The sequence below is a fragment of the Streptomyces sp. NPDC049585 genome, from assembly GCF_040675615.1.
In the GTDB taxonomy this organism is placed as follows: Bacteria; Actinomycetota; Actinomycetes; order Streptomycetales; family Streptomycetaceae; genus Streptomyces; species Streptomyces luteosporeus.
Map to the genome: position 1 here is coordinate 1 of NZ_JBFAPE010000014.1, position 113,325 is coordinate 113,325.

Below are 113,325 nucleotides of genomic sequence, written 5' to 3' on the forward strand. Positions count from 1 at the left end.
TCATCGGCGTAGATGTCGCAATCCACACCGAGCCAGAAGGCCCTCACCCGTTCAAGCACCCAGCCCGCGTGTCACCAACGTCCCGGGACAACACACCTAGGCCGTGTCCGGCGGATCATGCAGTGCCCCGTAGGGGCGCGGGGAACTGCGCGATCAGCCGGCGACGGCCTGCAGTCGACGCGCCGGGGGCGAAGCGCGGCACCCCATCTGCGGGCGCATCGTGGCTTGTCGCGCAGTTCCCCGCGCCCCTGACGGGGCGCCGTGGTGGCTGCGTGACGAAGATCCGCCGGACACGCCTGGAAGCACATCGCCCCCGGGAACGCAGACGGCCCGTGGGCCTGAACACCGCGCCGTCCGCACAGGTGTGCGGCGGCGCGGCGGCCGAGCGGACGTCTCGGCGGCCCACGGACCGGGTGACTGCTGGGAATTGGCCGGCGCGGACGCCGGCACCGCGTAGTGCGGGACGACGGGCGCTAGCCCGCAGTCACCTCACGCGTCCGGAAAGAAATCATGCTCCGAACCACCTCCCTTCTCGTGTGCCCCACAGCCTAGGAACCGCTCCGCCGGCCCACAACCGGATTTTTTCCGGGGAACTCCGGGAAACGCGGCGCGGCCTTACGCCCGGTCGAGTTGAATGACCCCTCGTGCAGGACCGTGCAGACACGGCGGACACGTCCGGCAGGGGGTATCCCGTGACCGCTCCACACCAGTCAGGGCCGGCTGCAGCGGCCCAGGACGGCTCCGACAGCGAGGACCACGACCTGCTGGCGGCCCTCCTCGACGGCATGGACGCCGCGCTGTGCGCGTTCGACGCGGACGGCACGGTCACCCACTGGAACCGCGAGGCCGAGCGGATACTGGGCTGGTCGGCCGAGGAGGCCGTGGGCCGGCGCGGCCTGGGCGGCTGGGCGGCGCGCGAGGCGGACGCCGACGAGGTCGGCGCGCGACTGCTGGCCGCCATGGGCTCGGCGGGCCGCAGGGTGGACGAGTTCGCGCTGGTGACCAAGGACGGCGGCAGAGTACTGGTGCGCGTGCAGTCGGCCGCCGTGCCCGGCGCCGACGGCACCCCGACCGGCGTCTACTGCGCCTTCAGCGAGGTGCACACCCAACTCGACCTCGAACGCTCCGTCGCACTCGGCGAGGCCCTGTTCGGCGACGCGCCCTGGGGCGTCGTCCTGGTCGACGCCGACCTGCGCCCCGCCCTCGCCAACGCCCACGCCGCCCGCGCCCTGCGCGCCGGCCGCGCCGCCCTGCTCGGCCGGCCGCTCGGGGAGCTGCTCGACGCGGGCGTGGAGGATTTGGAGGGCGCACTGCAGCACGTCCTGGCGGGCGGCACACCACCCGCGCCCAGCGAACTGTGGGTGACCCTGCGCCCCGGCAGCGGCCCCTCGCCCGTACCGGAGCGGCGCTGCTGGCGCAGCGGCTTCGTACGGCTGGCCAGCCCGCTGGCCGAGGAGCCCGTGCCGCTCGGCGTGGCCTGGCTCTTCCTCGACGTGACCAAGACCCGGCTCGCCGAGCAGGAGAGCGCCCGGCTGCGCTTCCGCGGCAGCCAGCTGCACCGGGCGGGACGCGCGGTCGGCGAGTGCGAGGACCCGATGGAGGCCGCCGCGCTCTGCCTCGAATTCGCCCTCGCCGGTTTCGCCGACCACGCCCTGATCGACGTCCTGCCCGAACCGCAGGCGGTGCCCGAGGGGCCGGTGCGGCTGGTGCGTGCCGCGGCCACCCCGGCCGGCCCGCCCGGCCAGGGCCCGCTGCCGGCCGGCGGCGGGCTGCCGGTGCCCTACCGCGAGGACCACCCCGCCCTGCAGGCCGTCGAGCGCTGCGGCTCGGTGCGGGCGGTCACGGACCGTACGCAGGACTGGGCGGCGGCCCGCAAGTGGCCCGAGGGCACCCGGCACGCGCTGGCGACGGCGCTGCGCAGCCGGGGGCGGACGGTGGGGGTGGTGACGTTCCTGCGGGGCGCCTCCCGGCGTGGCTTCGACCGGTCCGACGCGGTCTATGCGGAGGACATCGCCTCCCGGGTGGCGGCGCAGATCGACCTGGCCGGCGCGCTGGCCGTCACGACGGGACAGGACCACTCCCTCCCGTAGGCCCGGCGCCCCGTAGGGGCGCGGGGAACTGCGCGACAAGCCACGACGCGCCCGCAGTTCGCCGGACCCGGGGGTGGTGTGTCGACTGCGGGCCGTCGCCGGCCGATCGCGCCCACGCGGCGGCAGCCGCGACGAAGATCCGCCGGAAAGGCGCCGGCGCCGGCGCCTCAGTGCCGGAAGAAGACCCGGTCGGCGTACTCGGCCAGGACCCGGCCGTTCCAGTCGTGCCCGCCGTCCACGTTGCCCGAGCGCAGCATCGGCGGGTCGATGCCGCGGGCGGCGAGCTCGGCGGCCGCCGCCGCGACGATCGCCTGCATCACGGCGCCCGCCACCACGGTCGAGGCGGGCCCGAACGGCGCGCCGATGCCGTCCGCGGTCAGCTCCGCGTCCCCGACGCCGATCTTGGTGTCGACGACGACGTCGCAGTGGTCCTTGAGGAACGTGCCCGACGCGTGCCGCGACCTGGTCTGCCGCGCGTACGCGAGCGAGGTGACCCCGACGACCTTCAGGCCCAGGGCGCGGGCGTTCATGGCCATCTCGACGGGCAGGGAATTGCGACCGGAGAGGGAGACGACGACCAGGGCGTCGCCGGGCTGCGCGGGGCTGGTGTCCAGCACGGCGCCGGCCAGGCCGGCCACGCGTTCCAGGGCACTGCCGAGGGTGGCGGGCATGACGTCGACGCCGACGGCGCCGGGCACGGAGAGCAGGTTCATCAGGGCGAGCCCGCCGGCCCGGTAGACGACGTCCTGGGCGGCGAGCGAGGAGTGGCCGGCGCCGAAGGCGAAGAGCCGGCCGCCGTCCGCGACGGTGCCGGCGAGCAGCGCGCCGGCGGCGGCGATGTGCTCCGCCTCCTCCTCGCGCACCCGCTGCAGCAGGGCGATCGCGGCACCGAGGAACTGCCCGGCGGCATCGCTCCCGCCCACCGGCTTGCTCTCGCTCATCGGATCACGTTGCGGTGCGGACGGCCGCCGTGTCAATACGGGGGCGCCGGCGGCCGTCCACGCCGGGCGCACCGCGGCGTACGCGGCCCCGTTGTCGGTGGGATGCGTCAGAATTGGGTCCAGGGCCAGCGCACGATTACCGAGGGGCACGGCATGTCCGGACTGATCGACACCACGGAGATGTATCTCCGCACCATTCTCGAGCTGGAGGAGGAGGGTGTGGTCCCCATGCGCGCCCGCATCGCCGAGCGGCTCGACCAGAGCGGCCCGACGGTTTCCCAGACGGTGGCCCGCATGGAGCGCGACGGCCTGGTGACCGTCGCCGGCGACCGGCACCTGGAGCTCACCGAGGAGGGCCGCCGGCTGGCCACGCGCGTGATGCGCAAGCACCGGCTCGCCGAGTGCCTGCTGGTCGACGTGATCGGCCTGGAGTGGGAGCAGGTGCACGCCGAGGCCTGCCGCTGGGAGCACGTGATGAGCGAGGCCGTGGAGCGGCGGGTGCTGGAGCTGCTGCGTCACCCCACCGAGTCGCCGTACGGCAACCCGATCCCGGGCCTGGAGGAGCTGGGCGAGAAGCCCGAGTCCGAGCCGTACATCGAGGAGGGCATGGTCAGCCTGACGGAGCTGGAGCCGGGTGCCGACGGCAAGACGGTGGTCGTGCGCCGCATCGGCGAGCCGATCCAGACGGATGCCCAGCTGATGTACACACTCCGGCGGGCGGGCGTCCAGCCGGGCGCCGTCGTCAGCGTGACGCAGTCGCCCGGTGGGGTGATGGTGGGTAGCGGTGGCGAGGCCGCCGAGCTCGTGACCGACATCGCCTCGCACGTCTTCGTCGCCAAGCGCTGACCGGGCTCGACGCCGCCTGCGGCACGGCCCCGCCGGGTACGTACGCCGCCTTACGTCAAGCTGCCGAGAAGCTGCCGAGCCCGCGCGGAATCGGCGCGCTCGGGGCCGAGCCGTGCCACGCTGGCGCTGGGAATGCCGAAGGGCATATGCGCGCGCCGCCGAGGACGACCGGGGAGGGCTGGGATGAGGGGGCAGCAATGACGCCCGCGTGGCGCGGGACGCCCCCCGGGGCCGGGCACGGAAGGCAGTGGAAAGGGCCCCGGCGCCCTTGCGGGCCGCCGGGGCCCCACCTCCCCGTTCTCCCCCGCGGCGACCCGGAGCCCCGAGCTCCCAGGGTGCGCCTCGCGGACCTTCTTCCCCGAGTGGTCCGCGCCCAGGTCGATTCCTCCCCTCGGCACGGACGGCCAATCCTGCCGCCCGGTCACTCGAACGAGGGGTGTTGCGCGCCAGAACGGTTCATTCGAATGGAAGTTCCATAGGGTGGAGTGCTCGGGGGAGACGAGGGGGTGCGAGAGCTCATGGTGCGGCGTATCGAGGTCACCGGAAGCGGCGGGGTGCGGCTCGCCGCCTGGGAGTTCGGCCGGCCGGTGCGAGCGGCCGACGAGGGCGGCGGGCGCGGGCCGGGCGGCGTGCTGCTCCTGCACGGCCTGCTGGGCCGGGCCGCCCACTGGGCGCAGACCGCGCGCTGGCTCTCCGAGCGCTACCGCACGGTCGCCCTCGACCAGCGGGGCCACGGCCGCAGCGACAAGCCGGTCAGCGGGCCGTACGCGCGCGAGGCGTACGTCGCCGACGCCGAGGCCGCCGTCGAGCAGCTGGGCCTGGCCCCCGTCACGCTCATCGGGCACGCCATGGGCGCCCTCACCGCCTGGCAGCTCGCCGCCCGCCGCCCCGACCTGGTGCGGGCCCTGGTGATCTCCGACATGCGCGCCTCCGCGCTGGGCGCGGCCACCCAGCGCCAGTGGGGCGAGTGGCTGGGCTCCTGGCCGGTGCCCTTCGCCACCCTCGCGGACGTGCGCAAGTGGTTCGGCGAGGACGACCCCACGCTGGAGCGGCCCGCGCCCGCCCGCGGCGACTACTACGCCGAGGTGATGTCCGAGCGCGCCGACGGCTGGCGGCCGCTGTTCTTCCGCCGGCAGATGCTCAAGGCCCGCGAGGGCTATGCGCACGAGGCGCACTGGGAGGAGCTGGCCCTGGTCGAGTGCCCGACGCTGGTGGTCCGGGGCCTGGACGGCGCGTTGGGGCGTGCCGAGGCGCAGGAGATGGTCCGCGTCCTGCCCCGCGGCCGGTATGCGGAGATCCCGGATGCCGGGCACCTGGTGCACTACGAGCAGCCGGAGGGCTGGCGCCGGGTCGCGCAGCCCTTTCTGGAGACGGCCGTGCCGGCGTAGGGCGGCCCTCGCACATTAATTCAACGACCGTTGACATAATCCGGCGCCGGGTGTGCACTGGACGTAGGAGCAATCGAGCGCGATCGAGCCATCGAGAACCGACCCACCGACTCACGGGGGCGCGTCATGTCCACCGAACCCATCGCCGACGTCCTCGTCGTCGGAGCCGGCCCCACCGGCCTGCTGCTGGCCGGCGACCTCGCCGCGGCCGGCGTCCGCACGGTCGTGCTGGAGCGCCGGGCCGAGGAGTCCAACCTCACCCGGGCCTTCGCCGTCCACGCCCGCACCCTCGAAGTCCTCGACGCCCGGGCCCTGGCCGAACCCCTCATCGCCACCGGCACCTTCCTCGACGGCGTACGCCTCTTCGGCCGCACCAGGATCGAACTCGACCGGCTCGACAGCCGCTTCGCGGGCGTCCTGATCACCCCGCAGTACGAGCTGGAGGCGCTCCTGGAGCAGCGCGCGCTCGCCGCCGGCGCCGACATCCGCCGCGGCACCCGCGTCACCGGCCTGCGCCAGGACACCGACGGCGTCGACGTCGACGTGGCCCCCGCCGAGGAGGGCGGCGCACCGCTCACCCTGCGCGCCCGCTACGTCGTCGGCGCGGACGGCGTCCGCAGCGCCGTGCGCACCGCCATCGGCATGCCCTTCCCCGGCAAGGCCGTGCTGCGCTCCGTCATGCTCGCCGATGTCCGCCTCGACGCCCGGCCGGACGAGGTCCCCGCCTTCCAGGGCACCCCCGACGGCTTCGCCTTGATCGTGCCCTTCGGCGACGGCTGGTACCGCGTCATCGCCTGGGACCGGCGCACCGAGCTCCCCTCCGACGCGCCCGTCGACTTCGACAACCTCAAGGCCGTCGTCCGGGGCGTCTTCGGCAAGGACTTCGGCCTGCGCGAGCCCCGCTGGACGTCGCGCTTCCACAGCGACGAGCGCCAGGTGCCGCGCTACCGCGACCGCCGCGTCCTCCTCGCCGGCGACGCCGCCCACGTCCACTCGCCCGCCGGCGGCCTCGGCATGAACGCCGGTCTGCAGGACGCCGCCAACCTCGGCTGGAAACTGGCCGCCGTCGTCGCCGGCCGCGCCGGCGACGACCTCCTCGACAGCTACCACGAGGAACGCCACCCCGTCGGTGCGATGGTCCTGCGCGTCAGCGGCGCCCTCGTGCGCACGGTCCTGTTGTCCACACCGCTCGCGCGCACCGTGCGCAGCACCGCCGGCAGTGTGCTGCGCTACGCGCCGTTCGTGCTGCGGCGCGCCGCGCTGACCATCTCCGGCCTGGGCATCCACTACCCGGCCCCGCGCGGCGCCCACCCCCTGACGGGCCGCCGGGCCCCGGACCTCCCCCTGGCCGAATCCGCGGACGGCGGCCCGGTCCGCCTGTACGAGGCGCTGCGGGCGGGACGGTTCGTCCGGGTGCTGCCGCGCGGCACGGCGAAGCCGGCGGAGGACGACGTGGTGACGGTCACCCGCGCGGACGCGAGCCGCACGACGCTGCTGGTCCGCCCGGACGGGTACGTGGCCGAGGCCGCGGAGGAATGAGAGCACGAGCTCTCCCGGCGCTGGCCGGAGGCCGGCGGGGGAGCCCGTTTTCAGCGCCGGCGCTGGTAGCCGCCGCCGTTGCACCTCATTGCCCGCACAGCGACGGAGCCCCCCGGACGAGGTGTCCGGGGGGCTCCGCCATCGGTAGGTGTCTCAGCCCTTGCTGACCGCCGTCAGGATCTCCGGCAGGCGGGAGGCCAGGCGCGGGGCCGCCGCGCGCAGGCCGAGCAGGGCCGCCAGGGCGCCGTACGCCGCTCCGGCCGGCAGCAGCGTCCACAGGGCGTCGTGCGCGCCGGCGACGTGCAGCCAGATGTCGAGGCCGACCAGGGGGGCGCACAGCACCGCGCCCACGAGTGCGCCGAGCATGCCGAACCAGGCGATCGCGCCCTGTCCGGGGGCCACGTTCTTGAAGCCGCTGTCCTGCGGGACGGAGTAGGGGGCCAGCACCGAGGTGACGGCGCCGGTGGCGAAGAGGGTGCCCAGCAGGGCCAGGGACAGGCCCAGGACCTCGGCCCATTGCCACCACTTGCCCGTGAAGGCCGCCGTCCCGGTGACCACGAGGGCCACGTACGGCACGGCGATCAGGCCCAGGGCCAGGGCGCGGGCGCGCAGTTCGGCGTAGGCCTCGCGGGGGGAGCCGATGGTCTGCAGGACCATCCAGAACGCCGAGCCGTCCATCCCGAACTGGTTGTACATCTGCAGGCCCAGCATCGTGGGCGCGAAGAGGGCGAACCAGATGCTGCTCATGCCCTGGGCGGCGTTGACGACGGGCACCAGCGCGCCGACGGCGAGACCGGAGACCCAGGACGCCTTGGTCTTCGGGTCGCGCCAGATGTAGCGCAGCGTGCGGTGCATGACCGCGCCGGTGCGGCCGGCGGGCAGCAGGGCGGCGAGGCCGGGGCGGCCAGCGCCGCGGGCGGTGTCGCGGCCGGTGGAGGCGGCGCCGAGGGTGGAGGAGTCCGGGGCGGTCATCAGCTTCGTCAGGCTCTGCCCCCACCACCACAGCAGGGCGGCGAGGCCGAGGGCGGTGACGAGGAGCCCGGTGGCGGCCCGTCCGTACGCGCCGTCGCCGGCCGCCCGTACGGCGTCGAGGGCGGAGCCGGGCGGGATCCAGCGCACGACGTCGGCGACGGGCTCCAGGCGGGCCATGCCGAGGCCGCCCAGCTCGCGCATGGCGAGGTTGACGAGCTGTCCGCCGACCGCGATGACCACGCCGCTGAGCAGGGCGAGGTCGCGGCCCCGGCGGCTGGTGAGCAGCCGGACGTTGGCGGTGGCGACGGCCCGGGCGAGGGCGAGGCAGACGAGGAGGGCCAGGGCCACGGCGGGGACGCCGACGGCGGCGGCCGCGGCGCCGTGCGCGGTGGCGATCACCGCTCCGACGAGGATGACGAGGGTGAAGCCGGGGCCGATGCCGACGAGGGAGGCCGCCAGCAGCCCCCGCACGAGCGGGGCCGGCCGCAGGGGCAGCATCACCAGCCGGGTGGGGTCGAGGGTTTCGTCGCCGCCGGGGAAGAACAGCGGGACGACGGCCCAGGCGAACGCCAGGACCACCGTGAGCAGCACCGTCATGGCGCCGACGTGCGCATGGCCGCGCAGGGCGATCAGGCCGAGCAACTGCAGGGCGGCGAAGAGGGCGACCAGGACGAGCGAGGTGATCCACACCGCCTTGCGCCCGGAGGACTGCCGCAGCCCGTTGCGCAGCAGCGACAGTTTCAGCCGGACGAAGACGGAGGTGAGGGAGGGGGCGGTGGCGGTGGCGGTGCTCATCGGACGCCGCCGCCCAGCCAGTCGAGGCTGTCGTCGGCGGTGGTGCGTACGCCGACGAGCTCGAGGAAGGCCTCCTGCAGCGTGGGCGCGTCCCCGCGGACCTCGGCGAGCGTGCCGTGGGCGCGGATGCGACCGCCGGCCAGGACCGCGACCCAGGAGCACAGGGATTCCACGAGTTCCATCACGTGGCTGGAGAAGACGACGGTGGCGCCGGAGGCGGTGTAGCGCTCCAGGACCGTACGGATGGTCTGGGCCGAGACCGGGTCGACGCCCTCGAACGGCTCGTCGAGGAAGAGGACTTCCGGGTTGTGCAGCAGCGCGGCGGCCAGGCCGATCTTCTTGCGCATGCCGGTCGAGTAGTCGATGACCAGCTTGTGCTGGGACGTGGCGAGGTCGAGGACGTCGAGGAGCTGGGTGGCCCGCCGGTCGACGTCGTCGCCGGGCAGGCCGCGCAGCCGGCCCATGTACGTGAGGAGTTCGCGCCCCGACAGGCGCTCGAACATCCGCAGCCCCTCGGGCAGGACGCCGATGCGGGCCTTGACGGCGGCGGGGTCGTGCCAGACGTCCGTACCGCCGATCTCCACCCGGCCGGAGTCGGGGCGCAGCAGCCCGGTGACCATGGAGAGGGTGGTGGTCTTGCCGGCGCCGTTGGGGCCGACCAGGCCGATGAACTGCCCGGCGGGTATCTCGAGATCGATCCCGGCGACCGCCACCTGCTCGCCGAATCGCTTCCACAGGCCCTCGATGCGGACCGCGGGTGCCGCGGGCCCCTCGGTGTTGCCGTCCCGTCCCACTTGCTTCGCTTCCTTACGTCCCCGAGATGCGGTGCGTGCGGGGATGCGGAACGGTGTCCCGCCCCCTGGCCTCACCCTATGGGGTGAGGCGGGGGCGGGCGGATGACGTTTGTCAGGAGTCCGCCATGACGAATCGGCGGTGACCGATCGGCCGCGGCGGCGTCAGGTGCGGCCCCGGCTGAGCGCGGCCTCCCGGCCGCAGGCGTACGCCAGGGCGCTGACCAGCTCCTCCGCGTCCGGCAGCCAGCGGTTGGCGGCGGTGGGCTGGCGGGCCCACTGCACCGGGCCGCGGCCGCCGATGCGGGTGGGGGGCGCGACCACGTGGTCGCCCTCGCCGCGGGCGACCAGGTCGAGGGTGGCGGGGGACCAGCCGAGCCTGCGGGCGTGGTCGGCGACCTTCGCCGCCCCGCCGGGCAGCACGAAGAAGAGCATGCGCCGGAACGGGGTGCAGGTGATCGGCCCCAGCTGGATCTCCATCCGCTCCATGCGGGCCAGGGCGAGGAAGCCGGCCGACTCGGAGACGTCGAGGGCGTCGAAGGTGCGACCGGTCGGCAACAGGATGGACGCATGGGGCTGCTTCGTCCACATGCGCCGGGCCGTCGAGGCGCTCCCCGTGGCCTGGGTCGCCCAGTCGGGGCGGGCCGGGTGGGCACCGGGGGCCGGGCAGTCGAACTCGCCGCACGAGCAGCGCTCGCGGCCGTCGACGACCTCCAGCCAGGTGCCGGCGAATACGTCCCAGTGACGGTCCTCCGCGTACCTCACCGCGGCGTCGAGCAAGCGCTCGCCGCGCTGTTGGGGGATGTGCGGGGCTCCTACTCCGATGGTCTCTTCCACGTGCTGCACAACTCCCCCTGTCACCAGGGGTTACGGCTCTGGGCCGGGCTTGTTGCCGGCGGCCCGGGCGGGATCGGCAACTGCCGGTAACAGCACACGGGGCGCACGGATGCATGTACGGGGGCGCAGGCGGGGGTTCACCGCCGCGAAGGGGTAGCCACCTGGGCGGCGGTTGACGGCCAAGGTCATCGCACCTCGGCGGCCGGCCACCGGGACGTGCCGGACAAGGCAGTCATGGGCACCAATACCGGCAAGTCCTGCAAGTCCTGCATTCTCCGGATATCAGGGGGGCAAAGATCAAAGGAGAAGGCGTTCACCGCAGTGCCCGCACCTCCGCATCCAGCGGAGCCCATCGCGAACGCATAGCAGTCTCAGGGGGTTAAGACATGGCCGCACGGCCACTCGTGGCGCGACAGCCGAACGAACGGCTGCAAGCGCTCATCCAGGAAGCCGGCTGCTCCAATGCCGGATTGGCGCGCCGGGTCAACATGTGCGGCGCCGAGCACGGTCTGGACCTGCGGTACGACAAGACGTCCGTGGCCCGCTGGCTGCGCGGACAGCAGCCGCGCGGCCGCGCCCCCGCCGTCATCGCCGAGGCCCTCGGGCGCAAGCTGGGCCGCTCCGTCACCATCGACGAGATCGGCATGGCCAACGGCAAGAACCTCGCCTCGGGCGTCGGGCTGCAGTTCTCCCCGACCGTCCTCGGGGCCATCGAGCAGGTCTGCGAGCTGTGGCGCAGCGACGTCGGCCGCCGCGACTTCCTCAGCGGCACGTCGGTGGCGTCCTCCGCGCTCGTCGAACCCAGCCGCGACTGGCTGATCACGGGCGCCGACCCGCAGGTCGCCCGCACCGCCGGGGCGCGCGTGGGCCCCTCGGACGTGGAGGCCGTGCGCGCGACGACCGACGCGCTCATCGAACTCGACCACCGTTACGGCAGCGGGCACGTGCGCCCCGTCGTCGTCCACTACCTCAACAGCGTCGTCTCCGGCCTGCTGGCCGGCTCCTACCGGGAGGCCGTCGGGCGCGAACTGTTCGCGGCCGTCGCCCGGCTCACCGAGCTCGCCGGCTACATGGCCGTCGACACCGGGCAGCCCGGGCTCGCCCAGCGCTACTACATCCAGGCGCTGCGGCTGGCCCAGGCGGCCGGCGACCGGGCGTACGGGGGGTACGTGCTGGCCGCCAGCATGAGCCACCTCGCCGCCTCGCTCGGCAACCCGCGCGAGATCGCCCAGCTCGCCAAGGCGGCACAGGAAGGCGCGCGCGGACACGTCACCCCGCGGGCCGAGGCGATGTTCTACGCCGCCGAGGCGCGCGGGCACGCCCTGCTGGGCGACGCGCGCTCCTGCCAGGTCGTCGCGAGCCGGGCCGTCTCCCGGCTGGAGGCCGCCGACAACGGGCCGGAGTCCGGTGACGACCCCTCGTGGATCCGCCACTTCGACCGGGCCTACCTCTCGGACGAGCTGGCGCACTGCCACCGCGACCTCGGCCAGGCCGAACCCGCCCGGCGGCACGCCGAGGACGCCCTCGCCGTGCACCCCACCGGGCGCGTGCGGCGCCGCGCCATCGACCTGCTGCTCCTGGCCACGGCCCACGTGCAGCAGCGCGAGGTGGAGGAGGCCTGCGCCACCGGCACCCGCGCCCTGGAACTGCTGGGCACGCTGAGGTCCAACCGCGGTGCGGAGTACCTCGACGACTTCCAGCAGCGGCTGGAGCCGTTCCGGGACGAGCCGGTGGTACGGGAGTTCGGCGCGAGGCTGGAGGTGCAGGCCGCGTAGGGCGAAATGCGTTGTACGCACGGTACGTGCCGCCGGGCAGGGGGGAGCCCGGCGGCACATGGCCGACCGGCGGGACGAACCGGTAGCGTGAGCGGCCGGTTTCCTAAGTCCCGCCACAGCCCGAGGAGTCACCGGTGACGCAGAGCGGCCCCCCTTCGCCCCCCGGCGGCGAACCGACGCCGACGCCGACGTCAGCCCGCGTGCCCCTGCCCCCGGAGACCCGCCCGGGCCTGGCCCCGCACTTCCCTGCGCCCCCGGCGTTCCCGCCCCGCGCGGCGGACGAGGCGGGCCTGCACGAGATACGCGAGGCGGACGACGCACCCCCGGCCACGTACGGCGACGCAGCCCCGACGACACTCCTCCCCCCGATCCCCCCGCGCCCGGGGGGCCGGGCCGGCACCCACGACGACTGGCCGCAGGGCGGCGGGGCGGGTGGAAGGTTCGCCGCTTCGGGCGGGGACGCCGCCGGTGCGGGCTTCGGCCCGCGGGGCGGCGGGGCGGCACCTGTGCCCGGTACGGGGTTCGGTTCGCCCGATGGCGACGCCGTGGCCCCGGGCGCGGGTGCGCCGCCGCGGGCCGGCGATGCGGCGGCCACGACGGTGCTGCCGCCGGTGGGCGGCGGGGCCGCCGCGGGGGCGGGTTTCGGCCGCCCGGGCGGTGACATGACGCCGCAGGACGGCGGGGGCAGCGGATTCGGCGCCTTCGGCGGTGACGCGGCGGCCACGACGGTGTTGCCACCGGTGGCCGACGGCGGGGGCTTCGGCCCGGCCGGCGACGCGGAGGCGCCGCGCGACAGCGCGGCCGAGGCGACCACGGTGCTGCCTGCGCCCGGTGCGGGCTTCGGCCCGTTCGGGTCGGGCACGCCCCCGCAGGGCGGGGACGCCGAGGCGACCACGGTGCTGCCCCCGGTGAGCAGCGCGGGCGCGGGCTTCGGCCCGCGGAACGGGGACGTGGTCCCGAGGGCGTACCCGGGTGCGCCGCAGGGCCGCGCGGTGGCGTCGGCGGACAGTGCTGCCGAGGCGACCACGGTGCTGCCGGTGCCCGGCGCGGGCTTCGGCGGCGCGGCAGCGACCACCGTGCTTCCGCCGGTGGGCGGTGCGGGCGCCGCCGGGGCGGGTTCCGGTCACCCGGGTGCGGGTGCGCCACCGCAGGGCGGTGCCGGCGCGGGCTTCGGCACGCACGGCGGTGACGCCGCCGCCCCCGGCCCGTACGCACCCGGCGCCGGTGGGCCGTCGCAGGGCGGCGATGCCGCTGCCACCACCGTGCTGCCGTCCATGCCCGGCACGGGCCCCGGTGCGGGCCGCGGCGGCGACGCGGCCGCCACCACCGTGCTGCCGCCGGTGGGTGGGACGCCGCCCGTGCCCGGGACGGGCTCCGGTGAGGCGCCGGCGCGGGGTCCCGCGGCGCCGTTCGCGGTGATGGCGCCTGCCGGGGAGCGGGCGACGCCCGCCGAGTTCGACACCCTCTTCCGTGCGGCCGCGTCCACGGAACTCCTGCCGCCCGTCCCGGGCGGCCCCCAGGGGCCGCCCCCCGCACCCGCACCCGCGGCACCCGCCGCCCCCGTACCGCCGCGGCGGAAGAAGTCGCCCGCCGTGCTCATTGCCGCCGTCGTCGCCGGTTGTGCCGTGGCCGGTCTGGGGGCCGGGGCGCTGCTCAGTGGTGGGGACGACAAGGGCTCGCCGCAGAACGCGGCCGCGAGCAGTCCGGCCGCCTCGCAGGCGCCCGCGCAGGAGGGTTCGCCGAGTCCGTCCGCGTCGCCGTCCCCGTCGGCGTCGCCGTCCGCCGATCCCGCGGCGGCGCAGGCCAAGGCGCTGGACGCGCTGCTGAAGGACAGCAACAACAGCCGGGATGCCGTGATCAAGGCGGTGGCGGCCACCCGGGAGTGCAAGGACCTGGACAAGTCGGCGGCGGATCTGACCGCTGCCGCCGGTCAGCGCAACGGGCTCGTCTCGCGTCTCGCGCAGACCCCGGTCGACAAATTGCCCAACAGTGGCGATCTCACCGCACAGTTGACGACGGCGTGGAAGTCGTCCGCGTCGGCGGACAGTCACTACGCGGCGTGGGCGCACCAGGCCGGTGACAAGAAGGTCTGCGTGAAGGGCCACGCCCGGCCGACGAAGGACAGCGTCGCCGGCGACAGGGACAGTGCCGCGGCCACCGACGCCAAGAAGCGGGCCGCGGACCTGTGGAACCCGATCGCGCGGAAGTACGGGCTGACGACGCACGACTGGACCCAGCTGTAACGTTCCGCCGGCGCTCTCGGCGGCCCTCGGCGGCCCTCGGCGACTCTCGGCGGCCCTCAGCGGCCGTCGCGGCCGTCCCGCCGCGCCTCCAGCGTCCGCGCCACGTTCACGGAACCGTTGCGCAGCGCGACCACGCGCCCGCCGCGCACCACCTGGTGGGTGACGTTCGCGTTGACGATGCGCGGGTGGTCGCGCGCCGCGAGCAGGTCCTGGCGGCGCCAGCTGAGCGGCGGCGTGAGGCCGCCGGTGTCGACGCGGTGGCCGCCGTCGAGGGCGTGCCGGACGGACTGGGTGCTGATGTCGTCGGGGTCGAGGGAGTCCAGGACGGAGCGCAGCACCGTGTAGGCGAGCCAGGTGGTCTGGACGCCCGGGTCGGCGGGGTCGACGCGGTTGTCGCCGAAGGCGTGTTCCTGGACGACCTTGCGCAGGGGTGCCCAGCGCGGGTCGTCGGCCGCCGGGTACCAGCCGGTGACGTACGCCCCTTCCAGGGGGCTCGCCGCTCCGCCGGTGCTGTCGACGAGGGACTGGGTGACGCTGCCCAGGACCGCGCCGATGCGGACGCCGCCGGTGTCCATGCGGCGGAAGGAGTCGAAGAAGGTGCGGGTGCGCTCGCCGAGGGCGGCGGCGACGCAGCCGTCGCGGCCGGGCGCGGTGGCGGCGAGGGCGGCGGTGCCGTGCCGGCTGTAGTCGGTGGCGGCCTCGGGGGCCCGGATGTCGGTGGCGGCCGGCCGGCCGCCGGCCGCGAGCCCGGCGTCGAGGAGGGCGGGCATCCGGTCGCCGGCGATGGTGTCGGGGCGGACGAGTGCCACGTGCCCGCAGGTGCCGGCCAGCTGGTGGCCGAGGCCGGCGAGGAGCGCGGGCTGGCCGCCGTTGACGGGGTAGGAGACGGGGCTGGCGAATTCCTCGCCGCTGACCCCGTACCCGCCGATGTAGGGCGTGCCGGACGCTTCGAGGGGGGAGAGGGAGGAGCGCCCGTGCTGGCTGTAGGAGCCGACGACGGCGACGGCCTCCTCCCGGACGGCCTGCTGGGCGCAGCGGGCGGCGGCGACGCTGTCGTTGTGCTCGTTGCAGGTGAGGACGCGCAGGGGGCGGCCGTGGATGCCGCCGTGGGCGTTGACCCAGCGGGCGTAGGCGCCGGCCATGGCGGGCATGCCGCCCATGTTGGTGGCGCGGGTGCCCTCGGGGGCCCAGGTCATGACGGTGATGGGGGCGCGGGAGGCGCCGTGCGCGCCGGTCAGTGCGCCGCAGCCGGCGTACAGCCCCAGACCGGTGACGGCGGCGAGGGCCGCGGTGAGCAACGCGCGGCGTCGTGGCCGTCGTCCGGTGGTGCTCCGTCCCGTCGTGGTCATGGTCCACGAGCCTCGGGCCCGTCCGGAAACGGGCGAGCGATCACCGGTCGACGGGCCATGACGCGGCGGTGAACACCGGGGTGCGGGCGCGGCGCGGTCGAAGGGAACGTACGATCGATACCTGTGCAGGGTTCGGAGAAGTCTTCCCGTCGCGGCCGCCGCTCGACCACCATGGGCGGTATGCCGCTCAATGACATGCCGTGGTGGCGCTGGCGTGCGAACGTACGCTCGGCGCTGCACATGCTCTCGGACCCCGTCTTCCAGCAGGAGTGCTGGCTCGCGGGCCGCGAGGAGTACGGGGACGTGACCGACGCCGTCTACCGCCTGGTGGAGGACACCTGGCTGGACAACTGGTCGGCCGAGAAGTACGTCGGCACGGTCTTCCGCGACTCGCAGGAGGCCGCCCTCGTCGACGTCGCCGTGCTGCGCGTGCTGCGGATCATGCACCAGGTCGGGGCGGACGCCCCGGTGGCGGCGTACCTGGAGCACCACGGCTGGCCGGAGGCGGTACGGGCCGCCCGCGAGGCACACGTACGGATGGCGGCCGGGGACGGCGACGACGCCGACGAGCCGCCGCGCCCGCTGGCGGTGCTGGAGATGATGACCGCGGCGAGGTGACCGCGGCCAGGTGACGCCGGGCCGCGGGGCGGGCCGCGAGCGGACGGACGGACTCCGCGAATGTGCGACGCTATGGGGCTATGACCACCGAACAGGCGCAGCCGCAGCAGTACGTCCTCACCCTCTCCTGCCCGGACAAGCAGGGCATCGTGCACGCGGTGTCCAGCTACCTGTTCATGACCGGATGCAACATCGAGGACAGCCAGCAGTTCGGTGACCGCGACACGGGCCTGTTCTTCATGCGCGTGCACTTCAGCGCGGAGGCCCCGGTGACGCTGGAGAAGCTGCGGGCCAGCTTCGCCGCCATCGGCGACTCCTTCCACATGGACTGGCAGATCCACCGCGCCGACGAGAAGATGCGCATCGTGCTGATGGTGTCCAAGTTCGGGCACTGCCTCAACGACCTGCTCTTCCGGGCCCGCATCGGCGCCCTGCCGGTGGAGATCGCGGCGGTCGTCTCCAACCACACCGACTTCGCCGAGCTCGTCGGCTCCTACGGCGTGCCCTTCCACCACATCCCGGTCACGAAGGACACCAAGGCCGAGGCCGAGGCGCGGCTGCTGGAGCTGGTCCAGGCCGAGGGCGTGGAGCTCGTGGTGCTCGCCCGCTACATGCAGGTGCTCTCCGACGACCTGTGCAAGGCGCTGGCCGGGCGGATCATCAACATCCACCACTCCTTCCTGCCGAGCTTCAAGGGCGCGCGCCCGTACCACCAGGCGCACGCCCGCGGTGTGAAGCTGATCGGCGCCACCGCGCACTACGTGACCGCGGACCTCGACGAGGGCCCGATCATCGAGCAGGAGGTCGAGCGGGTCGGCCACGAGGTCACCCCGGACCAGCTGGTGGCGCTCGGCCGCGACGTGGAGTGCCAGGCCCTGGCCCGCGCCGTGAAGTGGCACAGCGAGCACCGCGTGCTGCTCAACGGCACCCGCACGGTCGTCTTCGCCTGACGATCACCGCCGGCGCCCGGCGCGTGTCAGGAGCACCGCTCCGAGTCATGTACAGTTGTTCCCGCAACGCCAACCGCGCGGTGGGAACAGCCGCCGGAGGCCGAGCGCTCGTAGCTTAACGGATAGAGCACTTGACTACGGATCAAGAGGTTGCAGGTTCGAATCCTGCCGAGCGCACAGCAGTGAAGAACCCCCCGGGCCCGGCCCGGGGGGTTCTTTCGTGTCCGGGACGCAGGACAGTATCCGACCTACAGGAGACCTACTGTTCGTCCCATGACCACCACGCCTCACATCAGTGACGAGCAGCGGCGGGCCCGGCTGGGCCGCCGGCACCTGCTGGCCCCCGCCCGCCGCGCCGCCACCGCCGAGGAGGTCGCCGACGCCGTCGTCGGCCTGCACGCCAGCGACCCGGCCACCGTCCACCTCGCCGCCTGCGCGCGGCTGGCGGAGCCGTCGGCCGCCGAGGTCGACCGGGCGCTGTACGAGGACGTCACCCTGCTCAAGCTGCTGTCGATGCGCCGCACGCTCTTCGCCGTGACGACGGAGATCGCCCCGTACGTGTACTCCTCCACGGCCCGCGACATCGCCCGGCGCGAGCGGGCTCAGATGATCAAGGCCCTGGCCCGGTGCGAGGACCCCGCCGAGCCCTGGGACGAGCAGCGGCTCGCGCGTACCGAGCAGGCGACACTGCAGGCGCTGGCGGCGCGCGGCGAGGCCACCACCGCCGAGCTGGGACAGGACGTGCCCGCACTGCGCGAACAGGTGATCATGTCGCCGGGCAAGCCGTACGAGGCGCGGCGCAGCGTCGGCAGCTGGGTGCTGGGGATCCTGGCGGCGGACGGCCACGTACGGCGCGCCCGGCCGCGCGGCTCATGGACCAGCAGCCTGCACCGCTGGGCGGCGGCCGACGCGCTGCCAGAACTGCCCGCGCGCGAGGCCAAGGCCGCCCTGGTGCGGCGCTGGCTGGCCTCCTACGGCCCCTCCTCCGAGGCCGACCTGAAGTGGTGGACGGGCTGGTCGCTGCGGGACACCCGCGCGGCCCTGGCCGACGTGGGCGCCGTCCCGGTGCGCCTGGACCACGGCCCGGGCCTCGCCCTGCCCGACGACCTCGAACCGGTGACCGCCGACGGCGACTGGGCCGCGCTGCTGCCCGGCCTCGACCCGACGTCGATGGGCTGGCGCGAGCGCGACTGGTACCTCGCCCCGGAGCACGTACCGTTCCTCTTCGACCGCGCCGGCAACATCGGCCCCACGGTGTGGTGGAACGGCCGCATCGTCGGCGGCTGGGCCCAGCACGCGAACGGCGAGATCGTCTGGCGGGCGCTGGAGAAGCTGGACCGCGCCGCGACCGAGGCGATCGAGGCGGAGACGGAACGCCTGGCGGCGTGGCTGGGGGAGGTCAGGGTGACGCCCCGCTTCCGCACCCCGCTGGAGCGGGAGCTGGTGCGGTAGGCCTGGCGGCCTGAAGGCAGCGAGGGGTGGGTAATCCTGAAATATCCGCCCAGACCGAGCGCTCTGCGAGGACCCATGAGCGACCCGCCTCCCGGCACGGAACCCGCCATCGACGACCTGATGGAGATCGCCACCGGCTTCATGGCGTCCAAGGTCCTGCTCGTCGCCACCCGCACCGGCCTCTTCACAGAGCTGGCCGGCGGCCCGCTGAGCGCAGAAGAACTGCGCACCCGGCTCGGCCTGCACCCCCGCGCCGCCCGCGACTACTTCGACACCCTCGTCGCCCTGGGCGCCCTGGAACGCACCGACGGCCGGTACGCGAACACCCCCGCCGCCGCCCGCCACCTCGTCCGCGGCACGCCCGACTACCTGGGCGGGCTGCTGGAGATGAGCGACGCCCGCATGTACGACCTGTGGGGGCGGCTGGAGACCGCCCTGCGCACGGGAGAGGCCCAGAACGAGGTGGTGGCCGAGGGGGACGACGAGGAGGGCATCTACGCCACCCTGTACGACGACCCCGACCGCCTCGACGCCTTCCAGCAGGCCATGAGCGGCCTCTCCCTGCGCTCGGCCCGGGCCCTCGCCGAGGCCTTCGACTGGGCGCCCGTCCGCACGGTCGCCGACATCGGCTGCGCGGACGGCACCGTCCTGACCCACCTCCTCCGGCGCCACCCCCACCTGCGCGGCACGGGCTTCGAACTGCCGGCGGTGGAACCGGGCTTCCGTCGCCGCCTTGCGCAGGCCGCCCTCGACGACCGGCTGTCCTTCCGGGCCGGCGACTTCTTCACCGACCCCCTCCCCACGGCGGACGTCCTGGTCCTCGGCCACATCCTCAGCAACTGGGCCCTGCCGAGGGTCCGCACCCTCCTGACCAAGGCCCACGAGGCACTGCCGGAGGGCGGGACCCTGATCATCTACGAGACCTTGATCGACGACGACCGCAGTCGCAACGTCCCCGGCTTCCTCATGAGCCTCACCATGCTCCTGGAAACACCAGGCGGCTTCGAATACACGGCTGCCGAGTGCAGGGGCTGGCTGGCGGAGACGGGCTTCCGGGAGAGCCGGGCCCAGCACTTGGCGGGCCCGGAATCGATGGTGATCGCCGTCAAGTGACGTATGGGTGCGGGCTGGTTGATATCGCTTTGCTTGGCGGGGGCCACGACCATAGGGTCGCCCGCATGTCCATACGTCTCCGCATGCGCCAAGCCCTCCCAGAAGCTATGCGCGCTCGCGACAAGGTCGCCGTGACCGCGCTGCGCGCAACCCTCGCCGCGCTGGACAACGCCGAGGCGGTGCCCTTGGAGGAAGCCGGCTCCGGCTCCACGGAGGTGGCGCGACGTGAACTGAGCGAGCGCAAGGTGGTCGACGTGGTACGGGCCGAGGCCGCGGAACGGCTGCAGACGGCAGCGCAGTTGACAGCCCTCGCGCACGAGGAGCGAGCGGCCCGGCTCCGCGCGGAGGCCGCCGTGCTGCTCGCCTTCCTCGACACCCCGGGCAAGGGTTGACGGGTGGCGGAGTGTGCGCTGCGCCGCTGCGCGGCGGGTGCGCTCCGCTTCGCTGCGCGCGAGTGGCGGAGGGTGTGCTGCGCCGCTGCGCGGCTTGGGGGGCGGAGGGCCGGGCTGCGCCCTGGGGGCCCACCCGCTGCGCGGCTTGAGGGCGAGCCCCGTGCTCGCAGCGTTTCCCCTCCCCGTGGGTCGGCCGCTCCGCTTCGCTGCGCGGGCAGGATCCCCGAACGGGGGTCGGGTGCCGTCTTGGCCGCGGGAGCACTCGTCGGGGGTGCCCTCGCGGTGCGGGGTATCGCTGCCAAGCCGCGCAGCGGCGGGCTTCACTGCGATCCGGGGGTGCCCTACCGAGTGCGGGGTTCGGCCTTGAGCCGCGCAGCGGCGCACCTCGCTTCATCACTCACCCCGGTGCCGGGCACCGGTCCCGTGCCGGGTGCGCGCTTCCGGCCGCGCAGCGGGTGGACCGCCCAGGGCGCAGCCCGGCCCTCCGCCCCCCAAGCCGCGCAGCGGCGCAGCGCACCCTCCGCCACCCGACCCACCGGGCCCGCACCCGCACCGGCCGCACCCGCACCCGCACCGGCCGCACCCGCACCCGCACCGGCCGCACCCGCACCCACCGGCCGCACCCGCGCCCAAGGGCCGGGCCCGCACTCTCACCGGGCCCGGCCCTGCGCTCAGTTGCCGCTCACCTGCCACCGCAGTGCCGTGCGCATCGTCTTCGCCACTGCCGGGTCGCGGACCGCCGTGTTCTGGTCGAGGGCCCAGGCCGTCACCCAGTGGGTGCCGCCGTCCGCCGGCACGCCCAGGGTGCGGGGGGTGACCGCGGTGCGGTTGCGGGCCCAGGAGACCTCGTGGCCGTCCACGTACCAGTACAGGGACGTGGTCGCCGGGGCGCCCTCGCGTACGGCTATGCGGGCGTTGCGGCCGACGTGGTCGCCGTTGCCGGTGGTGCCGTCGGCGGGGGCGATCACGCTCGCGTGCCGGTAGAAGCCGGCGATCATCGCCTCGCGGCCGGGCAGGTTGAACTCACGGCCCAGCGACCGCATGATCGAGTTCTCCGTGGGGCGGTAGATGCCCTTGGGGTAGTAGCCGCCGCCTTCGTAGGCGCCGACCGTGCCGCCGTCGGGTGAGGTCTGGCCGGCCCAGCGGGACCACTTCGCGCCGGTGGCCGACTTGGTGATGTTGGTCTCCCACGGCTCGGCGCCGCCGTACGTGCCGTACCCGTCGTACTGGTACTCGTCGGCGAGCTTGCCCAGCGAGTGGCCCGTCTCGTGGACGGCGACCTGGTCGGACTTGTCGTTGTTCGAGGAGGCCGTGGCGATGCCGTCGTAGCCGACCTGGGACTTGACGTCGTTGTAGCCGGCGCCGCCGTACTTGGTGGAGTTGGCGAGGACGACGACCAGGTCGGCGGCGGGGGCCTTGGCGGCGTAGGTCTCGACCTTGCCGGTGTCCACGCACAGCAGGCGCTCGACGCCGTCGCAGAAGAAGGCGGAGTTCAGGGCCGTGTTCTTCACGACGCCCTGGGCGGGGTCGCCGGAGACGCCGGAGTCCTGGGAGACGGCGTCGACGGCCCAGACGTTGAACAGGTTCTTGTAGGAGGCGTAGGGCTCGACGGCCGACATCTTCGCCCACTTGGTGCGGACCGCGTCGTGGAAGGCCTGCTGCTGGCCGGCGGTGTAGCCGTCGCCGATGAAGACGACGTCGAGCTTGGAGCCGATGGGGCCGTTGTCGACGATCGAGGTGACGGCGCCGTCGCCCTTGAGGGCCTTGCCGCCGGGGCGCACGAGCTGCCGGGGCGGGGTGGGGGCGGCGAGGACGGTGCGGTGGTGGGGGTGGCCGCCGGGCTCGGTGAAGTACTCGACGGACTGGCGGGGGGCGGGGTGCGGGGCCGCCGACGCGGTGCCGATACCGGTGCCGGCGGTGGTGGCGAGCGCGGCCATCACGGCCACGCCCGCCACTGCGGATATTCGTCTGTGGATGGTGGGCATGGGGGGTTTCCTCTCGGAAGCGAAACCCACCGCCTAAAGCGGTGAGTTAAGTCGCGTTAAGGCGTCGCTTAACGTAGAGGCTCCGAGAGGGGTATGACAATGGGTGATCACCCGTCAATTTCTTGCAACGCAGCGTTACATGAGGCTCACGCCTCGTCCCGTGCCAGGCGCAGCAGACGGTCCAGCACCCTGCCTCCGCCGGCCCGTACGCCGTCGTGCTCGTATTCGTCGGTCACCCATGTGCGCAGCCCCGCGATGGAGCGTGCCGTCTCCAGTGAGTGGGCGGTGTCGACGAACAGGTCGTCGTGGTAGACGGCGGCCGCGACCGGCACCTCGTTGCGGGCCAGCTGGTCCGCGTCGTACAGGGGCGTCCAGCCCTCGCGCTCGGCCAGCAGTTCCGCGGTGCGGCGCAGGGGGCGCAGGGCCGTCTGGGTCTCCAGCATCCAGGGGTGGACGGTCTCGCCCGTGAACAGCAGCGGCCCACCGTTCTCGAAGTGCCGTTCGAACTGGGGGAATTCGCCGCGTATGCGGTCCGCCGACCAGTGCGTCGGCCGCCCGTCCTGGGCATAAATGGCCTCATGGAGGAGCGTGTAGAGCGGGCTGCCGGCACGCGAGAGCAGGGCGGCGGCCTGTTCGGTGAAGGAGTCCGAGAGCCGGGGTCCGGCGGCTGTCGGGACGAAGGCGTCCTCCAGCAGGTAGTGCAGCCGGTGGGAGCCGTCGCCGGAGCCGAGCAGGATGCCCAGTTGCTGGAAGGCGGCCACGGTCAGCTCGCTGCCGTCGGGCAGTACTTCCCGCGTGCCGGCGAGGTGTTCGGCGATGCGCAGGGCCGCCGCCTCGTCGCCGGGGTAGCGGGCGTAGTGGGCGAGCGTCTTGCGTTCCATGCGTGGGTAGGCCGCGCGGTAGACGGCGTCCGCGTCGGCGGTCAGCCCGGGCAGCCCGCCGGTGATCACGACTTCGGCGAGTCCGTGGGGCGCGTACGACAGGTAGGTGACCGCGCAGAAGCCGCCGAAGCTCTGCCCGAGCACGCTCCAGGGGCGGCCGCGGGTGAGCCGGGGGCGGATGTGCTCGCAGTCGCGGACGATGGAGTCCGCCCGGAAGAGGGCGAGGTAGTCGGCCTGCTGCTGCGGGGTGCCGCGCAGGGGCAGGGTCTGCCGGTTGGCGGGGGTGGAGCGGCCGGTGCCGCGCTGGTCGAGCAGGAGCACCCGGTACTCCTGCAGGGCGCGGTCGAGCCAGTTCTCCCGTCCTACGGGCCGCCCGGCGGGGAAGCCGGGGCCGCCCTGCAGGTACACGAGCCACGGCAGGTCCTCGTGGGCCCGCCCGGCGGCGACGACCTCGCGGCCGTAGAGGCGGATGTGCTCGCCGTCGGGCCGGTCGTGGTCGAGGGGGACGTCGAAGAAGCGATCGGTCAGAACGAGCCCGGGTTGCCGGACGGCGACGACGTCGGCGGTGTTCCCGGTGTTCCCGGTGTTCCTGGTGTCCCCCACCCGGGTGAGCGCGGGCGACTTCGGCACGGATGGCACGGTTACATCCTCACGTAAGCAGATTTAACGTACGGCGTGATCGACGCGCGCAATGTACCGAGGGGCGGAAGTGGTCGAGAACAGCACCCACGGCATACCGATGGACGAGCCCGGTGACATCGGACGCCGCGTCCTGCGGCTACGGACGGAGAAGGGGCTGACCCAGAAGCAACTGGCCGAACCCGCCTATACCGCCGCGTACGTCTCCACCCTGGAGGCCGGGCGTGTACGGCCCTCCGAGACCGCCCTGCGCCACCTCGCCGGCCGGCTCGGCACCACGGTCGAGGAGCTGGCCACCGGCCGGCCCCCGCACCTGGCCACCGACCTGCGGCTGCGGCTGACCGACGCCCGGCGCGCCCTGGCCACCGGGGACGCGGCCGACGCGGCCGGCCTCTTCGCGGCGCTGCGCACCGAGGCGGCCGGGCTGGGCCTGCCGGGGGAGGAGTTCACCGCCCTGCTGGGGCTCGGCGACTGCGCCCTGGAGACGGGCGAACTGACCAGTGCCCGCGATCTGTTCGCGGAGGCGGAGGCGCTGCTCGCGCGCGAGCCGCTGCCGCGCCGCGTGCCCGCGCTGCGCGGCCGGGCCACCGCCCATCTGCTGGCGGGCGAGCTGCGCTACGCCTGCTACCTGCTGGAGACCGCCCTCGACGAGCTCAACGCCTCCGGCATGCACGACCCGAACGCCCTGCTGCTGCTCTACACCGCCGCCATCGCGCCGTACATGGACATGGGGGCGCACGCCCGGGCTGCGCACGCCGCCGAGCTGGCCCTCGCGCTCGCGCCCCAGGTGGACGACCCGGCGCTCGTCGCCGGCATGCACCGGGGCGTGGCCCGTACCCTGATCGCCGAGGGCCGCATCGCGGATGCCGACGCCTCCCTGGCCAAGGCCCAGGAGCTCTACCAGCAGCTGCACATCCGCACCGAGCTCGCCCACTGCCACTGGATGCGCGGCTACGTCCACGCCCAGGACGGCAACCTGCGCAAGGCCGAGACGGAGCTGCGCACCGCCCGCGACATGCTGGCCTCCAAGCGCGCCGCCCTGTTCACCGTGCAGGTGGAGGTGGAGCTGGCGGACGTGCTGCGCCGCCGCGGCAAGGCCGCGGAGGCCGAGGCGCTGCTGCGGCCGCTGCTCTCGCCGCACGCCCTGGGCGCCGAGCGCGGCGCCGTCCACGCCGGCGGCGCCCACCGGCTGCTGGGGCTCATCGCGGAGGAGAGGGGCGACACCGAGGCCGCGGAGGAGCACTACTGCGCGGCGCTGTCGTTGCTGGAGCGCACGGGCGCGGCGGGAGACCTCGCCGACCTGTGCCGGCTGCTGGGCGACCTGCTGCGGCGTACGGGGCGTACGGAGGCGGCGCTGGACGCGTACCGCACCGGGCTCGGCCACCGGGCCGCGCCCGGCACGACGACGCTGGGGCCGGCGCCGTCGGCACCGCCGTTCTGGACGCGCCCGTGAGCGGTCGGCCCCCGTGAGCGGTCAGCGGCCGTGAGCGGTCGGCCCCCGTGAGCGGTCGGCGTCCGTGAGGGGTCGGCGTCCGTGAGCGTCCAGTTGCCCGGGACCGGTCAGCGCCGGGCCGCCGCGTACGGCGCCAGCAGGCGGGCCCAGCCGCGGCGCAGGCTCGCGTACTCCTGCTCGCACAGTGCGGCCCGTTCCTTCGACAGCCGCTTGCCGTCGACGAGCCGGGGCCGCTCGCCGGCCGCGGGGCCGCGCGCCGCGCCGTACAGGTAGCAGCGGTAGTTGGCGCTGCGCACGGCGTCGGGGGCGTGCTCGTCAGAGGGGTCGGTGTCGGAGGGGTCGCTCTCGCGGGCGTACTGCGCGTAGTTGTCGGCGGCGGCCAGCAGCGCGGCGCGGCCGGGGGCGCCCTGGTCGAGCAGCCGGTAGGCGGCGAACTGGTCGGCGACGTCCTCCTCGCGCCCGGTGAACGGCAGGTCGAGCCGGTCGATGAGGGCGTGGGCGGCCTCGTGGTAGAGCGTCTCGGTGATCACGCCCGCCGTGCGCGCGGCGGGGTCGGCGGCCCCGTCGGCCTCGAACATGGAGCGGACCTCGCGGACGAACCCGTAGCACAGCACTATGCGCGCGGTCTCGGGGTCGTACTCGGGCGTGGCGTCCTTCTTGCACGGGGTGCCGATGATGTCGATGCGCTTGGGCAGCCGCAGCGAGCGGTTGAGGTCGTCGGCCACGCGCTCGGGCAGCCGTCGTTCCTTGAGGAAGGTGCGCTCGTCGGTCTCGCCGGCCGGGGGGACGTCGTAGGAAACGGACAGGCCGCCGCGGGCGGGGGGCGCGGCGGCCTGCGACTGCGGGCCGCAGCCGGTCGCGAGGGCGGCGGTGCAGACACCGGCCGCGACCAGCGTGCGGGCGCGCCATGCGCGGGCCGGTCTCCGGGGGCCCGGCCCCGCATGGTGCAGCATGGACAGCACTCTGCCGCCCCGGGGCGGTCGGGGGGAATCCGTCTGTGGTCCGGGCCCACCCCCTCCGGTCGGCGGGGGTGCCCCCGCTGCCCTGCCGGGGGTGGGGCAGGCTGGAGGGATTCCGGTGGGAGAAGAGGGCCGGCGGAGAGTGAAGAGGTAACGGACGGTGATCCGCGTTGTGGTGGTGGACGACGAGCAGCTCGTCCGCTCCGGGCTGCGCATGATCCTGGGGACGGCACCGGACGTCGAGGTGGTCGGCGACTGCGGCGGCGGCCGGGCGGTGGCCACCGTCGAGGAGTGTGCGCCGGACGTCGTCCTGCTGGACATCCGGATGCCGGACGTGGACGGCCTGACGGTGCTGCGGGCCCTGCGCGAGCGGCCGGAGCCGCCGGTGGTGGCCATGCTGACCACCTTCGACACGGAGGAGTACGTCGCGGCGGCGCTGCGCGCGGGCGCGACGGGCTTCCTGCTGAAGGACACCGACCCCGAGGAACTGGTCCGCTCGGTACGGGCCCTGGCCGCGGGCCGCAGCGTACTGGCCCCGGGCGTGACCCGGGCGGTCATCGGCGGCTACCTGGCGGCCGACGCCGCCGGCACCGCCGCGCAGGCGGTGCGCTCGCTGACCCCGCGGGAGCGGGAGGTGCTGGGGCACCTGGGCGAGGGGCTGGCCAATCCGCAGATCGCGGCGCGCATGGGGCTGGCGCCCAGCACGGTCAAGGACCATGTGCGGGCGGTGCTCGGCAAGCTGGGCGGCCTCAACCGCGTCCAGGCCGCGATCATCGCGGACCGGGCCGGCCTGGTGGGCGGCGAGGCGCGGCCCGAGCACCACCACGACCGCGATCACGACCACGATCACGACCGCGATCACGGGCGCGGTGAGCGGTGAGCCGGTGGCGCACCCTGCGGCCGGCCCGGCTGCCGTCGTGGGTGCCGGTCCTGGGGCCGGCCCTCTTCGCGGTGGGGGACGCGCTGCTGGTCAACGGCCTGACGCCGGGCCTGCCGCTGTGGACGTCGCTGCTGGCGGCGGTGGTGCTGCCGCTGCGCAGGCGCCTGCCGGTGACGGTCTTCCTGCTCACGCTGCCGGGGATGTACTTCTCCTTCGTGTGGCTGGCGCCGATGTTCGCGCTGTACACCGTCGCCTCGCGGCGTACCGACCGCCGGCTGCTGGCCGGTGCGGGGCTGCTGATGGCGGCCGCGCAGTTCCTGCCGTACCCGGTGACGAGCCTGGCCCTGGACCGCCGGCAGACGGGCGTGGACCTGCTCGACGCGGTCGTCGTGGCCACCACGCCCATCGCCTTCGGACTGCTCGTGCGCACCCGCGGCGAGCTGGCGGGCCGGCTGGAGGAGCTCACGCGCAGCCGGGCCCGCGAGGACCGGCTGCTGGCCGACCGGGTGCTGGCCACCGAACGGGCCCGGCTGGCCCGGGAGATGCACGACGTCGTCGCCCACCAGGTCAGCCTGATCAGCCTGCAGGCCGGCGCGGTGCAGATCAGCACCGAGGACGCCCGGGCCCGCGAGGGCGCGCGCACGATCCGGGAGCTGTCGGTGCGCACGCTGGACGAGCTGCGGCACATGGTCGGCATCCTGCGGGCGGCCGGCGCGGACACCGAGGAGCTCACTCCCCAGCCGCGGCTGTCGGACCTGCCCCGGCTGGTGGAGCTGAGCGCGCTGGACGTCACCTTCGAGGACGCCTGCGACCCGGAGGCCGAGCGCCCGGAGGCCGTGGAGCGGGCCGCGTTCCGTACGGTGCAGGAGGCGCTGACCAATGTGCGCAAGCACGCGCCGGGCGCCAAGGTGCGGGTGCGGGTGACGGAGGACGCCTCCGGGCTGGACGTGGAGGTCCGCAACGGGCCGGCGGACGCGGCCGTACCGGCGCCGGGGCTGCCCGGCGGCGGTCACGGGCTGGTGGGTCTGCGGGAGCGGGCGCAGAGCCTGGGCGGGACGCTGCGGGCGCATGCGACGGACGACGGCGGGTTCGTGGTACGGGCGCGCCTGCCGTACGGGCAGCGCTGAGGCGCCGCGACGCGCCGTCAGGCGGACAGCGGGTCGGTGCGCTCCTCGGGCGCCTCCCGGCCGTCGGTGGCGCTGTCGAGGTCGGGGTAGACGTCGAAGAGTCTGCGCACGCCCAGTGCGGAGAGCACCCTGTTGACGTGCGAGCCCTCCACCGCGCCCTGGGCCGGCAGGATCAGCCGCAGCCGGCCCTGGCAGGAGCGCATCAGCCGGCGGGCGGCGATGAGCACGCCGACGCCGCTGGAGTCGCAGAAGCGGACCTCTCCGAGGTCGAGCACGAGGCTCCGGCGGCCGTCGGCGACGGCGTCGTGCACGTGCTGCCGCACCGAGGGAGAGGTCACCAGATCCATTTCGCCGCAGACCTGGAGCACGGCCCACTCGCCCTGCTCGTGCTCCAACACCTTCAACGTCACGCGATCGAGCCCCTTCACTCGGTCTTTCGTTCCTTCGGAATGGACCCTTCCGCGGTATGGCTGCCTGGCGCTTCCCCCGTGGGGCGCCATGTGAAACGCCGCGGTCCACATCCGCGGCAGAAGCCGACCGCTGTTGAGCCTATGCCCAGCTCGAACCGTTAATCCCCATAGATCCGGTCACACCCGCATAACACATCGGCACATTCGTTCATGGGTGGTCGACATCGATCGGCATCATTGGCCAACAACCGCCGCAAAGTGACGCCCTATAGCAGAGAAGCCGGTGCGACGAAAGGCCGTCGCCGTGATTCGCCCCAACCGCTCGTGCGGTGTCGTACCCGGTGGTTACATTCGGCGGGAGGGCGTACAGACGTACAGCAGTGCGTACGGTGAGGGGGCCGGTCATGGGGAACAACGACGTACCACCGCGCTGGGACCGCAGGATGCAGCAACGCCTCGCCCACGGCGAGGCCGCGGCGCTCGGCGAGCTCTACGACCGCTTCGCCTCCCTCGTGCACGGCATGGCCCACCGCGTCCTGGGCGACGAGCGCGGCGCCGACGGCGTCACCCGCGAGGTGTTCGGGTACGTGTGGGAGCACCCCGAGGCGTACGACCCCCGGCACGGCTCGCTGCGCTCGTGGATCGCCTCCCTCGCCCACGGACAGGCCGTCAGCCGGCTGCGGCAGGCCGAGGACGACGACGGCCGGCCCGCCGAGCGCACCGAGCAGAAGGTGCGTGCCGCCAGCGCCGCCGCCCGCGCCGACTACATCGTCACCTCCATGCCCGCACCCCTGCGCGCCGCCCTCGACTGCGCCTACCTGCGCCGGCTCGACTACCGCCAGACCGCCGCCGTCCTCGGCGTCACCGAGGACGAGGCGCGACGCCGGCTCAGGCTGGGCTTACAGCTGCTCTCCACGGCCCACGACGCCCCGCACGCCGTCGCCCCTCCCGGCCTCGGGAGGGCGCTGCGATGAGCACGGCGCCCCGGCCCGCCCCGCTGCCCGGGCCGGCCGTCCCCCACGCCGTGCTCAAGTCCCTGCTCGGCGCCTGGGCCCTGGCCGCGTGCTCGGCCGAGGAGAGCGCCGCCGTCGAGGCCCACCTGCCCGGCTGCGCCCCCTGTTCCGACGAGGCGGCGCGGCTGCGCGACGCCGTCGCCCTGCTGCACCCGGAGGACAGCCTGGACCTCGACCCCGGCCTGCGTGCCCGCGTCCTGGCGGGCGCGCTCGGCCGCCGCCCGCCGCGCATCCCCGTGCCCGGGTGGGCCGCGCCGTACGAGGCGGAGACCGCCCGGCTGGACGCGCTGCTGCGCGACATCGGCGAGGCGGACTGGCGCGCCCCGGTGCGCCTGCGCTGGTTCGACGGGCGGCACACCACCGGCTGCGAGTCCACCGTGGCCGGCGTCATCGGCCACCTGACGGCGGTCGACGGCATCGTGGCGGCCGCCCTCGGCATGCCCGATCCGCTGGGCGAGGCCGCGGGCGTCTCCTCGCCCGAGGAGCGCACCCACACCCTGTGGGCCGCCGCCGACGGCCCGCCGCGCGAGGCGCACGCCGCCTGGCGCGAGCAGGGCCGCGCCCTGGTGCGCACGGTCTCCTTCGCGGGCGGCGGTGCCGCCGAGCTGCCCGTGCCGTACGGGCCGTTCGGGCTGCCGGTGCGCGACGCCTTCCTCGACCGCGCCTTCGAGTGCTGGGTGCACGCCGAGGACATCGCCGAGGCCGTCGACTATCCGTACGGGCCACCCGCCGCCGGCCATCTCAACGCACTGATCGACCTGGCGGCCCGGCTCCTGCCCGGTGCCATAGCGGCCCGTCGCCGGGCCGGGCTCGCCCCGCCGCCGCGCGCCCTGGTCACGGCCGGCAGCCCCGGCCGCACCCTGCACCTGGAGATCGAGGGCCGCGGGGGCGGCCACTGGTACGTCCCCCTGGACTCCCCGGCGGCCGCGGCGACCCCGGAGCACTCCGTGGCCCACGTCGCCCTGGACGCGGTCGAGTTCTGCCGGCTGGCGGCCGGCCGCGTCGCCCCGGAGGACGCGGCCGCGGGCTCGCTCGGCGACCAGGAGGCGGTGACCGACGTGCTGTACGCGACGGCGTCGCTGTCGCGGATGTGAGCGACGGGGGCCCCGGCTGCCACCCGGTGTCGGACCTGCGCATCCAACGGACGTTCACGGGCCGTTTATGACGGTGCGGTCCACTGGCGGGGCGGATTCACCCCCGAGGAGGAGGGCGCCGAGTGAAGCCGACCGGTACGGGCCCGGTCGGGCCCGGGGATGTGGGGCAATATGGCCCTATGGGCACCCCCTACGCCGCGCACGGCGGACTCGTCGCAGGGCGGTACCGGCTGGGCCGGAAGATCGGGCGCGGCGGCATGGGCACCGTCTGGCGCGCCACGGACGAGCTGCTCGGTCGTCAGGTGGCCGTCAAGGAGCTGCACGTGGACGACCAGCTGTCCGCGCAGGAGGCCCGGGCGCAGCGCGACCGGTTGCTGAGAGAGGCGCGCACGGTGGCGCTGATCAAGCATCCGAACGTCATCGTGATGCACGACATCGTCGAGCAGGACGGCCGTCCCTGGATCGTCATGGAGCTCGTCGAGGGCCGTTCGTTGTCCGCGCGCCTGTCGGCGCAGGGGCCGGTGGGGCCGCGGGAGGCGGCCCGGATCGGGGTGGCGCTGCTGGGCGCGCTGCGCGCGGCCCACGCCAGCGGGGTGCTGCACCGGGACATCAAGCCGCCGAACGTCCTGCTGGAGGAGGCCACCGGCCGCGTCGTGCTCACCGACTTCGGCATCGCGCAGGTCTCGGGCGTCACCACGATCACGGAGACCGGGGCGTTCGTGGGCTCGCCGGAGTACACCGCGCCGGAGCGGATGTCGGGCGGCCGGGCGGGGCCGGAGTCGGACCTGTGGTCGCTGGGGGTGCTGCTGTGCACGGCGATGCAGGGGGAATCGCCGTTCCACCGCGACTCGTTGGGCGGCATCCTGCACGCCGTCGTCTACGACGAGATCCGCCCGCCGGGGGTCACGGGACCGCTGTTGCCGGTGGTGCGGGGGCTGCTGGAGCGCGACCCGGCCCGCCGCATGGGCGCGGACGAGGCCGAGCGGCTCCTGCGGGCGTACCTGGAGTCCGGCGCGCTGCCCGCCCCAGCCGCGCGCCCCCTGCCGCCCGCCCCGACCCGCCGCGAGCCGCCCCCGCCGGCGTGCGGCCCGGCGGGGGATGCGGCCGGCGGTGCCCGGGCGCGTACGGCGCTGATGGCGGCCCTGACCGTCGTCACGCTGGCCGGCATGGGCGCCGGGGTGGCGGCCCTGCTCATGCAGCGCGACCGGGAGGCCGCCCTGGACGACCGGCCGCCGAGCGCCGCCATGGGGACGCAGCAGTTCCCGCCGCCCACCCTGCCGCCCCCGCCGGCCAGCGCGTCGGTGGCGGCCCCCGCGGGCTACCACGCGGTGCAGGACCCGGCCGGCTTCGCGATGGCCGTACCCGACGGCTTCACCCGCTCCTTCGAACCGCCGCGGGTCTTCTACTACGCGCCGGGCAAGGAGTTCCGCCTCGGCGTGCTCATCCAGGACGTCCAGGAGGGCGGCCCGATCGCGGCGATGCGCCGCTCCGCGGCCGTCGCCCCCGACCGTTACCCCGGCTACCGGGACGGCCGGGTCGAGCGCACCACCCACCACGGCAACCGGGCGGCGTCCTGGGAGTTCACCTGGAACGGCTTCGAGGAGCAGGAGAGCCGGGCCCCGGCCGGCGCCCGGCACACCTACGACCTGGCGTGGGACGAGGGCGAGCGGATGTACGACGTGTGGGTGTCCTCGCCGGTCGGCAAGGCGGACGAGGGCAGACAGTACTTCGACACGGCGCTGTCCACGTTCGTCCGGACGCAGCCGGTCTCGTCGCCGTGATCCGCAGCCGCCCCCTTGATCACGCAGCCGTTGCCTTGCTCAAGCAGCCGTCGTCCTGATCAAGCACCGTCGTCCTGATCAAGTCGCCGTCGCGCAGGAGGAAATGAGCCGCCCCGTTTTCGTTACCGACGGGTACCCAAAGCGTCCCGCCCCGCATACGCTCACCCGCATGACGGAAGCGCAGGACACTGGAACAGTCACCGATGGCAACCCCGTCGCCCCGGCGGGCGCCCGGACCGCCGCCGACGTGGTCACCCCCGCTCTCGTCGCCCGCCTCACCCGGTCCGTGGTGAGCTCGGGCGGACGCACCGCCTGCCACACGCCGCTCACTGGTGAGGTGCTCGCCGAGCTCCCGGAGTCGACACCCGAGGACGTCGCAGCCGCCTTCGACCGGGCGCGGGCGGCACAGCACGCCTGGGCCGCCCTGCCCGTGGGGCGGCGGGCGGCCGTCCTGCTGCGCTTCCACGACCTGCTGCTGGCCCGCCAGTCGGAGATCCTCGACCTGATACAGCTGGAGACGGGCAAGAGCCGGCTGCACGCCCACGAGGAGGTGCAGGCGGTCGCCGTCGCCGCCCGCTACTACGGGCGCGGCGCGCCCACCCATCTGCGGCCGCGGCGGCACGTGGGCGTCCTGCCCGTGCTGACCCACGTCACCGAACTGCGCGTGCCGCGCGGCGTCGTGGGACAGATCGCGCCCTGGAACTACCCCCTCGAACTGTCCGTCGGCGACGCGCTGCCGGCCTTCGTCGCAGGCAACGCGGTCGTGATGAAACCCGACACCGAGACGGCCCTGACCGCCCTGTGGGCCCGCGACCTGCTCGTCGAGGCCGGGCTGCCGCAGGAGGTCTGGCAGGTCGTCCTCGGCGAGGGCCCCGTCGTCGGCCCGGCCGTCGTGGCGCACGCCGACTACGTCTCCTTCACCGGCTCCACGCGGGTCGGCCGGGAGGTCGCCCGGGGCGCGGCGGGCCGCCTCGTGGGTACCTCGCTCGAACTCGGCGGCAAGAACGCCATGCTCGTGCTGCCCGACGCCGACCTCGACCGGGCGGCGGCCGGCGCCGTGCGCGGCTGCTTCTCCTCCGCCGGCCAGCTGTGCATATCCATAGAGCGGCTCTATGTGCACAGAGCGGTGGCCGACGACTTCCTGCGCCGCTTCGTCGCCCGCACCAGGGCGCTGCGGCTCGGCACGGCGCTGGCGTACGGGGCGGACATGGGCTCGCTGGTCTCGCAGCGGCAGCTGGAGACGGTGACCCGGCACGTGGACGAGGCGGTCGCCAAGGGCGCCACCGTCCTGACCGGCGGCCGCGCCCGGCCGGACGTCGGGCCGCTGTTCTACGAGCCGACGATCCTGGAGGGCGTGCAGCACCCGATGGCGGTGTGTGCTGAAGAAACGTTTGGCCCGGTGGTGTCGGTGTACCGCTTCGACGACGAGGACGACGCCGTCCGCCGCGCCAACGCCACCCCGTACGGCCTGAACGCCAGCGTCTGGACGCGCGACGGCCGGCGCGGCCGGGCACTGGCGGCCCGCCTGCGTGCCGGCACGGTCAACGTGAACGAGGCGTACGCGGCGGCGTACGGCAGCGCCCGTACCCCCATGGGTGGCATGGGCGACTCCGGTCTGGGTCGGCGGCACGGCACCGAGGGCATCCTCAAATACACCGAGGCCCAGTCCGTCGTGCAGCAGCGGCTGGTGCCGATGGGACCGGCCTTCGGGCTGGACGACGAGCAGTACGCCCGGCTGATGACGAACGGGCTGCGGCTGCTGAAGGCCATCCGACTGCGCTAGAGGGGCGGCAGGCGTGAGCGAGGGCAAGGAAGAGGACGAGGGATTCGACTACGACGTCGTGGTCGTCGGCTCCGGCTTCGGCGGGGCCGTCGCGGCCCTGCGCCTGACGGAGAAGGGCTACCGCGTCGGCGTGCTGGAGGCGGGCCGCCGCTTCACGCGCGAGACGCTGCCGCGCACCTCCTGGGACCTGCGCAACTACCTGTGGGCCCCGGCGCTGGGGCTGTACGGCATCCAGCGCATCCACCTGCTCGGCAACGTCATGGTGCTGGCGGGCGCGGGCGTCGGCGGCGGTTCGCTGAACTACGCCAACACCCTCTACGTGCCGCCCAAGGCGTTCTTCGACGACCCCCAGTGGGCGCCGGTCACCGACTGGGAGGACGAGCTGCGCCCGTACTACGAGCAGGCGCAGCGCATGCTCGGCGTCCGGCTCAACCCCACGACGACCCCCTCGGACGTGCACCTGAAGGCGGCGGCCGAGCGGATGGGGGTGGGGGAGACCTTCCACCTCGCGCCCGTGGGCGTGTTCTTCGGCGACGGCGAGGACGGCGACGGGGCGGTACGGGCCGCGCCCGGCGAGGCGGCCCCCGACCCGTACTTCGGCGGCGTGGGGCCCGAGCGGCGCGCGTGCACCGAGTGCGGGGAGTGCATGACGGGGTGCCGGCACGGCGCGAAGAACACCCTCAACGAGAACTACCTGTACCTCGCCGAGCGCGCCGGCGCCGTCATCCACCCGATGACGACGGTGGTGGCCGTCACCGAGCACCGCGCCGGCGGGCACCGTGTGGTGACCGTGCCGACCGACCGCCGGCGCGGAGCGCGGCGGGCGCGCCCGCGCGTGCTCCGGGCGCGCTACGTGGTGCTCGCCGCCGGTACGTACGGCACGCAGACGCTGCTGCACACGATGAAGGACCGGGGCCTGCTGCCGCGGATCTCCGGCCGGCTCGGGACACTGACGCGGACCAACTCCGAGGCGCTGGTGGGGGCGCAGACCATCGACGCGCGCTACCGCAAGGCGCCCCACGGCGCGCGCCGGGCGGACTTCACCCAGGGGGTGGCCATCACCTCCTCCGTCCACCCCGACCCCCACACCCACATCGAGCCCGTCCGCTACGGCAAGGGCTCCAATGCGATGGGTCTGCTGTCCATCCCAAAGGTGCCGGTCGGCTCCCGGCTGCCGCGGCCGCTGGCCTTCGCGGTGCGCTGCGCCCTGCACCCGGTGCAGGCGGTGCTGTCGCTGTCCACCCACCGCTGGTCGGAGCGCACGATCATCGGGCTCGTCATGCAGTCCCTGGACAACTCCCTGACCACCCACCGGCGCACCCGGCACCCGGGCAAGGGTCTGCTCACGGCCCGGCAGGGGCACGGCGCACCGAACCCGAAACAGATCCCGCAGGCCACCGCGGCCGCCGAGCACCTGGCACGGGAGATCAACGGCTTCCCCGGCAGCAACCTCGGCGAGCTGCTCGGCACCCCGCTCACCGCCCACTTCATCGGCGGCTGCCCGATCGGCGCCGACGCCGCGACGGGCGTGATCGACCCGTACCACCGGCTGTACGGGCACCCGGGCGTGCTCGTGGTCGACGGCTCGGCCGTCTCCGCCAACCTCGGGGTCAACCCCTCGCTGACGATCACGGCACAGGCGGAGCGGGCGATGGCCTTCTGGCCCAACAAGGGGGAGGCCGATCCGCGCCCGGCGCAGGGAAGCGCGTACCGGCGCGTGGCGGCCGTCGAGCCCCGGGAGCCGGTGGTGCCCAAGGACGCCTTCGGCGCCCTGCGCCTGCCCCTGCTGCCGGTGCCGCCCGTACCGCCGAAGCCGCAGGCGTAGGACCGCCCCGTCAGGGGCGCGGGGAACTGCGCGATCGGCCACTGGCGGCCTGCAGCCGACGTGCCACCCCGAAGGATCCGGGCGCAGCCCGGTACTGCATCTGAGGGCGCGTCGTGGCCTCTCGCGCAGTTCCCCGCGCCCCTGACGGGGCACTGCGGACCCACCGGACAGGTCGTGGCCGGGCACGGCGAAGGGCCCCGGGCCGCCGGCGCGGGGGCAGGCGGGCGGCCTCGGGGCCCTTGACTGCCGGCACCGAGATCAGGGCAGGGTCGGTGCCGCGGAGCGGCGCCGGGGGGAGCGCCGCGGGCTGTGGTCCAACGAGCTGTGGTCCAACCAATGGCAGTTCGGAGCGCGGGACTTGGTGCGTCCCTTTTGCATCGTGGGGGATGCGCCTGCCGGGCGCAACCGTTTCGACCGGATACGGTCGGTTCCAGGCGTCCCCGGAACCGACCGCCCTATAGTGGCGGCCGGGCTGCTGTCCCCTGCTGACCGGTCGCCTTCGCCACCGGAGTGAGGTCCCACGACGCGCGTGCGTGCGCGCCACACACTCCGGCGGATCCCGCCCTGTCGTGCCGGGCGCCCAGGAACAGGGACGGAAGCCACGCGTGGATTTCGAGGGCCGCTCCTGGCTGGCGCGGTCATCCGGTGCAACGCGGCGGAGCGGCCGGCGGTCACGCTCCGTACGAGTGACGGGGTCCGAACGCGAATGCGGTGCTCAGACGCGGCCGCGGCACAGCTCCAGCAGGGTCATCGCGAGGACGGTGCCGGAGCGGCCGAGCTGGTCGCCGTAGTGGTTGATGATCTCCATCTCGCGCGAGAGGTGCACCCGGCGGCCGCCGGAGGCGATGCGCTCGCGCTGGATGGCCTCCGAGACGGCGATGCGCTCCTGGACGAGGCCGATGATGCGGCCGTCGAGATCGTCGATCCGCCGCCGGGCGTCGGTGATCATGCCGGCCGCCTCGCCGGTACGGGCGCCCGTGCCTTCCTGGGCGGTCGCTGCGGGAGTGGCTGTGGTGTGGGACATGTGTGTTTCTCCAAAGGGGCCGGATCGGCCCCCGGAGCGGCAGGTCCGGGAAATGCGACAGGCGCCCCGGGCCTTACCGGCCCGGGGCGCCTGGGGAAGTCGCTTGCGCTGAGGAATCAGCGGCTCAAGCAGCACGACCATGGCAGCCGGACGGGCCCGGTGCCATAGGTAAAGAGGAAGCTGTGCTGCGTGTGCATGGCCGACAGTATGCCCGGGGCGGACGCCGGGGACCAAGCCGGGACCGGGCGGGTTCGGATGGTGAGACAAAAGCAAGCACCGCCGCACCGGTAGAATCGACAAATAGAGACCCCCTCCTCAATCGCCGGAAGGCCGCTCCCGTGCCAGCAGCACCCCCCGCCGCCCCCGACAACCACACCCCGGACCCCGTCCTCGTTGTCGACTTCGGCGCGCAGTACGCCCAGCTGATCGCCCGCCGTGTCCGTGAGGCCCGGGTCTACAGCGAGATCGTGCCCAGCACGATGCCCGTCGCCGAGATCCTGGCCAAGAAGCCGAAGGCGATCATCCTCTCCGGCGGCCCCTCGTCCGTGTACGAGGAGGGCGCCCCGCGCCTGGACGACGCCCGCGCCCTCTTCGAGGCCGGCGTGCCCGTCTTCGGCATGTGCTACGGCTTCCAGCTGATGGCCACGACGCTCGGCGGTACCGTCGACAACACCGGTGCGCGCGAGTACGGCCGTACGCCGCTGACCGTCTCGAAGCCGTCCTCCACGCTCTTCGAGGGCACTCCGGTCGAGCAGTCGGTGTGGATGTCCCACGGCGACGCCTGCTCCGCCGCGCCCGAGGGCTTCACCGTCACCGCCTCCACGGACGTGGTGCCGGTCGCGGCCTTCGAGAACGACGCGAAGAAGCTGTACGGCGTGCAGTACCACCCCGAGGTGATGCACTCCACGCACGGCCAGCTGGTCCTCGAGCACTTCCTGTACCGCGGTGCGGGCATCGAGCCCACCTGGACCACCGGCAACGTCATCGAGGAGCAGGTCGCCGCGATCCGCGAGCAGGTCGGCACCAAGCGGGCGATCTGCGGCCTGTCCGGCGGCGTGGACTCCGCCGTGGCCGCGGCGCTGGTGCAGAAGGCCATCGGCTCCCAGCTGACCTGCGTCTACGTCGACCACGGCCTGATGCGCAAGGGCGAGACCGAGCAGGTCGAGAAGGACTTCGTGGCCGCGACCGGCGTCCAGCTGAAGGTCGTCGACGCGCAGGAGCGATTCCTCACCGCGCTCGCCGGGGTCTCCGACCCCGAGGAGAAGCGGAAGATCATCGGCCGGGAGTTCATCCGGGTCTTCGAGCAGGCCCAGGCCGAGATCATCGCCGAGGGCGCGGCCGACGGCGAGCCCGTCGAGTTCCTCGTCCAGGGCACGCTCTACCCGGACATCGTCGAGTCCGGCGGCGGCACCGGCACCGCCAACATCAAGTCCCACCACAACGTGGGCGGCCTCCCCGAGGACCTGGAGTTCAAGCTCGTCGAGCCGCTGCGCCAGCTGTTCAAGGACGAGGTGCGCATGGTCGGCCAGGAGCTCGGCCTGCCCACCGAGATCGTCCAGCGCCAGCCCTTCCCGGGCCCGGGCCTGGGCATCCGCATCGTCGGCGAGGTCACGCGCGAGCGCCTGGACCTGCTGCGCGAGGCCGACGCCATCGCCCGTGAGGAGCTGACGGCCGCCGGTCTGGACGCCGAGATCTGGCAGTGCCCGGTCGTGCTGCTCGCCGACGTCCGCTCGGTCGGCGTCCAGGGCGACGGCCGCACCTACGGCCACCCGATCGTCCTGCGCCCCGTCTCGTCCGAGGACGCGATGACCGCCGACTGGACGCGCATGCCGTACGACGTGCTGGCCCGCATCTCCACCCGCATCACCAACGAGGTGCGCGACGTCAACCGCGTCGTCCTCGACGTCACCAGCAAGCCCCCGGGGACGATCGAGTGGGAGTGACCCACGCCTGACCGCAGCCGCGCCGCCCTTCCGTCTACGCCGTACGACGGAGGGCGGCGCGGCCGTTTGCGCCCCTATGGTGGCGGCACGCCAACGGAAGGAGCGGTCGTGCCGCACATCGACGTGGGCAATGACGCACCCGGGATCCTCGGCCTCATGCGGTTCCGCCCCGAGACGGCAGATCCCCTGAACGACCTCGCCGAAGCCCTCTTACGCGCTCCGGGCACCCTCACCCGCGGGGAGCGGGAGCTGATCGTCGCGTACGTCTCCTGGGGCAACAACTGCACCTTCTGCACCAACGGCCACGCAGAACTCGCCGCCCAACAACTCCCCGGCGGCCTGCCGGCGGTCCGCCGCGTCCTGGACGACCGGGACTTCTCGGAGCTGAGCCCGAAACTGACCGCGCTCCTCGCGGTGGCCGACCTCGTCCGCCGCGGCGGACGCGAGGTCACGGACGAATCGGTGGCTGCGGCCCGCAAGGCGGGCGCGACGGACGTGGAGATCCACGACACGGTCCTGATAGCGGCGGCCTTCTGCATGTACAACCGCTACGTGGACGGCCTGGCGACACGCCTGCCGGACGACCCGGACGCGTACCGCAGGAATGCGGCGCACGTGATCGAGCACGGGTACGGGAAGTAGGCGATCCGATCGGAAACGTTGCCGTCGCTCACTCGTTTGAGCGACGGTGGTCGGATTTCCTGCGCCCCGGTCGGTTGTGTGTCCAGGGTTGAGTGTGGATATCGAAGATCTGTTCCCGGACTGGCCGCGGCCTCCCCATGAAGGCTTCACCGCCGAGGACCTTTTCCGGGTTCCCGGTCTCCCGGCGCACACGCAGCTGATCGACGGCAGTTTCGTTTACCGAAGCCGTCAGAGCGAGTTCCATACGACGACCAACTGCCTACTGCAGCACGGCCTGCATCGGGCGGTCCCGGATGCTCTGAAGGTGGTGCGGGAGATGGTCGTCGTGCTCGGGCCGCGGCAGGCACCCGAACCGGACATCGCTGTGATCAAGGCCGAGGCCAGGGACCGGTACGCCGATCGATACCAGGGGCACGATGTCGTGCTCGCCCTCGAAACCGTCTCCCCCGACTCGGAGGAGCGCGATCGGTGCCGTAAGCCCCAGCTCTATGCCGAGGCGGACATTGGCTTCTTCTGGCGGGTCGAGCCGGGGCCGGACTGGCGGCCGGTGGTGCACACTTATGAGCTCGATCGCGAGGCACGGGCGTACGTCCTGACCGGCATCCACCGCGGCCGGCTGAAGACCGCTGTTCCCTTCGATGTGGACATCGACCTGACGGAGATCAACAGGTTCTAGCCCGCGCACGACCCTGGCCTCCCGCGGTACCCGGCGGTAGCTTCCGATCCGTAGCCAGGATCAACGGAGGAGGCCCGCACCATGACCGAGGCCGGCGCCGGCGCACGCGTCCCCGAGCCGATACCCACCGAGCAACTGCACTTCGCCATGCCGCCGCAGCACGCGTCCGTCGAGGACGAGCGGCGGTACCGGAAGGAGCGGTTGGCGGCGGCGTTGCGGTTGTTCGGGAGGTTCGGGTTCGAGGAGGGGGTTGCGGGGCACATCACCGCGCGGGACCCGGAGTTCGCGGACTGCTTCTGGGTCAATCCGTTCGGGATGTCCTTCAAGCACGTCACCGTCAGCGACTTGATCATGGTCAACCACCGCGGGCAGGTCGTCGAGGGCCGGTACCACGTCAACCAGGCGGCGTTCGCGATCCATTCGCAGATCCACCGGGCCCGGCCCGACGTCGTGGCCGCCGCCCACAGTCACTCGACGTACGGGCGGGCGCTGTCGTCGCTGGGGGAGTTGCTGGAGCCGATCACCCAGGACGTGTGCGCCTTCTACCAGGATCATGCCCTCTTCGACGACTACACGGGCGTGGTGCTGGACGAGGAGGAGGGGCGGCGGATCGCCGCGACGCTCGGGTCGCACAAGGCCGTGATCCTGCGCAACCACGGGCTGCTGACCGTGGGGGACTCAGTGGACGCGGCGGCGTGGTGGTTCATCACGATGGAACATTCCTGCCAGGTGCAGCTGGCCGCCAAGGCCGCCGGCAAGCCCGTGCCCATCGACCCGGAGAACGCCGCGCGCACGCACGAGCAGCTGGGCAACGACCTGGTGGCGTGGATCAACTACCAGCCGCTTCATCAGCAGATCGTCCGCAGCGAGCCCGAGCTGCTGGGCTGACCCCCGCCACTCGGCGGGGGCGGCTCGTTCTTCCGGCTGGCTTTGCCCTCCCTTTACCTTGCCTACGATGGTGCGGAGCCGAGGCCCAGCCGCCTCGGCTTCGTCACACCACTCGTAGGAGAACCATGCGCCTCTCCCGTTGCATCGGGCTGCCCGCCGCCCTGGCCCTGGCCGGCCTGGCCGTCACCGGATGCGGCGGGGGCGCCGAGGCCGAGGAGCGGCCCGCGAGGTCCGCCGCGCCGACCTCCTCCGCGCCCGCGAGCCCGACACCGGTGACACAGAAGCCCGCCCCGCCGGCGGCCATGCTGCCCGGCGCCGCCAAAGTCGTACGGCCGCAGATCGCGCCGGAGAACGGCGAGAAGGTCGGCGTGGGCCAGCCGCTCGCGATCGTCTTCAAGCAGCAGAAGGTCTCGCCGGAGCTGCGGGCCGGCATCGAGGGGCGCCTGAAGGTCTCGACCTCGCCGCGCGTGCCCGGCGCCTGGCACTGGAACGAGTCCAAGGGCGACACCCGCGTCCACTTCCGCCCGGCGACGTACTGGCCCGCCGGCACCGAGGTCACCCTTGACGCGGACCTCGCGGGCGTGAAGCTCGCCGACGGCACGGCCGCCGACCGCGACCGCCGCCTCTCCTTCACCGTCGGCGACTCGATGGTCAGCACCGTGGACCTCAAGGCCCGCCGGATGACCGTCGTCCGCAACGGCACGACCCTGCGCACCATCCCCATCAGCGGTGGCGACGAGTCCAAGGGCTTCGGCACCCGGCAGGGCGTCAAGACCATCCTCGCCAAGGAGGGCCGGGTCGTCATGGACTCCCTGTCCATCGGCATCCCGCGCAACCACCCCGACGGGTTCTACGGTGCGTACGACTACAGCATGCGCGAGACGGTCAGCGGCGAGTACGTGCACGCGGCGCCCGACAACGCCGAGTCCTTCGGCAAGGAGAACGTCAGCCACGGCTGCATCGGCATGTCCACCGAGGACGCCAAGTGGCTCTACGGGCTGAGCCTGAAGGGCGACGTCGTCCAGGTCACGGGCGGTACGAAGCCCAAGCCCATGGACCCCTTCGGCAACGGCTACGGCGACTGGAACCTGACCTGGGAGCAGTGGCTGGCCGGCAGCGCCCTCGGCATCCGCACGGGCGAGTGACTTTTCCACAACCCGGGCGTACGCCGGCAGGGTTGTCCACAGGCCTGAACACGACCGCGCGCTTGTACGTATCGTCGTGAACGGTTCGGTGCCCGCTCGGCGGGAGCCGGCCGCGACGGGGCGGTACGAGGAGGAAAGGCGCTGGTCGACATGGCACTGGACGGCACGGCACGGTCGCTCGGGACGGCGGGCCGCGGGCCCGCCCGCTACGCACTGCTCCCGCTGCGCCTCTTCCTCGGCATCACCTTCGTCTACGCGGGCGTCGACAAGCTCACCGACCCCGCCTTCCTCGCGGCCAGCGGGCCCGGCTCCCTCGGCGAGCTCATGCACTCGGTGCGCGGGTCGGCCGCCGTGCCGTGGCTGGTCGACCTCGCCCTGAAGGATCCGGTGGGCTTCGGCCACGCCATCGCCGCGGGGGAGATCGCGGTGGGCCTCGGCACGCTCCTGGGGCTCTTCGCGCGCCTGGCCGCGGCCGGGGGAGCGCTGATATCGCTGAGCCTGTGGCTGACCGTCAGCTGGTCGGCCACGCCGTACTACTACGGCAACGACCTCGTCTACCTGATGGCCTGGCTGCCGCTGATACTCGCGGGCGCGCCCGTGCTGTCGGTGGACGCGATACGCGCCCGCCGCGGCCCGCGCGGGCGGGCCCGGCGACGGCTGCGGCGCCGCCGCTGACCGCCCCCCCCGCAGCGCCCCCCGCAGCGGAGGCGGTGTCAGGCGTCGGTCTCCAGGCCGCGGCGGCGGTTGCGGTGGCGGCGCACGGTCAGGGAGAGGGAGGTGACCACGCCGGCCAGGCAGAAGCCGGCCACGATGCCGGGCAGCAGCGCGTAGGAGGGGAACCACCACCAGCCGGCCATGTCACCGAGGCAGAGCACGCTCGCGGCCAGCAGCACCAGGCCCGCGACGAGCTTCCCGGGCTCGAAGTCATGCCGCACGGACGACCTCCACCTGGCCGATGCCGGCCTCCAGCTTGAGCTGCACGGTGCCGTGCGAGGGCTGCCCGGCAGCGGGGGACAGGGTCAGGCGCTTGTGCTGCCGGGGCTGGACGTCGATGTCCTGGGACGTGTCGGCCGGCAGTTGGATGTCGCCGATGCCGACCTCGATGTCCAGCGTCGCCGTCACGTCGCGCGGCAGCACGACCCGCAGCTTGCCTGCGCCGATCTCGGCGCCGGTGGTGACCGGGCCGCCCGACCACTGGAACCCGGTCAGGTCCAGCACCGCGTCGCCGGTGCCGAGTTCGTAGTGGGTCCGTACGTCCGCCGCGGCTGCCGGGCGCCAGGTCCGCTCCCGCCAGTCGGCGGTGATCGACTTGGGCAGGTACGCGGCGCCGGTCAGCAGGGCGCCGGTGAGCACCGCGGCGACGGCGGTGCCGCCGCCGGTGCGGCCGTAGCGCGAGCTGACCACGATGCCCAGGCCGAAGACGCCCAGCGCGGCGGCCAGACCGATTTCCAAGGAGGTGCTCAGCGGATGGTCGTTCCACGTCAGGCCGGTGCCCAGGCCGCCGGCCACGAGGGCCAGCAGGAAGGTCCAGCCGCCCAGCGACCGGCCGGTGCGCACCGGCGCGGGGGCGGTGGCGCGCTCGCCGGACGGCCGTGCGCCCGGGCCGCCTTCGCCGGTGCCGCCCGCGGCGTCCTCCGCGAGGTCGTCGTCGGCGTCGGCCGGGCCCCACAGATAGCCGGTGCGGGCCGCGCCCGCGCCCGGGCCGTCGTGTCCGCTCTCCCGCCACCAGGACGGGGTGTTCGGCGCGGGCGGCGCCTGGGTCTCGGGCGGCGCGTCGACGGTCTTGTGCGCCTTGTGGAGGCGGTGGGCCCCCTCCGCCTCGCCCGCCTCCTGCGGTTCCGTCCCGGTCTGCCGGTGCTGCTGCGACCAGTACACGGCGCCGAACAGCGCGAGGGTCAGCATCAGGGCGAAGGACATCACGCCGCTGTTGTTGGCCATCGAAAGGAACAGCCCGCAGCCGACCAGCGCGCACAGCACCGCCGTCAGGGCCGGCCCCTCGACCCGCCCGGACAGCAGGCGCCGGCCCTCGTTGTCGTCCTCGCCCTCCAGCGGGATCAGCAGCCAGGCGAAGCCGTACACGATCAGGCCCAGCCCGCCCGCGACCGCCAGCACGCCCAGCACCGCACGGAAGATGACGGGGTCCATGTCGAAGCAGCGCCCGAGGCCGCCGCAGACGCCGGAGATCATCCGGTGGTCGCGGCTGCGCCGCAGCGGCGGTCGGGGGTCCTGCTCGGCGGAGCCGGGTGGTGCGTCGGTCATGGGGACATCGTGTCAAGCGGAACGGGCGTGCGGCAGCGGTGGCGACCCTGGACCTTCCCTGAGATCGCCCCTGAGGCGGGTCCGGTTAGGGTGGCGCATCGAACACACGACGGGGCAACCGGAGGCGCGCGGTGCAAGGTGCAGTGCCTGAGGTCGGTCGGCTGGTCGCCGGACGGTACCGGCTCGCCGAGCGGATAGGCCGGGGCGGCATGGGCACGGTCTGGCGGGCCGAGGACGAGCTGCTGGGCCGTCAGGTGGCGGTCAAGCGCCTCCACGTCCCCCTGGGCCTGCAGGAGGACGAGCTCGTCACCCTGCACGAGCGCACCCGCCGCGAGGCCCGCAGCGCCGCCCGCATCAACCACCCCAACGTCGTGGTCGTCCACGACGTCGTCGACGACGGCGGCCTGCCCTGCATCGTGATGGAGTACGTGCCCTCCACCACGCTCGCCGACGTGCTCAAGCAGCGCCCCGTCACGCCCGCGGAGGCCGCCCGCATCGGCCGCGGCATGATCGCCGCCCTGCGTGCGGCCCACGCGGCCGGTGTGCTGCACCGCGACGTCAAGCCCGGCAACGTCCTGCTCGGCCACGACGGCCGCGTCGTGCTGACCGACTTCGGCATCGCGCAGTCGACCGGCACCTCGACGCTGACGAAGACGGGCGAAATGGTCGGTTCCATCGACTACATCGCCCCCGAGCGCGTCAAGGGCGCCAAGCCGGGCCCGGCCGCCGACCTGTGGGCGCTCGGGGCCACGCTCTACCAGGCCCTCGAAGGGCGGCCGCCGTTCCGCAAGGACACCGCGGTCGAGACGGCGTACTCCATCGCCGTCGACCCGCTGCCGCCGCTGCGCCGCGCCGGCGAGCTGACCCGGCTCGTCGAGCGGCTCCTGGCCAAGGATCCGGCCCTGCGGCCCCCGGCCGAGCTCGTCGAGCAGATCCTGCGCGAGCCCGCGGCCGAGGCCGCGACCACGGCGCACCCGCAGACCTTCGACACGCCCGCCGAGCCGGCCCCGGCACCCCGCCCGGAGCCCGCACCCGAGCCGGACCCCGCACCCGCCCCCACGGCACCCGCACCTCCGCCCGCACCCGCACCTCCGCCCGCACCCGAGCCCGAGACCGTGCCCGTACCGCCGGCGGCCGCCGGCCCGACCGGCGCAACGGGCCCGACCCGCACCGCCGTCGCCCCGGTGCCCGCCGCACCGCCCCGGCGCCGGGCCCTGCGGTGGGGCGGCGCAGTGGCCGTCGTGGCGGCGATGCTGGCGGCCGGCGCGTACGTCCTCCTCCCGCAGGACGGCGAGGACGGCGAGGACGGCGGCGAGGACGCCCCGGCCTCCTCGGCCCCCGCTGCGAAGAGCCCGCAGCCGAGCACGTCCCCGTCCGCCTCCTTCGCCCCGCCCGTGCCCAAGGGCTACCACCTGGTCGACGACAAGAAGACCGGCGTCGCCTTCCCCGTCCCCGACGGCTGGCAGCGCAGGGACGTCCCCGACTCCAACGGCGTGGTCTACGTCGACCCCAGCGGCCTGCTGCGCCTGGAGGTCGCCGTACTGGACCTCGCCACCAGCGATCCGCTGCAGCACTGGAAGGACGACGAGGCGGATTCCGTCCGCAAGGGCAAGCTGCCCGGCTACGACCGCAAGCGCATGCAGAGCACGGTCTTCCGGGACCGGCCGGCCGCGCTGTGGGAGTTCACCTTCCGGGGCCGGGCCCGGGAGTTCCGGGCCGTCGACCTCGGCTTCGGGCGTCCCGGCGGCAACGAGTACGCGCTGTACCTGTCCGGGCCCAGCGCCGACTGGGACAGGCACAAGAAGATCTTCGACGTCGTCAGGGACGGTCTGCGACTGCCCAAGGAGCAGTGACCATCGGGGGTTCCTCAGGGGCGACCCTGATGCCCGTCCGCCACCGGCCGTGTGACGATCTGTACATGACCACCGCTCCGCCGCCCGGCAGCCCTCCCTTGCGCAAGCTCTACCGCAGTGCCGACGGGCGCATGCTCGGCGGCGTGGCGCGCGGCCTGGCCGGTCACCTGGGCCTGCCGGTGTCGTGGGTGCGGATGGCGTTCGTCGCGCTGCTCATGGCGAAGGGCATGGGCGCGCTGCTGTACGCGGTGTTCTGGTTCGTCGTGCCGCTGGGCATCGGCGGCGTGGAGGCGGCTCCCCGTCAGGTCCTCGACGAGGCGGCGGCGGACGGCCGGCGGCGGTTGTTCGCCCGCAAGCCCGACCGCGGGCAGGTCTTCGCCCTCCTGGCCCTGGTGGTCAGCGCCGTCGTCTTCCTGGACCGGCTGCGCCTGGGCAGCGCCGACGCCTACCTGTGGCCCGTGCTGCTGATCGGCGCGGGCGTCGCCCTGGTGTGGCGTCAGGCCGACAACGCCCGCCGTGCGCACTGGATGGAGGTCGGCCGCAGCAGCCGCGTGCTGCCGCTGGCCCGTGCCGCGGCCGGGGTGCTGCTCGTGGGTGTCGGCGTGACGGGCATCGCGGTGCTGCAGGGTTCGGCCGGGCACCTGGGCACCGTGCTCCAGGCCTCGCTGGCGGTGCTGGTCGGCATCGCGCTGCTGGCCGGCCCGTCGGTCGTACGGATGGCCCAGGACCTCTCCGCGGAGCGCACGATGCGCATCCGGGCCCAGGAGCGTGCCGAGGTGGCCGCGCACGTCCACGACTCCGTCCTGCACACCCTCACCCTGATCCAGCGCCGCGCGGAGGATCCGCGCGAAGTGGCCCGCCTCGCCCGCTCCCAGGAGCGGGAGCTGCGCAACTGGCTGTACGACCCGGAAGGGCGCGGCAAGGACGAGGACGCCGGGCCCAAGACGCTGGCCGAGGCCGTGCGCGGCACGGCGGGCGAGGTCGAGGACCTCCACGGCGTGCAGATCGAGGTCGTCGTGGTCGGCGACTGCGCCCTGGACGAGCGCCTGGGCGCCCAGCTGCAGGCCGCCCGCGAGGCCATGGTCAACGCGGCCAAGTACGGTGGCCGCAGCGGTGCCGTGCAGGTGTACGCGGAGGTGGAGGGCCGTACGGTCTTCATCTCGGTGCGCGACCGCGGGCCGGGCTTCGACCCGGACGCGGTGCCGGAGGACAGGATGGGCGTCCGGGAGTCGATCATCGGCCGGATGCAGCGCAACGGCGGCACCGCACGACTGCGATCCGCACCCGGTGGGGGGACGGAAGTGGAGCTGGAGATGGAGAGGGCGGAGAAGGCGTCATGACGACCGAGGAGACCGAGGGCACCGCGGGGCGGCACGTGCGGGTGGTGCTGGTCGACGACCACCGGATGTTCCGCACGGGCGTGCAGGCCGAGATCGGCGACACGGCCGCCACGGGCGTGGAGGTCGTCGGCGAGGCCGCCGACGTCGACCAGGCGGTCACGGTGATCACCGCGACCCGGCCCGACGTGGTCCTGCTGGACGTGCACCTGCCCGGGGGCGGCGGCGTGGAGGTGCTGCGCCGCAGCGCGCCCCTGATGGCCGCCCAGGAGGCGCCCGTGCGCTTCCTCGCGCTGTCGGTCTCCGACGCCGCCGACGACGTCATCGGCGTGATCCGCGGCGGGGCGCGCGGCTACGTCACCAAGACGATCACCGGCAACGACCTGATCGGTGCGATCTTCCGGGTCAAGGACGGCGACGCCGTCTTCTCGCCCCGCCTGGCCGGGTTCGTCCTCGACGCCTTCGCCTCGACGGACGCCCCGCCGGTCGACGAGGACCTCGACCGGCTCACCCAGCGCGAGCGCGAGGTGCTGCGCCTGATCGCGCGCGGTTACGCCTACAAGGAGATCGCCAAGCAGCTGTTCATCTCCGTCAAGACCGTGGAGTCGCACGTCTCGGCGGTGCTGCGCAAGCTGCAGCTGTCCAACCGGCACGAGCTGACCCGCTGGGCGACGGCACGCCGGCTGGTCTGACCCCCGCATCCCGGTTCCGGGGCCTCGTCCGACCACGCTCCGAGCACGGCCGTGCGTGCACGGTCGTGTGAGCAGGGCCGCTGGAACCTTCCCGTCCGGCTCTGCCTCTAAGCGGGCGTGAGTCTGACGGGAACACCCTTCTTGCTGACCGTGGTCGCGCTGGTGCTGCTGGCTCTCGTGCTGCCGCTCACGCTGTGGACGAGGATCGGCGGTCCCCGGCTGCTGCGGCAGGCGGCGCGGCTGGTCATGCTGCTCTTCGCGCAGGTCACCGGCATAGCCCTGGTGTTCGTGATCGTCAACAACGCGAACGGCCTCTTCGACACCTGGGGCGACCTGCTGGGCACCGGCGACCACGTCAACGCGGCCGCCGACCTCGGCCCGGACGGCACCGGCGGCAAGAAGGTCGACCACGAGCCGAAGGTCGTCCAGGCGTTCCGTCCCGCCTCCGACAAGCGCATGGGCCCCGGCGTCCAGGAGACGCAGCTGAAGGGCCGGATATCCGGCGTCGAGGGCGAGGTGTACGTCTGGCTGCCGCCGCAGTACGACGACCCGGCGTACAAGGACAAGAAGTTCCCCGTGGTCGAGGTGCTGCCCGGCTTCCCCGGTTCGGCCAAGGCGTGGTTCGGCACGCTGAACGTCAACACCCAGCTCAAGCCGATGATGGAACGGGGCGAGGTCGCCCCCTTCGTCATCGTCGCGCCCCGCACCGCCCTGCTCGGCGACACCGACACCGGCTGCGCCAACATCCCCGGCAAGGTCAACGCCGACACCTGGCTCAGCGTCGACGTCCGCAAGATGGTGACCGACACCTTCCGCGTCGAGGACAAGCCCGACGGCTGGGCCGTCGCCGGCTACTCCGCGGGGGCCCACTGCGCCACCCGGCTGGCCGTCGCGCACCCCGACCGCTACCGCGCCGGGGTGGGCCTGTCCGGCTACAACGACCCCGCCGGCGAGCCCGCCTCCCTCACCGCGCGCACCCCCGAGCTGCGCGAGGAGAACAACCCGCTGAAGATGCTGCAGCGCGCCACGACCCCGCCGCGGGTGGCGCTGTTCCTCTCCGGCGCCGAGGCCGACGGCTACCAGGGCGGCCTGGCGCTCAAGCAGGCGGCCAAGCCGCCGACGACCGTGCAGGTGACCCTGATACCGGCGGGCGCGGGCGGCCACGGGACGGCCGTGTGGAAGCGTCAGGTGCCGGACGTCTTCAAGTGGCTGACCAAGCAGGTCGCGCACTGACGGTGCCCGCAGCCCGGCTCACGCCGGCCGCGACGCGCCCGCGAAGGGCATCTCGTCGATCGGTGCGACGCGCACCGGCGCCCCGGGATGCGGGGCGTGGATCATCTTCCCGTCGCCGACGTACAGCCCGACGTGGCTGATGCCCGAGTAGAAGAAGACCAGGTCGCCGGGGGCCAGCTGGGAGCGGGCGATGCGCCGGCCCGCGTTGATCTGGGTGTACGTGGTGCGCGGCAGCGACACCCCGGCCGCCTGCCAGGCCGCCTGGGTCAGCCCTGAGCAGTCGAAGGCGTCGGGCCCAGTGGCGCCCCACACGTACGGCTTGCCGAGCGCGGCGTACGCGAAGGCCACGGCGCGCGCGGCGCGGCCCTGGACGGCCCGGCCCACCGCCTCCTGCGCGCCGGCCGCCGCAGCGGCCGCCGCGGCGGGGGCGGCGGAGGCGGCCGTGTCGGCGGCCTCGACGGCCGTGCGCTCGGTCGCGGAGAGCTTGTCCAGCAGCTGCCGGGCCGCGTCCAGCCGCTCCTCGATGGTGCGCTTGTGCGCGGCGAGCGCGGCCTCCTCCCGCCGGATCTCCGTCAGCCGGTCCTCGGCGGTGGTGCGCACCTGCTGGACGTCGCGCAGGTCCTGGCGCACCCGGGCCAGGGCGCCGGCCTGCTCCTGGCCGGCGCGCTCGGCCAGGGAGGCGTCCTGCAGGAACCGGTCCGGGCTGCTGGAGAGCAGCAGCCGCACGCCGGCGGGGACGCCGCCCTCGCGGTACTGGGCGGTGGCGAAGGAGCCCAGCGCGTTGCGGGCGGCGTTCAGGCGCTCGGTGCGGCGGGCGGCCTCGTCCTGGAGCCGGCCCAGCGCGCTGCGCGCCCGGTCGGCGCGCTCCTTGACCCCGTTGTACTGCTCGGTGGCCACCTCGGCCTGCTGGTAGTACCGGCTCACCTGGGCCCGGACCTCGGCGACGGTGGGCGCGGGGGCGGCGTGGCCGGTGCCCTCCAGGACCGTGGCCGTGGCGGCCCCCGCGAGGGCGAGCGTGGCCGCGGTGCGGGCCGTGCCGCCGGCGAGCGGGCGCTGCTTGGGCTTTCGGTGCGTCGCCACGTCGGCCGTCACTTCCTTCTTCGTCCAGCGGGCTTCTTCGTCCGGGCTTCTTCGTCCGGGCTTCTTCGTCCAAGGGGCCGGCGGCGGCCCGCACGAGGGGGGAGGGGCGGGCCGCCGCGTCTGGAGGAGGACGCTAAACCTCGGACCCGGCCGGAAACGGGCATGACCGCTATTGCCCTGAATCTGCTGTTTGCCGACCGGCGATGGCGTACGTTCCCGGCCGAACCGTAAGGATCCGGCCGTGGACTGATCGAAGTCCCGATCCCCGGCCACCTGCCGACGGGCGGGTGGTATGGCCCCATTAGGGTCGCTGGCATGGACGTACTCATTCACGCCGTCGTCGGCCTGCACATCGTCGGCATCGCGGCCCTCCTCGGCGGCTTCCTGACCCAGATGAAGGCCATGGGCCAGGGCACGGCGCGCATGACGCCGGCCATGCTGCACGGCGCGCTGACCATGCTGGTCACCGGCGTCGCGCTGGTCGGCCTGCACCAGACGCAGGGCGACACGATCAACACCATCAAGATCGGCGTGAAGCTGGCCCTGCTCGTGGTGATCCTCGGCCTGGTCTACGTCAAGCGGGACGAGGAGAAGGTCGAGTCCGCGGCGCTCGGCACGGTCGGCGCGCTGACCGCGGCCAACATCTTCATCGCCGTGCTGTGGGTGTGACGACCGGCCCCCATGTGGTGCGGGCCACTGTCGGCCGGATCGTCCGGCCGGGTGTCGGTGGGGACGCCTAGACTCGGGAGGCGATGAGCAGCCTCTTTGACGACAGCTTCCTGGCGGACTTCGCCCCCTCGGACCCCTCCGGCGAGGAGGCCCCGCCGCCTCCGGAGGACACGGAGTCCGAGCCCCTGCCGGACGACCTGTTCGGCGGGGCGTTCGACGTGCCCGTCCCCCGCGAGGCGTACTACCGCGACGGCGCCCACCGGCCCGTGGTGGACCCCGAGGCGCTGCTGGACGGGATGAACGACCAGCAGCGCGCCGCCGTCGTGCACACCGGCTCGCCGCTGCTCATCGTCGCGGGCGCCGGCTCCGGCAAGACGCGCGTGCTCACCCACCGCATCGCGCACCTGCTGGGCGCGCGCGGCGTCCACCCCGGCCAGATCCTCGCCATCACCTTCACCAACAAGGCCGCCGGCGAGATGAAGGAGCGCGTCGAGCAGCTGGTCGGCCCGCGCGCCCACGCGATGTGGGTGATGACCTTCCACAGCGCGTGCGTGCGCATCCTGCGCCGCGAGAGCAAGAAGCTGGGCTTCACGTCCTCCTTCTCGATCTACGACGCGGCCGACTCCAAGCGGCTGATGGCGCTCGTCTGCCGCGACCTGGACCTCGACCCGAAGAAGTTCCCGCCGAAGTCCTTCAGCGCGAAGATCTCCAACCTGAAGAACGAGCTCATCGACGAGGAGGCCTTCGCCGCGCAGGCCGCCGACGGATTCGAGAAGACGCTCGCCGAGGCGTACGCGATGTACCAGTCGCGGCTGCGCGAGGCCAACGCGCTGGACTTCGACGACATCATCATGACCACGGTCCACCTGCTCCAGGCCTTCCCGGACGTGGCCGAGCACTACCGCCGCCGCTTCCGGCACGTCCTGGTCGACGAGTACCAGGACACCAACCACGCGCAGTACACGCTCGTGCGCGAGCTCGTCGGCACCCCCGCCACCACCGGCGAGGAGGGCCCCGCCGAGCTGTGCGTGGTGGGCGACGCCGACCAGTCGATCTACGCCTTCCGCGGCGCGACCATCCGCAACATCCTCCAGTTCGAGGAGGACTACCCGGACGCCACCACGATCCTGCTGGAGCAGAACTACCGCTCCACGCAGACCATCCTCAACGCCGCCAACGCGGTGATCGAGCGCAACGAGAACCGCCGCCCCAAGAACCTGTGGACGCAGGCCGGCGCCGGCGCCGGCATCACCGGCTACGTCGCCGACACCGAGCACGACGAGGCCCAGTTCGTCGCCGACGAGATCGACCGGCTCACCGACGCCGGCGACGCCAAGGCCGGCGACGTGGCCGTCTTCTACCGCACCAACGCCCAGTCCCGTGTGTTCGAGGAGATCTTCATCCGGGTCGGGCTGCCCTACAAGGTCGTCGGCGGCGTGCGCTTCTACGAGCGCAAGGAGGTCCGCGACGTCCTCGCGTACCTGCGCGTCCTGGCCAACCCCGAGGACACCGTCCCGCTGCGGCGCATCCTCAACGTGCCCAAGCGCGGCATCGGCGAGCGCGCCGAGGCCATGATCGACGCACTCTCGCTGCGCGAGAAGGTCAGCTTCGCCCAGGCTCTGCGCCGCGTCGACGAGGCGTACGGCATGGCGCCCCGCTCCACCAACGCCGTCAAGCGCTTCAACGCGCTGATGGAGGAGCTGCGCACCGTCGTGGAGTCCGGCGCCGGACCGGCCACCGTGCTGGAGGCCGTCCTGGAGCGGACGGGCTACCTCGCCGAGCTGCAGTCCTCCACCGACCCCCAGGACGAGACCCGCATCGAGAACCTCCAGGAGCTCGCCGCGGTGGCCCTGGAGTTCGAGCAGGAGCGCACGGAGGACGAGCCGGGCACGCTGGCCGACTTCCTGGAGAAGGTCGCCCTCGTCGCCGACTCCGACCAGATCCCCGACGAGGACGAGGAGGGCAGCGGCGTCATCACGCTGATGACCCTCCACACCGCGAAGGGCCTCGAATTCCCCGTCGTCTTCCTCACGGGCATGGAGGACGGCGTCTTCCCCCACCAGCGCGCCCTCGGCCAGACCAAGGAGCTGGAGGAGGAGCGGCGCCTGGCCTACGTGGGCATCACCCGCGCCCGCGAGCGGCTCTACCTGACCCGCTCCAGCATGCGCAGCGCCTGGGGCCAGCCCTCGTACAACCCGCCGTCGCGGTTCCTGGAGGAGATCCCCGACCAGTACGTGACATGGCGCCGCACCGGGCCCGCCACGCCGTCGGCGTCCTCCCTGGGTGCCGGCTCCGGGATCACGTCCGGCTTCTCGTCGCGCAGCACCACGTCGCGGGCCCAGCCGAGCGGCTTCGCGACGCGGCGGGCGAAGGAGCGGCAGGTGGTCGCGCTGACCATCGGCGACCGCGTCACGCACGACTCCTTCGGCCTCGGCACGGTCGTGGGCGTGAAGGGCAGCGGCGACAACGCGGAGGCGACGATCGACTTCGGTGACGAGAAGCCGAAGCGGCTGCTGTTGCGGTATGCGCCGGTGGAGAAGCTCTGACGCTCGGCTGCGGGCCGGTGGGGGCTGCTCGCGCCCACGCGGCGGAGCCGCACGTCAGTACAGCCCCGCGGCCCCTGTCAGGTCGGGTCCAGGTCGTGGCTTCTCAGCCACGGGAGGGGGTCTATGGCAGAGCCGCCGGGGCGTACCTCGAAGTGCAGGTGCGGTCCGGTGGAGTTGCCGGAGTTGCCTGAGTAGGCGATGACGTCACCGGCCTTCACCGGGCCCGAGCGGATCTTGTAGTTGCTCAGGTGGCAGTACCAGGTCTCGGTGCCGTCGGCCGAGGTCACCTTGGCCATGTTGCCGTAGGCCACGTTGTACTGCGTGGTGACCGTGCCGTCGGTCGCCGCCATGACGGGCGTGCCGTAGGCGACGGGGAAGTCGATGCCGGTGTGCACCGACATCCAGTTGACGCCCGCCTGGCCGTAGTAGGCGCTCAGCCCGTGCTGCGTGACCGGCAGCGAGAACTTCGGCCGCTCCCGCTCCTTGCGGGCGGCCTCCTCGGCCTTGCGCTTGCGCTCCTCCTCCTGCCGGAGCTTGAGGTCGAGCCGCTCCTGGGTGCGGCTGGCGCGGGAGGCGAAGTCGTCGGCGCCCTGGCTGAGTCCGGCGAGCTGGGTGTCGAGCTTGCTGTTGGCGGCCGCGGTCTTGACGGAGGCGTCGGGGGCCGTGGCGGCGGTGGTCTGCTTGTCGTCCTTGGCGGCGCCGCCCGTCATGACGGAGGCGGCGGCGATGCCCGCGACGCCCATGACGGCGACCGAGGGCACGGCGACGGTGAGCAGGGCGCGGCGGTGCGGGCGCTGGCCCGGGCGGTGTCCGGCGCGGCCGGGGGCGGTGCCCTTGCGACGGCCGGAGCGGGCCTGGCGGGGGACGGCCGGCGCGTCGTCGGGGAGCGCCTCTGCGGGCGCCTCGGCCTCGGGTTCCTCGATGACCAGCATGGCGCGGGTCTCGGCGTCGGCCATGGTCGCGGCCGCCGGTGCGGGGTCCGCGGTGGCGGCCGAGAGGTCGACCATGAGGGTGGGCGTCGGCTGGGCGGCCGCGGGTGCGACGTCGGCGTACGCGCTGGTGTCCCAGGTCTGGGTCTGCTGGGCGTGCTGCGCGGCGAGGTCGCCCCACTGCCCGGAGGCGTCCCAGTACGTGTTCTGGCCGCCGTGGGTGTCCCACGTGGCGGCGTGGCCGTGGCCCGAGGTGTCCCACTGGCCCGACTGGCCCGACTGGCCCGACTGGTCCCACTGGCCCGAGTGGTGCTGGCCGGTGTCGTAGGAACCGGTGTCGTAGGAGCCCGTGTGCCAGGCGCCGGAGTTGTACTGACCCGACTGCCCCGACTGCGCGGGATCACTCCAATGGCCGGAGGTGTCCCACTGCCCGGAGGGGTGCCCGCCGTAGGTCTCGTAGCCGCTGGTGTTCCACGTCTGGGTCTGGCCCTGGGTGTCCCAGGAGCCGGTCGTGTCCCACTGACCGGTGCCGGTGCCGGTGCCGTCGTAACCGGCGTAGCTCTGCTGCTCGTACGAGGAGGAGTAGTGCCCGTGCCCAAAAGGGGCGTCGGGAACGGGAACGGGCCGATCCGGGCCCGCCGACGGGTGACGGTCGTTCACCACCACATCCATTTCGCCTTGGCAGTCAGGAGAATTAGCGGCGACTGTACCCGGCGGTATGCGGCGGCGACAATCTTCCCCACCTTACGGGCGCGGAGTACCCGGGTATTTAGCCGCCTTTTGGCGGACTGACCCACTCCGGAAGAGATGATGTTCGATATTCGTTCGAGAACCGTCAGGCGACCGAGACGGCCCCCGTCGCCCCCGTCCGCGCCTCTTCGGTGGTCAGAGCCTGCCTGATGCCCGCGGCCACGGCCGCATGTACCGGAAGTGCCAGATGTCCCACTCCGCTCACCCGCACGTTGCGCACCCGGAGATCGGGATGGTCGATTCGGGCGGTCTCGACCGGAACCATGATCTGATCCAGGTCGCTCCAGAATCCGATGAATTGCGTTGCACAATGCGGCGCCGGCTCCGCCAGCTCACGGATCACCTCGGAATCCGGACGCATCTGCCGCACCAGTGGATGCGCGGACGCGAGCGGCGCCACCCGGGTGCCGCCGTGCGGCGTGCCGAGGGTGACCAGCATGCGCACCCGCGCGTCGCCGCCCAGCCGCTGGACGTAATAGCGCGCGATCAGCCCGCCCAGGCTGTGCCCCACCATGTCGACCCGCTCGTGCCCGGTGCGCGCGCAGACCTCCTCCACATGCCGGCCCAGCAGCCCGGCCGCCGTGCGCAGGTCGCACGTCAGGGGCGAGTAGTTGAGCGACCACACCAGCGGCCAGCCGTGCCGGCGCAGCGAGCGGCGCAACAGCACGAACACCGAGCGGTTGTCGATGAAACCGTGCAGCAGCAGCACCGGCGGCCGGCCCGCCGCCGGCCCCACGGCCTCCTGCGGCGGCAGGGGCTCCGCCGCCAGTGCCTCCCCGCGAGGCACCGGAAGGCGGACCGGGCGCCGCTCCTGGACCATGCCCGTCGGATACATCAGGACATGCGCGGTCAGGATGGCCAGCTCCAGCACGGTGGAGCGGACGAGCGCCGCCGTCGGGCGCACAAGAGCACAAGAGCGTATGAGCGTACAGAGAAAGGGCAAGGCCTTCATGGCCGACCGACCTCCCGAACAGCACACGGAAGGCGGACCCTTTCCCCCGTGTGCTCTCGCCCCGTGGTCCGGCGGCTCGAAGCGGAGGTGGGTGCAGTGACCCATGAGACGCGGGGTACGGGAGCGGTGCTTAGCGAATGTGGTGTCCCACGTGTGATTTCCCCCTCGCTCCGTCCCGCGAAACGACCGCGTGCGGGATGCTGGACGTAACGTTCGTTCACATGGAGGCAGTGATGGGAGTGACCGGTCCGATCCGCGTGGTGGTGGCCAAGCCGGGCCTCGACGGCCACGATCGCGGGGCCAAGGTCATCGCGCGTGCGCTGCGCGACGCCGGCATGGAGGTCATCTACACCGGGCTCCACCAGACCCCCGAGCAGATCGTCGACACCGCGATCCAGGAGGACGCCGACGCCATCGGCCTGTCCATCCTCTCCGGCGCCCACAACACCCTCTTCGCCAAGGTGATAGAGCTCCTCAAGGAGCGGGACGCGGAGGACATCAAGGTCTTCGGCGGCGGCATCATCCCCGACGAGGACATCCCCCCGCTCAAGCGGATCGGCGTCGCCGAGATCTTCACGCCCGGTGCGACCACCACCGCGATCGTCGAATGGGTCAACACCAACGTCCGGCAGACCGCCGAGGCCTGACGGGTCACCGGGTCACCGGGTCACCGGGTCATCGGGTCACCCCGGTCGTCCGGCGAGCTCCGCCAGCATCGTGGCGCGGAGGCGCAGCGTGCCCAACAGCCGCTGGAACGCCTCCGCCCAGTAACCCGGCGCACTGCCGACCTCGGGCTGCCGCGGCAGCAGCTCCAGGGCCGCCAACCGGTCCGCCTGCGCCGGGTCCAGACAGCGCTCCGCCATGCCCATCACCCCGCTGAAGCTCCACGGATAGCCGCCGGCGTCCCGCGCGGCGTCCAGCGCGTCCACCACGGCCGCCCCCAGCGGCTCGGCCCACGGCACGGCGCACGCGCCCAGCAGCCGGAACGAGTCCGCCAGGCCGTTCGCGGCCACGAACCGTGCCACCCACTGCGCCCGTTCCCCCGCCGGCAGCGCCGACAACAACCTCGCCGGATCCAGCCACACCGCCCCCTGCGGCTCCGGCGGCGCGGCCGGCGGACCCAGCAGCGCCCTCGCCCACCGCGCGTCCTGCTGCCGCACCGCCGCCCTCGCCCACGCCGCATGCAGCTCCGGCTGCCAGCCGTCCGCCACCGGCAGCGCCACCGCCTCCTGCGGGCCGCCCACCCCCAACCGCTCGCACCACACCGCCAGCGGCGCCGCCTCCACCAGCTGACCCAGCCACCACGACCGCTCCCCGCGACCGGACGGCGGCTTCGCCACCACCCCGTCCCGCTCCATCGCCCGGTCGCACTCGTGCGGAGCCTCCACCACGATCCGCGGCCCGGTGCCCGCCGTACGGTCCAGGGCCACACAGGAACGGGCCCGCTCCGCCATGCGCGCCGTCAGCGCCGAACCGGGCAGGGCGCCCAGCAACTCCGCCGCGGCCGCCCTGACATTGCGGCTGCGGTCCGCCAGTGCCGCCTCCAGGAACGGCTCGTCGTCCTTGCCGAGACCCTCGCGCAGGGCGTCGAGGAACAGCAGCCGGTCCTCGGCGCGCTCCTTCGCCCAGCCGGCCGCCAGCAGCTCCCGACCCGCCGCGGCATCCCTGCGGCGCAGCGCGGTGAGCACCGCCACGCGCTCGGCGAACAACCCCTCCTCCCACGTGCGCTGCCGCTCCTCCTCGCCCTCCGGTACGGCCCCGTGCGCGCGCAGCGCGTACTTCCACTGCGGGTTGAGGCGCGCCAGCCACAGGGCGCGGGGGCCACCGAGGACGAGCGCCTCCGGGCGCAGGTCGCTGCGGGCACGCGCCACCTCCAGCAGGGCGGGCAGCAACTCCTCGGGCGCCCGGTAACCGTGCCGGTTGGCGGCGGCCAGCCACTGCGGCAGCAGCTCGGTCAGATCCGGCGCGCCGCCGTGCCGCGGGCCGCCGCCGGCGAGCAGCGAGGCCAGGCGCCGCCGGGCGGCGGGCGGCAGACCGGGACGGGGATCGTCGCCGGCGGGCGGGGGGAGGGGACGTGGGGTACCGGGTTGCAGGGCGGCCCGGTGCTGCACGGTGCGGACGGCGGCCTCGTCGAGCAGGGCGACGGGGTCGCCGCCTTGGCGGTCGGTGCCGAGCAGTGCGGTGGCGACGAGCTCGCCCCAACGGCCGTTCATGGCTCCTCCTGTGATGTGTCGTATACGCCTGCGGCGGGCCGATCCCCAGCCCCACCCTCTCCCCGTCTCCTAGCGGGGCTGCGCCCCCTAGCACCCCCGGACCGGGCTCCGCCCGGTGGCCTCAAGCGCCGGCCGGGCTGAATTCGGCACCCGTTGGTGGGCAGGCGTTCCGCTGGGCGGAACGGGTGGGCACCAACCCGCCCACCGGGCAGTACCACCCCGCGGCAGCCCACACCCCCAGCGGTGCGAAGCCCCGGTGGCCGCACTCGCCGAACACCCGTACCGGCGTGCCCCCGGAGACCGCTGCCAGCCGCCACAGGCCCTCCCCGTCCTCGACCGGCACGGCCTCGCCGGCCACCGGATCGGCCAGCTGCCACCCTTCCTCCACGCCCCCCGGAGGGACCGGCACCACCCCTTCCACCACCACCGGCCACCCCTCCACCCACGGGTCGTCCGCCAGCACCGCGCCGTACGTCCGCAGTGCATCCCCGATGCCGACCCCCGGCGGCGGATCCGCCCCCGGCGCCGGGGTGCCGTAGGAAGCCCCCAGTACGGCTCGCAGCGGCCGTGCCCCCGCGTGGAAGGAGAGCTCCGCATCGATCTCCAGCCCGACGGGCAGCGTCAGTTCGACCGGTCGTCCGCCCCCGCCGTAGGCGAGCAGCAGTGCTATGCGTCCCGTGTCGCGGCCCCGCAGCCATATGCGCCGTGTCGTCAGGCGTCCGTCGTCGCTGTCGCGCTGGGCGAGGACGAGCCAGTGGTCCCGTACGGGTGGTCCGGTGGTGGTGGCAGGGAGGCCGACGCGGGAGCGGACGGTCGCGGCGAGGGGTTCCGGGAGCTCTCCCACGCGCAGGAAGCCCTGGTTCAGCGTGTGCAGGAGGGCGCATTCCTCCAGCATTCGTGAGGCCCGTGTCGCGCCGGCGCCGGCGCCGACGCCCGCCAGGTCGCGTACGCGCGCGGCCAGGCCCGGGGCCTGCGCGTCGACCATGCGGGCCGCCGTCTCGTCCCACTGCTCGTAGCCCGCGCCTTCCGCGGCGGCGAGTCCGCCTTGCAGGAGGTCGGTCAGCCGCTGCTCCAACTCGGCGGCTCCCGCCGCGATCCGCTGCGCGCGCCGCTCGGCGCGGCGTCGTGCCGCCGCCTCGCGTGATGCCACGTCAGGTCCGCGTGCCAAACCCTGCTCCACCGTCCGGTGCTCCCCCTGCGGATTCATGTCCACGACGCTAGGACCCCCCACTGACAACCGCCCGGAATCGCAGGTCAGGGCGATTGTCAGTGGCTGGGTGCAGGGTGGTCGCACATCCCGGAAGCGCACGACGAGGGGGACATCCGTGACCGTGCCCGGAACCGAGACCCAGGCCCTGCGGCCGCACGCCGAGGACGCCTTCGCCGGCGAGCTGAAGGCCCTCGCGGCGGCCGACGACCGTCCCAGGCCCGCGCGGTGGCGGCTGTCGCCGTGGGCCGTGGCCATCTACCTGCTCGGCGGCACGCTGCCCGACGGCACCGTGATCACGCCGAAGTACGTCGGCCCGCGCCGTGTCGTCGAGGTGGCCGTCACCACGCTCGCCACCGACCGGGCCCTGCTGCTCCTCGGCGTGCCCGGCACCGCCAAGACGTGGGTGTCGGAGCACCTGGCCGCCGCCGTCAGCGGCGACTCCACCCTGCTGGTGCAGGGCACCGCCGGCACCGCGGAGGAGGCCGTCCGCTACGGCTGGGACTACGCCAGGCTGCTCTCCCACGGCCCGGGCCGCGAGGCCCTCGTGCCCAGTCCCGTCATGCGCGCCATGGCGCAGGGCATGACGGCCCGTATCGAGGAGCTGACCCGTATACCGGCCGACGTGCAGGACACGCTCATCACGATCCTGTCGGAGAAGACCCTGCCCATCCCCGAACTGGGTCAGGAGGTGCAGGCCGTGCGCGGCTTCAACCTCATCGCCACCGCCAACGACCGCGACCGCGGGGTCAACGAGCTCTCCAGTGCGCTGCGCCGCCGTTTCAACACGGTGGTCCTGCCGCTGCCCGCCACCGCCGAGGACGAGGTCGGCATCGTCGTCCGCCGCGTCGACCAGATCGGCCGCTCGCTCGACCTGCCCGCCGCGCCGGACGCCGTCGAGGAGATCCGGCGCGTCGTGACGGTCTTCCGCGAACTGCGCGACGGGGTGACCGCCGACGGCCGTACCAGGCTCAAGTCGCCCTCCGGCACGCTCTCGACGGCCGAGGCCATCTCCGTCGTCACCGGCGGTCTCGCGCTGGCCACGCACTTCGGGGACGGTGTGCTGCGCGCCGGTGACGTGGCCGCCGGCGTCCTCGGCGCGGTCGTCCGCGACCCGGCGGCGGACCGCGTCGTCTGGCAGGAGTACCTGGAGACGGTCGTCCGTGAGCGCGCCGGCTGGAAGGACTTCTACCGCGCCTGCCGCGAGGTCTCCGCGTGAACGGCACCGGGCCCGCGCTGCTCGGCGTGCGCCACCACGGCCCCGGCTCGGCCCGGGCGGTGCGCGCGGCCCTTGAGCGGCTCCGCCCCGCGGCCGTGCTGGTCGAGGGCCCGCCCGAGGCCGACGCCCTCGTGCACCACGCCGCCGATCCGCAGATGCGCCCGCCGGTCGCCCTGCTCGCCCATGTCGCCGGTGACCCCGGTCGGTCCGCCTTCTGGCCCTTCGCACGCTTCTCGCCCGAGTGGGTCGCCATCCGCTGGGCCCTCGGCCACCAGGTGCCCGTCCGCTTCATCGACCTGCCCGCCGCGCACACCCTGGCCCTCGGCGAGCAGGACGGCGACCAGGACGGCGACCAGGAGGAGGCCGGGCACGACCCGCTGGCGATGCTGGCCGCGGCCGCCGGCCACGACGATCCGGAACAGTGGTGGGAGGACGTCGTCGAGCACCGCCGCGACAGCGACCCCTTCCCCGCCGTCGCCGAGGCCATGGGCGCCCTGCGGGCGGGCCTGGGCGCGGCCGCCACCGGCGGGCGCGACGCCGTGCGCGAGGCGTTCATGCGTCTCGAACTGCGCCGCGCCCGCCGCGAATTCGGTGACGACATCGCCGTCGTGTGCGGCGCCTGGCACGTGCCCGCGCTCTCCGAGAAGCGCACCGTCACCGCCGACCGGCAGCTGCTCAAGGGGCTGCCCAAGGCCAGGACCGAGCTGAGCTGGGTTCCGTGGACCCATCGCCGGCTCGCCCGGCGCAGCGGCTACGGCGCCGGCATCGCCTCCCCCGGCTGGTACGCCCACCTCTTCGAGGCCCCCGACCGGCCCGTGGAGCGCTGGTTGACCGCTGTCGCCCGGCTGCTGCGCGCCGAGGACCACCCCGTCTCCTCCGCGCACGTCATCGAGGCCGTCCGGCTCGCGCAGACCCTTGCGGCCGTGCGCGGCCGCCCCCAGCCCGGGCTCGGCGAGACCGTGGACGCCGTCCGGGCCGTGATGTGCGAGGGCTCCGACGTCCCGCTCGCCCTGATCGGCGACCGGCTGATCGTCGGCGACGACCTCGGTGAGGTCCCTGCCGCCGCACCTGCCTCGCCCCTGCAGCGCGACCTCGCCGCACTGCAGCGCAGCCTTCGGCTCAAACCCGAAGCGGCCGCCCGCGACGTCGACTTCGACCTGCGCAAGGACACCGACGCCGCCCGCAGCCGGCTGCTGCACCGACTGCGGCTCCTCGGCGTCCCCTGGGGCGAGCCGGCCCGCTCCCGCGGCGGGCTCGGCACCTTCAAGGAGCCCTGGCGGCTGTGCTGGGAGCCCGAGCTGTCCGTGCGGCTCGCCGAGGCGTCCGCCTGGGGCACCACGGTGGAGGGCGCGGCCACGGCCCGGGCCGTGGCGCTGGCCGGGGAGGCCACCGCCCTCGCCGACGTCACAGCCCTCGCCGAGCAGTGCCTGCTCGCCGGGCTCGGCGACGCCCTGCCCGACGTCATGCGCGCCCTCGCCGACCTCGCCGCCCTCGACTCCGACGTCGGTCACCTGGCGCAGGCCCTGCCCGCCCTGGTGCGCGCCGTCCGCTACGGGGACGTGCGCCGTACGGACACCGCCGCCCTGGCCGACGTGGCCGCCGGCCTGGCGGAGCGCGTCTTCGTCGGACTCCCGGCCGCCTGCTCGGGCCTCGACGCGGACGCCGCGGCCGGCATGCGCGGCCACGTCGATGCCGTCCACCAGTCGGTCGGCCTGCTGGCCGGGGCCGGGGCCGGGTCCGGTGACGGCTGCATGCGGGAGCGGTGGTCCGCCGTCCTCGCCACGCTCGCCGGGCGCGACGGGCTGCCCGGCGGCATCCGCGGCCGCGCCGCGCGGCTGCTGCTCGACGACGGCCGGCTGGACGAGGAGCGCGCCGCCCGCCTCATGGGCCTGGCCCTCTCACCCGGTACGGACCCGGCCGAGGCCGCCGCCTGGATCGAGGGCTTCGTCGGCACCGGCGCCTCCGGCGGCATGCTCCTGCTGCACGACCAGCGCCTGCTGGGCCTGGTCGACACATGGCTCACGGGCGTGGCGCCGGACGCCTTCCCGGCCGTCCTGCCGCTGCTGCGCCGCACGTTCGCGGCCTTCGACCCGGGCATACGCCGTGCCCTGGGCACCCACCTGCGCCACGGCGCCACCGCGCCCGCCCCGTCCGCCCTCACCCCACCGGGCTTCGCCCCGACCCATGACCCTGCCCGCACAAGGGCGGTCCTGCCGACCCTGCGCCTGCTCCTGGGCCTCCCCGCCCCGCATCCGTCCGACATCGAAACCGAAAGGGCATCCGCATGACCGCCGACAGCCAGGGTGGCTCCGACCCCGTCGCCGAGCGGCTGCGCCGCTGGCGGTTGGTGCTCGGTGGGGAGCAGGACGGCACCGGGGTCGGGCTCCAGCCGCAGGACGTGACCGTCGACCGCACCCTGGAGGCCGTCTACGGCGGTGGCGGGGCCGGGGCGGGGCTCGGGGGGTCCGCGCCGCGGGTGGTGCGGTGGCTGGGGGACATCCGTACGTACTTCCCCGCCTCCGTCGTCCGGGTGATGCAGCGCGACGCCATCGACCGTCTGGGGCTGTCGACGCTGCTCCTGGAGCCGGAGATGCTGGAGGCCGTCGAGGCGGACGTCCATCTCGTGGGCACGCTGCTGTCGCTGAACAAGGCGATGCCGGAGCGTGTGCGGGCGACCGCCCGGGTCGTCGTCGGCAAGGTCGTCCGCGAGTTGGAGGCGCGGCTGACGCAGCACACCCGGGCGACCCTCGCCGGCGCCCTGGACCGGTCGGCCCGCATCAGCCGGCCGCGGCACCGCGACATCGACTGGAACCGCACCATCCGTGCCAACCTCAAGAACTACCTGCCCGAGTACGGCACGGTCGTGCCCGAGCGGCTCGTCGGCCACGGCCGTGCCGCGCGGGCGGTGCGCAAGGAGGTGGTCCTGTGCATCGACCAGTCCGCTTCGATGGCTCCCTCCGTCGTGTACGCCTCCGTCTTCGGCGCCGTCCTGGCGTCGATGCGCTCCCTCGACACCCGGCTGGTGGTCTTCGACACGTCCGTCGTGGACCTGACCGACCGGCTGGCCGACCCGGTGGACGTGCTCTTCGGCACGCAGCTGGGCGGCGGCACCGACATCGACCGGGCCCTGGCCCACTGCCAGTCCCGCATCACCCGCCCGGCGGACACGGTCGTGGTCCTGATCAGTGATCTGTACGAGGGCGGGATACGCGACGGCATGCTCAAGCGGGTGGCGGCGATGAAGGCGTCGGGCGTGCAGTTCGTGGCGCTGCTGGCTCTGTCGGACGAGGGGGCGCCGGCGTACGACCACGAGCACGCGGCGGCCCTGGCGGCGCTGGGCGTCCCGGCCTTCGCCTGCACGCCCGACCTGTTCCCGGAGGTGATGGCGGCGGCGCTGGAGAAGCGTCCGCTGCCGGTGCCGTCGGGGTGACCGGCCGGCCGATCACGCCGACGGGTGATCGCAGCATGCTGTGAGCGTAATCACGGCCGGAGTGTGACCTGCGATTTAGGGGTCGCCCTCCCGCGGGGATAACCTGCGAGACGGACATGCCGCGTCAACGGTGAACGTGTGCCGCCCTCGTAATAGATCGCGTCCTCACGCTGCCCCGCGGCACGCCCGCGCAGACAACGAACCGCGATATCCAGAAAAGGGACGGACGCGCGTGGACCTGTTCGAGTACCAGGCGAGGGACCTCTTCGCCAAGCACGGTGTACCGGTGCTGGCCGGTGAAGTCATCGACACGCCTGAGGCGGCGCGCGAGGCCACTGAGCGTCTGGGCGGCCGTTCGGTCGTCAAGGCTCAGGTGAAGGTCGGCGGCCGCGGCAAGGCCGGCGGCGTGAAGCTGGCCGCCACCCCGGACGAGGCCGTCGCCCGCGCGACGGACATCCTCGGCATGGACATCAAGGGCCACACGGTTCACAAGGTCATGATCGCCGAGACCGCTCCGGAGATCGCCGAGGAGTACTACGTCTCGTACCTCCTCGACCGCACCAACCGCACCTTCCTTGCCATGGCGTCGGTCGCCGGCGGCATGGACATCGAGGAGGTCGCGGCCACGACCCCCGAGAAGCTCGCCAAGGTGCCGGTCGACGCCAATGAGGGCGTCTCGATCGACAAGGCCCGCGAGATCGTCGCCCAGGCCGCCTTCCCGGCCGAGGTCGCCGAGCAGGTCGCCGAGGTCCTCGTGACCCTGTGGAAGACCTTCGTCGCCGAGGACGCGCTCCTCGTCGAGGTCAACCCGCTCGCCAAGGTCGCCGACGGCCGCGTCATCGCGCTCGACGGCAAGGTCTCCCTGGACGCCAACGCCGCGTTCCGTCAGCCCTCGCACGAGGAGCTCGAGGACAAGGCCGCCGCCGACCCGCTGGAGGCCGCGGCCAAGGCCAAGGGCCTGAACTACGTCAAGCTCGACGGCCAGGTCGGCATCATCGGCAACGGCGCGGGTCTCGTCATGAGCACCCTCGACGTCGTCGCCTACGCCGGTGAGAACCACGGTGGCGTCAAGCCCGCCAACTTCCTCGACATCGGTGGCGGCGCCTCCGCCGAGGTGATGGCCAACGGCCTCGAGATCATCCTCGGCGACCCGGACGTCAAGTCCGTCTTCGTCAACGTCTTCGGCGGCATCACCGCCTGCGACGCGGTCGCCAACGGCATCGTGCAGGCCCTGGCCCTGCTCGAGTCCAAGGGCGAGAAGGTCGAGAAGCCGCTGGTCGTGCGCCTCGACGGCAACAACGCGGAGCTGGGTCGCAAGATCCTGACCGACGCCAACCACCCGCTGGTGCAGCAGGTGGACACCATGGACGGCGCCGCCGAGCGCGCCGCCGAGCTGGCCGCTAAGTAAGGGACGAGGTCACCAGAAACATGGCTATCTTCCTCACCAAGGAATCCAAGGTCATCGTCCAGGGCATGACCGGCTCCGAGGGCCAGAAGCACACCAAGCGCATGCTGGCTTCCGGCACCAACATCGTCGGTGGCGTGAACCCGCGCAAGGCCGGCACGACGGTCGACTTCGACGGCACCGAGGTCCCGGTCTTCGGCTCCGTCAAGGAGGCCATGGAGAAGACCGGCGCCGACGTCACGGTCATCTTCGTCCCGGAGAAGTTCACCAAGGACGCCGTCGTCGAGGCCATCGAGGCCGAGATCGAGCTGGCCGTCGTCATCACCGAGGGCGTCGCGGTCCACGACACCGCCTCGTTCTGGGCGCTGGCCCAGGCCAAGGGCAACAAGACCCGCATCATCGGCCCCAACTGCCCGGGTCTGATCAGCCCCGGCCAGTCCAACGCGGGCATCATCCCGGCCGACATCACCAAGCCCGGCCGCATCGGTCTGGTGTCGAAGTCCGGCACCCTGACCTACCAGATGATGTACGAGCTGCGCGACATCGGCTTCAGCTCCTGCGTGGGCATCGGCGGTGACCCGATCATCGGCACCACCCACATCGACGCCCTCAAGGCGTTCCAGGAGGACCCCGAGACCGACCTGATCGTCATGATCGGCGAGATCGGTGGCGACGCCGAGGAGCGGGCCGCGGACTTCATCAAGGAGCACGTCACCAAGCCGGTCGTCGGCTACGTGGCCGGCTTCACCGCGCCCGAGGGCAAGACCATGGGCCACGCCGGCGCCATCGTCTCCGGCTCCTCCGGCACCGCGCAGGCCAAGAAGGAGGCCCTTGAGGCCGCGGGCGTGAAGGTCGGCAAGACGCCGTCCGAGACCGCCCTCCTGGCGCGCGCCGTCCTGGCCGGCTGACACCGGTAGCGACACGCCGCACGGGCCCGTCCCCCCCTCGGGGGTACGGGCCCGTGCGCGTACCCGGCGGATCATGCAGTTCCCCGCGCCCCTTCGGGGTGCCGTGGTGGCGCGTGACGAAGATCCGCCGGACGACGCATACGACACGACGGTCAAAACGCGGCTACCAGCTCAAAAGCCGCGTTCTTGGCAGCATGGCCCTGTGAGCCACTACGCCGAGCAGGCCGAGCACGGGACGTCGTCACCGACGTACCGGCTGCCCGCCACGGCCGCCACGTCGGCCAGCACGGCCTTCGTCGGCGGAGTGCTCGCCGCCGGCCTCGGACTCGGCGCCTTCTCCATGGTCGTCCTCGCCATGTGGATCACCTCCCCCTACCCCGACAGCGGCCCCGGCGGAGCCCTGCGCATCGCCGCCGACCTGTGGCTGGCCGCCCACGGCGCCGCCCTCGTCCGCACCGAGACCCTGGCCGGCCCCGCCGCGCCCCTCGCGCTCACCCCGATGCTGTGCGCCCTCGTGCCCTGCACCCTGCTCTACCGTGCGGCCCGGCACGCCCTCGAACCGCCCGAGGACATGCCGCCCGAAACCCCCGGACCACCGCCCCGCGCCGCCTTCACCGCCATGGCCGGCGGCTACCTGCTGGTGGCCCTCGCCGCCGTCGCCTACGCCTGGTCCAGCCCCGTACGGCCCGACGCACTCAGCACGCTGCTGCAGCTGCCGCTCGTGACGGGCGCGTTCGTCGGCGCCGGCGTGTGGACGGCCGCCGGCCGGCCCGGACTGCCCGCCCCGCCCTTCGTCCGCCGCGCCGTGCCCGGACGGCTGCGCGGCTGGTTCACCAAGGCCCACCTCGCCGGTGTCGTCCGCGCGGCTGCCATCACCACGGCGGTACTCCTCGGCGGCGGGCTCCTCCTCGTCGGCGGCACCCTCGCGCTGCACGCGGGCGCGGCCCAGGAGGCGTTCGTCCAACTGGCGCCCCGCTGGTCGGGGCGGGTCGCCCTCGCCCTCGCCAGTGCAGCCCTGCTGCCCAACGCGGCCATCTGGGCCGCGGCCTACGGACTCGGGCCCGGCTTCACCGTCGGCGGCGGCAGCCTCGTGGCACCGCTGAACCCGACGCCCGACCGGCCCCTCCTGCCGCGCTTCCCCCTCCTCGCCGCACTGCCGTCGCCCGGCGAGGCCGGCCCCCTCGTCCTGGCCACGGCCGCCGCCCTGGCCGCCGCGGCCGGCATCGCCCTCGCCCGCAGCGCCGTACCCCGCCGCGCCGCGCCCCGGCCGGGCTACGGACTCGTCGCGGCGACCGCGACGCTCGGCGCCCTGCTGTGCGGGGCGGTGATGACGGTCCTGGCGTACGTGTCGTCGGGCGCCATCGGCAACGGCACGCTCGCCTCCTTCGGCCCCCTGTGCTGGCACACGGGAGCCGCGGCGGCGGCCTGGTCGGGCGCCATCGGCGTACCCGGGGCACTGGTGGTGCGGTGGCGCCGCGGCGCAGCACAGGACGAGCCACTGCGGGACGAGGAAGGGGAGCCGGTGCCGGTGCTCAAGGGGTGGCGGCGAGTGGGGTGGCTGCTGGGCCTGGCGGTCGAACCGGCGCCGGCGCCGGTGCCGGCGCCGCCGGCGGCTCCCGAGCCGGAGCCGGAGCCGGAGCCCGCGAAGCCGCGGCGGAGCTGGTGGCGGTCGCTGCTCGGATGGTTCGGCTTCCGCGCCCCGGGAGAGGCGAAACCGGTGCCGACTCCGGACGAGGACGTCGTCTACGAGCCGGAGACGCTGCCACTGATCTCGACCCGGCATGTACGGCCGGCGGGGGAGGCGTCCGTGCCGACGCGGACGGAGCCGGAGGACGAGGAGGAGCGCCGCCGGCGCTGGGCGGAACTGAAGGACTCGGGCGGAGGCCTGATGCCCGACTTCCCGCCGGAGGGCCAGTGAGCCGCAGGGCCCCGTAGGGGCGCGGGGAACTGCGCGATCAACCAGTGACGGCCCGCGGTCGGGGTGCCACCTCTGGACCCCGTCTGCGGACCGTCGTGGCTTGTCGCGCAGTTCCCCGCGCCCCTTATGGGCGCCCCCGACGGGGCCCGGGGCTCAGTCCTGGTTGCCGAGCAGCGGGCGGAGTTGCTTCGGCAGGTGCTTCTCGCACGCCGCCTTCGACGCCTGCGTCAGCGCGTCGTCCACGCACGTGTAGTAGTCGCGGTACGCGATGTGGAAGGCGAAGGTCGCCGCCACGATCGCCAGGGCCAGGCCGCCCGTGACCAGGCCGCTCACCGCCGCCGTGGTCTGCGGCCGCAGGCCGCCGGGGACGGGCGGGGGTGCCGGGGCGTCGGGGCTCGGGGTCCTCGGTTTGGCGCGCAGGGAGCTGACGCCCCAGTAGACGGAGAGGGCGCCGAGGAGGAGGGCGACCTGGGGGATGCTGAAGAGGGCGAAGAAGAAGCCCCACATGCCGGCGAGGAGGGCGTAGCGGGCGCGCCGCTGGGCGGGGTCGGTGGGGTCCCAGCGCAGGCCGCCGGGGCCGCCCGGGCCGCCGCCGGGTCCGCCGCCGAAGTCGCCGCCCTGTCGGCCGGGCTGCCGGTTGCTCCACTGGCTGCCCCACGCGGGCGGCTGCTGCTTGTCGCGGTCGGGTTCGCCGGAACCGGAACCGGAGCCGGAGCCCGAGCCGGAGTCGTCGGAATCGCCGGACGGGAGGCGCGGCTGCCAGGGCCGGTCCTCCCGGCCCTGCGGCGGTGCCGCGAAGGGATTGTCCCGGATGTCCCGGTCGTCGTCCCGCTCATGCATGTGGGGCATGTGGAGTGTGTCTTCCCCTTGATGGTCGTCCTGCGTCGAGCGTACGGCGACGCGTCCCGTGCCGACGCTACCCGGCGGGCGTGCCCCCGTCCCGTGGGGCCGGTTCCGCGTGCCGGTATCGTTGCTGGCGGTCGGCGGCTTCGTAGGGTTCCCCGTATCGGGCGGTGCCCTGCTTTCGTACGACCGTACAAACCGCAGTACCCGCACCCGCGAGAAAGGGCCTGCCGTGGCCGCCCCTGCTGGACGTCCCGCCCGCATCGTCGTGCTCGTCTCCGGTTCGGGCACGAACCTGCAAGCGCTGCTCGATGCCGTGGCCGCCGATCCCGAGGGCTACGGCGCCCGCGTGGTGGCGGTGGGCGCCGACCGCGCGGGGATCGCCGGTCTGGAGCGGGCGGAGCGCGCCGGGTTGCCGACGTTCGTGTGCCCGGTGGCGCAGTACTCCTCGCGGGAGGCGTGGGACGCCGCGCTGACCGCGGCGACCGCGGCGTACGAGCCGGATCTGGTGGTCTCCGCCGGTTTTATGAAGATCCTCGGCAAGGAGTTCCTGGCGCGCTTCGCGGGCCGGGTCGTGAACACCCATCCGGCGCTGCTGCCCAGTTTTCCCGGTGCCCACGGTGTGCGCGACGCCCTCGCGTACGGCGTGCGGGTGACCGGGTGCACGGTCCACTTCGTCGACGAGGGCGTCGACACGGGCCCGATCATCGCCCAGGGCGTGGTCGAGGTCCGGGAGGACGACGACGAGTCCGCGCTGCATGAGCGGATCAAGGAAGTCGAGCGCACGCTGCTCGTCGATGTCGTGGGGCGTCTCGCCCGCGACGGCTACCGCATAGAGGGACGAAAGGTAAGGATCCCGTGACCGCCGAAGTGACCGCCGAAGGTATGAAGCGGCCCGTCCGCCGGGCGCTGGTCAGCGTCTACGACAAGGCCGGGCTGGAGGAGCTGGCCCGTGGCCTGCACGAGGCCGGTGTGGAGCTGGTCTCCACCGGTTCGACGGCCGCCCGGATCGCGGCCGCGGACGTGCCCGTCACGAAGGTCGAGGAGCTGACCGGTTTCCCGGAGTGCCTCGACGGCCGGGTCAAGACCCTGCACCCGCGCGTGCACGCCGGCATCCTCGCCGACCAGCGCCTTCAGGCGCACCGGGCGCAGCTGGAGGAGCTGGGTGTCGCCCCGTTCGAGCTGGTGGTCGTCAACCTCTACCCGTTCCGGGAGACGGTGGCCTCCGGTGCCTCCCCGGACGAGTGCGTCGAGCAGATCGACATCGGTGGTCCGTCGATGGTCCGCGCCGCGGCGAAGAACCACCCGTCCGTCGCCGTCGTGGTCAACCCCGGCCGGTACGAGGAGGTGCTCAAGGCGGTTGCGGACGGCGGTTTCGACCTCGCCGCCCGCAAGCGCCTGGCCGCGGAGGCGTTCCAGCACACGGCCGCGTACGACGTGGCGGTGGCCAACTGGTTCGCCACCGGCTACGCGGCGGCCGACGACAGTGGTTTCCCGGAGTTCCTGGGCGCCGCCTTCTCCCGCTCGAACGTGCTGCGCTACGGCGAGAACCCGCACCAGCCCGCCGCCCTGTACACGGACGGCAGCGGCACCGGCCTTGCGGCGGCCGAGCAGCTGCACGGCAAGGAGATGTCGTACAACAACTACGTCGACACCGAGGCCGCGCGCCGGGCGGCGTACGACCACGCCGACCCCTGTGTGGCGATCATCAAGCACGCCAACCCGTGCGGCATCGCGACCGGCGTGGACGTCGCCGAGGCGCACCGCAAGGCCCACGCGTGCGACCCGCTGTCGGCGTTCGGCGGTGTGATCGCCGTCAACCGCCCGGTCTCCGTCGCGATGGCCGAGCAGGTTGCGGAGATCTTCACCGAGGTCGTCGTCGCGCCGGACTACGAGGACGGCGCGGTCGAGATCCTCGCCCGCAAGAAGAACATCCGCGTGCTGCGCTGCCCCGACGCCCCGTGCGCGGTGAAGGAGGCCCGGCCGGTCGAGGGCGGGCTGCTGCTGCAGGAGAAGGACCGCCTGCAGGCCGAGGGCGACGACCCGGCGCACTGGACGCTCGCCACGGGCGAGGCGCTGCCCGCCGAGGAGCTGGCCGAGCTGGCCTTCGCCTGGAAGGCCTGCCGTGCGGTGAAGTCCAACGCGATCCTGCTGGCCAAGGGCGGTGCCACGGTCGGCGTGGGCATGGGCCAGGTCAACCGCGTGGACTCCGCGAAGCTGGCCGTCCAGCGGGCGGGCGAGGAGCGGGCCCGTGGCTCGTACGCCGCCTCGGACGCGTTCTTCCCCTTCCCGGACGGGCTGGAGGTGCTCACGTCCGCGGGTGTGAAGGCCGTGGTCCAGCCGGGCGGCTCGGTCCGCGACGAGCAGGTCGTGGAGGCCGCGAAGGCGGCGGGCGTGACGATGTACTTCACCGGCACCCGCCACTTCTTCCACTGATGCGCGAAAGGGCCGCGCCCCACGGGGGCGCGGCCCTTTCGGCCGGTGCACCGACGCAATCGGTACCGGCGGAATCAGTAGCGGGGGCGCTGGAACCATTCGGCCGACGTCCGCTTCGCAGCGAAAACGATCACCAGAATGGAACCGACGAAGGTGATCAGGCCGAGGCCGTAGACGCCCAGCGTGAAGATGCCGCTGATGATGCCGAAGGAGGCGTAGACGATCGAACCGACACGCACGCCGTTGCGGCCCTTGCCGTAGCGCGCGGCCAGGATGAAACCGATGATCGCGAAGATCGCGGCGAGCGCCACGAAGAAGGAGATGACGCCCTTGCTGACGTCGGCGATGGTGTCCACGTCGACCGTGTCGCCCCGGGCCGTGGTGACCGTGCCGTTCGTCCCGGCGTCGCGGACCGCGTCACCGATCTTGTTCGCGGCGTACGCGAAGAAGCCCGCCACGACGACGTGAATGGCGGCGATCACGTACATCAGGACGTTCGCGGCCTTGGTGAGGCCCGGCATCGCCACCGGCCCCTGCGGCATCGGGTAGCCACCGGGTGCCTGCGGGTACGCACCGTACGGCGGCGGAGCCTGCTGCGGGTATCCGTAGCCCGGGGCAGGCGGCTGCTGCGGCGGGGGTCCGTAAGGGTTGTTGGGCTGGCCGAAGCTCATGGCGGGAATTCCTTCGTCGACGTCGTGCGGGGACGACGCGGGCTGCCGGACGGGCGAGCCGGCTCGGCGGTCCTGCCCCGTCCGACGCCCGCGGCACGCCGATCATCGTTATTTGACATTCGAATTTTGTCCAGCTGATGCCCCTATGCCTTTGTTCCTTTGGTGCAGATTGGAACCGGGGCCACTCGATCCGCGAGGATGGAAACATGACCGCCCAGATTCTCGATGGCAAGGCCGCCGCGGCCGCGATCAAGTCCGAACTGGCCTCCCGCGTGGAGGCGCTGAAGGCGCGGGGCGTCACCCCCGGCCTGGGAACGATCCTGGTCGGCGACGACCCGGGCAGCCAGAAGTACGTCGCGGGCAAGCACCGCGACTGCGCCGAGGTCGGCATCGCGTCGATCCAGCGCGAGCTGCCCGCCACCGCCACGCAGGAGGAGATCGAGGCGGTCGTCCGCGAGCTCAACGAGGACCCGGCCTGCACCGGCTACATCGTCCAGCTGCCGCTGCCCCGCGGCATCGACGAGAACCGCGTCCTGGAGCTGATGGACCCGGCCAAGGACGCCGACGGGCTGCACCCGACCAACCTCGGCCGGCTCGTCCTCAACGAGCCCGCCCCCCTGCCCTGCACCCCCAACGGCATCATCACGCTCCTGCGCCGGCACGGCGTCGAGCTGAACGGCGCCGAGGTCGTCGTCGTCGGTCGCGGCGTGACCATCGGCCGCCCCATGCCGCTGCTGCTGACCCGCCGCTCGGAGAACGCCACCGTCACCCAGTGCCACACCGGCACCCGCGACCTGGCCGCCCACCTCAAGCGGGCCGACATCGTCGTGGCGGCGGCCGGCGTGCCGCACCTGATCAAGCCGGAGGACGTCAAGCCGGGCGCCGCCGTCCTCGACGTCGGCGTCAGCCGCGACGAGAACGGAAAGATCGTCGGCGATGTGCACCCGGGCGTGCACGAGGTCGCGGGCTGGATCTCCCCCAACCCGGGCGGCGTGGGCCCGATGACCCGCGCCCTGCTGCTGGTCAACGTCGTGGAGGCCGCCGAGCGCGCCGCCGGAGCCGCCGATGAGCACTGAGGGCGGTAAGCCGCGCCGGCTCACCCGCCGCCCGCCCCGGCTCACCCGCGACACCGCGCGCCCCGAGGGCGGCGGCCGCGCCGCGCCCGGCGGCGCCCCCGCCCCGGCCCGGCAGTGGCCGCTGCTGGCGGTGCTGGGCGTGACGGGCCTGGGCCTGCTGATCGTGGCGTTCGACGCGTTCCGCGTCGGCACGCTCGTGGTGGGCCTGGCGATGCTGGGCGGCGCCGCGCTGCGCTGGTGGCTGCCGTCGGTGGGCTGGCTGGCGGTGCGCTCCCGCTTCACGGACATGCTCACGTACGGCGGGATGGGCGCGGCGATCGTCCTGCTGGCGCTGATGGCCCAGCCGCACGCGTGGCTGAGGATCCCCTTCCTCGCGGGGATACTCCACTTCACGGTGCAGTGAGCGTGCGCGCCTCGGCGCGATGAACGCGACGGCGGCCCGTCCTCTCCCCCGAAAGAGGACGGGCCGCGCGCCGCTTACGCGGATCGGACTCAGTGCGAGTCGAAGGCCCTCGCGTACAGGGAGTGCTTGGGCCCGGAGATCTTCAGGCGGATGTAATACGCGTCGCCGGCCCGTACGTTGCCCGTTGTCACCTTCTTCTCGGCGCCGTCGGCGCACCAGTCGGAGCCGTTGCTGCGGCCGACGACCTTGCGGTCCTTGGTGCGGACGATCTCGGCCTTGATCTTGGCGCCGTCGTGTCCGTAGCAGCCGTACACGATGTGCAGGTTGCCGCGGTCGGGCACGAAGTCGGGCGTGGACCACTTGTTGGTCGGTCCGTGGGGCTGGTCGAAGAGCATGTGCCAGCCCTGCGTCCCGGCCCCGCCGGCCGGCGCGGCCTGGGCCGCGGGGGCGGTCAGTGCGAGGCCCGCTCCGACAGCGGCCGTGACGGCCGCGGCGGCAACGCGCTTGCGTACGTTCATGGTCAGTTCCTCCCGTTGGCGTGGCGGCCGGTGCGGGGTGGACCGCACCGGCCGCGGCGTGCAGGGATGACGATGACGCGCCACTTCGCCGGCGGCCAGGGATTGCCGGCGACTCGGGTCCTCGTGGGACGTCCCACGGTCCGACCTGCGGGGATGCGCCGTCCCAGGATGTCGTCGTGGGACGGTCCGGCCGTCGTGCTCATGGCCGGATCGCGCGGTGGCCCCGGGCGACATACGGAACCGCTGCCCGGACATCGCCATCATGTGCGCCATAGGAGGCTCGCCACCTACGGGCCCGGTGACGCGTATGGGGTGGAACATGCCGCGGTGGAAGGAATTACCCGCCTCGCTGGACCAGCGAGTGCGGCAACTGCTCGTCCGGCTCAGACGGCTGAAGGACCGCAGTGGACTCAGCCTGGCCGCCCTGGCGGCCAAGACCTCCTACAGCCGCTCCTCCTGGGAGCGGTACCTCAACGGCAGGCAGCTGCCGCCGCGCGAGGCGGTCGAGGAACTGGCCCGGGCGTGCGGCACGGACCCCACGCGGCTGCTGGTGCTGCACGAACTCGCCGCGGACGCGTGGAGCGGTGAGCCGGCCGTCGCCGATCCGCAGGAGGACGACTCGGATCTCTACGTACGCGACGGCCGGCGGCCGGTCATCTGGGCGCTCACCGCCGCCGTGGTCGTCCTGGCGGCGGCGCTGGTCGCCACGCTGCTGGCCACCCGCCCCTGGCAGGACGAGGCGAAGCCCGCCCCCGCCGCCGGCGACACCCCGGCGCCCTTCGTCTTCGTCGAGGGCCGGGAACGGGCGTGCGCCGTCAAGCGCGTGGGCGGTGAGCTGCGCGCCGGGTACAGCACCACGCACGACAAGCTGATGGACCTCAAGAGCTCGGGCTGGGAGGTGCTGGAGGCCCAGTGCCTGCTGAAGTACCACGGCTTCGACCCGGGCATCGCCGACGGCTCCTACGGCGAGCGCTCGAAGCGGGCGGCCAAGGACTTCCAGAAGAGCCGGCGGCTGGTCGTGGACGGCGTGATCGGCCCCGACACCTGGGGGGAGCTGCGCCGGTGAGCGGCGAGCGGCCGCTGCCCGCGGAGTGCGCGCGGCTGGCCGCGGGGCTGCGGGAGCTGAAGGACCGCACGGGCCTGAGCCTGGCCGCGCTGGCCGGGCGCACGCCGTACAGCAAGTCCTCGTGGGAGCGCTATCTCAACGGGAAGAAGCTGCCGCCGAAGCAGGCGGTCGAGGCCCTGTGTGCACTGGCGCAGGAGCCCGCGGGGCGGCTGGTGGCGCTGTGGGAGCTGGCCGAGCAGGCGTGGAGCGGGCGGTCCGCGGAAGCGGGCACGGATGCTGCGCGCGTGGTGCGCACCCCGCCCGGCCCGGCAGAACGGGGGTGGCGCACGCCCGTCGTCTCGGGCGCCGTCGCCGTCCTGGCGCTCGCCCTCGCCGTGACGGTGTTCCTCACGACCGGCGGCTCGGCGCCCGGCGGGCACGACCACGACGGCCTCGCCGCCACCTCCCCGTACCTGCAGTACCAGGAGCCCGCCTGCAAGGGGGAGGTCTGCGAGGCGGCGGATCCGACCCGCACCGGGTGCGGCCTGGAGGCGGTCACGCTGTTCAAGCGCCGGGCGGCGGGCGGGCAGCAGGTGGAGCTGCGGTACAGCGAGAAGTGCGCGGCCGTGTGGGGCAAGACCCAGGGTCTGCACGTGGGCGACCGGGTCGAGCTGCGGCTGCCGGGTGCGGGGACGAAGACGGTCACGGCCGCGAGCCAGCGGGACACGGAGACGTACCTGTCGACGGCGATGACGGTGACCGCTGACCCGCACGGGGCCCGGGTCTGCCTGCTGCCGGCGGGCGGCCCGCAGCAGTGCTTCGGGGCGGCCTGAAGTCGCCGCGTGGGAAGCGTGGCAAATGGGTAGGAAGAGGGTGTCGGAGTGCCGATGGCCGGTCCTCCACCCCCGTGGGAGGACCGGCCACCGGCCACCCTTCGAGGATCATGATCGCGACAAGCCGGAGCAAGGTCGGCCGTGCCGCTGTGGCGCGCGCGTGACCGTTCCGGTACGAGGTCGCTTTTTCGTAGCAAGGTGCCCGGAAGTGTCACCGAACGGTGACGGGCGGCGCGTACGCCGCATGCCCGGGCGTGCGCCGGGGGCGCGCGCCCCACTGCGTGGATCAACCTCGAATGCTCTCGTGCGCCGGGTCCCCGGGAACTGACATGCTGATCCGAGGCATCCCCATGGGTAGCCGGAACCAGGCCGTGGAAGGGCGACGGGAGACCGCCGTACGCAACCGGGGGACAGGGGAGGGCAATGCCACGTTGGAGGGCGCTACCGGACGAACTCGATCCGCAGGTGCGCGAGTTCGCCGAACAGCTGCGCAGACTCGTCGAGCGCAGCGGGCTGAGCATCGCCGCCGTCGCCGACCGCACCGGGTACAGCAAGACGTCCTGGGAGCGCTACCTGAACGGCAGGCTGCTGCCGCCGCGCGGCGCCGCCGAGGCCCTCGCGGAGGCCACCGGCACCGACGTCGGGCACCTGGGCACGCTGTGGGAGCTGGCCGAACGGGCCTGGAGCCGCTCGGAGCTGCGGCACGACGTGACGATGGAGGCGATCCGGGTCGCCGAGGCGCGCGCGGCCCTGGCCGGCTTCGGCCCGCAGCCCGCGAACGGCGGCGCGGCCGCGCCCCGTACGGCCGCGCTGCACGGCGAGGGCCTGGGGGAGGGCCCGGACGGCACCGACCTCGGGCTGCCGCGCACGCCGGGCGCCGCCGACGTGCGGGACAAGGCCATTCCCCTGCGCAAGCAGCGCAAGCCGAAGCGTTCGGGCAAGCCCGCACAGGAAACGGAGCCGTCGGAGCCGCAAGCGCCCGCGCCCCCCGGCCGGTTCGGCCCTCCCGCGGCCGCCCCGCCGCCCACCCGTCGCCGCAACGCCGTGCTGTTCGCCGTGGGCGCGGTGGGGGCGCTGTTCGTCGTCGCCGCGGTCGTCCTGCTGGTCGGCGCGGGCGGCGAGGACAGGACGGCACCCGGCGCCGCCGCCACGCCCAGCGTGTCCAAAGCGCCGTCCCTGCCCTCCGGCGTGCGGTGCACGGGGGCGGACTGCGCGGGCAAGGACCCGGAGAGCATGGGCTGCGGCGGCCGGCACGCCACGACGGCCGGCTCGGTGACGGTCGGTGCGGCGTACCTGGAGGTCCGCTACAGCGAGGTCTGCGGGGCGGCGTGGGCGCGGATCACCCAGGCCGGGCCCGGGGACACACTGCGGATAACGTCCGCGGGGAGTGCCGGAGGCACGGAGAGCGGGCGGGTCGACCGGGGCGCGGACGGCCACACGCGCATGGTCGCCGTGTCCGACTCCCGGCAGGCGTCGGCGTGCGCGGCCCTGGTCTCGGGCCGCACCGGCTGCACGAAGCGGTCTGCTCCGCAGAGCGCCCTGGGCCCCCTGGGCTAGCCAGCCCCCTTGCGGCTGCCGCCGCGTGGGCGCGACAACCCACGGCGCTCCCGCAAACGGGGTGCTCCCCTAGGGCGTGTCCGGTGGACCTTCGTCACGCAGCCACCACGGCGCCCCGTCAGGGGCGCGGGGCAGTGCCGATCTGCGGCTGCCGCCGCGTGGGCGCGACAAGCCACGACGCGCCCGCACTCGGCCCCCGGGGTGGCGTGTCAGCTGCGGGCCGTCGCCGGCCGATCGCACAGTTCCCCGCGCCCCTGACGGGGCACTGCATGATCCACTGGACACGCCCTAGCCAGCCCCCCCTGCGGCTGCCGCCGCGTGGGCGCGACAACCCACGACGCTCCCGCAAACGGGGTGCTCCCCTAGGGCGTGTCCGGCGGACCTTCGTCACGCAGCCACCACGGCGCCCCGTCAGGGGCGCGGGGAACTGCGCGACAAGCCACGACGCGCCCGCACTCGGCCCCCGGGGTGGCGCATCGGCTGCGGGCCGTCGCCGGCCGATCGCGCCCACGCGGCGGCAGCCGCAGATCGACACCGCCCCGCGCCCCTTCGGGGCGCCGTGGTGCGCGCGACGCGGACCCGCCGGGCAGGCCCTGGCAGGGCCGATGAGCTGCCTGCCCACAAACCGTCCGCAAGGACGGTGAGGTGTTGCACACCGGGTAGGCGGTGCGGGGCGGGCGCGGTCGGATAGCCTGACGCCGGATCTCTTGATACCGAGAGAGATCCGCACACCTTGGGCAGGGACACCCACCAGCCAGTTCGCAGGAGACCGCCATGACCCGCACTCCCGTCAATGTCACCGTCACCGGCGCCGCCGGTCAGATCGGCTACGCGCTGCTCTTCCGCATCGCCTCCGGTCAGCTCCTCGGCGCGGACGTGCCCGTGAACCTGCGCCTGCTGGAGATCCCGCAGGGCCTGAAGGCCGCCGAGGGCACCGCCATGGAGCTCGACGACTGCGCCTTCCCGCTGCTGCGCAACATCGAGATCACCGACGACGCGAACGTGGCGTTCGACGGCGCCAACGTCGCGCTGCTGGTCGGCGCCCGTCCCCGTACCAAGGGCATGGAGCGCGGTGACCTGCTGGAGGCCAACGGCGGCATCTTCAAGCCGCAGGGCAAGGCCATCAACGACCACGCCGCGGACGACATCAAGGTCCTGGTCGTCGGCAACCCGGCCAACACCAACGCCCTGATCGCCCAGGCCGCCGCGCCGGACGTGCCGCGCGAGCGCTTCACCGCGATGACCCGTCTGGACCACAACCGCGCGCTGTCGCAGCTGGCGAAGAAGGCCGGCGTGGGTGTTTCCGAGATCAAGAAGCTGACGATCTGGGGCAACCACTCCGCCACCCAGTACCCGGACATCTTCCACGCCGAGATCGCCGGCAAGAACGCGGCCGAGGTCGTGGCCGACGAGCAGTGGCTCGCCGACACCTTCATCCCGACCGTGGCCAAGCGCGGTGCGGCGATCATCGAGGCCCGTGGCGCCTCCTCGGCGGCCTCCGCGGCCAACGCCGCCATCGACCACGTGCACACCTGGGTCAACGGCACCGCCGCCGGCGACTGGACCTCGATGGCCATCCCGTCGGACGGCTCCTACGGCGTGCCCGAGGGCCTGATCTCCTCCTTCCCGGTCGTCGTGAAGAACGGCACCTACGAGATCGTCCAGGGCCTGGAGATCAACGAGTTCTCCCGCACCCGCATCGACGCCTCGGTGCAGGAGCTGGTGGAGGAGCGCGACGCCGTTCGCGAGCTCGGCCTCATCTGACCGAATTTCACCTGGTCTGCCCCGACCGCCCTCGTACGGGTGTCCCATGATCACCCGTACGAGCGTGGTTTCCGGCCCGCCAATCGCCTCCCGACGGGGGGCGGGGGCGGGCCTTCTGGCTTATTCTGGGTTCTTCCGAAAATGCGTCAACTCGCTTTGTTCGAAGCGAAGTTCGACGGATCGGGGGATCGAAATGAGTCAATCCGCCCAGGAGTCCCCGACAGAGGCCACCCGGTTACTCTGCGCGGGGACCTACCTCGACATCGAGTTCCGCCGCCGCGTCATCGAAGAGCTGGTGGAGCATGAAGAAAGACCCACGGCCCCCTCGCTGGGCGTGGACGTGGTGCCGGTGCTCTCCCACGCACTGCGCGCCCGCGGCCAGGACACCCTGACCGCCCTGTTCCTTCTGGCCCTGTGGGTGGCCTTCTTCGCCGTCGACTTCTCCACGGCGTCCCCCACGTCCCAGGGCGTCGACCCCTACACCGGCGCTTCCGTCGCCGAGGGCCCCGCCTTCCCGATCTGGTCGGGTGCCTACGCCCTGGTCTGCCTGATCCACTGGGGCGCCCACGCCGCCGCCGGCCGCGGCTCCGCCGCGTACGTCGTGGACAAGCGGACCCTGCGCCAGGCCCTCATCGGCAGCGGCGCCAACCGCGCGCTGCGCGCCCTGCTGCCGGTGGGCGTGCCGATGATGACCCTCGCCTACTGGGTCGCCGCCTTCTGGGCGCTGGCCGAGGGCGCCGACAACTGGGCGGCGGTCATCTTCCCGCTGCTGCTGGTGGTGCCCGTGTGGGCGCACCGGGCGCGGGTCGCGGCCGTGATGCGCTCGGAGCTCAGCCGGCAGGCGTTCGCCACGGTGCCCAGGGCCTTCCCGGAGTCCGCGTACCACCGCAGGATCGCCCGGGCCATCGACCGCGAGCAGTACGCGGGCCTGACGATCTACGACCCCTCGCGGCCGTTCATCGGGATGGGCCGGCCGTACGAGCCCTGGTCCTTCGCGATGGAGCTCACCCGCAAGAAGGACGCGCCCGGGGCGGGCGGGGGTCCGGTGCCGCCGTTCACCGGGCGTACCGTCGTGGAGCTGATCCGGCCGCGGCTGGAGGGCCTGCGCCAGGCCGCTGCCGAGACCAGCCGGGACCGGTTGCGGGAGCTGGAGATCGACGAGTTCGTCTACCTCCCCGTCGGCCCGCAGCGGCCCGCCGTCTCCTACGACGAGCACACGGTGCGACGGCACCTGGCCGAGGCGGTCAACGAGGGTGGCGAGGCGCGCCGCTACTTCCTGCGGGTGCGTATCGGCGCGTGGGACGAGCAGGTCGTCGTCTCGGTCCTGGTCCGCGTGCACACCCAGGGCGGCATGCTCGTCCTGGAGGTGGTGCCGCATGTGCTGACGCCGGTGCGGCCGGAGTTCCGGGCGGTCGACGTGATCGCCGCGCGCGGCGACGACGACCTGCTGCGCGACGGCGTACGGGCGTTCCTGACGGCGCCCGCGGCCGGCTTCGCCTCCCTGGTGTCCACCGCGCGCTCGGCCGTCTCCGGCTTCCGCACCTGGCTGGCCGACCCCCGGCGGGCGGCGCCGGACGGACCGGCCACCTCGGTGCGCGAGATCGCGGCGGCCCCGGACGTCTCCCTGTTCCAGGAGATGGACGTCAGCCGCTACGTGAAGACGGTCACCGACCGCATCGCCAGCGGGGTCCGGGCGGCGCTGCGCTCCCAGGGCTACGAGACCGACCAGTTCGAGCAGCAGATCGTGCAGATCAGCGAGGGCGGCATCTACATCGGTGCGATGAGCGGCGGCGCCGTCGCCCAGGGCGCCGGTGCCGAGGCCAAGCACCTCGCGGGAAGCGGGGGACGATGACGCGGGACGACCGGGACGACCGGGACGACCGGGACGACAAGGACGTGGCCGAGGGCACCGGCCGCACGGGCGGCGGGGGCATCTCCATCGGATCGATCAGCGGCGGCGCGGTGGCCCAGGGCGAGCGGGCGAAGGCGGAGGACCGCTCGGAGCGCGTGGGCCCGCCGGCCGCACCGCCGGCCGGTGGCCCGGCGCCCGTGCCGCCGCCGCGGGACGGGGGGATGGCCGTCGGTGCGATGTCGGGCGGCGCCCTGGCGCAGGGCCGCGAGGCCCAGGCCACGGACGCCTCGCGGCAGTTGGTGACGGCCACGCCCGAACTGCTGGCCGCCGTCGCACGGATGCGCGAGGAGCTCGCGGTGCAGGAGCGCGCCGCCGGTGACGGCCTCGACGAGGTCGACGCGGAACTGGCGGCCGTGCAGCGGGAGGCGCAGGTCGCCGGGCAGACCGGGCGCAGCCGGCTCGCCCGCCTGCGCACGCTCCTGACCAGCGGCGCCACGGCAGTCGGCGGCCTGGCGTCGCTGGCCGCCGTCGTCGAGGCGATCAGCCGCTTAGTGGCGTGAGGCGGCGAGGCACATGAGTTCCTTCTGGGACGCCGATCAGCAGAAGTGGGTCTCCCGGCCCCCCGACGGCGCTGCGCCGCCCCCCGACACCGCCTACGACCCCGCCGACGAGCCGCCCTCCGGCGCCTCGCGCGCCTCGGTGCTGGCCGGTGCGCTGGCCGGGGTGGTGCTGGCCGGCGGCATCGGCACCGGCATCTGGGCGCTGGTCCACAACAGTGACGACGACAAGGGCGGCAGCACGAACCTCGTCACGCCCAGTTCGAGTCCCTGGCCGAGCCCGTCGCCGTCGGGCACCTACGGCGGCACCTCGGGCGGCTACACCTACAACCCGTACCCCACGCCCACCTCCGGCATCTTCGGCTCGTCGGCCACCTCCGACCCGGGGGCCCGGCCCGGTTTCGTCCGCACGGCGGACCCGTCCGGCTACCGCCTGGACGTGCCCACCGGCTGGCTGCGCAGCCGCCAGAAGACCAGCGTCTTCTACACCTCGCCCGGCGGCGCGCGGCTCCTGCAGGTCTTCCCCTTCGACCCGCAGCGGGCCACACCGTACGACTCGCTGGCGGAGTCCGAGACGTACATCTCGGGCTACAGCGGCTACCGCAAGAGCAGCCTGAGCCACGTCGTGGGCCCGGGCGACCCGGCGGAGCTGGAGTACACCTACGTCCAGCCCGACTCCACCACGCGCTACGTCGTCATGCGCGCCTACCGCGCCCCCGACGGCAACCAGTACGCCCTGCTCAGCGCCGGACCGGACAGCGACCGCTCGGCGGTGCGCTCCGTGTACCGCGCGCTGGTGGACTCCTTCTGCCCGACGGGCCACTGCACCACGTGACCCTGCGCAAAGGCCCGCCGCTCGACCCCGAAGGGGCCGGCGGCGGGCCTTTTGTCGTACGGGTCACTGCGCTTTCGGCTTCTGAGCTGCAAACCCGTGGTCCCGAGTGACTCGGGTCACTCTTTGCCAAAGAAACGGCATAGCCCGCGGGCTTCTGGTTAGGGGCGTCCCGTTGCCGTCCCGGCCTTACCCCACGGGGCCGGGCCGGTGACGGCATTCGTTTTCCACCGGAAGGCAGTGAAGTAGTCATGTCGTCACCCGAGACCATCCACGTCGACGGGGTGTGGCGCTCCGCCGCGTCCGGCGCACGGCGGGAGGTGCTCGACCCGGCCGACGCCACGACGCTCGCCGTCGTCGCCGAGGGCGGCGTGGACGACACCGACGCCGCCGTGGCCGCGGCCGCGCGGGCGTTCGACGGCGGTGCCGGCGTCTGGCCGCGCACCCCGGTCGCCGAGCGGGCCGCCCTGCTGCGTCGCGTCGCGGATCTGCTGCAGCGCGACCGGGAGGAGATCGCGCTGGTCGAGAGCCGGGACACCGGCAAGACCCTGGAGGAGGGCCGCATCGACGTCGACGACGTCACGGCTGCCTTCCGCTACTTCGCCGACCTCGTCGTGAACGAGGGCGGCGGCCGCGTCGTCGACGCCGGCTCCGACGAGGTGCACAGCGTCGTCGTGCACGAGCCCGTCGGCGTGTGCGCGCTCATCACGCCGTGGAACTACCCGCTGCTGCAGGCGAGTTGGAAGATCGCCCCGGCGCTGGCCGCGGGCAACACCTTCGTCGTCAAGCCCAGCGAGGTCACCCCGCTGTCGACCGTCCACCTGGTGCGCCTGCTCGCCGAGGCCGGCCTGCCGGACGGCGTGGCCAACCTCGTCACCGGTGCCGGCGACCCCGTCGGCGCCCGCCTGGCCGAGCACCCCGACGTGGACCTCGTCTCCTTCACCGGCGGCCTCGCCAGCGGCGTCAAGGTCGCACAGGCCGCGGCCCCGACCGTCAAGAAGGTCGCCCTCGAACTCGGCGGCAAGAACCCCAACGTCGTCTTCGCCGACGCCTGCGCCACCGACGAGGGCTTCGACACCGCCGTCGACCAGGCCCTCAACGCCGCCTTCATCCACAGCGGCCAGGTCTGCTCGGCCGGTGCCCGTCTCATCGTCGAGGAGCCGGTGCGCGAGCGCTTCGTCGCCGAACTCGCCCGCCGCGCCGAGCGGATCAGGCTCGGCCGCGGCACCGAGAAGGGCGTCGAGTGCGGCCCGCTGGTCTCCGCCCAGCAGCTCGCCAAGGTCGAGGCGTACGTCGCCTCCGCCCTCGCCGAGGGCGCCGTGCTGCGCTGCGGCGGCCGCCGTCCCGAGCCGAGCGAGGTGCGCCCGGAGGGCGGCTACTTCTACTCCCCGACGGTCCTCGACCTGTGCCACGGGGCGATGACGGTCGTGCGCGAGGAGACCTTCGGCCCGATCCTCACCGTGGAGACCTTCCACACCGAGGACGAGGCCGTGGCCCTGGCCAACGACACCGAGTACGGGCTGGCGGGCGCCGTGTGGACCGCGGACGCGGGCCGCGCGCGGCGCGTGGCCGGCCGGATGCGGCACGGCACCGTGTGGATCAACGACTACCACCCCTACCTGCCGCAGGCGGAGTGGGGCGGCTTCGGCCGCTCCGGCACCGGCCGCGAGCTGGGTCCGGCGGGCCTGGCGGAGTACCGCGAGGCCAAGCACGTCTACCAGAACCTCGCCCCCAGGCCGGTGCGCTGGTTCGCGGGCTAGCGGGCCTGCCACCCCCGTACCCGTACGCAGGACAAGGAGTTCACCCCCACATGCCCGTCTACGACTACGTCGTCATCGGCGGCGGCACCGCCGGCTCCGTCATCGCCTCCCGCCTCACCGAGGACCCCGACGTCACCGTCGCCGTCATCGAGGGCGGCCCCTCCGACGTCGACCGCGAGGACGTCCTGACCCTGCGCCGCTGGCTCGGCCTGCTCGGCGGCGACCTCGACTACGACTACCCCACCGTCGAACAGCCCCGTGGCAACAGCCACATCCGGCACAGCCGCGCCCGTGTGCTCGGCGGCTGCTCCTCGCACAACACCCTCATCTCCTTCAAGCCGCTGCCCGGCGACTGGAACGAGTGGGCCGAGGCCGGCGCCGAGGGCTGGGACGCGGAGTCCATGGACCCGTACTTCGCCCGGCTGCGCAACAACATCGTCGCCGTGGACGAGAAGGACCGCAACGCCATCGCCCGCGACTTCGTCGAGGCCGCCGGCAAGGCCGCGGACGTCCCCCGCGTCGAGGGCTTCAACCGCAAGCCCTTCCACGAGGGCGTCGGCTTCTTCGACCTCGCCTACCACCCGGAGAACAACAAGCGCTCCTCCGCCTCCGTCGCCTACCTCCACCCCTTCCTCGACCGCCCCAACCTCCACCTGATGCTGGAGACCTGGGCGTACCGGCTGGAGCTGGAGGGCACCCGCGCCAAGGGCGTGCACGTGCGTACCAAGGACGGCGAGGAGGTCTACGTCGAGGCGGCACGCGAGGTGCTGGTGTGCGCCGGCGCCGTCGACACCCCCCGGCTGCTGATGCTCTCCGGCATAGGCCCCAAGGCCGACCTGGAGGCGCTGGGCATACCCGTCGTCCACGACCTGCCGGGCGTCGGCGAGAACCTGCTCGACCACCCCGAGTCGGTCATCGTCTGGGAGACCGACGGCCCGATCCCCGAGAACTCCGCGATGGACTCCGACGCGGGCCTGTTCGTCCGGCGGGACCCGGCCGCGAACGGCCCGGACCTGATGTTCCACTTCTACCAGATCCCCTTCACCGACAACCCCGAGCGCCTGGGCTACGAGAAGCCCGCGCACGGCGTGTCGATGACCCCCAACATCCCCAAGCCGCGCAGCCGCGGCCGGCTCTACCTCACCAGCGCCGACCCCTCCGTCAAGCCCGCCCTCGACTTCCGCTACTTCACGGACGAGGAGGACTACGACGCCCGCACCCTCGTCGACGGCATCAAGCTCGCCCGCGAGATCGCGCGGACCGAGCCGCTGGCCGGCTGGCTCAAGCGCGAGGTCTGCCCCGGCCCGGACGTCACGACGGACGAGGCGATCAGCGAGTACGCCCGCAAGGTCGCCCACACCGTCTACCACCCGGCCGGCACCTGCCGCATGGGCGCGGTGACCGACGAGACGGCCGTCGTCGACCCGCAGCTGCGCATCCGCGGCCTGGAGGGCATCCGCATCGCCGATGCCTCCGTCTTCCCGACGATGCCGGCCGTCAACCCGATGATCGGCGTGCTGATGGTGGGGGAGAAGTGCGTCGACCTGCTTGCCCAGGCCCCCGAGGAGGAGGTGACACGGTGAACGCCTCCGCGACCGCCGGCAAACCCGGCACCGCCGCCCACGCGCCCGTGACCACGCCCGAGCAGAAGACGACCGGCAGCGCGGACGTCGCGCCCACCCCCGTCTTCTCCGTCCGCAACCTGTGGAAGGTCTTCGGCCCCAAGGCCGAGCGCGTGCCCGGCAGCGAGCTGGGCGACCTGGACGCGCAGACCCTGCGCGAGCGCACCGGCTGCACGGTGGCCGTGCGCGACGTCTCCTTCGACGTCCGCCCCGGCGAATGCTTCGTCGTCATGGGCCTGTCCGGCTCCGGCAAGTCCACCCTCGTCCGCTGCCTGACCCGGCTCATCGAGCCCACGTCCGGCACCATCGCCATCGACGGCGAGGACGTGCGCGGCATGGACAAGGGCGCCCTGCGCGACCTGCGCCGGCACCGCGCCGCCATGGTCTTCCAGCACTTCGGCCTGCTGCCCCACCGCAGCGTCCTCGACAACGTCGCCTACGGCCTGGAGATCCAGGGCATGGCCAGGGCCGAACGCCGCGCCAAGGCCGCCGAGATGGTCGGCAAGGTCGGCCTGGAGGGCCTGGAGGCCCGCCGCCCCGGCCAGCTCTCCGGCGGCCAGCAGCAGCGCGTCGGCCTGGCCCGCGCCCTGGCCGCCGACCCCGAAGTCCTGCTGTTCGACGAGCCGTTCAGCGCACTGGACCCGCTCATCCGCCGCGACATGCAGGACGAGGTCGTCCGCCTCAACCGCGACGAGGGCCGCACCATGGTCTTCATCACCCACGACCTCGGCGAGGCCCTGCGCGTCGGCGACCGCATCGCCCTGATGCGCGGCGGCCGCGTCGTGCAGTGCGGCACCCCCGAGGAGATCGTCGGCTCGCCCGCCGACGACTACGTCCGCGACTTCGTCCGCGACGTGCCGCGCGAGCAGGTCCTGACCGTACGCCGCGCCATGCGGGCCGCCCTGCCCGGCGAGGCCGACAGCGGCCCCGCCGTGGGCCCCGAGACCACCGTGGCCGACGCCATCGAGGCCGTCGCCCGCACCGGCTCGGCCGCGCGCGTCATGGACGGCCGGCGCTGCCTCGGCGTCGTCGACCACCGAGGCCTGCTGGGGGTGGTGGCCGGACTCGACGCGCCCGGACCCGATGCGCCCGGCGAGGAGGCCCCCGGGAGGGCCGCGGCGTGAGTACCGTGCCGGTGACGATCCCGGCTTCCCCGCGACCTGCTCCTGTACGCAAGTGGCTGCTGCCGGCAGCGGCGGCGACCGTCTTCGCCGCCCTCGCCGCCTGGCGCTACGGCAGCGGCACCTGGCCCGGCACACTGACTGTCGACTTCGGCGGACCGCTCGGCAGGGCCAACGACTGGATCATCGACAACCGCGACAGCCACTGGCTGTTCCTGTACTTCTTCGGGCACATCAGCAACGCCGTCGTCACGGCGGTACGGGCGGTGTACGTCGTCCTGCTCGCCCTCGGCTGGGCCGGCGTCACCACCGCCGCCACCCTGCTCTCCTGGCGCCTCGCCGGCCGCCGCGCCGGACTGACCGCACTCGCCTCCTTCGCGGTGTGCGGCGCCCTCGGCATGTGGGTGCCCACCATGCGCACCCTGGCCCTCATGGTCGTCGCCGTGGCCCTCTCCCTCGTGGTCGGCGCCCTCCTGGGCCTGGCCGCCGGCCTCTCGGACCGCATCCACCGCGCCCTGCGCCCGGTCCTCGACACCATGCAGGCCCTGCCCGCCTTCGCCTACCTGCTCCCCGTCGTCCTCGTCTTCGGCATCGGCGTCGCCCCGGCCGTCCTGGCCACCGTCGTCTACGCCGCCCCGCCGATGGCCCGCCTGACGGCCCTCGGCCTGCGCAGCACGGACAAGGGCGTCCTCGAAGCCGTCGACTCCCTCGGCGCCACCGGCCGCCAGCGCCTGCTGACCGCCCGCCTCCCCCTCGCCCGCCGCGAACTGCTGCTGGGCGTCAACCAGACGATCATGATGGCCCTGTCCATGGCCGTCATCGCCTCCGTCATCGGCGCCGACGGCCTGGGCGACCGCGTCTACCAGGCCCTCTCCACGGTGGACGTGGGCAGCGCCCTGGCAGCAGGCATCCCGATCGTCCTCCTGGCCATCGTCCTGGACCGCGCTGTGGGAGGCGACCGCCGCCGGTTGTGGGCAGGCGTTCCGCAGGGCGGGACGGGTGGGCACAACCGACCGACGGCCCGCACCCGGGCGGCCATCACGTGGGCGGCCGGCATCGCCGTGACCGCGGCCGCTGCCGTGGCGTCCGGCACCGCCTGGCCGGACACCTGGACGGTGGACATCACGGCCCCCGTGAACACCGCCAAGGACTGGATGGTCACCCACCTCTACAACGGCATCCCCGGCATCGGCGGCACCGCCGACCTCGCCGCCCACTACACCGCCTGGTGCGTAGACCCCCTGCGGGACGCCCTGCAGGCCCTCCCGTGGTGGTCCGCCCTGATCCTCGTGGCCGCCCTCGCCCGCCTGATCGGCACCTGGCGCACCGCCACGACCGCGACCCTCGCCCTCGCGGCGATCGGCGTGCTGGGCCGCTGGGACCCGGCGATGGACACCCTGTCCCAGGTCCTGGCGGCGGTGGCGGTCACCCTGGTCCTCGGCTTCGCCGTCGCCGTGGCCGCGGCCCGCAGCGACCGCGTGGAGCGCTGGCTGCGTCCGGTCCTGGACGTCTTCCAGACGATGCCGCAGTTCGTGTACCTGATCCCCGTCGTCGCCCTCTTCGGCGTCGGCCGGGCCCCGGCGGCCGCGGCCGCGATCGTGTACGCGCTGCCGGCGGTGATCCGCATCGTCGGCCAGGGGCTGCGGCAGGTGGACGCCGGCGCCCTGGAGTCGGCGCGCTCGCTCGGCGCGACGGGCGGGCAGCAGCTGCGCCAGGTGCAGTTCCCGCTGGCGCGCCCGCAGTTGCTGCTGGCCGTGAACCAGGCCGTCGTCCTCGTCCTGTCCGTGGTGATCATCGGCGCCCTCGTGGGCGGTGGCGCGCTCGGCTACGACGTCGTCTTCGGCCTCGCCCAGGGCGACCTGGCCACCGGCCTGACCGCGGGTGTGGCCATCGCCTGCCTGGGGCTGGTGCTGGACAGGGTGACGCAGCCGACGAAGGCGAAGGAGGCGCGCTGATGAGGAAGCGCACACGATGGACGGCCGCCGCGGCGACCGTGGCCGCACTGGCCACGGCCACCGGCTGCGGCGCCGCCGACATGACCAAGCAGGCGTCCCCGTACGCGAACGCGGCGGGTGCGAAGACGGTCACCCTCTCCGTGCAGTCCTGGGTCGGCGCCCGCGCGAACGCATCGGTTGCCAAGTACTTGTTGGAGAAGGAGCTGGGCTACCGCGTCGACACCGTCCAGGTGGACGAGGTCCCCGCGTGGGACGCGCTCAGCCAGGGCCGCGTGGACGCGATCCTGGAGGACTGGGGTCACCCGGACCAGGTCGAGCGCTACGTGAAGGACAAGAAGACCGTCACCGACGGCGGCGACCTGGGTGTGACCGGCCACATCGGCTGGTGGGTGCCCAAGTACTTCGCGGACGCCCACCCCGACGTCCTGGACTGGAAGAACCTCAACAAGTACGCCTCGTCCCTGCGCACCCCCGAAAGCGGCGGCAAGGGCCAGCTCCTGGACGGCTCGCCGTCCTACGTCACCAACGACAAGGCGCTGGTGAAGAACCTCAAGCTGGACTACGGGATCGTCTTCGCGGGCTCGGAGGCGGCGCAGATCACGCAGATCAAGCAGTTCGCGAAGGAGAAGCGGCCCTTCCTGACGTACTGGTACGAGCCGCAGTGGCTCTTCAACGAGGTCCCGCTGGTGGAGGTGAAACTCCCCCCGCACACGCAGGACTGCGAGAAGAAGGGCACGGCCGACCCCTCGACGATCGACTGCGCGTACCCGACGACGTCCCTGAAGAAGTACCTCAACACCGGCTTCGCGAAGAAGGGCGGCGACGCGGCACGGTTCCTGCGCAACTTCCACTGGACGAAGTCCGACCAGAACGAGGTCGCGCAAATGATCGCGGAGGAGAAGCTCTCCCCGGAGACGGCGGCCGAGCGCTGGGTGGACCGCCACCGCGACGTCTGGCGCAAGTGGTTGCCGTAGGCCCTGCGGGCGGCCGGTCCCCCATGTGAACGGAGTGTGGAGACCGTGTGAAAGCAGCCAACCTGACGCGAGGGCGTGGACGCGCGTAGACCGCGTGTGCAGTCCAGGCTTCGACTCCGTAAGCACGCCCTCGCGGGCCGCCCCTGATTGGCTGAAAGTTAAACTATTGGCTGAAGGGCGCATTACGGTTACCGGCGGTCGCTGTTCCACGGAGAGGAAACCCCTCATGACTGCTGCCGCCGATATGCCGCGCAAGGCCCACATCCTCACCGGCTACCGCCCGGAGGACGGCTTCGTGGCCGTAGAGCTCAATCCGCCGCCCGCCGAGTACGTGTGGCGCGACGAGGACGCCGAGCAGGAGGAGGAGCGGTACGGCCCGGGTGTGGGATACCACCAGTGGCTGGCCGTCGATGTGCACAGCGGCGCGGTGTGGTTCGGGGACGTCGACTGGCGTGCTGCGCGCGAGCACATCGAAAGCCGGCTGCCCGGCGTCCCGCGCAGGGCGCTCGGCGACGGGACGCTGCCCGAGCCGGGCATTCTGGTGCACCTGCTGACCCACCTGTCCCACGACGAAGAGCGCGGTTACTCCTGGCGCTTCTTCACCGCCAAGGAGCTGCACGCGCTCGCCTCGCGCGTGCTGCCCTCCGTGCAGCGGCTCGTGAGCTCGCTGCACCGGGTGGGGCCGGCCGGCGAACCGGAGTGGTCCGCCGAGGCCGCCACCGCCTGGGACGACATCGAGCAGGCCGCGACCTGCGCCTTCGACCCCTCCGGAGCGGTCGTCTGGCCCAGACCCCGGATCAGCCCGGTCCCCGCATGGCGCGTCGAGGTCGGCGCGTTCCTCGCGAGCAACCCCGACCTGTGCGACCCCGCCTGGGGCACGGCCACCGACGCGGAACTGGACGCCTACGCCGACTACCGGCCCGACTCCGGCTACGGCGGTGTACCCGGGCGGACGTGCAGCACCGCCGACCGGCAGATCGCCGGCGGCTTCACCTTCTACGGCGACCGCGCCGCCCTGTACGCCTGGCGCGCCGAGGCGTGCGGCGACCGTACGCCGACGGAGGCCCGCACCTGGCTGGAGACGACGGAGGCCGGCCGGGGCACGTGGGAGGCGGCCAAACCCCCCGGTGCCACGCTCGCCGATGTGCCGGACTGTGTGCTGGCGGCGCTGGCCGAACGCTTCCAGAACGCCGCACACGAGGAAGGGCTGGTCCTCACCGGCCTGCCCGCCTACCTGCGGCAGTTGCGTGCGGACGAACGGGCCGGCGTCGACCAGCAGCTCGCATTCGAAGGCGAGGAGGTGGAACGCCTGGAAGGCGTGCTCAGGGACTTCCGCGCCGCGCGGAACCGCACCGTCACCCGAGTCCTGGCCTGGGCCGACGGGCGCAGCGACGAGGAGATAGCCCGCCTCGCCTCCCTGTCCCACGACTGCGTCCGCGACTGGCGGGCCCGCTTGACCGATGAGCAGGACCCGGTGTTCCCCTAGGGCCCCGGGCCTTAGGGCGGCACGTCGACTGCGGGCCGTCGATGGCCGATCGCGCAGTTCCCCGCACCCTTACGGGGCACTGGACCAACCCCACGGCGCCCCGTAGGGGCGCGGGGAACTGCGCGACAAGCCGCAACGCGCCCGCAGACGGGGCACTGCCTAACCGGCCGGCTTCAGGCGCGCCGCAATCGTTTCCACGGCGCCCATCGCCTCCCGGTGCAGCCCACCCCCGAACGTGACGCGCGCGACCCCCAGCGCCCCCAGCTCCCGCGGCGTGGGCCCACCCCGCATCGCGAGGGCGTTGACGGGCGCCCCGACGCCCGCCGCCATCGCGGCGAGCGCCTCGCCCGGCGCGAGGATGGGATAGACGCAGTCCGCCCCGGCGGCCACGTACAACCGCCCTCGCTCAAGGGCCGGTTCCACCTCCCCGATGCCCTTCAAGAACGTGTCGACGCGCGCATTGATCACCAGCGCATCCCCCGCCTCGGCCCGCACGGCCGCCAGCCAATCGGCCTGCTCCTGCGGCTCCTTGAGCCGCCCCGTACCGCGTTCGGTGTCCTCCAGGTTGCAGCCGACGGCGCCGGTGGCGAGCAGCCGGTCGACGAATTCGCGGGCGGGCAGCCCGTAGCCGTCCTCGACGTCGGCGGAGACGGCGATGCCGTCGGTGGCCACGGCCCGGACGATCCGGGCGACGGCCGCGAACATCTCGTCCGCCGGCGCGCTTCCGTCCGCGTACCCGAGCGACGCCGAGACCCCCGCACTCGGCGTTGCCAGGGCGCGGAAGCCCGCGTCCGCGAAGATGCGGGCGGTGGCCGCGTCCCAGGGACCGGGCAGGACGAGGGGCCCGTCGGGGCCCTGAGGGTCGCGGTGGTGCAGCGCGCGGAACGCCGCCGCACGGTCGGTCGTGGTCATGGCCCGACCGTATGCCGGCCGGGGCCGGCTCCCGTGGGCCACTTCCGTACGGGATTCCCGGGCCACTCCTGGCCCCGGGTCACGGCTGGTACGTGCCCGGCTGCTTGCGGGTCGTGACGGCTATGCGGTTCCACGCGTTGATCGTGACGATCGCCGCCAGCAGTCGGGCCAGTTCCTCGTCCGAGAAGTGGCGTGCCGCCCGCTCGTAGACCTCGTCCGGGACGAAGCCGTCCGTCAGGACGGTCACGGCCTCGGTCAGGGCGAGGGCGGCGCGTTCCCTCTCGGTGTAGTAGCCGTCGGCCTCCTCCCAGGCGCTGAGGAGGTGGATCCGCTCCTCGCTCTCGCCCGCCTTGCGGGCGTCCTTGGTGTGCATGTCGAGGCAGAAGGCGCAGCGGTTGAGCTGGGAGGCGCGGATCTTGACGAGTTCGAGGAGGGAGTGGTCCAGGCCCTCGCGGGAGGCGCGTTCCAGGCCGAGCATGGCCTGCCAGACGTTGGGGACGAGGGTGTGGAAGTCGATGCGGGGGTGGTTCGTGGTCATGGGTCGACCGTAATGCGGCAGTGGACCGGAGGTATGGTCCATTTCCATGGACGGATCGTGGGCCAATGCCGCTGCCGGTACCGGTGCCGGTACCGGTGCCGGTGATCTTCACCTGGACCTGGACCTGAGCGGTCCCGGCGGGCTGCGCGCCCGCCTCGTGCGGGCGCTGCGCGACGCCGTGCGCTCGGGCCGGCTGGCCCCCGGCACCCGGCTGCCGTCCTCCCGTACGCTCGCCGCCGACCTCGCCCTGGCCCGCAACACCGTTGCCGAGGCGTACGCCGAGCTCGTCGCCGAGGGCTGGCTCACCGCCCTGCGCGGCTCCGGCACCCGCGTCGCCCCGCGGCCCGCCGCCGCGCCGCGTACGACGGGTGTGCGGCGCACCGTGCCGCCGCTGCGGCCCCCGGTGGCGCCCACGTACGACCTGCGGCCCGGTACCGCCGACGTCTCCGCCTTCCCCCGCACCGAGTGGCTCGCCGCCGCCCGCCGTGCCCTGGCCGCCGCACCCAACGAGGCCCTCGGCTACGGGGACGGGCAGGGCCGCCCCGAACTGCGTGCCGCCCTCGCCGGCTATCTCGCCCGGGCCCGTGGCGTGCGCACCGACCCCGCGCGCATCGTCGTCAGCGCCGGCTTCACGCAGGGCCTGGCCGTCCTCGGTCGCGTCCTGCACGCGCGGGGGGCCCGCGAGGTGGGCGTGGAGGCGTACGGGCTCGAGTTCCACCGCGACGCCCTGGAACGGACCGGCCTGCGCACCCACCCCCTGCCCGTCGACGACCGCGGCGCGGACGTGGCCGAGCTGGAGGGCCCCGGCCGCAAGGGCGTGGGCGCCGTCCTGCTGAGCCCCGCCCACCAGTTCCCCACCGGCGGCGTCCTGCACCCCGACCGCCGTACCGCCGTCGTCGACTGGGCCACCCGCACCGGCGGGCTCGTCGTGGAGGACGACTACGACGGCGAGTTCCGCTACGACCGCCAGCCCGTCGGCGCCCTCCAGGGACTCGCCCCCGAGCACGTCGTCTACTGCGGCACCTCCAGCAAGGCCCTCGCCCCGGGGCTGCGCCTGTCGTGGATGGTGCTGCCGGAACACCTCGTGCCGGACGTGGTGCTGCTGCGGCGCACGGGGGAGTGGACCACGGGCCAGCTGGAGCAGCTCACCCTCGCCGAGTTCATCGACTGCGGCGCCTACGACCGGCACGTACGCGCCATGCGGCTGCGCTACCGGCGCCGCCGCGACCAGCTCGTCGCCGCCCTCGCCGCACATGCCCCCCACATCGCCGTGACCGGCATCGCCGCCGGCCTGCACGCCGTCCTCGCCCTCCCGCCCGGCACCGAGGCGGCCACCTTGCGCGCGGCGGCCTGGCGCGGCCTGGCCCTGGAGGGCCTCGGCCGCTTCCGCCACCCCCAGGCGCCGCCCGGCATCCCGGGCGACGGCCTGATCGTGGCGTACGGCACACCGGCCGACCATGCGTTCTCGGGCGCGCTGGAGGCGCTGCTGAGCGTGCTGCCGCCGGCGCCCGACGACGCGGTTAGCATGGCGGAATGAGCGACTCCACGTCCGACAGCTACGACGCCCCGAGCGGACCGGCGCCCTCGCGGCGCTCCGCACGGCCCGTATCGCTGCGCACGCTGGGCCGCGCGGCCCGGTGGGAGACGCTCGCCCTGCTCGTCGTGCTCCTCGTCCTCGCCTTCGCGTTCGCGTAGTCCCGGGCCCGGTCCGGCCCTCCGTCTGCGGGCATGTCGTGGCTTGTCGCGCCCACGCGGCGGCAGCCGCACATCGACACCGCCCCGCGCCCCTTACGGGGCCCCGTAAGGCAGGGGCGCGCCCGGCGGATCGTGCAGCGCCCCGTAGGGGCGCGGGGAACTGCGCGACAAGCCACGACGTGCCCGCGGATGACGTCGGCTGCAGGCCGCCGTTGGCCGATCGCGCAGTTCCCCGCGCCCCTACGGGGCGCTCAGCGCACTGCGAGGCGACGAAGCCGAGCGGCCCGTTCCCCTCCCACACGGGCCACTCCACCCCCTCCGGCAGCGCCGGCCGCGACAAGCCGGATCCCCGGCCGCAGCAGGCCGATCCACTTCTCCGCGACGTCGGCGGGCAGGTGCGTACGGGCAAGCGCGCGCATGCCGGGCACCACTGACAACGGGCCTCGCCGGTTAGCATCGTGCGATGCCGCTCGTTGACATCACATACGCCCCACATGTCCCGCAGGACGTCCTGCGTCAACTGCGGTCGATCCTGCCGCACTTGGTCTCCCTGGCCGTGGAGTGCCCCGAGGAGCCGTACGACGGCGACCTGCAGCCGGGGGACGTGGTGCTGCGCTTCCGCGAGTCCGGCCCGCTGGACAGCGGCGGGCTGGACGTCGTCATCGAGATCCACTCGAAGTGGTTCGAGAGCCGGGCGGCGGACCGCCAGCGGCGGGTGGACGAGCTGCACGAGCGCATCGCGGCCGCCGCGCCCGGCCTGACCGACTTCGGCATCTACCTGTCGCTGCCGGTGGCGGCGTGGTCCCAGGGGGAGGAGTAGAGCGCCGCGGCCCCGCGGGTCAGCCCGGCGTCACCGCACCCTCCGGCACCCCGAACCACGCCACCAGCGCCTCCGCCAGCCCGGCCGTCGACGCCGGCGCCTGCGTCCCCGCGTCGGCCGCCCAGGCCGTGAAGCCGTCCGGACGGACGAGGACCGCCGCCAGTTCCGGGCGGGACGGGCAGCCGGCCGTCAGGGTGTCGACGCGGCCGGCGTACCCCGCGGCGAGGGCCCGCAGGTCCGGGTCGTCGGTGAGGTCGAGCAGGAGCGCCCGGCCGCCGTGGAGGTGGTCCGCGAGGCGGCTGCCGTCGGTGAGTTCGAGGTCCGGGGTGCTGCGGCCGATCAGCGGGTGCTCGCCCGGCAGCTCGTACCGTACGCCCCCACCGTTGAGCCGCGCGGTGAGGTACGTGGTGCCCGCGACCGTCCCCGCCAGGTCGTCGACGATCGCGCGCAGGGCCCGGGACTGCGGGTCCGGGCGCATGGCCGCGACCTGGGAACGGGTCCAGTCCAGGACCCACGCACCGACCGGGTGCCGCTCGGAGGTGTACGTGTCCAGCAGCCCTTCCGGCGCCCGGCCGCCGATCACCGCGGCGAGCTTCCAGCCGAGGTTCATCGCGTCCCCGATGCCCAGGCTCAGGCCCTGGCTGCCGAACGCGGAGTGCACGTGCGCCGCGTCGCCCGCCAGCAGCACTCGGCCCTTGCGGTACTCGGTGACCTGGCGGGCGTGGTCGGTGAAGCGGGTCGCGGTCCGCACCTCGGTGATCGTGACGTCCACGCCGGACACGCGGCGCAGCCGCGCCTGCAGGTCCTCGGCGGTGACGGGCGCCTCCCGGTCGGCCGGCGGACCGTCGAACTCCACGGTGACGATGCGGCCCGGCATCGGCCCGTGGGCGTACACCCCGGTGTCCGTGGCGGTCCAGCCGACCTTCAGGTCCTCGGCGCCGGTCATCTCCACGACCGCCTGGTGACAGGTGATCTCCGGGTCCGTACCGGGAAATTCGAACCCCGCGAGCTTGCGGACCGTGCTGCGGCCGCCGTCGCAGCCCACGAGCCAGCCGGCGCGTATGTCCCCGTGGCCGGTCCGCACGGTGACGCCCTCGTCGTCCGCGTCGAAGCCGGTCAGTTCCACTCCCCGGCGCACCTCGACGCCGAGCTCGTCCGCCCGCCCGGCGAGCAGCCGCTCGATGTCCTGCTGCGCGACGAAAGCGATGTCGGCGGCGGGCCCGGCGTCCGCGAGACCCGGCTCCGTACGGTCGACGAGGTCGGCGCGCAGCATGATCCCGGCGAAGTGCCCCACGATCCCGAGCCCTTGGCCCGCGGCCTCGCCTCCGTCCCCGTCTCCGTCCCCGCCGTTGCGCTCCTGCACGAACGCCCGGAAGCGGTCCATCGCCTGCCGCTGGATCTCGGCCAGCGGGGGCAGCATGCCGCGCCGGTAGAGCGCCTCGGCGCTGGGCGTGGTGATCGCCCCGCCCTTGATCGTCGGGTTCACGTCGGTGAGGCGCTCCAGGACGGCCACCCGCGCGCCTGCGAGCCGGAGCTCGCAGGCCAGCATCAGTCCGACCGGGCCGCCTCCGGCCACCACTGCGTCATAGTCCATGGCGCCCACTATGACGGAGGGTCAGAGGAGCCAATTCACCGCCCTGACCAGCCACAACAGGCACCGTGACGTCAAGCCCTGCCGGATGTCGATGTGCTCCGTGATACTGGTCATCTCTGCATGGACAGGTCCAGTGCCGGGGGTCGTCGCATGGCCTCGTGAGGAGTGGGTGCTGCCGGAGCCGCACCTGGCGAAGATGTGGCGCCGGGCCGGGCGGGCGGGGCGGCTACGCAGGGCGGGACCTCGGGGAAGGCGGCGCCTGCTGTACGGCTACTTCCCCGAGGGGCCCTGTGAACCGAGTCAGACCTAGAGAATGCCGGTAACGTCCTGGACGCTGGTGGCGATACCCGTGAACGCATCGCTGACGAGTGCTGAGGCATTCGCGCCGAGGTCCGCGGCACTGGCTGTTGAGGCGGTGAACGCGACGAGTGCGACGGCTCCGACGATGACTGCGGCGATACGGCGCATGAACGACCTCTTCGAGTAGGTCCGTTGAATGGGCCGGATCTTCCCGGCCTTCCGGTTCCGCATGCGTGCCGTACCCGTGTGGGTACCGACGTATCGATCCCTCGCTCTGTTGTTCGCCCCTGCCCGGTCTCGGTCCGGAACCCGCCCACGCACTTGTCGCTCCTGTCGAACCGGGACCAGAACAGCCCAACACCTTCACTGGATTTCTAGGGCGTGTCCGGCGGATCTTCGTCACGCGCCACCACGGCGCCCCGTAAGGGGCGCGGGGAACTGCGCGACAAGCCACGACGTGCCCGCAGAGGGGGTGCCGCGCTTCGCCCCGGCGCGTCGACTGCGGGCCGTCGCCGGCCGATCGCGCCCACGCGGCGGCAGCCGCAGATCGACACCGCCCCGCGCCCCTACGGGCGGGGCACTGCGTGATCCGCCGGACACGCCCTAAGCCGGCGCCGTCGCGGGCGCCGGCCCGCCGCGCAGGGCCTCCCGGACCGCGGCCATGCCGCGCCGCGTGGCCTCGACGGCGCCCGTGGCGTCGTCCGGCGCCGGTGTTCGGCAGTCCCGGCAGATGGCCGCTTCCTGTGCCCGTACGACCCGGCCGCAGCCGCCCGCGCAGGTCAGCAGCGGTACGGGCGGCGGGGCCGCCTCCGCGGCCTCCGGCATCTTCCGTACGAGCCGGTTGCGCACCAGGCCCGCCACGGAGTGGATCTGCGCGGGCAGCCCGGCCGTCAGCGCCTCCCGCACCTCCGCCTGCGTCGCCCCGCGCTCCAGCCATTCGCCTGCCAGCGGCGCGAGTTGCCGGATCTCCCGCCCGCCCAGCCGCAGTCGGCGTTCCTCACGGGCAACGGACGCGAGCACGACCGCCCCGCGGTCGGCGAGCGGATGGTGGGGAGGGAGGGATGTTGTCTCCCTGGTCTTTTCAGGGGAGCGACCGACGGACGGGCGCTCTGGTCCACCGACTGCCGGTTTCTCGGTACTCGGTGACGCTGGTGCCGCCCACCCGTCCCGTACGGCCCGCGCCTCCTCGTCCGTCAGCGGGACGTTCGACACGAGCTGGAACGTCCCCCACCGCCCGCGCCGCCCCTGCGTGCGCCACTCGTGCACGTACCCCTCGGCCTTCAGCTCGTTCTTCGCGCGCTGGAAGGCGGTCGTCTTGATCCCGGCGCGCCGGGCCGTGTCGGAGAGCGGCGAGGTGCGCGCCTCGGCCGGCAGCGAGACGTGCCAGACGAGCAGGCGTACGGCGTCGGACGACAGCCGCGGGTTGCGCAGGATCTCGTTCGGAACCTGGGTGAAGGAACGCGTGGGAGCGATAACATGCGTGGGCATTTGCGGGAGGTCTCGTCTCCTTAGCGGGTGTAGACCCCCGGTCGCCGGTTGCAGCCAGCATCGGGGGTCGCTCCGTATACGGACGAAGCAACCCGATGGGCCGCAACGTACGGCAGACGCCCGCCCGGAAGCGCGCGTTCCGTCATTCCGACACCCGTACGGGTTGCGGGTCGACCAACGCACGCTCCCAGTGCTGCGTGTCCGCGTACTCCCGCATGCTGACGATCTTCCCGTCGCGTACGGCGAAGACACCGCTGTTCTTCTGCTGGTACGGCCGCCCGGTCCGGCCCGTCGCCCACGAATCCCACTCCACGAACACCTGCTCGCCCTCGCCGAAGATGTTCGTCACCCGCAGGCCGACCTCCCGCTCCGGGTCGAGGTGGGCGAAGGCGGTCGCCAGGAACCCGTTGATCACCTGCTCCCGCCCCTCCCACGTCCCCGAGATCGGCAGCTCACCCGCGTACCAGCAACTGCCGTCGGCAGCCCACGCGTTCCAGATCGCATCCTGGTCACCTGCCGCCAGCGCGGCGAAGTAGTCCCGTACGACGTCCTTGGGTTCGGTGCTTGTCATGCGACGAGTCAAGCAGCGCGCGCGACGCCGACCAAGAAGCGATCAGCACTCGCGGCGATCAGCAGTCGTGATCGTCACGCATGCGCGTACCGCTGGTGGAACCCCATCACCGTCGCCATCTCCACCGCCGTCGCCCGATCCCCCTCCCGCAGCGCCCGAGCCCGCTTCCGCTTGATCGCCCGGCACTCCTCGCAGGGGGAAGGCGCGGGGGCGGACGCGTACGCGGCCAGCGCGGCCGTCAGCAGTTCGGCCTCGTAGCCGGTGAGCGGATCGTGAATGGACAGGTACACCTGCCCGTCGACGGGCGGCTGCGGTACGACCTGCACGCTGCAACCGTGCGCCTGGAACGCGTCGGCGAGTTCACGAGCGGTACGGGCGGCGGCATGACGGATGTTGTCGTGTGAGGACATGGGTGGGGGTACCTCGGTCGTGGGGTGTGTGTCTCCGTTCCGGTTCTCAGCATCGCGCTGTGGGGCTACGCTCACCAGGGGTAACGGTTTTCGGTTTTCCAACTCGAAAACAGGTGGCACGGTGCCTGCACCCAAGGAACTCGACCCTTCCCGCTCCCTCCCCGCCCTCTACGGGGCGAAGCTGCGCAAACTGCGCATCATGGCGGGTCTCACCCAGCGCGAACTCGGCGCGCTCGTACCGATTGCGCACAGCCGCATTGCGCAATTCGAGCTGGGGAACGAGACGCCCCCGCGGCACGTTTCGGATCGCCTGGACGAGGTCCTTGGGGCGGACGGCGACCTCAAGGACTTGTGGCAGCACGCGAGTCGGTTTCCACCTACGGATGCGTATCGCAGGTACAAGCAATACGAGGCGCGGGCTTCGGCGCTGCACCAGTACCTTGCGCACTGCGTGCCTGGCCAGCTGCAGACGGAAGACTACGCGCGTGAGCTGATGACAGAGGCTCTGCCGTGGTGCACGCCTGCGGAAATCGAGGAGCGAGTAGCTGCGCGAATGGCGCGGAAGAGCATCCTCACGAAGGAAAATCCGCCCTTGGTGTGGTCCATCCTTGACGAGGCAGCGCTCCGGCGTCCGGTGGGCGGACCGACGGGTATGCGGAAACAGCTTGCGTACCTGCTGGAGTGGTGCGCGGCGCCCAACATCGAGTGCCAGGTGTTGCCGTTCGCGTCAGGCTGTCACGCCGCGATGGGCGGATCCTTGACCGTTCTGTCCTTCAGTAACGCACCAGACTTGGTGTATCTCGAAGGCGGACCAGGCTTGACCGAAATGGTCACCGACCGGCAGAAGGTGGCCGAGCAATCGCGCATGTACGACTCGGTGCATGCTGCGGCGCTGCCACCGGCCGAGTCGTTCAAGTGGATCGAAAAGGTAATGGAGGAGTACGACAGATGCGAGCTGACCTGATGCCTGCCGTCTGGAGGAAATCGACGTACAGCGCCGGGCAAGAGGACTGTGTTGAGGTAGCGGTCCTTTGGCGCAAGTCGACGTACAGCTCCGGACAGGAAGCGTGCGTCGAAGTCGCCGACAACATACCCACCGGCGCCGCCCCCGCCGTCATCCCCGTGCGCGACAGCAAGAACCCCGCAGGCCCCGCCCTCCTCATCCCGGTCGGGGCCTGGTCCGCGTTCGTGGGTGCGCTCAAGGCGGGCGGCCCCCGGTAACCTACGGCGGGTCTTGCCAGTCGATCACGGGGACTCCACCTTGTCCGTACCGCCGCAATACCCGCAGCACCAGCAGCCGTACCCGCAGCAGCCCTACGGGCAGCAGCCGTACCCGCACCCGCAGCAGCCCTACGGGCAACCGTACGGCCAGCCGATGCCGCAACCGCCCGCCCCGCCCCGCCGGCCGCAGGCCAGCCCGTTGCGCGGGCTGATAACCGCCGTCGTCCTCCTGGCGATATTCGGCGGCGGCGCCTGGTACGTGTACGACTACAACACCAACCCCAATGGCGGGAAGGCCAAGAAGGAGGCCGAGCGGACCGCCAAGGTCGACGAGGCCAAGAAGCACCAGCCGCAGCGCGGCGACTGCGTGAAGATCGAGCACCCGGACAACGATCCGTTGCCGACGATCGTCGACTGCGGCTCGCCCGAGGCGCAGTACAAGATGGGCGAAACGCTGCTGGGTGCCGACAAGCACTGCGGCCCGGAGTACGCCATCGGCCTCCGTACCGTGGGTCGCTTCAGCAACTCCACGATGTGCTTCACGAAGGTCTAAACCGCGCCCAAGTGCGCCAGCACACCCCGCATCGCCCGCCGCACCACCGCGCGTGATTCGTCCGTCACGTCGCGCGTCTCGAAGCCGTGGTGGGCGTGCGGGGCGTCGATGATTTCGAGGTTCGCGCCGCAGTCCTTCGCTGCGGCGACGAACTCCTCCACCGTGGCGGCGATTTCCGGCATCTCCAGGCCCACCCGCGTGAGGAGAAACGGCAGCCGGCCCGCGCGGGCGATCACCGATGCCGGGCGGAATCGGTCGCCCACCAAGCCCCAGTTCGGCAGAGGCGCGAGGATCGGGTACGTGGCGGCGACGCATCGCAGCCACTCCGGCGGTGCGGCCAGCCAGTCGGCCGTCATCGGCCCGCCGCCGGAGAAGAACCACAGCCCCACCCGGTCGCCGTCGACGCGCGGGTCGGCCCGTACGAGGGCGACCGCGGCGGCGACGTCCGCGGCGGCGCGTTCGTAGTCGCCGACGTCGTGGAGGCGGTGGTCGAGGGTGACGCCGACGACGCCCTGTTCCGCTGCGTACCGGCCGTACCCCACGAACGTCGGCCAGTCGCGCGGCGTGGGCTGCGCCCCGGCCGGTACCGGGCCGCCGTGGACGAAGACGATCGCGGGCAGCGGACCGTCGGCGCCCGGCGGCAGGTACAGGTCGACGTTGCCGTGCCGCTCGTGCGGCACCTCGGGTACGTCGAGCAGGAACGGCCGCAGGTGGGTGGGCGATTCACCGCCCGCGGCCGGCTTGAGCCGGTGACCCTCGCCGGCGGCGGCGCTCAGCAGGACGTCCGCGAGTTCGTCCGGGCGGGACAGCATCGGCCAGTGGCCCGTGGCGAGTTCGAAGAAGCTGACGCGCGGGTCGGTGAGGGCCTGCAGGGCCGGGTCGCCGAGTCCCACGAGCATCTGCAGCATCTCGATGCTCGTGCCGCTGCCCGTGCACAGCACCCCCGTCGTGGGGACGGCGGCCACGGCACCCGTCAGCCGCAGCGGCTGCAGCAACGTGCCCACCGGCTGCTCCGTGGCGAGGGCGGTGAGGCGGTCGAGGGCGGCGGCCGGGACGCCCTCCGTGCTGCCCCAGCGCTGCCACTCGGCGCCGGTGGCCGGGGGAGGGAGTGCACCGGCGGTCTCGGTCAGGTGCCGGGACAGCTCCTGGTCGGGGACGGCGGCCACGGCCGGTACGCCGTCGCGGGGCATGCCGGAGTCCACGTACACGATGCGGGCGATGCGATCGGCGCGGCGGTCGGCGGCGCCGACGGCGGGGTGGATGCCGTAGTCGTGTCCTGCCAGCACGATCTGCTGCTCGGAGGCGGGATCGATCGCATCTATTGCAGTCAGGACGGCCGTGATGTCGGCCTCCAGGTCCGGGCCGGCCAGTACCGGCGTGTGCACCTCGGCGCCGGCGGCGGTCAGGCGGGCGGCGGTGGCCTCCCACACGTGGGGGCCGGTGAAGAGGCCCGGGACCAGGATGAATGCGGTGGTGGTCATGGCAGTTACGTTAGGAACTCCCCTTGGTGGAGGTTCAAGTGTTCACGTCGCAGGACGGATCGCGGGACGGATCGCAGGACGGTGCGCAGGACGGTGCGCAGGACGGCCTGTGCAGCATCGGTGAGCTCGCGCAGTCGGCCGGCGTCACCGTCAAGACCGTCCGCTTCTACTCCGACCGCGGCCTGTTGCCGGAGGCGTGCCGCAGTGCCGGGGGACACCGCCGGTACGGGCCGGAGGCGGCGGACCGGCTGCGCCTGATCCGTTCCCTGCGGGCCCTGGGGCTGCCGGTGCCGGACGTGCGGCGGGTCCTCGACGAGGAGGCGGCGGGGGAGCGGGCGCTGGAGGACGCGGTCGCCGGGCAGTTGCGCGAGGTCGCCTCCGGCCTGAAGGCGCTGCGCTGGCGGGAGGCGGGGCTGCGGCTGGTGCAGGAGTGTCCGCCGGGGGAACGGGCGGAGCGGCTGCGGCTGGTGGGGGCGGTGACGGCGGCGCCGAGCACCGACGTGCTGGTGCGGTTCTGGCGTGCGTGGCTGCCGGCGCGGATGCCGGCCGGGGCGGCGGCGCAGTTCCTGGAGGCGGCGGTGCCGCAGCCGCCCGACGAACCGGCGCCGGGGCAGGTTTTGGCGTTCGCCCGGTTGTGCGCCCTGGTGGCCGCGCCGTGTACCGGTGGTGCACCGCCGCAGCCGCACGCACACCATGAGGCCGGTGCCCGTGGGGCGGCGGTGCTGTACGGGGGGCTGGCCGAGGCGTACGAACTGGCGGCCGTCGCCCTCCGGCGGAACCGGGCGCCGCAGCCCGGGGAGGCGCTGGACTGCTTCGTCGCCGCGTACGCGAGCGCGTACGGCACGCGCGACAGCGCGGGGTTCCGCCGGCGGCTGGCCGGGCAGCTGGGGTCCGATCCGCGGCTCGACCGCTACTGGGAGCTGGTGGCCGAGGTCGTCACGCCGCCCGGCGGGCGGCCGGAGCCGACCGCCGGGGTCGCGCACGACTGGCTGCTGGCGGCCCTCACCGCTCCTGCGGCTGCTCCTGCGGCTGCTCCTGCGGGGCGGGGATCAGGGGCGGGTTGAGGCGGGCGAAGGCGGCCTGGCGCTCGTAGGGGAAGTACGGGTACGGGGCGGGGCGGTGGCTCGCGGCGTCGAGCCGCGCGACCTGCTCGGGCGTGAGGGACCAGCCGACGGCACCGAGGTTCTGGCGCAGCTGCTCCTCGTTGCGGGCGCCGATGAGGACGGTGGCGACGGTGGGGCGCTGCAGCAGCCAGTTGAGGGCGATCTGCGGCACGGCCTTGCCGGTCTCCTCGGCGATCTCGTCCAGCACGTCGACGACGCGGTACAGGTGCTCGTCGTCGACCGGCGGGCCGTAGTCGGCGGTCGTGTGCAGCCGGCTGTCGGCGGGCAGCGGCGTACCGCGGCGGATCTTCCCCGTCAGCCGGCCCCAGCCGAGCGGGCTCCAGACGATGGCGCCGAGGCCCTGGTCGGCGGCGAGCGGCATCAGCTCCCACTCGTAGTCGCGGCCGATGAGGGAGTAGTAGACCTGCTGGGCGACGTAGCGGGGGTGGCCGTGCCGGTCGGCGGCGGCGAGGGACTTCATCGTCTGCCAGCCGGAGAAGTTGGAGACGCCGGTGTAGCGGACCTTGCCCGCGCGGACGAGGGCGTCGAGGGTGCCCTGCACCTCCTCGACCGGGGTGCCGGCGTCGAAGGCGTGCAGCTGCAGCAGGTCGATGTAGTCGGTGTCGAGCCGGCGCAGGGCGGAGTCGACGGCCGCGACGAGGCGGGAGCGCGAGGTGCCGGCGTCGAGGGGGCCGTCGCCGAGGGGCAGGCCGGTCTTGGTGGAGACGATCACCTGGTCGCGGCGGCCCTTGATCGCCTGGCCGAGGACCTCCTCGGAGGTGCCGGCGGAGTAGACGTCGGCGGTGTCGAACATGTTCACGCCGGCCTCCAGGCAGATGTCGACGAGGCGCCGCGCCTCGTCGCCGGCGACCGTGCCCCAGGCGCTGAAGAGCGGCCCCTGCCCGCCGAAGGTGCCGGCGCCGAAGCTGAGCGCGGGGACGAGGAGTCCGGAAGCGCCGAGTCGCCTGTATTCCATGGCCATGTGAATCCCTCCCTGGTTAACGGGTCTATAGTCCCGTTAGGAAGGAAGATAGCAGGGTCGAAGCGTTAATGGAACAGGAGTCCCGTTATGAAGGGTGAGAAGGGTGAGGCCGGGGTCGAGCCGGGAACCGTACGGCCGGGAGGGCGTACGGCACGGGTGCGGGAAGCAGTGCTGCGCGCCGCCGAGGACGCCCTCACCGAGACGGGCTTCGCCCGCCTCGACCTCACCGACGTCGCCCGCCGCGCCGGCGTCGGCAAGACGACGGTCTACCGCCGCTGGGGCACCACCGCCGGCCTCGTCGCCGACCTCCTGCAGGACATGGCGGACCAGTCCGTATCGCGCACGGAGACCGGCACCCTCGGCGGCGACCTGCGCGCCAACGCCGACCTCGTCCGCCGCACCCTGACCGACCCCCGCCAAGGACCCCTGTTCAAGGCCCTGATCACGGCCGCGACCTGCGACGAGAAGGCGGCGGAGGCCCTCCACCGCTTCTACGAACGACGGGTCGGGGAATGGGCCCCCTGCGTCGAACGGGCCGTGCAGCGCGGCGAACTCCCCGCCGGCACGGACCCCCGGGAAGTCGTCCGCGCCGTCTCCGCACCCCTCTACTACCGCCTCCTGACGACCCCGACCCCGCCCGACGAGGCCGCGGCGACGCGCGCCGCCGCGGCGGCGGAGGCGGCGGCACGGGCGGGGGCGTATGTGCGGGAATCCCCTCGGGATCCCCTTCAGGATTCCCTTCGGGATTCCCTTAGGGGGCGGGACGCCGAGAATCCACCTTGCTCGTGATCACTCATGCCCGGCGGGCCGCATAAGTTGATGGGGCATCAGCTCGCACGCTCCGAGAAAGGCCCGGGTGCCCCATGCTTCCGTCCGGCAAAACCGCTGTTGTCGCCGCCCTGCTCGCCGGCGCCGTCCTGCCCCAGGCAGTGGCGGCACCGGCCCACGCGGCCCCGGCCCACGCGGCCCCGGCCCACGCGGCCACGCCGCGCACGACCGCCCTCCAGCAGGCCCTCGACGCGACGGTGGCGGCCGGCGTGCCCGGCGCGGTCGTCGAGGTACGGGAGGGGCGCAAGGTGTGGAGCGGGACGAGCGGGGTTGCGCAGCTCGGCAGCGGGCGGCAGGTGAAGGCCGGGGACCGCTTCCGCGCGGGGAGCGTCACCAAGAGCTTCGTCGCCACGGTCGTCCTGCAACTCGTCGAGGAGGGAAAGCTCCGCCTCGACGACCCCGTCGAGCGCCACCTGCCCGGACTGGTGCCGGCCGGCACGCACGGCGAGCGCGTCACGGTACGGCAGTTGCTGAACCACACCAGCGGACTGCCGGACTTCCTGACCGACGTCCTGCTGCAGAAGCCCGACGCGATACGGACCCTGAAGACCGCCGACTACACGCCGCGTGAGCTGGTGGCACTGGCCGTGGAAAAGGGCTGGAAGTTCGACCCCGGCGCGCAGGGGGCGTGGGGATACTCCAACACCAACTACGTCGTGCTCGGCCTGATGGTGGAACGCCTCACCGGGCACTCACTGGGCCAGGAGCTCAACCGCCGGATCATCCACCCCCTGCACCTCACTGGCACCTCCTTCCCCACCACCCCGCAGCTCCCCGGCCCCCACCTGAACGGCTACGAATGGCTCGACGGTGCTACGGCCACCCCCACCGACCTCACGGAATTCAGCCCCGCGACCATCTGGAGCGCCGGCACGCTGATCTCCACCACCCACGACCTCAACAGCTTCTACCGAGCCCTGGCGGACGGAAAACTGCTGCCGCCGCACCTGCTGCGCGAGATGCACACCATGCAGTCCATGGGCCCCGACCGCGCGGGCCGCTCCTACGGCCTGGGCCTGGAGGGCACCATCAACTACTGCGGCAAGGAAGCCCCGGTATGGGGCCACAGCGGCAGCGTGGCGGGCTACAACACGTTCAGCTTCACGACGGCGGACGGCAAGCGACAGGTCACCCTCGCACTCAACAGGAACTTCACGAAGTCGAAGGAGGCGGACGCAGCCGCCGTGCGAGTGCTGAGCACGGCACTCTGCGGCGACCAGGACTTCTCGCGCCCGAACGGTTCGCAGGGCAGGTGATTGATCGGTGATCGTCAGGCCGGGACAGGCGTACGCGACAGGGCGGTACGCAGCGCGAAGACACCGAGCAGGGCGCCCGACGCGAACCGCTGCGCGGTCATCACGCGAGGCCGGGCGGCCAGAAACCCCGACACGCGTGCTGCGCCCAGCATGATCAGAGCGTTCACGGAGATCCCCACGACGATCTGCACACCACCGAGCTGGAGCAGTTGCGCCCAGTTCGGGCCCGCCTGCGGATCCATGAACTGAGGCAGAAGAGCCGCGTACATGAGAGCGATCTTTGGGTTGAGCAGGTTGGTCAGGAGCCCCATCGAGAACAGGCGGACATCGGAGACCGGAGCCAGATCCCGGGCCGGTGCGAACGGCGAGCGGCCACCGGGCTTGAGCATGCCCCAGGCCAGGTAGGCGAGATAGGCGGCCCCGGCGAGCTTGACCACCGTGAACGCCAGCGGCACGGCCGCGAACAACGCGGACAGACCCGCGGCCGCGGCCAGCAGGTAGCACACGAACCCCACGGCGGTCCCGCTCAGACTGACCAGCCCCGCCCTGCGGCCCTGGGTGATCGCCCGAGAGGCGAGGTGGATCATGTTCGGTCCCGGAGTCAGGGCCATGCCAAGTTCGACCAGGGCCACTCCCCCTACTGCGGCCGGACCGATCACCAGTCAACTCCTCATCGCTTGCCGGGCACCTGATGCCCGGAGGGTGGGGCGACGCCCGTCTGCGAGGCATCGGCAACGCCTGCGCCAGGATACGGCCCCGCCGTCCGGCGTCTCCGCGCCCCCTGTGCGCCACCACGGCGCCCCGTCAGGGGCGCGGGGAACTGCGCGACAAGCCACGATGCGCCCGCGGACGGAGTGCTGCGCCCGGCCCCGGGGGGGGGACCTCGGCTGCAGGCCGCCGGTGGCCGATCGCGCCCACGCGGCGACAGCCGTGCCGGGCGCGACCGGGCGGGTAGGCCGTGTCCGGCGGATCACCCAGTGCCCCGCAAGGGGCGCGGGGCGGTGTCGATATGCGGCTGCCGCCGCGTGGGCGCGACAAGCCACGACGCGGCCGCGGATTGCCCGGACCCCGGGGTGGCGTGTCAGCTGCGGGCCGTCGCCGGCTGATCGCGCAGTTCCCCGCGCCCCTACGGGGCGCCGTGGTGGCGCGTGACGGAGGTCCGCCGGACACGGCCTAGCCGCAGTCGCCCAGGAACACGCCCGAGTCAGCGATGGAGTACGTCTCGTACAGCGTGATCAGCTCCATCGGAATGGTCAGCAGGCTGAACCACACGCAGACGAAGGCCACCGCCCCCGGCCACCGCTGCCAGAGCGGGACGTTGTCCCGCCGGTGGATCCACCTGCCCACCAGCACGCAGGCGACCACGGCCCCCACGCCCAGGATCAGCCCGAGCCATGCGGCGACGTAATCGGACACGGGGAAGGGCATGTGCCGGCATGCGAACTGCTGCTTCCAGGACCAGTCGTTCTCGATGTCCTGCGCGTGCAGGGAACTGACGGCCCCGGCCACGGTCAACGCGGGCACCAGGAGCCCGGTGAAGACCGTGCCGGGCGTAACCAGGCGGCTAGCCACAGTCGCCGAGGATCGAGCCGGTGTGGAGGGGGTGGTACGTGGCATAGAGGGTGGACAGCTCCAGCAGGATCGTCACGACGTTGGGCAGGACGCCGACGAAAGCCACCAGCCCGCGCTTGGTCTCCCACATCCGCACGCCGTACCGGCGGCGAATCCACCTGGCGAGCATCACGCAGACGACGACCGCCGATACGCCGAGCGCCGGCCCTGCCCACGCGGCGATGAATTCCGCCTTCGGAGCGGGCATGTGCCGGCATGCCGCCTGCTGCCGGTGGACCCAATCGCGGTGAATGTTCTGCACCTGCCACGAGGTCACCACACCGACAATGGTCGCGACCGGCACCCATAGCGCGGCGAGGACCATGCCGGGCGCGACCGGGCGCCTGTCGGCGGTAGGGGCCGGGGCGGCGGGGGAGGGGGAGGTAGCCATCAGTACCAATTCGGGTGGGGGCGGACGATGTGGATGCGCTGCTCGCCGTCGTTCCTGGAGGCGATATGGGCCCGGCTTTCCAGGCTGACATTCCGCCATGAGCTGGTGTGTTGCGTCAGCTTGATATCGCCGTCGGGCGTGACCGAGGTGACGACGGCGGCGTGATAGGTCTGGCCTTGTGGCTCACTGGCTCCTGGCGCCACCTGCTCATAGAAGATGACGTCGCCCGGGCGTGCCTCCGACCTCGGGATCTCTTCGCCGCCATTGCGCACCAGGAAGCTGTGGAGATCTTTGGCCAGTGCCCAGGAGCGCGAGTAGTACAACCGCTTGTCGAGGTCCCCCCACCCCGTGCCGCTCTCCCGGCCCCAGGTGTTGTCGCCCATGGGACCCGACCAGGAGTCGAACTTTTTCTTCATGCCGCCGGCTTCGAGTGAGGAGGACACGAAGTTCGCGCAGTTGCTGTCGAACTCGACGTCGTCGCCCTTGTTCCAGTGGTCCAGCGCGTACCGCACCATCTCCACCCGGTCGATCTTGCCGTCCGGGCCCCTGAGCTCCCGTCCCACCTCCGCGGGCAGGCCCTTGAGGTCGGCCAGGGTCACCGGATCCGCCCGCATCAGGGCTTTCTGCTGGTCGGGGGTCAGGCCGTCCCACCAGGTGCGGACCAGGTGGGGGTCCTTGCCCGACGGGATGCTGGCTCTGATCATGTCGAACTCGACGTGCGACGCCTCGACCTCGAGCTCGTTGTGGGCTCTGCTCGTGTTGGCCACGTTGATCGTCGTCGCCAGCTTGGCCAGTTCGGCCGAGGCCTTCGTGTCGGCCTGCGTCGCCTGGCGCAACGATTCTTCTATCAGGGCGTTGACTTCGGCTATGTGCGCCAAGTCCTTCGCATAGTCGTCGCGCACGTTCTGCGGCACGTTGGGGCCCGTCGGGGCGGCGGTGGAGTAGGGGCCTACGGCTCGGCCGTCCTGGATGTGCAGGCCGTACTCGTTCGCCAGCTCCACCGCGTGGAAGAGCGTGCGCTGGGACCATTCCATCGCGTACGCCAGGCCGTCGAGCACCATGGCCACGCCCTTGATGATGTCGCCGCCGGCCTCCAGGCGGTTGGCGATGTCCTCCAGGCGCTTGCCGGCCTTCTTTCCCGTGGCGTCGGCCCAGTGGTCGTCGAGGGGCTTCTTGCCCTGGGCGCGGATGTCCTCGGAGGCGGTCATGGAGCGCCGGGAGAGGGCCACCCAGTCGTCGGCGGCCTTTTTCCACTGGTCGACGCGGCAGGTGTACAGGTCGTGAAAGGAGACCATCGCCCCGTCACTTCCCCGCGAAGTCGGAGAGGGCGTGGTGGAGCCGGGACATGGCGTCCTTGGCCTGGAGGTCGGTGGTGTCGTAGGCGTTGGCGGAGCTGTGGAGGTTCTCCGCCATGGTGTTCATCTGCTTCGCCAGGTCGACCATGTGGTTCTCCCAGGCGGTCGCGCATTGCTTGAGGGCTGCGGCGGAGGTCCAGCCGTGGTGGCCGTCGGCGGCCGTGTCGCTGGAGTCCAGGGAGTGGCCGAGGTTCTCCAGCGCCGTTTCGGCGGCCGTGCGGGTGCCGCCGGCGCCCTGGCGGACGTAGGTCGTCCCGACGTTTATGTTCGCGTTCGTGGTCATCGATTCCCCCCTGAGTGGCCGCAAACCGCAATAGCCTACGGCGCGCCCAGGGGGATCGAGCGTCAGTTCAGTTCATGGCCGCCGCGAACATGCCGGGCTCGTAGGAGCCTCCCTTCTGGTGGACGAGGACGGCCAGGCGGTTGGCGGCGTTGATGAGGGCCACCAGGGCGATCAGGGCGGCGAGCTGGTCGTCGTCGTAGTGTTCGCGGGCGCGGGCCCAGGTCTCGTCGGAGACGCCCTCGTGGGCGTCGGCGAGGCGGGTGCCCTCTTCGGCGAAGGCCAGGGCGGCCCGCTCGGGCTCGGTGAACACCGTGGACTCGCGCCAGGCCGCGACCAGGCTCAGCCGGACCGCCGTTTCACCGTCGGCCACGGCGTCCTTGGTGTGCAGGTCGACGCACCAGCCGCAGCCGTTGATCTGGCTGGCGCGCAGCGACACGAGGTGCTGCGTGGACATCGGCAGCGGCGACTGCTGAATGAGCATGCCCGCGTTGGCGAAGCGCTTGACGAACTTGCTGCCGAACTCGTTCTCGAACATGTTGAACCGGGTGGTGTCCATAACGGCGTCCTCACTCGTAACTCGTAACTCGTGCTCGTGCACTGGGTGACCACAAGATGCCGACGGGCCGTTTTCTGTGACGGGAAGTGGGTGTGGGCCATGTCACCGGCCCCCGGTGTCACAGGACCGCCCCGGCCGGCGTCTTGTGCGCGTGACACCAACAACCGACCCCGCCACCGAGGCCTTCGTCGCCCACCGGAACCTGCTGTTCACCGTCGCCTACGAGATGCTCGGCTCGGCCGCCGACGCCGAGGACGTCCTGCAGGAGACCTGGCTGCGGTGGGCGGACGTCGACCTCGGCGCGGTCCGCGACCGGCGCGCGTACCTCGTGCGCATCACCACCCGCCAGGCGCTCAGCCGGCTGCGCGCGCTGGGCCGGCGCAAGGAGTCCTATGTCGGCTCCTGGCTGCCCGAGCCGCTGCTGACCGCCCCGGACGTGGCCGAGGACGTCGAGCTGGCCGACAGCGTCTCGATGGCGATGATGCTCGTCCTGGAGACGCTCGCGCCGACCGAGCGGGCGGTGTTCGTCCTGCGCGAGGTGTTCGACCTGGGGTACGACGAGATCGCCGAGGCCGTCGACAAGACCCCGGCCGCCGTCCGCCAGATCGCGCACCGCGCGCGGGCGCACGTGGCGGCGCGCCGGCCGCGCGGCGTGGTGAGCCGGAACGAGACCGAGCACGCGCTCGACGCGTTCCGGCAGGCGACCGAGACGGGCGATCTGCAGCGCCTGCTGGACATCCTCGCGCCGGACGTCGTCCTCCTCGGCGACGGCGGCGGCATCAAGAAGGCCGTCCTGCGGCCGGTCACGGGGGCCGACAAGGTCAGCCGTCTGCTGATCGGCGGGCTGGGCAAGGTCGCCGGCCGGGTCGCGATGCGGTCGGCGCAGGTCAACGGCCACCCGGCACTGGTCATGTCCCTCGACGGTGCCATCGACACCGTGCTGGCGGTGCGCTTCGACGACGGCCTCATCTCCGGGCTGTACGCCGTGCGCAACCCCGAGAAGCTCTCGCACGTGGAGCGGGAGACCGCCCTGATGCGTCAGCTGCGCGATCCGATGTATCCGATGTAACCGTCGGGGCGTACGACGACGCGCGTGCCGGCCGAGGCGTCGTACGCCGCGTGCGCGTGGCCGTCGTGGTCGACGACGTACGGGCCGGGGGGCGCGGTGTCGCCCGGGCGCAGCACCGCGTACGCGTGGGGGCCGTCGGGGGCCGGGGCGTCGCCGAAGGTCAG

100 protein-coding genes, 1 tRNA gene and 1 pseudogene (1 of these 102 only partly in view) are annotated in these 113,325 nt (G+C 73.3%); 66 read left to right on the forward strand and 36 right to left on the reverse strand.

Annotated elements, in window-relative coordinates; translation table 11 throughout:
- Positions 1–692: 692 nt before the first annotated feature.
- Entirely contained in the window at positions 693–2,090 is a 1,398-nt protein-coding gene (locus AB0K17_RS16515; protein ID WP_365969956.1) for a PAS domain-containing protein, read from the forward strand.
- Positions 2,091–2,257: 167 nt separating this feature from the next.
- On the opposite strand, the gene AB0K17_RS16520 is transcribed toward AB0K17_RS16515, so the two are convergent.
- Positions 2,258–3,031 carry an SIS domain-containing protein gene (locus AB0K17_RS16520; RefSeq protein ID WP_365969955.1) on the reverse strand — a complete coding sequence of 258 codons (774 nt, stop codon included), beginning with the start codon at positions 3,029–3,031 and terminating at the stop codon, positions 2,258–2,260.
- 153 nt (positions 3,032–3,184) lie between these two features.
- Here AB0K17_RS16520 and AB0K17_RS16525 point away from each other — a divergent pair, with 153 nt between their 5' ends.
- The 3 genes from AB0K17_RS16525 (at position 3,185) to AB0K17_RS16535 (ending at position 6,804) form a co-directional block, all read left to right on the forward strand.
- Positions 3,185–3,877, forward strand: a complete 693-nt coding sequence (locus AB0K17_RS16525) for a metal-dependent transcriptional regulator (protein WP_365969954.1) — start codon at positions 3,185–3,187, stop codon at positions 3,875–3,877.
- A 518-nt stretch (positions 3,878–4,395) separates the two neighbouring features.
- Positions 4,396–5,265: an alpha/beta hydrolase gene (locus AB0K17_RS16530; protein ID WP_365969958.1), complete on the forward strand. Its 870-nt coding sequence runs from the start codon at positions 4,396–4,398 to the stop codon at positions 5,263–5,265.
- A 126-nt stretch (positions 5,266–5,391) separates the two neighbouring features.
- Positions 5,392–6,804 carry an FAD-dependent monooxygenase gene (locus AB0K17_RS16535; RefSeq protein ID WP_365983312.1) on the forward strand — a complete coding sequence of 471 codons (1,413 nt, stop codon included), beginning with the start codon at positions 5,392–5,394 and terminating at the stop codon, positions 6,802–6,804.
- A gap of 153 nt (positions 6,805–6,957) precedes the next feature.
- On the opposite strand, the gene AB0K17_RS16540 is transcribed toward AB0K17_RS16535, so the two are convergent.
- The 3 genes from AB0K17_RS16540 to AB0K17_RS16550 all read right to left on the reverse strand — a co-directional run bounded on the left by AB0K17_RS16540 (position 6,958) and on the right by AB0K17_RS16550 (position 10,208).
- The gene (locus AB0K17_RS16540) at positions 6,958–8,571 is read right to left on the reverse strand and encodes a transporter (protein ID WP_365983313.1); all 1,614 of its coding nucleotides are present in this window, start codon (positions 8,569–8,571) and stop codon (positions 6,958–6,960) included.
- Complete coding sequence (locus AB0K17_RS16545; RefSeq protein WP_365983314.1) at positions 8,568–9,365, reverse strand: ABC transporter ATP-binding protein; 798 nt, start codon at positions 9,363–9,365, stop codon at positions 8,568–8,570. The genes AB0K17_RS16540 and AB0K17_RS16545 overlap by 4 nt, the downstream gene beginning before the upstream one ends.
- 162 nt (positions 9,366–9,527) lie before the next feature.
- Entirely contained in the window at positions 9,528–10,208 is a 681-nt protein-coding gene (locus tag AB0K17_RS16550) for a bifunctional DNA primase/polymerase (protein WP_365983315.1), read from the reverse strand.
- Between the two features lie 377 nt (positions 10,209–10,585).
- On the opposite strand from AB0K17_RS16550, the gene AB0K17_RS16555 reads away from it, so the two are divergent.
- Entirely contained in the window at positions 10,586–11,974 is a 1,389-nt protein-coding gene (locus AB0K17_RS16555) for a transcriptional regulator (RefSeq protein WP_365969949.1), read from the forward strand.
- A 200-nt stretch (positions 11,975–12,174) separates the two neighbouring features.
- Entirely contained in the window at positions 12,175–14,217 is a 2,043-nt protein-coding gene (locus tag AB0K17_RS16560; RefSeq protein WP_365983316.1) for a hypothetical protein, read from the forward strand.
- 56 nt (positions 14,218–14,273) lie between these two features.
- On the opposite strand, the gene AB0K17_RS16565 is transcribed toward AB0K17_RS16560, so the two are convergent.
- On the reverse strand, positions 14,274–15,566 hold the full coding sequence (locus AB0K17_RS16565; RefSeq protein WP_365969947.1) for an ABC transporter substrate-binding protein: 1,293 nt from the start codon (positions 15,564–15,566) through the stop codon (positions 14,274–14,276).
- Between the two features lie 171 nt (positions 15,567–15,737).
- On the opposite strand from AB0K17_RS16565, the gene AB0K17_RS16570 reads away from it, so the two are divergent.
- The 6 genes from AB0K17_RS16570 to AB0K17_RS16595 all read left to right on the forward strand — a co-directional run bounded on the left by AB0K17_RS16570 (position 15,738) and on the right by AB0K17_RS16595 (position 20,091).
- The gene (locus AB0K17_RS16570; RefSeq protein WP_344432871.1) at positions 15,738–16,184 is read left to right on the forward strand and encodes a hypothetical protein; all 447 of its coding nucleotides are present in this window, start codon (positions 15,738–15,740) and stop codon (positions 16,182–16,184) included.
- 80 nt (positions 16,185–16,264) lie between these two features.
- Entirely contained in the window at positions 16,265–17,134 is an 870-nt protein-coding gene (purU, locus tag AB0K17_RS16575; protein WP_365969946.1) for a formyltetrahydrofolate deformylase, read from the forward strand.
- 104 nt (positions 17,135–17,238) lie between these two features.
- Positions 17,239–17,311, forward strand: a tRNA-Arg gene (locus AB0K17_RS16580).
- Between the two features lie 96 nt (positions 17,312–17,407).
- Positions 17,408–18,586 carry a winged helix DNA-binding domain-containing protein gene (locus AB0K17_RS16585; RefSeq protein ID WP_365983317.1) on the forward strand — a complete coding sequence of 393 codons (1,179 nt, stop codon included), beginning with the start codon at positions 17,408–17,410 and terminating at the stop codon, positions 18,584–18,586.
- A 75-nt stretch (positions 18,587–18,661) separates the two neighbouring features.
- The gene (locus tag AB0K17_RS16590; RefSeq protein WP_365983318.1) at positions 18,662–19,699 is read left to right on the forward strand and encodes a methyltransferase; all 1,038 of its coding nucleotides are present in this window, start codon (positions 18,662–18,664) and stop codon (positions 19,697–19,699) included.
- Between the two features lie 107 nt (positions 19,700–19,806).
- Positions 19,807–20,091 (forward strand): hypothetical protein, encoded by a 285-nt coding sequence (locus AB0K17_RS16595; protein ID WP_365983319.1) that lies wholly within the window; start codon positions 19,807–19,809, stop codon positions 20,089–20,091.
- 671 nt (positions 20,092–20,762) lie between these two features.
- On the opposite strand, the gene AB0K17_RS16600 is transcribed toward AB0K17_RS16595, so the two are convergent.
- Both AB0K17_RS16600 and AB0K17_RS16605 read right to left on the reverse strand, forming a co-directional pair.
- Positions 20,763–22,076, reverse strand: a complete 1,314-nt coding sequence (locus AB0K17_RS16600) for a M64 family metallopeptidase (protein WP_365983320.1) — start codon at positions 22,074–22,076, stop codon at positions 20,763–20,765.
- A 146-nt stretch (positions 22,077–22,222) separates the two neighbouring features.
- Positions 22,223–23,560: an alpha/beta fold hydrolase gene (locus tag AB0K17_RS16605; protein WP_365983395.1), complete on the reverse strand. Its 1,338-nt coding sequence runs from the start codon at positions 23,558–23,560 to the stop codon at positions 22,223–22,225.
- Between the two features lie 136 nt (positions 23,561–23,696).
- On the opposite strand from AB0K17_RS16605, the gene AB0K17_RS16610 reads away from it, so the two are divergent.
- Entirely contained in the window at positions 23,697–25,049 is a 1,353-nt protein-coding gene (locus AB0K17_RS16610) for a helix-turn-helix transcriptional regulator (RefSeq protein ID WP_365969478.1), read from the forward strand.
- 107 nt (positions 25,050–25,156) lie between these two features.
- Here AB0K17_RS16610 and AB0K17_RS16615 read toward each other — a convergent pair whose 3' ends face one another.
- Positions 25,157–26,002 carry a DUF4344 domain-containing metallopeptidase gene (locus AB0K17_RS16615; protein WP_365983321.1) on the reverse strand — a complete coding sequence of 282 codons (846 nt, stop codon included), beginning with the start codon at positions 26,000–26,002 and terminating at the stop codon, positions 25,157–25,159.
- A gap of 166 nt (positions 26,003–26,168) precedes the next feature.
- Between AB0K17_RS16615 and AB0K17_RS16620 the strand changes: the two genes are divergently transcribed.
- The gene (locus tag AB0K17_RS16620; RefSeq protein ID WP_365983322.1) at positions 26,169–26,888 is read left to right on the forward strand and encodes a response regulator transcription factor; all 720 of its coding nucleotides are present in this window, start codon (positions 26,169–26,171) and stop codon (positions 26,886–26,888) included.
- Positions 26,885–28,015, forward strand: coding sequence for a histidine kinase (locus AB0K17_RS16625; RefSeq protein WP_365983323.1), 1,131 nt, complete (start codon positions 26,885–26,887; stop codon positions 28,013–28,015). Before AB0K17_RS16620 ends, AB0K17_RS16625 begins: the two co-directional genes overlap by 4 nt.
- 17 nt (positions 28,016–28,032) lie before the next feature.
- Here the strand turns inward: AB0K17_RS16625 and AB0K17_RS16630 are convergent, their stop codons facing one another.
- The gene (locus AB0K17_RS16630) at positions 28,033–28,425 is read right to left on the reverse strand and encodes an STAS domain-containing protein (protein WP_365969453.1); all 393 of its coding nucleotides are present in this window, start codon (positions 28,423–28,425) and stop codon (positions 28,033–28,035) included.
- A 404-nt stretch (positions 28,426–28,829) separates the two neighbouring features.
- Here AB0K17_RS16630 and AB0K17_RS16635 point away from each other — a divergent pair, with 404 nt between their 5' ends.
- From AB0K17_RS16635 to AB0K17_RS16655, 5 genes are all read left to right on the forward strand, one after another.
- Complete coding sequence (locus AB0K17_RS16635) at positions 28,830–29,399, forward strand: sigma-70 family RNA polymerase sigma factor (protein WP_344432684.1); 570 nt, start codon at positions 28,830–28,832, stop codon at positions 29,397–29,399.
- A complete protein-coding gene (locus tag AB0K17_RS16640) occupies positions 29,396–30,532 on the forward strand; it encodes a maleylpyruvate isomerase family mycothiol-dependent enzyme (protein WP_365969454.1) in 1,137 nt (378 codons plus the stop codon). Before AB0K17_RS16635 ends, AB0K17_RS16640 begins: the two co-directional genes overlap by 4 nt.
- Positions 30,533–30,711: 179 nt before the next feature.
- Complete coding sequence (locus tag AB0K17_RS16645; RefSeq protein ID WP_365983324.1) at positions 30,712–32,313, forward strand: serine/threonine-protein kinase; 1,602 nt, start codon at positions 30,712–30,714, stop codon at positions 32,311–32,313.
- Positions 32,314–32,482: 169 nt separating this feature from the next.
- Positions 32,483–34,096 (forward strand): succinic semialdehyde dehydrogenase, encoded by a 1,614-nt coding sequence (locus AB0K17_RS16650; protein ID WP_365969456.1) that lies wholly within the window; start codon positions 32,483–32,485, stop codon positions 34,094–34,096.
- Between the two features lie 13 nt (positions 34,097–34,109).
- Complete coding sequence (locus AB0K17_RS16655; RefSeq protein WP_365983325.1) at positions 34,110–35,921, forward strand: GMC family oxidoreductase; 1,812 nt, start codon at positions 34,110–34,112, stop codon at positions 35,919–35,921.
- 715 nt (positions 35,922–36,636) lie between these two features.
- Here AB0K17_RS16655 and AB0K17_RS16660 read toward each other — a convergent pair.
- Positions 36,637–36,945: a chorismate mutase gene (locus AB0K17_RS16660; RefSeq protein ID WP_365969458.1), complete on the reverse strand. Its 309-nt coding sequence runs from the start codon at positions 36,943–36,945 to the stop codon at positions 36,637–36,639.
- Between the two features lie 338 nt (positions 36,946–37,283).
- Here AB0K17_RS16660 and guaA point away from each other — a divergent pair, with 338 nt between their 5' ends.
- From guaA to AB0K17_RS16690, 6 genes are all read left to right on the forward strand, one after another.
- Positions 37,284–38,888: a glutamine-hydrolyzing GMP synthase gene (guaA, locus tag AB0K17_RS16665; protein WP_365969459.1), complete on the forward strand. Its 1,605-nt coding sequence runs from the start codon at positions 37,284–37,286 to the stop codon at positions 38,886–38,888.
- Between the two features lie 108 nt (positions 38,889–38,996).
- Positions 38,997–39,530, forward strand: a complete 534-nt coding sequence (locus AB0K17_RS16670) for a carboxymuconolactone decarboxylase family protein (protein ID WP_365983326.1) — start codon at positions 38,997–38,999, stop codon at positions 39,528–39,530.
- A 94-nt stretch (positions 39,531–39,624) separates the two neighbouring features.
- Complete coding sequence (locus tag AB0K17_RS16675; protein WP_365983327.1) at positions 39,625–40,206, forward strand: Uma2 family endonuclease; 582 nt, start codon at positions 39,625–39,627, stop codon at positions 40,204–40,206.
- An 81-nt stretch (positions 40,207–40,287) separates the two neighbouring features.
- A complete protein-coding gene (locus AB0K17_RS16680; RefSeq protein ID WP_365983328.1) occupies positions 40,288–41,094 on the forward strand; it encodes a class II aldolase/adducin family protein in 807 nt (268 codons plus the stop codon).
- Positions 41,095–41,219: 125 nt separating this feature from the next.
- Entirely contained in the window at positions 41,220–42,239 is a 1,020-nt protein-coding gene (locus AB0K17_RS16685) for an Ig-like domain-containing protein (protein WP_365983329.1), read from the forward strand.
- Positions 42,240–42,389: 150 nt separating this feature from the next.
- Complete coding sequence (locus AB0K17_RS16690) at positions 42,390–42,914, forward strand: DoxX family membrane protein (protein ID WP_365969464.1); 525 nt, start codon at positions 42,390–42,392, stop codon at positions 42,912–42,914.
- Between the two features lie 38 nt (positions 42,915–42,952).
- On the opposite strand, the gene AB0K17_RS16695 is transcribed toward AB0K17_RS16690, so the two are convergent.
- Positions 42,953–43,174, reverse strand: a complete 222-nt coding sequence (locus tag AB0K17_RS16695) for a hypothetical protein (RefSeq protein ID WP_365969465.1) — start codon at positions 43,172–43,174, stop codon at positions 42,953–42,955.
- Positions 43,164–44,498, reverse strand: a complete 1,335-nt coding sequence (locus tag AB0K17_RS16700) for a PspC domain-containing protein (protein WP_365983330.1) — start codon at positions 44,496–44,498, stop codon at positions 43,164–43,166. The genes AB0K17_RS16695 and AB0K17_RS16700 overlap by 11 nt, the downstream gene beginning before the upstream one ends.
- 143 nt (positions 44,499–44,641) lie before the next feature.
- Here AB0K17_RS16700 and AB0K17_RS16705 point away from each other — a divergent pair, with 143 nt between their 5' ends.
- From AB0K17_RS16705 to AB0K17_RS16720, 4 genes are all read left to right on the forward strand, one after another.
- Positions 44,642–46,351: a serine/threonine-protein kinase gene (locus AB0K17_RS16705; protein WP_365983331.1), complete on the forward strand. Its 1,710-nt coding sequence runs from the start codon at positions 44,642–44,644 to the stop codon at positions 46,349–46,351.
- A gap of 65 nt (positions 46,352–46,416) precedes the next feature.
- Positions 46,417–47,691 carry a PspC domain-containing protein gene (locus tag AB0K17_RS16710; protein ID WP_365969468.1) on the forward strand — a complete coding sequence of 425 codons (1,275 nt, stop codon included), beginning with the start codon at positions 46,417–46,419 and terminating at the stop codon, positions 47,689–47,691.
- A complete protein-coding gene (locus AB0K17_RS16715) occupies positions 47,688–48,380 on the forward strand; it encodes a response regulator transcription factor (RefSeq protein ID WP_365969469.1) in 693 nt (230 codons plus the stop codon). The genes AB0K17_RS16710 and AB0K17_RS16715 overlap by 4 nt, the downstream gene beginning before the upstream one ends.
- 117 nt (positions 48,381–48,497) lie before the next feature.
- Entirely contained in the window at positions 48,498–49,613 is a 1,116-nt protein-coding gene (locus AB0K17_RS16720; protein WP_365969470.1) for an alpha/beta hydrolase-fold protein, read from the forward strand.
- 18 nt (positions 49,614–49,631) lie between these two features.
- Here AB0K17_RS16720 and AB0K17_RS16725 read toward each other — a convergent pair whose 3' ends face one another.
- Positions 49,632–50,693 carry an NlpC/P60 family protein gene (locus AB0K17_RS16725; RefSeq protein ID WP_365983332.1) on the reverse strand — a complete coding sequence of 354 codons (1,062 nt, stop codon included), beginning with the start codon at positions 50,691–50,693 and terminating at the stop codon, positions 49,632–49,634.
- Between the two features lie 315 nt (positions 50,694–51,008).
- On the opposite strand from AB0K17_RS16725, the gene AB0K17_RS16730 reads away from it, so the two are divergent.
- Both AB0K17_RS16730 and pcrA read left to right on the forward strand, forming a co-directional pair.
- Positions 51,009–51,362: a hypothetical protein gene (locus tag AB0K17_RS16730; RefSeq protein ID WP_344432703.1), complete on the forward strand. Its 354-nt coding sequence runs from the start codon at positions 51,009–51,011 to the stop codon at positions 51,360–51,362.
- An 83-nt stretch (positions 51,363–51,445) separates the two neighbouring features.
- Positions 51,446–53,908, forward strand: coding sequence for a DNA helicase PcrA (gene pcrA, locus AB0K17_RS16735; protein WP_365969472.1), 2,463 nt, complete (start codon positions 51,446–51,448; stop codon positions 53,906–53,908).
- 77 nt (positions 53,909–53,985) lie between these two features.
- Here the strand turns inward: pcrA and AB0K17_RS16740 are convergent, their stop codons facing one another.
- Positions 53,986–55,497, reverse strand: a complete 1,512-nt coding sequence (locus tag AB0K17_RS16740; RefSeq protein WP_365983333.1) for a M23 family metallopeptidase — start codon at positions 55,495–55,497, stop codon at positions 53,986–53,988.
- Positions 55,498–55,672: 175 nt separating this feature from the next.
- Entirely contained in the window at positions 55,673–56,539 is an 867-nt protein-coding gene (locus AB0K17_RS16745; RefSeq protein WP_365969474.1) for an alpha/beta fold hydrolase, read from the reverse strand.
- A 233-nt stretch (positions 56,540–56,772) separates the two neighbouring features.
- On the opposite strand from AB0K17_RS16745, the gene AB0K17_RS16750 reads away from it, so the two are divergent.
- Positions 56,773–57,186, forward strand: coding sequence for a cobalamin B12-binding domain-containing protein (locus tag AB0K17_RS16750; protein ID WP_365969475.1), 414 nt, complete (start codon positions 56,773–56,775; stop codon positions 57,184–57,186).
- Positions 57,187–57,222: 36 nt separating this feature from the next.
- On the opposite strand, the gene AB0K17_RS16755 is transcribed toward AB0K17_RS16750, so the two are convergent.
- Together AB0K17_RS16755 and AB0K17_RS16760 are read right to left on the reverse strand one after the other, a co-directional pair.
- Entirely contained in the window at positions 57,223–58,752 is a 1,530-nt protein-coding gene (locus AB0K17_RS16755; RefSeq protein ID WP_365969476.1) for a DUF5691 domain-containing protein, read from the reverse strand.
- 121 nt (positions 58,753–58,873) lie between these two features.
- Positions 58,874–59,884, reverse strand: a pseudogene (locus tag AB0K17_RS16760) (hypothetical protein); the annotation flags it as partial.
- A gap of 193 nt (positions 59,885–60,077) precedes the next feature.
- Between AB0K17_RS16760 and AB0K17_RS16765 the strand changes: the two are divergent.
- The 6 genes from AB0K17_RS16765 to AB0K17_RS16790 all read left to right on the forward strand — a co-directional run bounded on the left by AB0K17_RS16765 (position 60,078) and on the right by AB0K17_RS16790 (position 68,839).
- On the forward strand, positions 60,078–61,178 hold the full coding sequence (locus tag AB0K17_RS16765) for an AAA family ATPase (RefSeq protein ID WP_365983334.1): 1,101 nt from the start codon (positions 60,078–60,080) through the stop codon (positions 61,176–61,178).
- Positions 61,175–63,466: a DUF5682 family protein gene (locus AB0K17_RS16770; protein WP_365983335.1), complete on the forward strand. Its 2,292-nt coding sequence runs from the start codon at positions 61,175–61,177 to the stop codon at positions 63,464–63,466. Before AB0K17_RS16765 ends, AB0K17_RS16770 begins: the two co-directional genes overlap by 4 nt.
- The gene (locus tag AB0K17_RS16775) at positions 63,463–64,608 is read left to right on the forward strand and encodes a VWA domain-containing protein (RefSeq protein WP_365983336.1); all 1,146 of its coding nucleotides are present in this window, start codon (positions 63,463–63,465) and stop codon (positions 64,606–64,608) included. Before AB0K17_RS16770 ends, AB0K17_RS16775 begins: the two co-directional genes overlap by 4 nt.
- 232 nt (positions 64,609–64,840) lie before the next feature.
- Positions 64,841–66,016, forward strand: a complete 1,176-nt coding sequence (gene sucC / locus AB0K17_RS16780) for an ADP-forming succinate--CoA ligase subunit beta (protein WP_365969559.1) — start codon at positions 64,841–64,843, stop codon at positions 66,014–66,016.
- Positions 66,017–66,036: 20 nt separating this feature from the next.
- On the forward strand, positions 66,037–66,921 hold the full coding sequence (gene sucD / locus AB0K17_RS16785; RefSeq protein WP_344432714.1) for a succinate--CoA ligase subunit alpha: 885 nt from the start codon (positions 66,037–66,039) through the stop codon (positions 66,919–66,921).
- A gap of 202 nt (positions 66,922–67,123) precedes the next feature.
- Complete coding sequence (locus tag AB0K17_RS16790) at positions 67,124–68,839, forward strand: DUF6350 family protein (protein WP_365983337.1); 1,716 nt, start codon at positions 67,124–67,126, stop codon at positions 68,837–68,839.
- A gap of 153 nt (positions 68,840–68,992) precedes the next feature.
- Here the strand turns inward: AB0K17_RS16790 and AB0K17_RS16795 are convergent, their stop codons facing one another.
- Positions 68,993–69,688 carry a hypothetical protein gene (locus AB0K17_RS16795; RefSeq protein ID WP_365983338.1) on the reverse strand — a complete coding sequence of 232 codons (696 nt, stop codon included), beginning with the start codon at positions 69,686–69,688 and terminating at the stop codon, positions 68,993–68,995.
- Between the two features lie 226 nt (positions 69,689–69,914).
- On the opposite strand from AB0K17_RS16795, the gene purN reads away from it, so the two are divergent.
- Both purN and purH read left to right on the forward strand, forming a co-directional pair.
- Entirely contained in the window at positions 69,915–70,544 is a 630-nt protein-coding gene (gene purN, locus AB0K17_RS16800; RefSeq protein WP_365969562.1) for a phosphoribosylglycinamide formyltransferase, read from the forward strand.
- 23 nt (positions 70,545–70,567) lie between these two features.
- Positions 70,568–72,118 (forward strand): bifunctional phosphoribosylaminoimidazolecarboxamide formyltransferase/IMP cyclohydrolase, encoded by a 1,551-nt coding sequence (gene purH, locus AB0K17_RS16805; protein WP_365983396.1) that lies wholly within the window; start codon positions 70,568–70,570, stop codon positions 72,116–72,118.
- A 74-nt stretch (positions 72,119–72,192) separates the two neighbouring features.
- Here the strand turns inward: purH and AB0K17_RS16810 are convergent, their stop codons facing one another.
- Positions 72,193–72,789, reverse strand: a complete 597-nt coding sequence (locus AB0K17_RS16810; protein WP_365983339.1) for a hypothetical protein — start codon at positions 72,787–72,789, stop codon at positions 72,193–72,195.
- A gap of 206 nt (positions 72,790–72,995) precedes the next feature.
- Here AB0K17_RS16810 and AB0K17_RS16815 point away from each other — a divergent pair, with 206 nt between their 5' ends.
- Together AB0K17_RS16815 and AB0K17_RS16820 are read left to right on the forward strand one after the other, a co-directional pair.
- Positions 72,996–73,865, forward strand: a complete 870-nt coding sequence (locus AB0K17_RS16815) for a bifunctional methylenetetrahydrofolate dehydrogenase/methenyltetrahydrofolate cyclohydrolase (protein ID WP_365983340.1) — start codon at positions 72,996–72,998, stop codon at positions 73,863–73,865.
- Entirely contained in the window at positions 73,855–74,268 is a 414-nt protein-coding gene (locus AB0K17_RS16820; protein WP_365969565.1) for a DUF3017 domain-containing protein, read from the forward strand. Before AB0K17_RS16815 ends, AB0K17_RS16820 begins: the two co-directional genes overlap by 11 nt.
- An 89-nt stretch (positions 74,269–74,357) precedes the next feature.
- Here AB0K17_RS16820 and AB0K17_RS16825 read toward each other — a convergent pair whose 3' ends face one another.
- On the reverse strand, positions 74,358–74,786 hold the full coding sequence (locus AB0K17_RS16825; protein ID WP_365983341.1) for a hypothetical protein: 429 nt from the start codon (positions 74,784–74,786) through the stop codon (positions 74,358–74,360).
- A gap of 319 nt (positions 74,787–75,105) precedes the next feature.
- Between AB0K17_RS16825 and AB0K17_RS16830 the strand changes: the two genes are divergently transcribed.
- From AB0K17_RS16830 to AB0K17_RS16890, 13 genes are all read left to right on the forward strand, one after another.
- Positions 75,106–75,852: a helix-turn-helix domain-containing protein gene (locus tag AB0K17_RS16830; RefSeq protein WP_365983342.1), complete on the forward strand. Its 747-nt coding sequence runs from the start codon at positions 75,106–75,108 to the stop codon at positions 75,850–75,852.
- On the forward strand, positions 75,849–76,664 hold the full coding sequence (locus tag AB0K17_RS16835) for a helix-turn-helix domain-containing protein (RefSeq protein WP_365983343.1): 816 nt from the start codon (positions 75,849–75,851) through the stop codon (positions 76,662–76,664). The genes AB0K17_RS16830 and AB0K17_RS16835 overlap by 4 nt, the downstream gene beginning before the upstream one ends.
- Before the next feature lie 423 nt (positions 76,665–77,087).
- Positions 77,088–78,221, forward strand: coding sequence for a DUF2690 domain-containing protein (locus tag AB0K17_RS16840; RefSeq protein WP_365983344.1), 1,134 nt, complete (start codon positions 77,088–77,090; stop codon positions 78,219–78,221).
- 774 nt (positions 78,222–78,995) lie between these two features.
- On the forward strand, positions 78,996–79,985 hold the full coding sequence (locus AB0K17_RS16845) for a malate dehydrogenase (RefSeq protein WP_365969570.1): 990 nt from the start codon (positions 78,996–78,998) through the stop codon (positions 79,983–79,985).
- Between the two features lie 193 nt (positions 79,986–80,178).
- The gene (locus AB0K17_RS16850; RefSeq protein WP_365983345.1) at positions 80,179–81,837 is read left to right on the forward strand and encodes a hypothetical protein; all 1,659 of its coding nucleotides are present in this window, start codon (positions 80,179–80,181) and stop codon (positions 81,835–81,837) included.
- The gene (locus tag AB0K17_RS16855) at positions 81,834–82,397 is read left to right on the forward strand and encodes a hypothetical protein (RefSeq protein ID WP_365983346.1); all 564 of its coding nucleotides are present in this window, start codon (positions 81,834–81,836) and stop codon (positions 82,395–82,397) included. Before AB0K17_RS16850 ends, AB0K17_RS16855 begins: the two co-directional genes overlap by 4 nt.
- A gap of 13 nt (positions 82,398–82,410) precedes the next feature.
- Complete coding sequence (locus AB0K17_RS16860) at positions 82,411–83,229, forward strand: hypothetical protein (RefSeq protein ID WP_365983347.1); 819 nt, start codon at positions 82,411–82,413, stop codon at positions 83,227–83,229.
- 248 nt (positions 83,230–83,477) lie between these two features.
- Entirely contained in the window at positions 83,478–84,986 is a 1,509-nt protein-coding gene (locus AB0K17_RS16865) for an aldehyde dehydrogenase family protein (RefSeq protein WP_365983348.1), read from the forward strand.
- Positions 84,987–85,036: 50 nt separating this feature from the next.
- Positions 85,037–86,569, forward strand: a complete 1,533-nt coding sequence (locus AB0K17_RS16870; protein WP_365969575.1) for a GMC oxidoreductase — start codon at positions 85,037–85,039, stop codon at positions 86,567–86,569.
- Between the two features lie 47 nt (positions 86,570–86,616).
- On the forward strand, positions 86,617–87,732 hold the full coding sequence (locus tag AB0K17_RS16875) for a glycine betaine/L-proline ABC transporter ATP-binding protein (protein ID WP_365983397.1): 1,116 nt from the start codon (positions 86,617–86,619) through the stop codon (positions 87,730–87,732).
- Positions 87,729–89,684, forward strand: coding sequence for an ABC transporter permease subunit (locus AB0K17_RS16880; protein WP_365983349.1), 1,956 nt, complete (start codon positions 87,729–87,731; stop codon positions 89,682–89,684). Before AB0K17_RS16875 ends, AB0K17_RS16880 begins: the two co-directional genes overlap by 4 nt.
- Positions 89,684–90,658 carry an ABC transporter substrate-binding protein gene (locus AB0K17_RS16885; protein WP_365983350.1) on the forward strand — a complete coding sequence of 325 codons (975 nt, stop codon included), beginning with the start codon at positions 89,684–89,686 and terminating at the stop codon, positions 90,656–90,658. Before AB0K17_RS16880 ends, AB0K17_RS16885 begins: the two co-directional genes overlap by 1 nt.
- Before the next feature lie 226 nt (positions 90,659–90,884).
- Positions 90,885–92,144, forward strand: a complete 1,260-nt coding sequence (locus tag AB0K17_RS16890; RefSeq protein WP_365983351.1) for a hypothetical protein — start codon at positions 90,885–90,887, stop codon at positions 92,142–92,144.
- A 159-nt stretch (positions 92,145–92,303) separates the two neighbouring features.
- Here AB0K17_RS16890 and AB0K17_RS16895 read toward each other — a convergent pair whose 3' ends face one another.
- On the reverse strand, positions 92,304–93,056 hold the full coding sequence (locus AB0K17_RS16895) for an isocitrate lyase/phosphoenolpyruvate mutase family protein (protein ID WP_365983352.1): 753 nt from the start codon (positions 93,054–93,056) through the stop codon (positions 92,304–92,306).
- A 79-nt stretch (positions 93,057–93,135) separates the two neighbouring features.
- The gene (locus tag AB0K17_RS16900; protein ID WP_365983353.1) at positions 93,136–93,594 is read right to left on the reverse strand and encodes a carboxymuconolactone decarboxylase family protein; all 459 of its coding nucleotides are present in this window, start codon (positions 93,592–93,594) and stop codon (positions 93,136–93,138) included.
- 46 nt (positions 93,595–93,640) lie between these two features.
- Between AB0K17_RS16900 and AB0K17_RS16905 the strand changes: the two genes are divergently transcribed.
- The 3 genes from AB0K17_RS16905 (at position 93,641) to AB0K17_RS16915 (ending at position 96,109) form a co-directional block, all read left to right on the forward strand.
- The gene (locus tag AB0K17_RS16905; RefSeq protein ID WP_365983354.1) at positions 93,641–95,131 is read left to right on the forward strand and encodes a PLP-dependent aminotransferase family protein; all 1,491 of its coding nucleotides are present in this window, start codon (positions 93,641–93,643) and stop codon (positions 95,129–95,131) included.
- On the forward strand, positions 95,128–95,289 hold the full coding sequence (locus tag AB0K17_RS16910) for a hypothetical protein (RefSeq protein ID WP_365983355.1): 162 nt from the start codon (positions 95,128–95,130) through the stop codon (positions 95,287–95,289). Before AB0K17_RS16905 ends, AB0K17_RS16910 begins: the two co-directional genes overlap by 4 nt.
- A 463-nt stretch (positions 95,290–95,752) precedes the next feature.
- Positions 95,753–96,109, forward strand: a complete 357-nt coding sequence (locus AB0K17_RS16915) for a hypothetical protein (RefSeq protein WP_365983356.1) — start codon at positions 95,753–95,755, stop codon at positions 96,107–96,109.
- A 19-nt stretch (positions 96,110–96,128) separates the two neighbouring features.
- On the opposite strand, the gene AB0K17_RS16920 is transcribed toward AB0K17_RS16915, so the two are convergent.
- From AB0K17_RS16920 to AB0K17_RS16940, 5 genes are all read right to left on the reverse strand, one after another.
- Complete coding sequence (locus AB0K17_RS16920) at positions 96,129–97,703, reverse strand: FAD-dependent monooxygenase (RefSeq protein ID WP_365983357.1); 1,575 nt, start codon at positions 97,701–97,703, stop codon at positions 96,129–96,131.
- Between the two features lie 306 nt (positions 97,704–98,009).
- Positions 98,010–98,171, reverse strand: a complete 162-nt coding sequence (locus tag AB0K17_RS16925; RefSeq protein WP_365983358.1) for a hypothetical protein — start codon at positions 98,169–98,171, stop codon at positions 98,010–98,012.
- A 435-nt stretch (positions 98,172–98,606) separates the two neighbouring features.
- Positions 98,607–99,491, reverse strand: a complete 885-nt coding sequence (locus AB0K17_RS16930) for a hypothetical protein (RefSeq protein ID WP_365983359.1) — start codon at positions 99,489–99,491, stop codon at positions 98,607–98,609.
- Positions 99,492–99,633: 142 nt separating this feature from the next.
- Positions 99,634–100,062 (reverse strand): nuclear transport factor 2 family protein, encoded by a 429-nt coding sequence (locus AB0K17_RS16935; protein WP_365983360.1) that lies wholly within the window; start codon positions 100,060–100,062, stop codon positions 99,634–99,636.
- Positions 100,063–100,136: 74 nt separating this feature from the next.
- Complete coding sequence (locus tag AB0K17_RS16940; RefSeq protein ID WP_365983361.1) at positions 100,137–100,472, reverse strand: hypothetical protein; 336 nt, start codon at positions 100,470–100,472, stop codon at positions 100,137–100,139.
- A 121-nt stretch (positions 100,473–100,593) separates the two neighbouring features.
- Here AB0K17_RS16940 and AB0K17_RS16945 point away from each other — a divergent pair, with 121 nt between their 5' ends.
- From AB0K17_RS16945 to AB0K17_RS16955, 3 genes are read left to right on the forward strand one after another with little or no spacing between them, the layout of a single operon-like run.
- Positions 100,594–101,436, forward strand: coding sequence for a helix-turn-helix transcriptional regulator (locus AB0K17_RS16945; protein WP_365983362.1), 843 nt, complete (start codon positions 100,594–100,596; stop codon positions 101,434–101,436).
- The gene (locus AB0K17_RS16950; protein WP_365983363.1) at positions 101,421–101,693 is read left to right on the forward strand and encodes a DUF397 domain-containing protein; all 273 of its coding nucleotides are present in this window, start codon (positions 101,421–101,423) and stop codon (positions 101,691–101,693) included. Before AB0K17_RS16945 ends, AB0K17_RS16950 begins: the two co-directional genes overlap by 16 nt.
- A gap of 40 nt (positions 101,694–101,733) precedes the next feature.
- Complete coding sequence (locus tag AB0K17_RS16955; RefSeq protein ID WP_365983364.1) at positions 101,734–102,246, forward strand: hypothetical protein; 513 nt, start codon at positions 101,734–101,736, stop codon at positions 102,244–102,246.
- On the opposite strand, the gene AB0K17_RS16960 is transcribed toward AB0K17_RS16955, so the two are convergent.
- Positions 102,243–103,727, reverse strand: a complete 1,485-nt coding sequence (locus tag AB0K17_RS16960) for an alpha/beta hydrolase (protein WP_365983365.1) — start codon at positions 103,725–103,727, stop codon at positions 102,243–102,245. The genes AB0K17_RS16955 and AB0K17_RS16960 overlap by 4 nt on opposite strands.
- A 107-nt stretch (positions 103,728–103,834) precedes the next feature.
- Here AB0K17_RS16960 and AB0K17_RS16965 point away from each other — a divergent pair, with 107 nt between their 5' ends.
- Positions 103,835–104,791 (forward strand): MerR family transcriptional regulator, encoded by a 957-nt coding sequence (locus AB0K17_RS16965; RefSeq protein ID WP_365983398.1) that lies wholly within the window; start codon positions 103,835–103,837, stop codon positions 104,789–104,791.
- Here AB0K17_RS16965 and AB0K17_RS16970 read toward each other — a convergent pair.
- Complete coding sequence (locus AB0K17_RS16970) at positions 104,730–105,806, reverse strand: aldo/keto reductase (protein WP_365983399.1); 1,077 nt, start codon at positions 105,804–105,806, stop codon at positions 104,730–104,732. The genes AB0K17_RS16965 and AB0K17_RS16970 overlap by 62 nt on opposite strands.
- A 93-nt stretch (positions 105,807–105,899) precedes the next feature.
- Here AB0K17_RS16970 and AB0K17_RS16975 point away from each other — a divergent pair, with 93 nt between their 5' ends.
- Positions 105,900–106,601, forward strand: a complete 702-nt coding sequence (locus AB0K17_RS16975; protein ID WP_365983366.1) for a TetR/AcrR family transcriptional regulator — start codon at positions 105,900–105,902, stop codon at positions 106,599–106,601.
- 74 nt (positions 106,602–106,675) lie between these two features.
- Positions 106,676–107,896, forward strand: coding sequence for a serine hydrolase domain-containing protein (locus AB0K17_RS16980; protein WP_365983367.1), 1,221 nt, complete (start codon positions 106,676–106,678; stop codon positions 107,894–107,896).
- 14 nt (positions 107,897–107,910) lie between these two features.
- On the opposite strand, the gene AB0K17_RS16985 is transcribed toward AB0K17_RS16980, so the two are convergent.
- The 6 genes from AB0K17_RS16985 to AB0K17_RS17010 all read right to left on the reverse strand — a co-directional run bounded on the left by AB0K17_RS16985 (position 107,911) and on the right by AB0K17_RS17010 (position 112,092).
- On the reverse strand, positions 107,911–108,555 hold the full coding sequence (locus AB0K17_RS16985) for a LysE family translocator (RefSeq protein WP_365983368.1): 645 nt from the start codon (positions 108,553–108,555) through the stop codon (positions 107,911–107,913).
- 514 nt (positions 108,556–109,069) lie between these two features.
- The gene (locus AB0K17_RS16990) at positions 109,070–109,468 is read right to left on the reverse strand and encodes a hypothetical protein (RefSeq protein WP_365983369.1); all 399 of its coding nucleotides are present in this window, start codon (positions 109,466–109,468) and stop codon (positions 109,070–109,072) included.
- Entirely contained in the window at positions 109,461–109,832 is a 372-nt protein-coding gene (locus AB0K17_RS16995; protein WP_365983370.1) for a hypothetical protein, read from the reverse strand. The genes AB0K17_RS16990 and AB0K17_RS16995 overlap by 8 nt, the downstream gene beginning before the upstream one ends.
- A 65-nt stretch (positions 109,833–109,897) precedes the next feature.
- A complete protein-coding gene (locus tag AB0K17_RS17000) occupies positions 109,898–111,193 on the reverse strand; it encodes an amidase domain-containing protein (protein ID WP_365983371.1) in 1,296 nt (431 codons plus the stop codon).
- A 7-nt stretch (positions 111,194–111,200) separates the two neighbouring features.
- Complete coding sequence (locus AB0K17_RS17005; RefSeq protein ID WP_365983372.1) at positions 111,201–111,536, reverse strand: type VII secretion target; 336 nt, start codon at positions 111,534–111,536, stop codon at positions 111,201–111,203.
- 67 nt (positions 111,537–111,603) lie between these two features.
- Entirely contained in the window at positions 111,604–112,092 is a 489-nt protein-coding gene (locus tag AB0K17_RS17010; protein WP_365983373.1) for a carboxymuconolactone decarboxylase family protein, read from the reverse strand.
- A 151-nt stretch (positions 112,093–112,243) separates the two neighbouring features.
- On the opposite strand from AB0K17_RS17010, the gene AB0K17_RS17015 reads away from it, so the two are divergent.
- Positions 112,244–113,161: an RNA polymerase sigma-70 factor gene (locus AB0K17_RS17015; protein ID WP_365969784.1), complete on the forward strand. Its 918-nt coding sequence runs from the start codon at positions 112,244–112,246 to the stop codon at positions 113,159–113,161.
- Here the strand turns inward: AB0K17_RS17015 and AB0K17_RS17020 are convergent.
- Positions 113,131–113,325, reverse strand: partial view of an FAD-dependent monooxygenase gene (locus tag AB0K17_RS17020; protein ID WP_365983374.1) — the 3' portion only. It continues 1,206 nt past the right edge of the window; only the last 195 of its 1,401 coding nucleotides appear in the window; its start codon lies beyond the right edge, outside the window; the stop codon is at positions 113,131–113,133. The genes AB0K17_RS17015 and AB0K17_RS17020 overlap by 31 nt on opposite strands.

Coding starts and splice junctions, on each gene's coding strand:
- AB0K17_RS16850 (WP_365983345.1), top strand. CDS start 80,179: ATGAGTCAATCCGCCCAGGAGTCCCCGACAGAGGCCACCCGGTTACTC.
- AB0K17_RS16860 (WP_365983347.1), top strand. CDS start 82,411: ATGAGTTCCTTCTGGGACGCCGATCAGCAGAAGTGGGTCTCCCGGCCC.
- AB0K17_RS16700 (WP_365983330.1), bottom strand. CDS start 44,498: ATGACCGACGCACCACCCGGCTCCGCCGAGCAGGACCCCCGACCGCCG.
- AB0K17_RS16615 (WP_365983321.1), bottom strand. CDS start 26,002: ATGCTGCACCATGCGGGGCCGGGCCCCCGGAGACCGGCCCGCGCATGG.
- AB0K17_RS16940 (WP_365983361.1), bottom strand. CDS start 100,472: ATGTCCTCACACGACAACATCCGTCATGCCGCCGCCCGTACCGCTCGT.
- AB0K17_RS16865 (WP_365983348.1), top strand. CDS start 83,478: ATGTCGTCACCCGAGACCATCCACGTCGACGGGGTGTGGCGCTCCGCC.
- AB0K17_RS16540 (WP_365983313.1), bottom strand. CDS start 8,571: ATGAGCACCGCCACCGCCACCGCCCCCTCCCTCACCTCCGTCTTCGTC.
- AB0K17_RS16930 (WP_365983359.1), bottom strand. CDS start 99,491: ATGCCCACGCATGTTATCGCTCCCACGCGTTCCTTCACCCAGGTTCCG.
- AB0K17_RS16530 (WP_365969958.1), top strand. CDS start 4,396: ATGGTGCGGCGTATCGAGGTCACCGGAAGCGGCGGGGTGCGGCTCGCC.
- sucD (WP_344432714.1), top strand. CDS start 66,037: ATGGCTATCTTCCTCACCAAGGAATCCAAGGTCATCGTCCAGGGCATG.
- AB0K17_RS16855 (WP_365983346.1), top strand. CDS start 81,834: ATGACGCGGGACGACCGGGACGACCGGGACGACCGGGACGACAAGGAC.
- AB0K17_RS16680 (WP_365983328.1), top strand. CDS start 40,288: ATGACCGAGGCCGGCGCCGGCGCACGCGTCCCCGAGCCGATACCCACC.
- AB0K17_RS16520 (WP_365969955.1), bottom strand. CDS start 3,031: ATGAGCGAGAGCAAGCCGGTGGGCGGGAGCGATGCCGCCGGGCAGTTC.
- AB0K17_RS16595 (WP_365983319.1), top strand. CDS start 19,807: ATGCGCGCTCGCGACAAGGTCGCCGTGACCGCGCTGCGCGCAACCCTC.
- AB0K17_RS16995 (WP_365983370.1), bottom strand. CDS start 109,832: ATGGTCCTCGCCGCGCTATGGGTGCCGGTCGCGACCATTGTCGGTGTG.
- AB0K17_RS16650 (WP_365969456.1), top strand. CDS start 32,483: ATGACGGAAGCGCAGGACACTGGAACAGTCACCGATGGCAACCCCGTC.
- AB0K17_RS16895 (WP_365983352.1), bottom strand. CDS start 93,056: ATGACCACGACCGACCGTGCGGCGGCGTTCCGCGCGCTGCACCACCGC.
- AB0K17_RS16975 (WP_365983366.1), top strand. CDS start 105,900: ATGAAGGGTGAGAAGGGTGAGGCCGGGGTCGAGCCGGGAACCGTACGG.
- AB0K17_RS16810 (WP_365983339.1), bottom strand. CDS start 72,789: ATGAGCTTCGGCCAGCCCAACAACCCTTACGGACCCCCGCCGCAGCAG.
- AB0K17_RS16980 (WP_365983367.1), top strand. CDS start 106,676: ATGCTTCCGTCCGGCAAAACCGCTGTTGTCGCCGCCCTGCTCGCCGGC.
- AB0K17_RS16915 (WP_365983356.1), top strand. CDS start 95,753: ATGCCGCTCGTTGACATCACATACGCCCCACATGTCCCGCAGGACGTC.
- AB0K17_RS16690 (WP_365969464.1), top strand. CDS start 42,390: ATGGCACTGGACGGCACGGCACGGTCGCTCGGGACGGCGGGCCGCGGG.
- AB0K17_RS16970 (WP_365983399.1), bottom strand. CDS start 105,806: ATGGAATACAGGCGACTCGGCGCTTCCGGACTCCTCGTCCCCGCGCTC.
- AB0K17_RS16960 (WP_365983365.1), bottom strand. CDS start 103,727: ATGACCACCACCGCATTCATCCTGGTCCCGGGCCTCTTCACCGGCCCC.
- purU (WP_365969946.1), top strand. CDS start 16,265: ATGACCACCGAACAGGCGCAGCCGCAGCAGTACGTCCTCACCCTCTCC.
- AB0K17_RS17005 (WP_365983372.1), bottom strand. CDS start 111,536: ATGACCACGAACGCGAACATAAACGTCGGGACGACCTACGTCCGCCAG.
- AB0K17_RS16715 (WP_365969469.1), top strand. CDS start 47,688: ATGACGACCGAGGAGACCGAGGGCACCGCGGGGCGGCACGTGCGGGTG.
- AB0K17_RS16745 (WP_365969474.1), bottom strand. CDS start 56,539: ATGAAGGCCTTGCCCTTTCTCTGTACGCTCATACGCTCTTGTGCTCTT.
- AB0K17_RS16750 (WP_365969475.1), top strand. CDS start 56,773: ATGGGAGTGACCGGTCCGATCCGCGTGGTGGTGGCCAAGCCGGGCCTC.
- AB0K17_RS16775 (WP_365983336.1), top strand. CDS start 63,463: ATGACCGCCGACAGCCAGGGTGGCTCCGACCCCGTCGCCGAGCGGCTG.
- AB0K17_RS16905 (WP_365983354.1), top strand. CDS start 93,641: ATGGACGGATCGTGGGCCAATGCCGCTGCCGGTACCGGTGCCGGTACC.
- AB0K17_RS16565 (WP_365969947.1), bottom strand. CDS start 15,566: ATGACCACGACGGGACGGAGCACCACCGGACGACGGCCACGACGCCGC.
- AB0K17_RS16950 (WP_365983363.1), top strand. CDS start 101,421: ATGCGAGCTGACCTGATGCCTGCCGTCTGGAGGAAATCGACGTACAGC.
- AB0K17_RS16870 (WP_365969575.1), top strand. CDS start 85,037: ATGCCCGTCTACGACTACGTCGTCATCGGCGGCGGCACCGCCGGCTCC.
- AB0K17_RS16820 (WP_365969565.1), top strand. CDS start 73,855: ATGAGCACTGAGGGCGGTAAGCCGCGCCGGCTCACCCGCCGCCCGCCC.
- AB0K17_RS17000 (WP_365983371.1), bottom strand. CDS start 111,193: ATGGTCTCCTTTCACGACCTGTACACCTGCCGCGTCGACCAGTGGAAA.
- AB0K17_RS16525 (WP_365969954.1), top strand. CDS start 3,185: ATGTCCGGACTGATCGACACCACGGAGATGTATCTCCGCACCATTCTC.
- AB0K17_RS16845 (WP_365969570.1), top strand. CDS start 78,996: ATGACCCGCACTCCCGTCAATGTCACCGTCACCGGCGCCGCCGGTCAG.
- AB0K17_RS16535 (WP_365983312.1), top strand. CDS start 5,392: ATGTCCACCGAACCCATCGCCGACGTCCTCGTCGTCGGAGCCGGCCCC.
- AB0K17_RS16815 (WP_365983340.1), top strand. CDS start 72,996: ATGACCGCCCAGATTCTCGATGGCAAGGCCGCCGCGGCCGCGATCAAG.
- AB0K17_RS16900 (WP_365983353.1), bottom strand. CDS start 93,594: ATGACCACGAACCACCCCCGCATCGACTTCCACACCCTCGTCCCCAAC.
- purH (WP_365983396.1), top strand. CDS start 70,568: ATGAAGCGGCCCGTCCGCCGGGCGCTGGTCAGCGTCTACGACAAGGCC.
- AB0K17_RS16795 (WP_365983338.1), bottom strand. CDS start 69,688: ATGCCCCACATGCATGAGCGGGACGACGACCGGGACATCCGGGACAAT.
- AB0K17_RS16590 (WP_365983318.1), top strand. CDS start 18,662: ATGAGCGACCCGCCTCCCGGCACGGAACCCGCCATCGACGACCTGATG.
- AB0K17_RS16755 (WP_365969476.1), bottom strand. CDS start 58,752: ATGAACGGCCGTTGGGGCGAGCTCGTCGCCACCGCACTGCTCGGCACC.
- AB0K17_RS16640 (WP_365969454.1), top strand. CDS start 29,396: ATGAGCACGGCGCCCCGGCCCGCCCCGCTGCCCGGGCCGGCCGTCCCC.
- AB0K17_RS16830 (WP_365983342.1), top strand. CDS start 75,106: ATGCCGCGGTGGAAGGAATTACCCGCCTCGCTGGACCAGCGAGTGCGG.
- AB0K17_RS16910 (WP_365983355.1), top strand. CDS start 95,128: ATGAGCGACTCCACGTCCGACAGCTACGACGCCCCGAGCGGACCGGCG.
- AB0K17_RS17010 (WP_365983373.1), bottom strand. CDS start 112,092: ATGGACACCACCCGGTTCAACATGTTCGAGAACGAGTTCGGCAGCAAG.
- AB0K17_RS16585 (WP_365983317.1), top strand. CDS start 17,408: ATGACCACCACGCCTCACATCAGTGACGAGCAGCGGCGGGCCCGGCTG.
- AB0K17_RS16840 (WP_365983344.1), top strand. CDS start 77,088: ATGCCACGTTGGAGGGCGCTACCGGACGAACTCGATCCGCAGGTGCGC.
- pcrA (WP_365969472.1), top strand. CDS start 51,446: ATGAGCAGCCTCTTTGACGACAGCTTCCTGGCGGACTTCGCCCCCTCG.
- AB0K17_RS16570 (WP_344432871.1), top strand. CDS start 15,738: ATGGGCGGTATGCCGCTCAATGACATGCCGTGGTGGCGCTGGCGTGCG.
- AB0K17_RS16920 (WP_365983357.1), bottom strand. CDS start 97,703: ATGGACTATGACGCAGTGGTGGCCGGAGGCGGCCCGGTCGGACTGATG.
- AB0K17_RS16825 (WP_365983341.1), bottom strand. CDS start 74,786: ATGAACGTACGCAAGCGCGTTGCCGCCGCGGCCGTCACGGCCGCTGTC.
- AB0K17_RS16635 (WP_344432684.1), top strand. CDS start 28,830: ATGGGGAACAACGACGTACCACCGCGCTGGGACCGCAGGATGCAGCAA.
- AB0K17_RS16890 (WP_365983351.1), top strand. CDS start 90,885: ATGACTGCTGCCGCCGATATGCCGCGCAAGGCCCACATCCTCACCGGC.
- AB0K17_RS16600 (WP_365983320.1), bottom strand. CDS start 22,076: ATGCCCACCATCCACAGACGAATATCCGCAGTGGCGGGCGTGGCCGTG.
- AB0K17_RS16885 (WP_365983350.1), top strand. CDS start 89,684: ATGAGGAAGCGCACACGATGGACGGCCGCCGCGGCGACCGTGGCCGCA.
- AB0K17_RS16610 (WP_365969478.1), top strand. CDS start 23,697: ATGGACGAGCCCGGTGACATCGGACGCCGCGTCCTGCGGCTACGGACG.
- AB0K17_RS16730 (WP_344432703.1), top strand. CDS start 51,009: ATGGACGTACTCATTCACGCCGTCGTCGGCCTGCACATCGTCGGCATC.
- AB0K17_RS16935 (WP_365983360.1), bottom strand. CDS start 100,062: ATGACAAGCACCGAACCCAAGGACGTCGTACGGGACTACTTCGCCGCG.
- AB0K17_RS16685 (WP_365983329.1), top strand. CDS start 41,220: ATGCGCCTCTCCCGTTGCATCGGGCTGCCCGCCGCCCTGGCCCTGGCC.
- AB0K17_RS16660 (WP_365969458.1), bottom strand. CDS start 36,945: ATGTCCCACACCACAGCCACTCCCGCAGCGACCGCCCAGGAAGGCACG.
- AB0K17_RS16555 (WP_365969949.1), top strand. CDS start 10,586: ATGGCCGCACGGCCACTCGTGGCGCGACAGCCGAACGAACGGCTGCAA.
- AB0K17_RS16645 (WP_365983324.1), top strand. CDS start 30,712: ATGGGCACCCCCTACGCCGCGCACGGCGGACTCGTCGCAGGGCGGTAC.
- AB0K17_RS16925 (WP_365983358.1), bottom strand. CDS start 98,171: ATGCGCCGTATCGCCGCAGTCATCGTCGGAGCCGTCGCACTCGTCGCG.
- AB0K17_RS16710 (WP_365969468.1), top strand. CDS start 46,417: ATGACCACCGCTCCGCCGCCCGGCAGCCCTCCCTTGCGCAAGCTCTAC.